This is a genomic window from Microbulbifer sp. MKSA007 (genome assembly GCA_032615215.1).
Taxonomy (GTDB): Bacteria; Pseudomonadota; Gammaproteobacteria; order Pseudomonadales; family Cellvibrionaceae; genus Microbulbifer.
On sequence record CP128433.1, the window covers coordinates 2,615,316 to 2,730,658 of the forward strand.

The 115,343-nt window shown below is 48.5% G+C and carries 97 protein-coding genes (2 of these 97 cut by a window edge); 58 read left to right on the plus strand and 39 right to left on the minus strand.

Annotated elements, in window-relative coordinates:
- The 4 genes from dbpA to QT397_14535 all read right to left on the minus strand — a co-directional run.
- Positions 1-515: the 5' end (the start) of an ATP-dependent RNA helicase DbpA gene (dbpA, locus tag QT397_14520; protein WNZ54106.1), read on the minus strand. Its footprint begins 874 nt before the window's first position; only the first 515 of its 1,389 coding nucleotides appear in the window; the start codon lies at positions 513-515; the stop codon falls past the left edge of the window.
- 263 nt (positions 516-778) lie between these two features.
- The gene (locus QT397_14525; GenBank protein WNZ54107.1) at positions 779-3,913 is read right to left on the minus strand and encodes a CusA/CzcA family heavy metal efflux RND transporter; all 3,135 of its coding nucleotides are present in this window, start codon (positions 3,911-3,913) and stop codon (positions 779-781) included.
- Entirely contained in the window at positions 3,907-5,445 is a 1,539-nt protein-coding gene (locus QT397_14530) for an efflux RND transporter periplasmic adaptor subunit (protein ID WNZ54108.1), read from the minus strand. The genes QT397_14525 and QT397_14530 overlap by 7 nt, the downstream gene beginning before the upstream one ends.
- A 193-nt stretch (positions 5,446-5,638) precedes the next feature.
- A complete protein-coding gene (locus QT397_14535; protein ID WNZ54109.1) occupies positions 5,639-6,040 on the minus strand; it encodes a hypothetical protein in 402 nt (133 codons plus the stop codon).
- Between the two features lie 199 nt (positions 6,041-6,239).
- Here QT397_14535 and QT397_14540 point away from each other — a divergent pair, with 199 nt between their 5' ends.
- From QT397_14540 to QT397_14555, 4 genes are all read left to right on the plus strand, one after another.
- Positions 6,240-7,133, plus strand: a complete 894-nt coding sequence (locus QT397_14540; protein WNZ54110.1) for a hypothetical protein — start codon at positions 6,240-6,242, stop codon at positions 7,131-7,133.
- A gap of 73 nt (positions 7,134-7,206) precedes the next feature.
- Positions 7,207-7,764 carry a hypothetical protein gene (locus tag QT397_14545; GenBank protein ID WNZ54111.1) on the plus strand — a complete coding sequence of 186 codons (558 nt, stop codon included), beginning with the start codon at positions 7,207-7,209 and terminating at the stop codon, positions 7,762-7,764.
- A 222-nt stretch (positions 7,765-7,986) separates the two neighbouring features.
- Entirely contained in the window at positions 7,987-8,814 is an 828-nt protein-coding gene (locus QT397_14550) for an SDR family NAD(P)-dependent oxidoreductase (protein ID WNZ54112.1), read from the plus strand.
- A 314-nt stretch (positions 8,815-9,128) separates the two neighbouring features.
- On the plus strand, positions 9,129-10,376 hold the full coding sequence (locus QT397_14555) for a DUF418 domain-containing protein (GenBank protein ID WNZ54113.1): 1,248 nt from the start codon (positions 9,129-9,131) through the stop codon (positions 10,374-10,376).
- A 272-nt stretch (positions 10,377-10,648) separates the two neighbouring features.
- On the opposite strand, the gene QT397_14560 is transcribed toward QT397_14555, so the two are convergent.
- The 5 genes from QT397_14560 to QT397_14580 form a co-directional block, all read right to left on the minus strand.
- Entirely contained in the window at positions 10,649-12,001 is a 1,353-nt protein-coding gene (locus QT397_14560; GenBank protein WNZ54114.1) for a hypothetical protein, read from the minus strand.
- A gap of 463 nt (positions 12,002-12,464) precedes the next feature.
- Complete coding sequence (locus QT397_14565; GenBank protein ID WNZ54115.1) at positions 12,465-13,079, minus strand: methyltransferase; 615 nt, start codon at positions 13,077-13,079, stop codon at positions 12,465-12,467.
- A gap of 5 nt (positions 13,080-13,084) precedes the next feature.
- On the minus strand, positions 13,085-13,435 hold the full coding sequence (locus tag QT397_14570) for a hypothetical protein (protein WNZ54116.1): 351 nt from the start codon (positions 13,433-13,435) through the stop codon (positions 13,085-13,087).
- Positions 13,436-13,496: 61 nt separating this feature from the next.
- Positions 13,497-14,687: an AMP-binding protein gene (locus tag QT397_14575; protein WNZ54117.1), complete on the minus strand. Its 1,191-nt coding sequence runs from the start codon at positions 14,685-14,687 to the stop codon at positions 13,497-13,499.
- A 118-nt stretch (positions 14,688-14,805) separates the two neighbouring features.
- On the minus strand, positions 14,806-16,023 hold the full coding sequence (locus QT397_14580) for a CoA transferase (protein ID WNZ54118.1): 1,218 nt from the start codon (positions 16,021-16,023) through the stop codon (positions 14,806-14,808).
- A gap of 962 nt (positions 16,024-16,985) precedes the next feature.
- Here QT397_14580 and QT397_14585 point away from each other — a divergent pair.
- Positions 16,986-17,744: an outer membrane beta-barrel protein gene (locus tag QT397_14585; GenBank protein ID WNZ54119.1), complete on the plus strand. Its 759-nt coding sequence runs from the start codon at positions 16,986-16,988 to the stop codon at positions 17,742-17,744.
- Between the two features lie 84 nt (positions 17,745-17,828).
- On the opposite strand, the gene QT397_14590 is transcribed toward QT397_14585, so the two are convergent.
- Positions 17,829-19,433, minus strand: a complete 1,605-nt coding sequence (locus tag QT397_14590) for an AMP-binding protein (protein WNZ54120.1) — start codon at positions 19,431-19,433, stop codon at positions 17,829-17,831.
- 121 nt (positions 19,434-19,554) lie between these two features.
- On the opposite strand from QT397_14590, the gene QT397_14595 reads away from it, so the two are divergent.
- The 15 genes from QT397_14595 (at position 19,555) to QT397_14665 (ending at position 50,342) form a co-directional block, all read left to right on the plus strand.
- The gene (locus tag QT397_14595) at positions 19,555-20,292 is read left to right on the plus strand and encodes an alpha/beta fold hydrolase (protein WNZ54121.1); all 738 of its coding nucleotides are present in this window, start codon (positions 19,555-19,557) and stop codon (positions 20,290-20,292) included.
- A gap of 317 nt (positions 20,293-20,609) precedes the next feature.
- A complete protein-coding gene (locus QT397_14600) occupies positions 20,610-20,939 on the plus strand; it encodes an isochorismate lyase (GenBank protein WNZ54122.1) in 330 nt (109 codons plus the stop codon).
- Entirely contained in the window at positions 20,936-22,351 is a 1,416-nt protein-coding gene (locus tag QT397_14605) for an isochorismate synthase (protein ID WNZ54123.1), read from the plus strand. Before QT397_14600 ends, QT397_14605 begins: the two co-directional genes overlap by 4 nt.
- The gene (locus QT397_14610) at positions 22,329-28,979 is read left to right on the plus strand and encodes an amino acid adenylation domain-containing protein (protein ID WNZ54124.1); all 6,651 of its coding nucleotides are present in this window, start codon (positions 22,329-22,331) and stop codon (positions 28,977-28,979) included. The genes QT397_14605 and QT397_14610 overlap by 23 nt, the downstream gene beginning before the upstream one ends.
- Before the next feature lie 48 nt (positions 28,980-29,027).
- Entirely contained in the window at positions 29,028-34,613 is a 5,586-nt protein-coding gene (locus QT397_14615) for an amino acid adenylation domain-containing protein (protein ID WNZ54125.1), read from the plus strand.
- Entirely contained in the window at positions 34,614-36,422 is a 1,809-nt protein-coding gene (locus QT397_14620) for an ABC transporter ATP-binding protein (GenBank protein WNZ54126.1), read from the plus strand.
- A complete protein-coding gene (locus tag QT397_14625) occupies positions 36,419-38,173 on the plus strand; it encodes an ABC transporter ATP-binding protein (GenBank protein WNZ54127.1) in 1,755 nt (584 codons plus the stop codon). The genes QT397_14620 and QT397_14625 overlap by 4 nt, the downstream gene beginning before the upstream one ends.
- Positions 38,170-39,270, plus strand: a complete 1,101-nt coding sequence (locus tag QT397_14630) for a saccharopine dehydrogenase NADP-binding domain-containing protein (protein WNZ54128.1) — start codon at positions 38,170-38,172, stop codon at positions 39,268-39,270. The genes QT397_14625 and QT397_14630 overlap by 4 nt, the downstream gene beginning before the upstream one ends.
- Complete coding sequence (locus QT397_14635; GenBank protein ID WNZ54129.1) at positions 39,267-39,686, plus strand: hypothetical protein; 420 nt, start codon at positions 39,267-39,269, stop codon at positions 39,684-39,686. The genes QT397_14630 and QT397_14635 overlap by 4 nt, the downstream gene beginning before the upstream one ends.
- Positions 39,659-40,381: a class I SAM-dependent methyltransferase gene (locus tag QT397_14640; GenBank protein ID WNZ54130.1), complete on the plus strand. Its 723-nt coding sequence runs from the start codon at positions 39,659-39,661 to the stop codon at positions 40,379-40,381. Before QT397_14635 ends, QT397_14640 begins: the two co-directional genes overlap by 28 nt.
- A 44-nt stretch (positions 40,382-40,425) precedes the next feature.
- Positions 40,426-42,699 (plus strand): class I SAM-dependent methyltransferase, encoded by a 2,274-nt coding sequence (locus tag QT397_14645; protein ID WNZ54131.1) that lies wholly within the window; start codon positions 40,426-40,428, stop codon positions 42,697-42,699.
- Positions 42,689-43,795, plus strand: coding sequence for a Gfo/Idh/MocA family oxidoreductase (locus tag QT397_14650; GenBank protein ID WNZ54132.1), 1,107 nt, complete (start codon positions 42,689-42,691; stop codon positions 43,793-43,795). The genes QT397_14645 and QT397_14650 overlap by 11 nt, the downstream gene beginning before the upstream one ends.
- A gap of 76 nt (positions 43,796-43,871) precedes the next feature.
- Positions 43,872-44,759: an ABC transporter ATP-binding protein gene (locus tag QT397_14655; GenBank protein WNZ54133.1), complete on the plus strand. Its 888-nt coding sequence runs from the start codon at positions 43,872-43,874 to the stop codon at positions 44,757-44,759.
- Positions 44,756-48,166, plus strand: a complete 3,411-nt coding sequence (locus QT397_14660; GenBank protein WNZ54134.1) for an ABC transporter permease — start codon at positions 44,756-44,758, stop codon at positions 48,164-48,166. The genes QT397_14655 and QT397_14660 overlap by 4 nt, the downstream gene beginning before the upstream one ends.
- A 31-nt stretch (positions 48,167-48,197) precedes the next feature.
- Positions 48,198-50,342: a TonB-dependent receptor gene (locus QT397_14665; GenBank protein ID WNZ54135.1), complete on the plus strand. Its 2,145-nt coding sequence runs from the start codon at positions 48,198-48,200 to the stop codon at positions 50,340-50,342.
- Positions 50,343-50,441: 99 nt separating this feature from the next.
- Here the strand turns inward: QT397_14665 and QT397_14670 are convergent, their stop codons facing one another.
- From QT397_14670 to QT397_14685, 4 genes are all read right to left on the minus strand, one after another.
- A complete protein-coding gene (locus QT397_14670; protein ID WNZ54136.1) occupies positions 50,442-51,125 on the minus strand; it encodes a VOC family protein in 684 nt (227 codons plus the stop codon).
- 291 nt (positions 51,126-51,416) lie between these two features.
- Complete coding sequence (locus QT397_14675; GenBank protein ID WNZ54137.1) at positions 51,417-52,028, minus strand: hypothetical protein; 612 nt, start codon at positions 52,026-52,028, stop codon at positions 51,417-51,419.
- Positions 52,029-52,346: 318 nt separating this feature from the next.
- A complete protein-coding gene (locus QT397_14680) occupies positions 52,347-53,645 on the minus strand; it encodes a type II toxin-antitoxin system HipA family toxin (protein ID WNZ54138.1) in 1,299 nt (432 codons plus the stop codon).
- Positions 53,639-53,995 (minus strand): helix-turn-helix transcriptional regulator, encoded by a 357-nt coding sequence (locus QT397_14685; GenBank protein ID WNZ54139.1) that lies wholly within the window; start codon positions 53,993-53,995, stop codon positions 53,639-53,641. The genes QT397_14680 and QT397_14685 overlap by 7 nt, the downstream gene beginning before the upstream one ends.
- Before the next feature lie 830 nt (positions 53,996-54,825).
- Between QT397_14685 and QT397_14690 the strand changes: the two genes are divergently transcribed.
- A complete protein-coding gene (locus QT397_14690; GenBank protein ID WNZ54140.1) occupies positions 54,826-57,789 on the plus strand; it encodes a DUF3857 and transglutaminase domain-containing protein in 2,964 nt (987 codons plus the stop codon).
- 395 nt (positions 57,790-58,184) lie between these two features.
- Positions 58,185-58,649, plus strand: coding sequence for a GNAT family N-acetyltransferase (locus QT397_14695; GenBank protein ID WNZ54141.1), 465 nt, complete (start codon positions 58,185-58,187; stop codon positions 58,647-58,649).
- Positions 58,650-58,769: 120 nt separating this feature from the next.
- Here QT397_14695 and QT397_14700 read toward each other — a convergent pair whose 3' ends face one another.
- Entirely contained in the window at positions 58,770-59,303 is a 534-nt protein-coding gene (locus QT397_14700) for a DNA starvation/stationary phase protection protein (protein WNZ54142.1), read from the minus strand.
- A 973-nt stretch (positions 59,304-60,276) separates the two neighbouring features.
- Here QT397_14700 and QT397_14705 point away from each other — a divergent pair.
- Positions 60,277-62,322 carry a S8 family peptidase gene (locus QT397_14705; GenBank protein WNZ54143.1) on the plus strand — a complete coding sequence of 682 codons (2,046 nt, stop codon included), beginning with the start codon at positions 60,277-60,279 and terminating at the stop codon, positions 62,320-62,322.
- Positions 62,323-62,909: 587 nt separating this feature from the next.
- A complete protein-coding gene (locus tag QT397_14710; protein ID WNZ54144.1) occupies positions 62,910-64,295 on the plus strand; it encodes a S8 family peptidase in 1,386 nt (461 codons plus the stop codon).
- A 100-nt stretch (positions 64,296-64,395) separates the two neighbouring features.
- On the opposite strand, the gene zigA is transcribed toward QT397_14710, so the two are convergent.
- The 3 genes from zigA to QT397_14725 form a co-directional block, all read right to left on the minus strand.
- Positions 64,396-65,601 carry a zinc metallochaperone GTPase ZigA gene (gene zigA / locus QT397_14715; GenBank protein WNZ54145.1) on the minus strand — a complete coding sequence of 402 codons (1,206 nt, stop codon included), beginning with the start codon at positions 65,599-65,601 and terminating at the stop codon, positions 64,396-64,398.
- 127 nt (positions 65,602-65,728) lie between these two features.
- On the minus strand, positions 65,729-66,982 hold the full coding sequence (locus tag QT397_14720) for a site-specific integrase (GenBank protein ID WNZ54146.1): 1,254 nt from the start codon (positions 66,980-66,982) through the stop codon (positions 65,729-65,731).
- Between the two features lie 121 nt (positions 66,983-67,103).
- Positions 67,104-67,478: a hypothetical protein gene (locus tag QT397_14725; GenBank protein WNZ54147.1), complete on the minus strand. Its 375-nt coding sequence runs from the start codon at positions 67,476-67,478 to the stop codon at positions 67,104-67,106.
- A 195-nt stretch (positions 67,479-67,673) separates the two neighbouring features.
- On the opposite strand from QT397_14725, the gene QT397_14730 reads away from it, so the two are divergent.
- From QT397_14730 to QT397_14825, 20 genes are all read left to right on the plus strand, one after another.
- Positions 67,674-68,024 carry a hypothetical protein gene (locus QT397_14730; GenBank protein ID WNZ54148.1) on the plus strand — a complete coding sequence of 117 codons (351 nt, stop codon included), beginning with the start codon at positions 67,674-67,676 and terminating at the stop codon, positions 68,022-68,024.
- Positions 68,021-68,410: a hypothetical protein gene (locus tag QT397_14735; GenBank protein ID WNZ54149.1), complete on the plus strand. Its 390-nt coding sequence runs from the start codon at positions 68,021-68,023 to the stop codon at positions 68,408-68,410. The genes QT397_14730 and QT397_14735 overlap by 4 nt, the downstream gene beginning before the upstream one ends.
- Positions 68,403-68,588: a hypothetical protein gene (locus tag QT397_14740; protein WNZ54150.1), complete on the plus strand. Its 186-nt coding sequence runs from the start codon at positions 68,403-68,405 to the stop codon at positions 68,586-68,588. Before QT397_14735 ends, QT397_14740 begins: the two co-directional genes overlap by 8 nt.
- Positions 68,581-68,793 (plus strand): hypothetical protein, encoded by a 213-nt coding sequence (locus QT397_14745; GenBank protein ID WNZ54151.1) that lies wholly within the window; start codon positions 68,581-68,583, stop codon positions 68,791-68,793. Before QT397_14740 ends, QT397_14745 begins: the two co-directional genes overlap by 8 nt.
- On the plus strand, positions 68,786-69,001 hold the full coding sequence (locus QT397_14750) for a hypothetical protein (protein ID WNZ54152.1): 216 nt from the start codon (positions 68,786-68,788) through the stop codon (positions 68,999-69,001). The genes QT397_14745 and QT397_14750 overlap by 8 nt, the downstream gene beginning before the upstream one ends.
- Positions 69,002-69,100: 99 nt before the next feature.
- Complete coding sequence (locus tag QT397_14755) at positions 69,101-70,792, plus strand: replication endonuclease (GenBank protein ID WNZ54153.1); 1,692 nt, start codon at positions 69,101-69,103, stop codon at positions 70,790-70,792.
- A 138-nt stretch (positions 70,793-70,930) separates the two neighbouring features.
- Positions 70,931-71,281, plus strand: a complete 351-nt coding sequence (locus QT397_14760) for a hypothetical protein (protein WNZ54154.1) — start codon at positions 70,931-70,933, stop codon at positions 71,279-71,281.
- 145 nt (positions 71,282-71,426) lie between these two features.
- The gene (locus QT397_14765) at positions 71,427-71,855 is read left to right on the plus strand and encodes a hypothetical protein (GenBank protein WNZ54155.1); all 429 of its coding nucleotides are present in this window, start codon (positions 71,427-71,429) and stop codon (positions 71,853-71,855) included.
- Positions 71,848-72,369, plus strand: a complete 522-nt coding sequence (locus QT397_14770; protein ID WNZ54156.1) for a hypothetical protein — start codon at positions 71,848-71,850, stop codon at positions 72,367-72,369. The genes QT397_14765 and QT397_14770 overlap by 8 nt, the downstream gene beginning before the upstream one ends.
- Positions 72,266-72,913, plus strand: coding sequence for a hypothetical protein (locus tag QT397_14775; protein WNZ54157.1), 648 nt, complete (start codon positions 72,266-72,268; stop codon positions 72,911-72,913). The genes QT397_14770 and QT397_14775 overlap by 104 nt, the downstream gene beginning before the upstream one ends.
- A gap of 115 nt (positions 72,914-73,028) precedes the next feature.
- Positions 73,029-73,199, plus strand: coding sequence for a hypothetical protein (locus QT397_14780; GenBank protein ID WNZ54158.1), 171 nt, complete (start codon positions 73,029-73,031; stop codon positions 73,197-73,199).
- A gap of 2 nt (positions 73,200-73,201) precedes the next feature.
- A complete protein-coding gene (locus QT397_14785) occupies positions 73,202-74,032 on the plus strand; it encodes a major capsid protein P2 (GenBank protein ID WNZ54159.1) in 831 nt (276 codons plus the stop codon).
- An 11-nt stretch (positions 74,033-74,043) separates the two neighbouring features.
- Positions 74,044-74,346 (plus strand): hypothetical protein, encoded by a 303-nt coding sequence (locus tag QT397_14790; GenBank protein WNZ54160.1) that lies wholly within the window; start codon positions 74,044-74,046, stop codon positions 74,344-74,346.
- Between the two features lie 198 nt (positions 74,347-74,544).
- Positions 74,545-74,979, plus strand: coding sequence for a hypothetical protein (locus QT397_14795; protein WNZ54161.1), 435 nt, complete (start codon positions 74,545-74,547; stop codon positions 74,977-74,979).
- A 23-nt stretch (positions 74,980-75,002) separates the two neighbouring features.
- On the plus strand, positions 75,003-75,515 hold the full coding sequence (locus QT397_14800) for a hypothetical protein (protein ID WNZ54162.1): 513 nt from the start codon (positions 75,003-75,005) through the stop codon (positions 75,513-75,515).
- A complete protein-coding gene (locus tag QT397_14805; GenBank protein ID WNZ54163.1) occupies positions 75,512-77,047 on the plus strand; it encodes a hypothetical protein in 1,536 nt (511 codons plus the stop codon). Before QT397_14800 ends, QT397_14805 begins: the two co-directional genes overlap by 4 nt.
- 59 nt (positions 77,048-77,106) lie before the next feature.
- Positions 77,107-77,550 carry a hypothetical protein gene (locus QT397_14810; protein WNZ54164.1) on the plus strand — a complete coding sequence of 148 codons (444 nt, stop codon included), beginning with the start codon at positions 77,107-77,109 and terminating at the stop codon, positions 77,548-77,550.
- A complete protein-coding gene (locus tag QT397_14815; GenBank protein ID WNZ54165.1) occupies positions 77,547-77,846 on the plus strand; it encodes a hypothetical protein in 300 nt (99 codons plus the stop codon). The genes QT397_14810 and QT397_14815 overlap by 4 nt, the downstream gene beginning before the upstream one ends.
- A 75-nt stretch (positions 77,847-77,921) precedes the next feature.
- Positions 77,922-78,236: a hypothetical protein gene (locus QT397_14820; protein WNZ54166.1), complete on the plus strand. Its 315-nt coding sequence runs from the start codon at positions 77,922-77,924 to the stop codon at positions 78,234-78,236.
- The gene (locus tag QT397_14825) at positions 78,236-78,364 is read left to right on the plus strand and encodes a hypothetical protein (GenBank protein ID WNZ54167.1); all 129 of its coding nucleotides are present in this window, start codon (positions 78,236-78,238) and stop codon (positions 78,362-78,364) included. Before QT397_14820 ends, QT397_14825 begins: the two co-directional genes overlap by 1 nt.
- A 581-nt stretch (positions 78,365-78,945) precedes the next feature.
- Here the strand turns inward: QT397_14825 and QT397_14830 are convergent.
- Together QT397_14830 and QT397_14835 are read right to left on the minus strand one after the other, a co-directional pair.
- Entirely contained in the window at positions 78,946-84,744 is a 5,799-nt protein-coding gene (locus QT397_14830) for a DUF4011 domain-containing protein (GenBank protein ID WNZ54168.1), read from the minus strand.
- Between the two features lie 647 nt (positions 84,745-85,391).
- A complete protein-coding gene (locus tag QT397_14835) occupies positions 85,392-85,820 on the minus strand; it encodes a hypothetical protein (protein WNZ54169.1) in 429 nt (142 codons plus the stop codon).
- A gap of 516 nt (positions 85,821-86,336) precedes the next feature.
- On the opposite strand from QT397_14835, the gene QT397_14840 reads away from it, so the two are divergent.
- Positions 86,337-87,230, plus strand: a complete 894-nt coding sequence (locus QT397_14840) for an enoyl-CoA hydratase-related protein (protein ID WNZ54170.1) — start codon at positions 86,337-86,339, stop codon at positions 87,228-87,230.
- A gap of 239 nt (positions 87,231-87,469) precedes the next feature.
- Here the strand turns inward: QT397_14840 and QT397_14845 are convergent, their stop codons facing one another.
- Together QT397_14845 and QT397_14850 are read right to left on the minus strand one after the other, a co-directional pair.
- Positions 87,470-88,036 carry a carboxymuconolactone decarboxylase family protein gene (locus QT397_14845; GenBank protein WNZ54171.1) on the minus strand — a complete coding sequence of 189 codons (567 nt, stop codon included), beginning with the start codon at positions 88,034-88,036 and terminating at the stop codon, positions 87,470-87,472.
- 108 nt (positions 88,037-88,144) lie between these two features.
- Positions 88,145-88,807 (minus strand): peroxiredoxin-like family protein, encoded by a 663-nt coding sequence (locus tag QT397_14850; protein ID WNZ54172.1) that lies wholly within the window; start codon positions 88,805-88,807, stop codon positions 88,145-88,147.
- Between the two features lie 202 nt (positions 88,808-89,009).
- Between QT397_14850 and QT397_14855 the strand changes: the two genes are divergently transcribed.
- Positions 89,010-89,903, plus strand: coding sequence for a LysR family transcriptional regulator (locus QT397_14855; protein WNZ54173.1), 894 nt, complete (start codon positions 89,010-89,012; stop codon positions 89,901-89,903).
- A gap of 118 nt (positions 89,904-90,021) precedes the next feature.
- On the opposite strand, the gene QT397_14860 is transcribed toward QT397_14855, so the two are convergent.
- Both QT397_14860 and QT397_14865 read right to left on the minus strand, forming a co-directional pair.
- On the minus strand, positions 90,022-90,918 hold the full coding sequence (locus tag QT397_14860) for a redoxin family protein (protein WNZ54174.1): 897 nt from the start codon (positions 90,916-90,918) through the stop codon (positions 90,022-90,024).
- 381 nt (positions 90,919-91,299) lie between these two features.
- Positions 91,300-92,115 (minus strand): hypothetical protein, encoded by an 816-nt coding sequence (locus tag QT397_14865; protein ID WNZ54175.1) that lies wholly within the window; start codon positions 92,113-92,115, stop codon positions 91,300-91,302.
- Positions 92,116-92,762: 647 nt separating this feature from the next.
- Between QT397_14865 and QT397_14870 the strand changes: the two genes are divergently transcribed.
- The 4 genes from QT397_14870 (at position 92,763) to QT397_14885 (ending at position 96,708) form a co-directional block, all read left to right on the plus strand.
- Positions 92,763-94,187 (plus strand): serine hydrolase, encoded by a 1,425-nt coding sequence (locus QT397_14870; protein WNZ54176.1) that lies wholly within the window; start codon positions 92,763-92,765, stop codon positions 94,185-94,187.
- A 608-nt stretch (positions 94,188-94,795) separates the two neighbouring features.
- Positions 94,796-95,332, plus strand: a complete 537-nt coding sequence (locus QT397_14875; GenBank protein ID WNZ54177.1) for a hypothetical protein — start codon at positions 94,796-94,798, stop codon at positions 95,330-95,332.
- Positions 95,329-95,784 carry a hypothetical protein gene (locus QT397_14880; GenBank protein WNZ54178.1) on the plus strand — a complete coding sequence of 152 codons (456 nt, stop codon included), beginning with the start codon at positions 95,329-95,331 and terminating at the stop codon, positions 95,782-95,784. The genes QT397_14875 and QT397_14880 overlap by 4 nt, the downstream gene beginning before the upstream one ends.
- A 537-nt stretch (positions 95,785-96,321) precedes the next feature.
- Positions 96,322-96,708 carry a DUF427 domain-containing protein gene (locus tag QT397_14885; GenBank protein ID WNZ54179.1) on the plus strand — a complete coding sequence of 129 codons (387 nt, stop codon included), beginning with the start codon at positions 96,322-96,324 and terminating at the stop codon, positions 96,706-96,708.
- 76 nt (positions 96,709-96,784) lie between these two features.
- Here QT397_14885 and QT397_14890 read toward each other — a convergent pair whose 3' ends face one another.
- The 5 genes from QT397_14890 to QT397_14910 form a co-directional block, all read right to left on the minus strand.
- Entirely contained in the window at positions 96,785-97,309 is a 525-nt protein-coding gene (locus QT397_14890; GenBank protein WNZ54180.1) for a dihydrofolate reductase family protein, read from the minus strand.
- Between the two features lie 191 nt (positions 97,310-97,500).
- Positions 97,501-97,983 carry a VOC family protein gene (locus QT397_14895; protein ID WNZ54181.1) on the minus strand — a complete coding sequence of 161 codons (483 nt, stop codon included), beginning with the start codon at positions 97,981-97,983 and terminating at the stop codon, positions 97,501-97,503.
- 230 nt (positions 97,984-98,213) lie between these two features.
- Entirely contained in the window at positions 98,214-98,864 is a 651-nt protein-coding gene (locus QT397_14900; GenBank protein ID WNZ54182.1) for a dihydrofolate reductase family protein, read from the minus strand.
- Between the two features lie 105 nt (positions 98,865-98,969).
- Entirely contained in the window at positions 98,970-99,443 is a 474-nt protein-coding gene (locus QT397_14905; protein ID WNZ54183.1) for an SRPBCC family protein, read from the minus strand.
- 207 nt (positions 99,444-99,650) lie between these two features.
- Entirely contained in the window at positions 99,651-100,010 is a 360-nt protein-coding gene (locus tag QT397_14910) for a metalloregulator ArsR/SmtB family transcription factor (GenBank protein WNZ54184.1), read from the minus strand.
- Positions 100,011-100,298: 288 nt separating this feature from the next.
- Between QT397_14910 and QT397_14915 the strand changes: the two genes are divergently transcribed.
- Positions 100,299-100,784 (plus strand): SRPBCC domain-containing protein, encoded by a 486-nt coding sequence (locus tag QT397_14915; GenBank protein ID WNZ54185.1) that lies wholly within the window; start codon positions 100,299-100,301, stop codon positions 100,782-100,784.
- Between the two features lie 21 nt (positions 100,785-100,805).
- On the opposite strand, the gene QT397_14920 is transcribed toward QT397_14915, so the two are convergent.
- Entirely contained in the window at positions 100,806-101,663 is an 858-nt protein-coding gene (locus QT397_14920) for an urea transporter (protein WNZ54186.1), read from the minus strand.
- Between the two features lie 450 nt (positions 101,664-102,113).
- Between QT397_14920 and QT397_14925 the strand changes: the two genes are divergently transcribed.
- The 6 genes from QT397_14925 (at position 102,114) to QT397_14950 (ending at position 106,473) form a co-directional block, all read left to right on the plus strand.
- Positions 102,114-102,482 carry an antibiotic biosynthesis monooxygenase gene (locus QT397_14925; protein ID WNZ54187.1) on the plus strand — a complete coding sequence of 123 codons (369 nt, stop codon included), beginning with the start codon at positions 102,114-102,116 and terminating at the stop codon, positions 102,480-102,482.
- Positions 102,483-102,849: 367 nt separating this feature from the next.
- Complete coding sequence (locus QT397_14930; protein ID WNZ54188.1) at positions 102,850-103,329, plus strand: hypothetical protein; 480 nt, start codon at positions 102,850-102,852, stop codon at positions 103,327-103,329.
- A gap of 284 nt (positions 103,330-103,613) precedes the next feature.
- The gene (locus QT397_14935; GenBank protein WNZ54189.1) at positions 103,614-104,024 is read left to right on the plus strand and encodes a thioredoxin family protein; all 411 of its coding nucleotides are present in this window, start codon (positions 103,614-103,616) and stop codon (positions 104,022-104,024) included.
- A gap of 75 nt (positions 104,025-104,099) precedes the next feature.
- A complete protein-coding gene (locus QT397_14940) occupies positions 104,100-104,717 on the plus strand; it encodes a cytochrome c biogenesis protein CcdA (protein WNZ54190.1) in 618 nt (205 codons plus the stop codon).
- 129 nt (positions 104,718-104,846) lie between these two features.
- On the plus strand, positions 104,847-105,791 hold the full coding sequence (locus QT397_14945) for an SMP-30/gluconolactonase/LRE family protein (GenBank protein ID WNZ54191.1): 945 nt from the start codon (positions 104,847-104,849) through the stop codon (positions 105,789-105,791).
- A gap of 112 nt (positions 105,792-105,903) precedes the next feature.
- On the plus strand, positions 105,904-106,473 hold the full coding sequence (locus tag QT397_14950) for a carboxymuconolactone decarboxylase family protein (GenBank protein WNZ54192.1): 570 nt from the start codon (positions 105,904-105,906) through the stop codon (positions 106,471-106,473).
- 252 nt (positions 106,474-106,725) lie between these two features.
- Here the strand turns inward: QT397_14950 and QT397_14955 are convergent, their stop codons facing one another.
- From QT397_14955 to QT397_14965, 3 genes are read right to left on the minus strand one after another with little or no spacing between them, the layout of a single operon-like run.
- Positions 106,726-108,309: a PepSY-associated TM helix domain-containing protein gene (locus QT397_14955; protein WNZ54193.1), complete on the minus strand. Its 1,584-nt coding sequence runs from the start codon at positions 108,307-108,309 to the stop codon at positions 106,726-106,728.
- 21 nt (positions 108,310-108,330) lie between these two features.
- On the minus strand, positions 108,331-108,603 hold the full coding sequence (locus QT397_14960) for a hypothetical protein (GenBank protein ID WNZ54194.1): 273 nt from the start codon (positions 108,601-108,603) through the stop codon (positions 108,331-108,333).
- A gap of 4 nt (positions 108,604-108,607) precedes the next feature.
- Entirely contained in the window at positions 108,608-108,925 is a 318-nt protein-coding gene (locus QT397_14965) for a hypothetical protein (GenBank protein ID WNZ54195.1), read from the minus strand.
- A 291-nt stretch (positions 108,926-109,216) separates the two neighbouring features.
- On the opposite strand from QT397_14965, the gene QT397_14970 reads away from it, so the two are divergent.
- Entirely contained in the window at positions 109,217-109,696 is a 480-nt protein-coding gene (locus tag QT397_14970; GenBank protein WNZ54196.1) for a hypothetical protein, read from the plus strand.
- 369 nt (positions 109,697-110,065) lie between these two features.
- On the opposite strand, the gene QT397_14975 is transcribed toward QT397_14970, so the two are convergent.
- The 6 genes from QT397_14975 to hypF form a co-directional block, all read right to left on the minus strand.
- Positions 110,066-110,692, minus strand: a complete 627-nt coding sequence (locus tag QT397_14975) for a LysE family translocator (protein ID WNZ54197.1) — start codon at positions 110,690-110,692, stop codon at positions 110,066-110,068.
- A gap of 129 nt (positions 110,693-110,821) precedes the next feature.
- Positions 110,822-112,633 carry a hypothetical protein gene (locus QT397_14980; protein WNZ54198.1) on the minus strand — a complete coding sequence of 604 codons (1,812 nt, stop codon included), beginning with the start codon at positions 112,631-112,633 and terminating at the stop codon, positions 110,822-110,824.
- Positions 112,634-112,809: 176 nt separating this feature from the next.
- A complete protein-coding gene (gene hypE / locus QT397_14985; protein WNZ54199.1) occupies positions 112,810-113,847 on the minus strand; it encodes a hydrogenase expression/formation protein HypE in 1,038 nt (345 codons plus the stop codon).
- Positions 113,813-114,940 carry a hydrogenase formation protein HypD gene (hypD, locus tag QT397_14990; protein WNZ54200.1) on the minus strand — a complete coding sequence of 376 codons (1,128 nt, stop codon included), beginning with the start codon at positions 114,938-114,940 and terminating at the stop codon, positions 113,813-113,815. Before hypD ends, hypE begins: the two co-directional genes overlap by 35 nt.
- 11 nt (positions 114,941-114,951) lie before the next feature.
- A complete protein-coding gene (locus QT397_14995; protein WNZ54201.1) occupies positions 114,952-115,176 on the minus strand; it encodes a HypC/HybG/HupF family hydrogenase formation chaperone in 225 nt (74 codons plus the stop codon).
- Positions 115,176-115,343, minus strand: the end of a protein-coding gene (gene hypF, locus QT397_15000) for a carbamoyltransferase HypF (GenBank protein ID WNZ54202.1). 2,148 nt of this gene lie beyond the right edge of the window; the window shows 168 of its 2,316 coding nt (coding positions 2,149-2,316); its start codon lies beyond the right edge, outside the window; it ends in the stop codon at positions 115,176-115,178. The genes QT397_14995 and hypF overlap by 1 nt, the downstream gene beginning before the upstream one ends.

The window sequence follows — 115,343 nt, forward strand, 5'->3', positions numbered from 1 at the left end:
GCCAGAATAGTATCGATAACGTCCTGGAATCCCATATCGAGCATTCGGTCGGCTTCGTCAAAGACCAGCGTATCGACATGCTCTAAGGAGAGTGTTCCTTTGCGCAGGTGTTCTTCGATACGTCCTGGAGTACCAACGATGATATGGGCACCATGGGCCAGGGAGCCGATTTGAGGGCCGAAAGGCATTCCGCCGCAGAGAGTCAGAATCTTAATGTTGTGAATTGCCCGTGCCAATCGGCGCAGTTCCTGCGCAACCTGGTCTGCCAATTCCCGTGTTGGGCACAGAATCAGCGATTGAATCCGAAAGCGGCTGACATTGAGCCGATGCAGCACCCCCAAACCGAAAGCGGCAGTTTTACCGGAACCGGTTTTTGCCTGGGCGATAACGTCCTTGCCGTCAAGAATGATCGGAAGCGTTTTGGCCTGAACCTCGGTCATGGATTTATAGTTGAGTGACGCCAGGTTTTTCAGCAGGGCGGGGTTTAGGGGGAGATCGGAAAATGGTGCAGTCAAGGTGAATCCTGGAGTCGTTAAATGTCAAATACACGTATTACACAAGCAGTAGGGAAAGTGATCGTCACCTACTTAGCCTGTGTTATCGCCGCAATTTTGCAGATTGTGCAATACAAAATTTGTATGGAATTTTAACAGTTAACCTTGAAGAAACCTATGAATCACCTTGTTCCCGTCAAAGTCTCTTCTATCCAGATTATCTTCTTGTGCGAAGAGTGCAGGGGCACAGGGTAGCGTCAACCCGGTGCCCCAATTTATTTAAGTCAGCTTTGCTTACCTTCACGAGCTTTCCATTGATAGAAAACCCCGGGCATCACTAACAATACAAACAGCAGTGTGGTTATGGTGCCGCCCACCATTGGTGCTGCGATCCGTTTCATAACATCTGCACCGGTGCCATCGGAAACCATAACTGGTATTAATGAAATTAACAGTGTCAGGCTTGTCATTAGCATCGGGCGAATACGGCCAGCTGCCGCTTGGGCAACAGTCGCAGTATTGCCGCGCTCAGAGTTATTTCCGGCGGCAGATAAGTAGTGCAGCATTAACAACCCCATCTCAGCGGCGAGACCAGCCATGGCAATCATACCGACCCATACAGCAACGCTCAGTTTGTAGTCGAGCAGGTATAACAGCCAGAAGGCGCCGATCAGTGCCATTGGCATGGCGGTGAGTACAAACAGGGTGTCGGATAGCCTGCCTCGATGCAGATACAGGAGGAAGCACACAGCCAACAAGGTCAGGGGCACTAACCATTGCAGGCGGGACTTGGCGCGCTCCAGGTATTGGTATTGGCCGGCCCAGGCGATACGTTGCCCGGGAATCAGATTAACCTGATCGGCAACAACCTGCTTTGCGCGATTAACATAATCTGCAACGCCGATATCGCCCTTCAAGTCGACAAATACCAAGCCCACCAACTGCCCATCCTCATTGCGGATCATGGGCGGGCCAGTGCGGAAGTCCAGATCAGCCAGCTGGTTCAGGGGCACTTGGGAACCATCAGAGGCGGGGACCAGGATTTGTTCCAGCTGTTCAGGAGTATCCCGGTAGTCGCGGGCATAGCGCACTAACACATCGTAACGTTCGCGGCCTTCGATGGTCTGGGTTGCGGCCAGGCCACCAGCCGCTGCGGCGATCACATCTTCGATATCCTGTACATTCAAGCCGTGGCGGGAAGCCCGTGCGCGATCGATATCAAAGTCCAGGAAGTAACCGCCGGTTAGACGCTCGGCGAAGACGCTTCGGGTTTGCTCCGAAGTGCGTTGGTCACTGCGCAGTGCTTCTTCGATGGCCAAAGCAGTCTGTTCGATTTCCTCCAGGTTATCCCCAAACACTTTGATGCCGAGCTGGCTGCGAATACCGGTGGCGAGCATCTCAGTGCGGGTTTGGATGGGCATCCACCAGATATTGGGCATACCGGGATAGCGCAGCTTTTCATCCATTTCCGCCAGCAGGTCGTCCCAAGTCATGCCGGGACGCCACTCACTTTTAGGTTTCAGGGTGATAACGGTTTCTACCATTGAGAGCGGTGCAGGATCGGTGGCGCTATTGGAGCGGCCAATCTTGCCAAATACATGCTCTACTTCTGGGAAGGCTTTCAGTTCCTCGTCCATTTGTTGCAGCACCTTGCCCGCTTCGGTAACCGACATGCCGGGTAGGGCGGTAGGCATATACAGGATGCTGCCCTCATTGAGTGGCGGCATAAATTCACCACCTAGTTTGCTAATGGGGTAAGCCACAGAAACCAGAGCTAGTACCGCGAGAGTGGCTACAACCTTGCGTTGCCGTACGCAAAAGTGAATCACTGGTTGTAGTGTATGGACTAAAACGCGGGAAATCGGATTTTCCCTGTTGCGAATTTTGCCGCGCATTAGCAGTACAGCAAGAGCTGGAATCAAGGTGATTGCCAATAGGGCGGCGAAAGCCATGCTGTAGGTTTTGGTGTAGGCGAGGGGTTTGAACAGGCGGCCTTCGGTAGCTTCCAGCGCGAATACCGGCAGAAATGAAACCGTGATAATAATCAGGGAGAAGAAAATACTCGGTCCGACTTCCTGCATTGCCCGAACGATTAGCGTTCTTTTCTCGCCTGGAGACAACTCCTTATCCCCATCGGCTGCCAGCTTTTTGTGGATGTTATCCACCATTACCACTGCCGCATCCACCATGGCACCGATGGCTACGGCAATACCTCCCAGTGACATAATGTTGGCGGTAAGCCCTTGTAGGGACAGTGGAATAAAGGCCAGTAAAACAGCAATCGGTAGAGTGATTACGGCTACCAATGCGGAGCGGGCGTGGAGTAGGAAAATAGCGATCACGGCGGCGACCACTAGCATCTCTTCAATCAAGGTGCTTTTGAGATTGTCGATCGCGCTATTAATCAATTGTGAGCGATCGTAGGTCACTACCAGTTCAACGCCTTCCGGTAGGCCTGCACGGATTTGCTCGATGCGCTCTTTAACTCTCTCAATAACCTTCAGGGCATTTTCACCGTAGCGCATTACTACGATGCCACCTACGGTCTGCCCCTCGCCGTCCAGCTCGGCAATACCGCGCTGCATTGCAGGCCCCAGGGTAATATCCGCTACCTGATCCAAAGTCACCGGAATTTTTGCCGCATTGACCCCGATCACCACCTCTTCGAGATCGTCAACGCTGCGTATATAGCCCCGGCCACGCACCATATGTTCGTGGCCTGCGATCTCCAGTACCCTTCCTCCTGTGTCATTGTTACTGCGGCGAATGGCCTCGACCACTTTGCCGAGCGGAACCTTAAACATCTGCAAGCGATGGGGGTCGATTTGGACCTGGTACTCCTTTTCGTAGCCGCCAATGGAGGCGACTTCGGCCACGCCCTCAACAGAAGTGAGCCAATAGCGCAACTTGAAATCCTGTAGCGCGCGCAGTTCCTGCAGGTCGTTGTTACCGCTTCGATCAACCAGTGCGTACTGGAATACCCAGCCCACTCCGGTGGCATCCGGGCCAAGCTTTGGCTGAACACCTTCCGGGAGTTGGTCGGCTACCTGGTTGAGGTATTCGAGAACCCGTGAGCGGGCCCAATAAATATCGGTGCCGTCTTCAAAGATGGCATAGACAAAGCTGAGACCGAAAAAGCTCTGGCCTCGCACATATTTGACCTTGGGCAGACCTAGCATCGCAGTGGAAAGCGGGTAGGTGATTTGATCCTCGACCAGGTCCGGGCTGCGGCCTGGCCAGTCTGTCATCACAATTACCTGGGCGTCGGACAGGTCCGGAATCGCATCCAGAGGGACACTGGTTAGCGCCCGGTATCCCGCCAGGGCCGCGATCGCGACAAGAATCAAAGTGATCCCCGGCTTACCTGCGCAGGCCCCAATAATTCGGGCAATTAGCCCTTTGGGTTCAGAATTTACCACTGTTGTACCCCCGACTTCAGGCGGCTTTCCGCCGCGATCAGAAATACACCTGAGGTGACAATTTTATCTCCTGCCTGGAGGCCAGAACGGATAACAATCCTGTCGCTGTCGCCATAACCGGTGCGTACCTGCACCGGCTCCAGACGACCCTGGCCCAAGTCGCGGAAAACAATGCGTTTCTTGCCGGAGATCAATACTGAATCCCTGGGTACCACGAGGAGATTTCCCAGTTCGGCGGTTAACATGATGTCCGCAAACAGTCCCGGGCGCAGTTCACCATCGGTATTGGGCAGGGTCACACGCAGCCGTGCACTGCGGTTATTGTGATTCAGGAAGGGGTCAATCTGGGTGAGGGTGGCTGGGATTTCCTCGTGGTAGACGTTGGTTAAACGCACTTTGGCCGGCATGCCTTTTTCTATCAGCGGCAACTGATCTTCGTAGGCGTGGGCTTCAATCCAAACTTGGCTGAGGTCGGCTATACGCAGCAGGTTGTCGCCCTTTTCAAACGCAGAGCCCGCGACAATATTCTTCTCAATAATCACACCACTGGCGGGTGCAAAAATCGGGATATAGTCCTGCGCTTTTTGCTGTTCAACCAGCCAGTCGATTTGCTCTTCAGAGAGACCCCACAACAGTAGACGCCTTCGTGCTGCTTTCTCCAGTGCGTCGCCACGTCGGCGGGCCTTTAGATACTCGTCTTGGACTGCGAGCAACTCCGGGCTGTAAACAGAAAACAGTACTTCGCCGCGTTTAACCTGCTTGCCTTCAAAATCTGCATCTAACTCACCAATCCAGCCGTCGAAGCGTAGGCTGATATCGCGCAAGCGGGTTTCGTCATAGGTAACCTGGCCGTGTAGGTGAATGGGCAAAGCGAATGGCTGTCGCTCGACGATACCGGTTTTGATACCAATGGCCTGGCGCCGGCCGCTATCCACCACAATGCTGCCACTTTGCAGTTCATCGTGGCTCACAGGTTGCAGGTTCATACCGCAAATAGGGCAAGTACCGGCTTCGGCAGCTCTTACCGATGGGTGCATTGAGCAGGTGTAATAGGCAGTATCTGAAGCCTCAGGCGCAGATTTCAGGCGCAGGCCTTTGCGATTGGTGCTCATATCAAAGGCCAAATCGACATGCTTATCGTGGCCTGTCGCTACATCTACCACCATGGGCCAGGAGCCCACCATGGCCAGCTCAATTTCACCGGTGAAGATACCGGGGCTGGATTCACTGATATCTGCCACGGCACGCATAGCTGGCATGGCGCCCATGGCGGGCATCTCGGCTACCGCGCGAACTTCAGCTCCAGATATCGGCTCATTGTCAGCATTACGAACTTCAATTCGAATTTGGTTTTTACCCGCTTGGGGTTGCAACGGGTCGACAGACACGGCGATCTGGAAGGGGCCAGCTTGCACAAAATCGGCATTTGGAGCTTCGGCTTGTGCAGAAATTTTCTTCCAATAAAAGGCCGCGCCGGTAGCCGCTAACATCAGGGTAAGGGCGATTAAGCTCAATGTTTTTTGCTGGCTCATAGGGCACCCTCCTGAGTGAAGGAAAGGGGCATCTGCGCGCAAAGCACATTATCAATAAACGGGTCAACGAGCAGGCCACCAATGGCCGCTATAGCTTGTTGGGAAATCAAAAGGTTCACTCCTAGAACAATCTTTCTGAAGCCGCCAGCATGGGCTGGGGGCATATTTCGCTAGTCAGAGAGAAAGGGAGTGATCAAATACGCAGGCGCAAAGTGACAAGCCAGGTTCGGTTGCCGGGGTGGGATTCTGTCGCAGTAGGAGATAATTCAGGCGTACCGAATGGCGGAGCCAGTATTTGGGGCCATTGGTAAGTTGGCGGTGGCGCCAACTGGGGAAGTTCCAGATTCAAGTATGCGGCGGTGACGGCAACTTGGTGGTCGTCCAGCGAAGTCTTCAGGGAGACTTGGGCGTCATAGCCACAACAGTCATCATCTGAGTCTGACCCCTTGGCCATATCATCACAGCAACATTCGGCTGATGGCTTGGGGTCATCCATCATTTCGCAGGCGAGCACGGTCTGCACCTGCAAAATCAGCAGGAGCAAGGCCGCCATGGCTATCAGTTTGGCGCGAAATGTGGACGAATAGTTCTTCATTACTGATAAATCATACACCAGAGGCCGGTTGCTCGACAAAGGTTGCTTTCGCTATGTGACCAAGAGGTATTTCCAAGTTTTTCTTTCTTCTACTAGGGGTAATTACGGCACAGGTTAACCCTTCGGCAGAGATTTCTTGACGATAGTTAGTAGATTCCCTTCGATAAATGCGACTACAACAGCACCACAAGGTGTCTCTATGAAATTAACTCCCCCGGTTTGCCTCCTTCTGATCTTCTTATTGGCGGCACCTTCTTTTGCAGATTCTAAACGCACATCTCTCGAGGAGTTATTTGCGACTACCTATAAACATAATGAAGAGATTAACAGTGAATGGGTGCTGAGTAGGGAGCGGAACTGGGCTGCCTGGCAAAGAATGAGGGCTGTTAGGGAAGCTGCTAATAGAGGGGAGGACTTGTCATACCTCAGTAAGTATGGGCTTGAGAGAAAGTCCGCGTGGTACGAGATTGATTTAGGAAAGCAACGAGCGTGGCTGACGTCATTTAGACTGCTAGGGGTACTCTCTTCTTGGTATATGTTAAAGACGAATCAGGAGGAGCTTTATGAGCTTGGTATGACTGTGGCTGAAGTGGAAAAGTTGGGTCGCTATGTTATCGCCAATGACATCAAAGAAATAAACATCCAGGCAAGATTAGATTATTTCCACAAAGAGGAAGCTGGTTACATAGGCCGGATCCTTCAAGGAGGTGAGGACTTTGCCGCTATCTATTTAGAGCTTCAAGGTAATCTTGAAGCTCTTGAACACCTCTTGGAAACTAATTGGATCATAGATCTATTCAGTAAGTTTGATAGTGAAGCTCAAGAGATATTACTGACCTATAGCTTATCGAAATATAACTCACGAGAGGGAATGGGACGTAGTAGTTACAGTCTGGATCAAGAAGCCGAAATGTTTGTTGATAAATTTCTTTCTGGGGAGATAAACGCAATGACGAAGGAGGCTTTGGAAAGGCTTCAAGAGAAAAGGCTGGCTAAAAAAGCTAAGATCAATGTGGAATTTAAGCCCCCGGTTGATTCGCCCGTAAATGAGTGCAAGTGTCCTCCCGATCAATGTTCCTACAATAATTCTTGATTATACTTAATTTAATAGATTTCCCGTCATAATCGACCGCGTGGCATGGTCTTCACTTCGAGTGGTAGTTGTAATGACTGTAACAAGGATCTGTTTTTGGCTTGTCGCGCTTTTCTATTCCTTATCCCCCTTTGCAGATGAGTACATAGTCCAGAGCGAGGACTACGACCCGTTTACCCAGATGACAGAACTCTGGCTAAAGGGTGAAATTTCAAATCGTCAGATAAGGGACTTGGCACTTAGAGGGCGCTATCAAAACAGCTCTGCCGCTAATAGTGCTCATGTCTCCTTCTTTCTTGATGAAATGCAGGTGATTGCGCGGGGGAACTCTGTATCGGGTCGTTCGGCCCAGATATCCGTCCAGGTTGATGAGTCAATTTTTGACTTGGATTATGACCTTGTTTCTATGCATATGATGATCAATGGTCATGGAAATGGGTTATCAAGCAAGCAGAAATTCCTTTTGGTTACTTTTATGTACCGGTTAGCAGCAGAAGGCTGGAGCAAGTCTTCTGGAGTCGATGAAATGGAGAAACATCTTATCTATCGAACTCTCGATTACTTATCTGAAATGCCTGCAGATTATAAAATGTGGGTGATTGCCAAAGAAATACAATACCCGGTTCATTAGGTTGTTAATCTATAGCTTCATTAAAGTTTAAGTGGCTTAAATGGCCACAACAGAGTTTTACTGAAGGGCTAAAGGATAAGATTCCTGGTAGTTATTCAGATTATTGGTAGAGGTTTAATTTATTCAGTTTTTATTGCTGTGAATAGCAATATATCAACTATTTAAGGATTTGTTTAATCTAAAGTTCCTAGTCACGTGGAATATATTGTAAAAAGGAAAGTTATGGATTTGTCTGATAAAGTTGCTGTTGTTATAGGGGCGGGAAGTGGACTAGGGCGGGCTTTAGCAATACGTTTGGCCGAAAAAGGAATGAAGTTGGTATTAGCCGGATATACCCTAAGTCATCTCGAATCAACAGCCAAGTTGATAGCACTAGAAGGTGCTGAGTGTATATGCGTACAAGCAGATGTATCTAAACTTGGGGATGTGCAAAACATAGCTGATAGAACTTTAAAACACTTTGATAAGGTACACTTGCTCTGTAATGTGGCCGGAATAGGTCCTTTGGGGGCTATAGCAGAAACCTCTATGGATGAGTGGGAGTGGATTTTATCAGTGAATTTGTGGGGGCCTATTAACGGTATTCATGTATTTCTCCCTCATATCGAACAGAATGACGAGGGCCATATATTGTCTGTAGCATCGGAATCCGGCCTATATGGTATAGGGTACTTAGGGGCCTACAATGTTTCAAAATTTGGTGTTGTAGGTTTAATGCAAAGTTTAGAGCGGGATCTTCGTTTAGCTAACTCGCCTATAAAAACTTCTGTATTTTGTCCTGGTGCTATAAAAACTAATATTCTCGACTCTTCACGTAATAGGCCTGCAAGTGTAGCGGTAATTCACCCTGAGTCTGAAGTCGAGAAAAAAGTTAAAGCCAAAGTTGTCAAGGTGGTTTCTGAAGGTATGAAGCCAGAAAAAGCTGCTGATATCATTACTAGTGGTATAGAAAGCGGGCAGTTTTGGATTTTCTCCCATCCTTATGTACCCGAAACTGCATTTCAGCAGGCAAAGGCGATGTTGGATAGTAATACGTTAATTGATATTTAGCTTAGTTAGGAAACCTCTGATTAATTTCGAGCCAACTTGGTAGTATTCCGCTATCCGTCAAGATCTTGCCCCTAGCTACCTTTGCCGAAGCTGCATATAATCTGAAGCGTCATGGAACTCCCCGCGAGAAGTTTCTTTCTCAGATGCATCCTCTCATCCCATGGGGGTGGCTAGAAGTCCATTTATCAAAGCTTCCCTAGAAAGGCCCTAGTTGGTACCTACGAGCAGAAAAAATATAGCGATTTCTTCCTTTTTTCCTGTAATCTCCACCTCAGTATATATCTGTAACGTATTTTAGTTTTAAAAGGACTTATATGCAGGATCGAATATCACAGTTGGATTTGTTGAGGGGAGTCGCTTTATTGGGGCTTCCTTTAATGAATATGATAAATTTCTCTATGCCTATGGCGGCTTATTTGAATCCAAAGGCCTATTTGCCAAATGGCCCTTTGAATGATTTTCTCTTTAGCTTTTTCCATTTGTTTGCTGATCAAAAGTTCATGGGGCTTTTTGCCATGCTTTTCGGCGCAGGCATCATACTTTTAGCTGAGAAACGTGAGCAACAGAATAAGTCTGCTGCAAAAATTCATTACAGTCGAAATTTCTGGCTGTTATTGATAGGCCTTTGTCATGGCATCTTCATTTGGGAAGGCGACATCCTGATGATCTATGCCTTTATAGCCATGTTTGTCTATTTGTTACACAAGTTGCGCGGAAGCTGGCTGATTGCATTGGGGGTGATTACTCTTGCCTTGTCAGCATATAGCTCATATCTGACAGGAGCTTTTATAGACCCCCTAACAGGAGAAGCTCGATATGCAACGGCAGCCATTTTTGCCCCTGATACAGCGCAGATCCAGCAAGATATAGAAATATATCGAGGAGGGTTCTGGGATCTGGTCGGGAGTCGATTAGTTGCTGGTAATTTAGCTTCTAGTCCGGAATCAGCAATCGTTATTTCCTACTTTAGTCTCTCCATTATTTTAAAAGCTGCCGCTATGATGTTGCTGGGAATGGGCCTGTTTAAGTTGGATATCCTACGTGGCCAGGCCAGTTCGTCTGCCTACAAAAAACTAGCTATTACTGGGTTGGCTATTGGGGTGACATTGACCGGTATAGGGCTTATCTGGAACTATAGTCATGACTGGAGTATGGATGATTACTTCACCTATGGTGCCATTTTTAATTTGGTAGGGTCCACATTTACCAGTATCGGTTATATCGGCTTGATCTGCCTTTGGTTCAAATTAGGTAAACACCTATGGATCAAAGGCAAGATCCAAAGCGTTGGGCGGATGGCATTTACCAATTACTTGGCTCAATCATTTATTTGTATTTATATTTTTTATGGCTTTGGATTGGGTTTGTATGGTGAGCTGACACGTATAGAAGTACTTGGGGTCTGTGTGCTGCTGGGCCTGTTTCAGCTGGCATATTCGGATCTTTGGCTTAAGGCATTTCGTATGGGGCCGCTAGAGTGGTTTTGGCGAACTTTAACATATTTCAGGTTTGCACCGCTGATAAAGGAAAGGGGCGTACCGGCGACCGAACAGCGCTTATAGAGTTCATAGCTAAAATTTGGCGGGCTGCTGTTAATCTTGAGAATAGGAGTCATCGGTAGCTCGTTACCTGTACCACAGATTGTTTATTACGAGGTCTTTTAAATATTTTTATAGGATGATGGGCCGTAAAGATAAGATGTTTTCACATTAAAAATAGGCATGATTGAACTTGATCTGACAGGGCTTCTTCTAAGAAGCGGGTAACTGTCAGATCAAGTTGAAAGTTAGTAGATCTCTAATTACCTAAAGACAAAGAACCCTACAATATCTTTTTAGTAATCTACAGTTGTTATTATAAAGTCACCTTCAATTGTACCTTCACTATCCTGGTCAGTATAAGCAATCCAGGCTGCTGTCTCACTGGCAGCTGCCAGCTTACTTTTCAATGCGAGCGCTTCCATCATATTGCGAGGCACATCGAAGTGCCATTGAGTACCCAGTGCCTGACATTCACTTTCTCCATTCGACCAGGTAGACTTACTCGTAGTCAGTGACCACATAACAGGGTAATTGATAGCGCCATCATCTTTTAAGTCGTTTACATGCAGTTCGCCATTTAACCGTCTCTTACAAGCAAATGAATAGGAACGATCACATTGGCGGTCATTAAAGCGCCCGTCGCTTCTGATAACAGCGCAGTCCTCTCCGTTACCATGATCATTGGGTTCTCCCTCTCCCCAAGACCATAGTCCTTTATTTTGAAATCTGCTGTCTGTAGCACTGACATCATAGTGTTCTACGGTGTTGATGCCGTCATCCCAGTTATCCAGGGAATCGTCATCGCCACTCTTCCAGTGTCTGTCCAGTCCACCCCATCCATCGAATATTACATCGAATGACTCATTATCATCCCCAATATTGCTGTCATTTTTTGTCCAGAAAAATACGAATCTCTTTTTTCCATTTACACCATCATGTTTACGGACTGTCTCCCGTGATAACTCTTGAGAGGGGAGTGAGGTTCGTTTATAGCTCGTGACTTCAATCCCATTGGGAAAGTCCTCTCTATAGTCTTGGGGTGTGTAAATGTATTCCAGGCCTATCTGATCTATAAGATGATTTTTAAAAGTTACCTGGGCACCGGACGATACCGCATTTTCGATATGTACGATTACTGTACGGTTAGTGCCATATTGATCCTGCTTGTAAGCCCAATCCCTCAAATCTCCCAATACAGTAGAGATAGGAACGCGTTGAGGATCAAGCCAGAAATTACAATAGAATGAGCCATGACAAAAATATTGTTCACCACTGAACTGATGCAGGTCCAGCTCAATAATTTCAGCACCAATATCAATTTGGTCTTTAACCCTGGCAGATTGTTCAGAGCCTACCCAGATAGCACCATAGGCATCAGAGTTATAACTGTTGTGTGTTGCAAGGACTTGTGTATAGCGAATTGGTGTTGAGTAAGTCAGGCGCCGTTGTAGCTCGAGTGCATATTTTGCGTGGTCATTGGTACCTTGTTCTGTCTCGTAATCGTAATAGAGGTTGAATTGAACCAACATTGAATAGGGATCGGTCTTTGCAAATAGAGGTGTACTCATCAACGTTATATAACTAAATAGAGCGATACAAATCTTCTTTAGCCCTTTCGAGAGTGGCCATGAATAGTTTTTTTTCATTATTATTCCTACTGTTCGCCTGAGTTTGTTATTTTTTAAACAGATTTAATTGCGCTCTCTATTACGACTGCCGAGATAAAAGTAATCGCATGCAGCAATACTTGCGTCTCTAAACGTATGAAGTTTATTTCTACCCATCTCCCTTGTGAGGTCGGATATCAGGAACTTCAATAATCTTCAAATGTTTTAAGTATAAACCCCTGAAGGGCAATAGAGTGCAAAAGCAATGATATCGAAAAGATATAACCTGTTAGCCACTTTAAATGTATTAACGAGAAGCACCTCACAAAGTTATAGTTTTAGAATGCTTAAATCAAAAACTATTTACTATTATTTAAAGGTTAAACACTTTCTAGCTAATACCCTAATAGTCAATCGGTGACGAAATGGTAATCAAAAAGCGAACTGCTCGTGGAAGTAGCGATAGATAGCATATAAGTAAAATAGGGTAATAAGGGTAGGGCTAGGGTTTTCTGGCCGATAATACCGAGAAATAGCCGAGTGCCTGGTATGATTGAGGATTTACAAATCCTGCTGTCTCAAGCATCCGATAAAGCGCTTTGGCTGAGTATAGTTGGGAGCCGTGGTTCATAAACAAATGAAAGCAGAACAAGCTTGGCGTTAAACGAGTATCATCGAAGAGCATATCGTGAATAAATACCTGCCCACCTTTTGGTAAAAGTGCGAAGGCTCTGTCGATCAAGATTTGGCATGTAGCATACTGCCAATCGTGCAACACATTGCTAAAGCAAATGCCATCGAACCCCTCAGGCCATGGGTCTCTAAAGAAATCCCCTTTAACTATCTGGATTTGCTGGTCTTTCTTGAACTTACTTATATACAATGCTGCTATATCGCAAACCGGCGGCAGGTCGAAGAGCAGCGCATTGCGCTCAGGATAGGTATCGCAGAAGGCGAGAGCAATGGTTCCAGAGCCTCCACCGGCATCGAGTAGGGTTTGAGCGTTTTCAAAAATACCGCAGGAAGCAGCCTCAACTGCGGAGGCAAACCCCTGCGAATGCATCAGATGAGTAAAAGCTGCTGCTGAGTCATCGTCCATGTCATTTTTTTGCCACATGTCGGTTACAGAGCGACCTTTACATTCCAGCTCATATTCTCTTTGTAAGCTGGTGAGTATCTTTTTATCCAGGTGATTGATGTCATAGATTTGAAAAGGATCGAGTAAGACTTCCCCCAATAGTAGTGACTATTTTTGGAGAGGTAGCATTTCCCCAGCTCTGTATTTTTCACTTGTTGTTTGTCGAAGCAGATATACCCCAAATGACTCAGAATCAACAGAAAGAAGCCCATTCCTTTATTGCTGAGCTGCAATTCCTTACTGAGTGCTTCGCAGGAATCGTAACCGCGTTCAATTAGCCCGGTGATATCCAACCTTGCAGAAACCATCAGGCAGGCAAAATTATAGTTTCCCATAAGACGGTCCCACATAGGGCCGTCGGATGCACTAGGGGGAGTTATGATTTGAGTTCTACCGCTATTTCCCATCGCTCATTCTCCAAATTACCCGGGGAACTTTGTTGGTGCGTTCGATACGCTTAAGTCGCTCGGCTTTTTGTATTGTGAAGGACTGAGGGTACTGTCTGACAACAGAGGCGAGGTTGTGAATGTTGTACAAAATACGCTCACAGATGCTCTTGGCACTTGCCGTGCCTGTGAACTGAACGACTATTGAATCGGCAGACTTTTTTGTTTGTGTGTCGCCGCTGAGAAGTAGTTGAACTTCTTCGACGCCTTCACATTCATAGGTGAGTTCTATGATCTTATTGAGGTCCAGAAGGGCGCTGCATAACCCGACATTGTCATCTGCTCTCCCCTGAATAGATAGGCCATTAGGGCGACCACAGGGACAAGTTGCTTTTTGGATTAGGTCACCTAACCGGTAACGCACTATGGGTACTGTCCACCCTGTACCTACACGGGTAAGCAGGGCGCCTTGATCGTCAGTTTCGATCAATTGGTCAGCTAAAAGGTGATATATGTTCAAATCACACTCAGGGGAATTGACAGCAATGCTATTGGTTTCTACCGATCCATAGTCGCACCACAGCCCAGCATCAGGAAAAGCCTTACGTATGACCTTCAACTTTGCTTTGGTCCAAGGTTCCCCCATCCAGATAATTGTCTTTATTGGGAGTTGGCGGCCTGAACCTAGTACACCTTCGGCAAAATCTGCCAGTCCTGTGGGTGCGCCAGCAAGTGAGTCCACATCGATGTTATGTAGAAGTTCCAGCCAATTCTCCACCTCACCGGGTATAAAGGGGCCTGTAGGTGCAATGGTGCATTTGGAAGCCTCTGCCAGTGTTTGAATAAAGTAGTGTGCACCCCATAGCCGCCCAGGATTAAAGAGATTAAGAAGAACACTTTGAGAGCTGAGCGGGCGCCATTCCTTGAGCAATCTTTGAATTGCCTGGTGATAAGGTGTATAGGCCAGCTTCGGCTTTCCAGTTGTGCCGCCGCTAGACATGATAATGGCTCCGTGTTCCTGCGCGGCATTTTGGCTGATATGTTTCAGTTCAACGGGGCCACAAACGGGAATGTCATCGAGACATACGGCAGAAACCGGTATATCTGGTCCACCGTAGAGTGAAAGACTGCGGGCGTGGGCGAGAATGGCATTCCAATCCAGGTGGCCGATGTTCATAGCGTTAAGGTAGCTCCCGTTCAATCCCGTCTTCCTGGGGTGGTGAGGTATCGGGTGGAACTGAGGAAATTGTAGTAACAGGGCGCCTAGGTAGAGGGTGGTCTGGCCAATTGGGAGTTATCCTCATCAGTACCGATGCATTTCAGCAGCAATAGATCACGCCAGCTTTTGCCAGGGACTCCACTTCATCTTGTAGGATACCCAAGTCACCAAGGATCTCTCGAGTGTTCTCTCCGTAAAGTGGTGCTTGCTGGAAAGGCACTGGAGGAGTGTCGGGAATAGAGAAGGGGGCGTTTATAAATTGTATTGAGTCACGGCTTGTACTGCGTGTATAAGGAATTGATACAGTCTTGTCGTTATCTTGGACATAGGGGTTGTTAAGCGCCTCGGCGATATCATAGACCGGGGCACAGGGGATTTTACCCTCCATTTGAGCGCACCATTCTTTTGTTGTTCTCTTCTGGAAGTGCTGGTCTAGAGCTTCTGTCAGCAGCTCTCTGTTTTGCATCCTGCTTTCATTGGTCAAAAAGCGGGCATTAGTTTGTAATAAATCGGAGCCTAGTTCGTGACAAAGCATTTCCCAGAATTTCTGGGTTAAGCAGGCCACGTAAAACCAACCATCTGCTGTCTTTACTAATTGGCAAGGTGCTTGGGATGCGTGGGCTGAGCGAGGTTGCTTCCCTGGGACTATCCCCTCGTTGAGAAACCATAACCCTTGGTAGCAGAGGCAATTTAGCGCAATATCGAATAAGTTAGTGTCAAAATCACCGCCTTTTCCTGTGACTTCGGTCCTCAGTAACCCTGAAACGGTACAGAGGGCTGAATAGACACTCCCCAGGAGATCCACTACTGACACGCCAACTTTGGTTGGGATCGATCCTGGTTCTCCAGTCACTGACATCCAACCAGTTTCTGCCTGCATAAGGAAATCATATCCTGGCCAGTGCTTTCTATTGTTGTCTCTGCCATACCCTGAGAGATGGGTACAAACTATTTTGGGGTTCGCCACTTTGAGGTCAGCATAGGTAACGCCTAACTCTTCGGGCAAAGAACCTCGAAAGTTGTCGATAACAGCATGTGAGTTATTCACAAGCTTCAAGAATACCTCCCTGCCAGTGGGATCCCTGATATCCAGGGCCAAGCTCTTCTTGTTGTGGAGCGTCGATTCACTTGTCTCATTGTCTTCGCGAGCTTCATCAAGATAGATAGATCCCATTTTTCTAAGTGGATTCCCACCTTGTTTGGGGTCTTCAATATTGACTACTTCTGCGCCCAGAAAAGCTAGTAAAGTGCCATGAAAGGACCCTGCGCCCCAGGTTTCGAATGAAAGAATACGCTTTCCGTGGAGAGGGAGCATCATGATATACCTGATTTGCGCAAACAAAATTAATGGCCAGCCAAGTTTTGCCACTTAGTTACAAGTGGGTATTAGTTTATAGATCACTGTGTAATTCTGATGTGGGAAAAGAGAGTACGAAGTTTGCATTGGTTATTAGGATCTATTGAAGTTACGGCGGACATTGAGTGTTTAATTATTCCTCTTAGGTTTGACTGACAAATAGTATCCCGATCCGAGAAATAGTTTTTACATAGTAGTAAGTCTAAGTATGCGCCACCAACGCACAACCGGGTATTGCAAACTAGACTCTTTGAGATCCAGTTAATGGCTTTTAAGGATGTGAATATGGATCGTTTTCATATCAGTAGGGTGGAGTTATATGCGATAGCCGATAAATGTGCGCCGCCAAAATGATATTTTTTTGCGTGACAACCCTGGACGCAATTTCGTATTCATTGACCGGGGTTGCCACAAAGAATCTTGATGCTGAGGTAAATGTTATGCCAGCATAAAATAGTTGGTCAAATGACATAAAACGGCAAGGGATCGCGGAGTGTCCTGATTTTCAGCCCTCCTCCTTGTGTTGCTCGGCATCAAAGTATGAATAATATAAGAGTATCGTTTTTGATTGTTGTTTATATCTGAAATTCAGAGTATTTAAACGGCGTGTATAAATCTAACGGCTTCGTTCTTACATTGTTGGTTTATGCCCGTTCATCACTTTGCTAACACCTTTCGCTACCCTGGCAGTAAATTGAGCCCTGGAAGTTAGGAGTAACTGCTATTTTTAAATTTATAGGAGTACAAATTTACTTTGAATCCATAGCTTTTCATTGCATAAGAACACCATTTGTCGATATCAAGATGGGAGCTTTGACAAATTGTTTTTTGTTCCGCTGTAAAGGACTTTTAGTCATATCGACAAATCAATGTATTGGATTCTGTGAGGGTCTTGAGTTGTGTAAAGCGACAAGGAGGTTACTATGCGCCTGCACTCAGCTGTCATTATTGGATCACTTATTTTTTCCATGGAGGCCATAGCTGCTGACTATGGTAGTCTAGAAAACCCGTGGGGGGTTCGTCCATATATTTCACTGAATGGTGGAGTTAATAGGCTGGAGGTTAAGCAGGATTATCGTACTGTGGGTGTATTTTATGACCCATATTTCTACTACGATTATTTTTACGAATATAGTTACTACAAAACCTCAAGTTCAGGAAGTGAGCCTTGGGGCAGCGTCGATATCGGGATCGACTTCAATGGCTACCCGTTTGAACTTCGCTTTAGCTATGGCAGAACAAATTTAGGGCGATCGATATTGGTAGAAAATATCGATTATATCGATGACGAAGTTACAGTTGTTGAGCGATACCAGGTCAATCAGAAACATCGCTTGGATGTATTTTCAATTACAGGAACTCTGGATTTATCTTGGTATTGCGACAGGTCCTGCATGTATTTGTTGTTGGGCTATAGTTTTGCGCAGCTGGACTGGTCATATACTATGGATGAATTTTACGCTGGTGGTAACTATTATGGGTCAAATGAATTCAGTAAAAGCTATTTCCATGTAGGTCTAGGTGCGCGATACAACTTTAATAATTCTTTCCGTATAAGTGCCGAATACATGCTGCATAATGTTGGTAAGGTGGGGGAGTATTATATAAATGACTTTGATCATATAGAATTTGATTTAAGGAACCTTAATGTGTTGCAAGTTGGTATATCCTTTATATTCTGATTTATACTTCTTGTTCATTTAAAATGAAAGTATGGGTTAAAGCCATACTTTCATGAATATGGGTGCTCAATCTCTCAAATAGTACTAATCGATAAGATCTAAGAGCTTCCTCTTATCAACTTTCCCGACTGCGGTAACCGGCAGACGAGATAACACTTTAAGCTGCTCAGGTAGCTTAAAGCTGGCCAGGCCCCTTTCGGTTAAGAAGTCGCGCAACGTTTGCAAGCTTGGCGCTTTATCCGTACATACGATAGTCGCTCCAACTTGCTCTCCCATTTCTTGGTCTGGCAAAGCAATGATAGCTGCTTGTTGGATGCTGGGGTGGGCGAGTAGATGCTCTTCAATTTCGTCACATGCAAATGTTTCCCCGCCCCGATTTACAACATCTTTGAGTCGTCCAGTAACTACAATATTGCCATTGTCCAGAATGCGTACACGATCCCCGCTGCAATAGAATCCATCTGGGGTAAAAGCGCGTCGGTTATGTTCTTCTGCACGGTAATAGCCTCTCAGTGTATAGGGGCCGCGAGTAAGCAGTTCTCCTTCTTCTCCGGCTTTCACTTCCTGCCCGTACTCATCAACCACTTTTAGAGTATCGAGGGAACTCATAGGTCTTCCTTGAGTATTGGTGATGGTTTCATTGTTATCTTCGCGATGGGTGTAACAAATCAACCCTTCGGCCATTCCGAATACCTGCTGTAGTGCACCGGGAAAAGCATCTATCGCAGCATAGGCGTCAGTTGGACTCAGTTTTGAGCCACCAACTTGAAGTAAGCGGAGAGAGCTTAAATCAGCATCTTCCCATTCTGTCGCTGCAGTCCAGACTTGAGCCAGTGCTGGGACCAGGGCTGTGGCGGTTACGCCGTAACGCTCTATCAGCTCAAAGCAGTAGTCCGGGCTTGCATCTTTGGTGAATATTACCTGCCCACCCATGGATAGCGTGCCCAGAATGCCGGGGCAACCCAATGGAAAATTATGGGCGGCGGGGAGTACTGCCAGATAGATTTCATCTTTTCCTAAATTACAAGCAGCCGTAGCGCAGGTAATGTTGTAGCGATAGTCATTGTGGGAGCGTGGAATAAGTTTCGGAAGTCCTGTAGTGCCACCGGAAACGAGGAATAGAGCTGGGGCGTTGGGGTCTACGGGAACAGGGGTGAAGCCTTGGCATTCTCTTCTGGGCAGGGAGGGGAATGTGTCATTTTCATCAGAACTGTATATGCCTCGCAAAGTCGGAGATTGCGAAGCAATTTGTTCTATCATGCTGTGACGGCTTGCATCACTTTCCGCTCCTGAAGTGATATAGATACTGGCACCCGAGACCTGTGCAAAATGGCATATTTCATTTTGGCGATGCGCAGGCAAAGCTAGTACAGGAACCAGTCCCGCTCGAAATAAGCCGAGCAGGGTTGTAATAAAACTGACCTGATTGCTCCACTGGAGTATTGCCCGCTCCCCAACTTTGTAGCCTTGTTCCACCAGGCCTGCAGCAATGCTATCGGCCTCATTAACCAATTCAGCATAAGTTAATTGATCCGATAGGTCCCGAACTGCGCATTGATTGGGAAAGTTTTTCGCATTACGTGTGATCAGCTCCCAAATAGGTTGGTTATCCCAAATTCCTTGTTGCTGATAGAAATCCTCTAGTTCCTTTGGGTGAGGCGTGTATCCATTAAGTAAATTATTTTCCATGCTGGTCTCCTGAAATGTTTGGGTGGAGCAGGGGAGTGTTTTTTTGAATCTTCTTCAGATTTCTAAATTAAGAATTAACAGTTAGTATTCACGGCTTCAAATTTCTTATTGAGATAAATCTATGTCCGGCGCTTGGCTACAAATCCCTCGCCCTCAACCTAAAGCGGCTATCCGACTTTTGTGTTTGCCTCATGCTGGTGGTACAGCATCACTTTATCGACCTTGGGCGAAATTATTGCCAGATTCCATAGAATTGGTGCTCGTATGTTTACCGGGTAGGGAGCAACGCTGTAATGAAACTATGCCCACAAATATGCAAACTTTAATTGCTTTGTTATGTAGGGCTATCAAACCTGTCATCGATAAACCCTGGGCAGTATTTGGGCACAGTATGGGAGCTACAGTTGCTCATGAATTGGCTCTCTCCTTGTATCGCGAAAAATTGTGCGGTCCTGAACACATATTTGTCTCTGCGCGCGAAGCTCCACAATTTCAAAAGATTGGAAACGTACACCAGTTGAGTGATGAATCTCTGTGCCAACAACTCATTGAGCTTGGCGGCACCTCTCCTGAATTATTGGAAATTCCTGAGTTAAGGGCTCTACTACTTCCTGCTATACGCCAGGATTATCGATTGATCGAAACCAGCAAGATGTCCTCGGACCAACTTTTAGATTGTCCCATCACCGCGATGCTAGGACGGGATGATCCTGAGTTGAGCACCGATGAAGCTCGGGGTTGGCAGCAGTGGACCAATGGTGAGTTCCAATTGAAAGAATACGCAGGTAACCATTTTTATCTGTCAGATTGTCCTGATCTGGTGGTTGGCCATATTGTTCAGAAGCTCCGCTTGGCCTAACTGCATGTAAAGTTAAGTTGGCCGTATAAAATCTTTCTGTTTCTTGTAACGCTATCGAAATTAATTGTCGGGAGAATAGGGCTGTTGAGCGGCCCTATATTCTCCATCGTTCAATAGATAGCGGATCTCTGCCTCGATTAATCCGGGATCATTATTTTTGATGATGTTCGAATTATTTCTCTTTAGTAACAAGTAGCACACACTCTCTCCACCCTGACGCCCAAATCCAAAACAAACATCCCGTTGATTTCGAAAATGATATGTTATAACGTTTCATTATCGATGGGAAGATGAACAGCTTAGGTGATGGAGTTTCTATGCAAGCAACGAAGCTACCAATGGAGTGTGAAAATCTGAATGAGATCCGCCAAGGTATCGATTCCATTGATCGTGAGATCATCAGGCTGTTGCAGCGGCGTATGGGGTATGTTTTGTCAGCAGCCCAGTTCAAGCCGGATGAAACGAGTATTCCTGCTCCAGACCGGGTTGCGGAGATGTTGATTGACCGCCGTCGTTGGGCTGAGAAAGAACAACTTTCCGCAGATTATATAGAGCAGCTTTTTACCGGGATTATTCGCTGGTTTATCACTCAGCAAAAGCTGCATTGGCGCGCTGAGCGCGGCTTGCCAGTTGAGGAAGGTGTATGAAGGGCCGCTCTAAATATGCTGGCCTGGAAGCCTGTTTGCAGGAAGCCAAGTCCAGGGTAAGCCAGGGACAGCCAGAGGTTCTGGCATCGTTTTCATCTCCATGTCATAGACGCAGCCCAATAGGGTTGTTTGCCTCCGGCTATCAGCATGAAAGGTTCGCGTCTCTGTGGGGTGTGCCCTCTAGAGATGAATATGCTGTGACCTTTGGCTCTGCCTGTGAATTTAGTTGTGCCCCAGGGGAATCTTGGTCTGAAATCCAAGCCAATTGGCAAAAATTGATGTCCTCCGCTGTGGTAAGCGGGGGGCATCGGCCGGTTTTGTGTGGTGGGTTTGCTTTTGATAGCCAAAAAGATTCCTCATCCTTGTGGCAAGACTTTCCCGCAGGGGCGCTTACGTTGCCCGAGTTGGCCCTTTACTGTGAAGGGGATCGCAGTTATCTGGTAATGAATTTTATCGTTACCGATCAAACAGAATGCAATCAGACTGCGGAGCGGCTGAAGGCGCGGTGGCAGCATATTTTGTCTCGTAGCTCTGACCTTTCTGCGAATGACAATTTGTTTTCGATGGAGTCTGATTTTAGCCAAAATTATGCAGGCCAAATGGCTTGGCAGCAGCGTGTAGTAGGCGCGGTCGAATCAATCAAGCGCAACGAATTTCAAAAAGTAGTTCTCGCTCGTTCTGAATCACTGAGCGCGGATTGCTGCCCGGGAAGTATTCTCGGATATTTACAAGAATCTTACCCCGATGCCTATTTATTTGCCTTTTCCCGCGGAAAAAGTTGCTTTCTTGGGGCTTCGCCTGAGCGCTTAGCGGCTGGTAAAGACGGGCGTATTAGCACAGTGGCTTTGGCCGGTAGCGCACCTCGGGGAAAAGATCCGGCAATTGATTATAAATTGGGGATATCTCTGCTTGACAGCGATAAGGACCGATTTGAACACGACCTGGTTGTCCAACATCTCCTTTCTATTTTGCGCAAATACTGCCACAGCGTAGCGGAACCAGAACCGCCCCAACTCTGTAAATTAAAGCAAATTCAGCATTTGCTGACGCCTCTAGAGGGCTTGGTGAAAGATGGCGTAAATCTGTTGGATATCTTATCGGATTTACACCCCAGTGCTGCGGTGGGAGGCCTGCCCAGGAAAAAAGCACTGAAGTATATCCGTGAAAATGAAGGCCTGGATCGCGGTTGGTATGCCGGACCTGTTGGTTGGCTCAATGCCGAGGGGGAAGGGGAGTTTGCTGTTGCACTGCGTTCTGCACTTATTACTCCGGGCACGGTAACACTATTTGCCGGTTGCGGCCTGGTTGAGGCTTCCCTTCCTACCCACGAGTATCGTGAAAGTTGCATCAAAATGCGTGTTATCCGAGACGCAATAAGGAGCGTATCTCTTGTCGCCGAAGCCGCAGAATAAATTAGAGCCAATCAGCCCGGCCAGCTTGTTAAAGGATTTAGTTTGTCAGGCTATTGATGCCGATATTAATGGTATTCATCCGCAGGCTGACTTAATTGCACTGGGGCTCAACTCAGTACAAATCATGAAGATAGCTGGTCAATTAAGGCAGAAAAAGATCAAAGTAAAATTTGCTGATCTTATTGCAGTGCCTCAATTGGAAGCCTGGCTTTCTCTACCTCAGTTGGCTACTGGAACTGAAGAAAGTACCAGTGAACATTTATCTGTGCCGGGAGCCTTTGATGAAGGCACTCCCTTTGATTTGGCACCGATGCAACATGCCTATTGGATTGGACGAGACCCGAATCAATATTTAGGGGGCGTTGCCGCACATTTTTATCATGAGTTTGATGGTCAGGATGTAGTACCTGATCGATTGGAACAGGCTGTGCGCTCCCTATTCGAGCGGCATGGGATGCTGCGTGTTCAAATCCTCGATGATGGTCGACAGCAGATTCCCGCAGAAGTGAGCTGGCCCGGTTTAAAGGTTCATGATTTCAGGCATCAGGCTGCCGCAGAAGCGGAGCAGAGTCTTATCGCTGTTAGGGAGCAACTCTCCCATCGGCAGCTGGATATATCGCAGGGCGAGGTTTTTGATGTACAGCTCTCAATGTTACCTGCTGAATTAAAAGCTGGCGGCACACGCCTACATATTAATCTGGATATGGTAGCTGCAGATGCCTTTAGTCTGCGCGTGTTACTGAATGACTTGGCCAAGCTCTACCTGGAACCAGAACAGCCTCTGGTTCCGCTTAATTACAGTTATCCGCGCTACCAGGCTGACCGCAGCGCTCTTCACTCAAAGGAAGAGCGCCGAGCTGAGAAGCAGCAGGCCAAAGAACACTGGCAGGATCGCCTGGCAGATTTGACTGGTGCTCCTCAATTACCCACTGCAATAGGTATTGAGTCTAAAGACACTCGTCGCGTTGTTCGTCGCCACTATAGTCTGTCTGCTGATCGGAAAAACCAGCTAGCGGAATTTGCGAGTCGTCACGGTATTACTTTATCCATGACCTTGGCAGCGGCGCTTGCGGAAGTGCTTACGGCCTATAGCGAAGAGTCAGATTTCCTGCTGAATCTCCCCCTGTTCGACCGGGAATCCCTGCACCGGGATGTCAACTCTCTGGTAGGAGACTTTACTTCTTCGATCTTGCTTGCCTGGCAGGGCAGCCAGAGTGGAACCTTTGTTGAGCGTGCACAGCGTTTACAACACAACTTCCGTCAGGATGTAGCGCACGGGAGTTATTCCGGCGTAGAGGTGCTGCGTGACCTCAGCAGGCAACAGGGACAAACGGTGTTTGCGCCGGTTGTTTTTACCAGTGCGCTTGGGTTGGGAGAATTATTTGGCGAGTCAGTTCGGAGTGCCTTTGGAGATGTCAATTGGATTATCTCCCAAGGGCCACAAGTGTGGCTGGACGTACAGGTTATGGAACTCAAAGGTGGCCTGTCCGTAAACTGGGATGCGCGGGAAGCTGCTTTTGCTCCCGGCGTCCTGGATGGCATGTTTGCCGCCTTTACGCAGTTACTGGAATGCCTGATCGGCAGCCCGGAATTCTGGGCCCAGCCGATACCATCGCTGCTGCCAGCGGAACAAAAGCAGCAGCGCCAGCAGGTAAATTCCACAGCCAAGCCATACCAGCCTCACCAATTACACGAACATTTTTTTAGCAATGCCAAAAACTGCCCAGAAGCAGTGGCTCTCTATTGGAGCGGTGATCAAATCCGTTACGGGGAGTTGGCCCACAGTGCTTTGGCGATGGCCGCGTATTTACAGCTTCAAGGCGTTGAGCCCGGTGATTTGGTCGGTATTTTATTACCCAAGGGACCGGAGCAGATTATTGCAGCCTTGGGCGTATTAGCGGCAGGAGCGGCATATCTGCCGCTGGGTATAGACCAGCCACCGCTACGTAGAGAGCGCGTGATAAAGCTTGCTGGAGCCAAGCTGGTTATAGATAACTTGTCTGTGCTCTCCGGTGTCGCGCCTTTATCCAAGCCTGTCGTGGGAGAGGCCAAAGGTCTCGCCTATACCATTTTCACCTCCGGCTCTACCGGTGAACCCAAGGGCGTAGAAATTAGTCACGGGAGTGCCTGGAACACAATAGCGGACATTAACACGCGCTTTTCGGTTAACGAAAATGATCGAGTGCTCGCCGTATCAGCATTGGATTTCGACCTTTCCGTTTACGATATTTTTGGGCTCTTGTCCGCCGGCGGTGCATTGGTATTGGTTGAAGAGGAATCCCGGCGGGATGCTGAGCGCTGGCATCAGCTGGTGTGCCAGCATGGCGTTACTGTGTGGAATACGGTGCCGGCGCTTTTGGATATGCTGCTGACCACGGGTGGTAATACCCCAGCTGGGGAGCTGCGCCTGGTATTAAATTCTGGCGACTGGATCAGCCTTGACCTGCCGGAACGATTAAAGCGCGTAAACCCAGGTTGCCGCTTTATCGCTTTGGGCGGGGCCACCGAAGCTTCTATTTGGTCGAACAATTTTGAAGTCAAAGAAGTTGATTCCTCTTGGCGATCTATTCCCTATGGTTACCCTTTGGCCAACCAGCAATTCAGAGTGGTGGATGCCCAGGGGCGTGATTGCCCTGACTGGGTGACAGGGGAGTTATGGATCGGTGGTGCTGGCGTTGCTTTGGGGTATCGCGGTGCTCCCGATATCACCGCAGCCCGTTTTGTGACAGACGAAGGCGAGCGCTGGTACCGCACCGGAGACTTGGGCCGCTATTGGCCGAACGGGTGCCTGGAGTTTTTGGGCCGCGCCGATAATCAGGTCAAGGTGCGCGGACACCGCATTGAACTCGGCGAGATTGAAGCGGCACTGACTGCGCACAAAGGGATTGCGCAAGCGGTCGCACTGCTGACTCAGCGAGGTGTGGTTGCGGTTGTCGTTCTGGAATCCAAATTATCGCAAGGGAATATAAATCCAGAAAAGTGCTTTGTTGATTTGCAGCAGTTGCAGGAACCTTTGAACGATTTGCGGGAGTTCCTGAGTCAACGATTGACCAGCGCCATGTTGCCCAGTGAGCTTTGGTGTCTCACTGAAATACCGCTTACCGCCAATGGCAAAGTTGATCGCGGCGGTTTACAGCAGTTTGCCGATGAATCCCTGTCGCAGTACCAGACAAAGCAGAACCCACCGCAAGGTAAATTAGAGCAGCAGGTGGCTGCCGCCTGGTGCAAATTCCTCGATGTTAATGATATAGCCCGGGACGATAACTTCTTCGCACTTGGAGGTGACTCCCTGTTAGCAACCCGTGTTGTGCGAGATCTGCGCGAGTCTGGCTTTGAAGGTGTCACACTGTCGGAATTATTTAGCCAGCCCAGCTTGGCCGACTTTGCTGCGACATTAGTTCAAGATCCAACTGAGAACCCACAGCGAAATAAAGACACTACCGAAATTACTGTTACACCCTGGCAATCGGATAAGGCCAATCGGTACGCCGCTTTTGAACCTACCGATGTCCAGCGGGCCTATTGGCTGGGAAGGGACCCGGAATTTGTTTTGGGTGGTATCGGTTGTCATTTTTATCGCGAATACGACGTTGTTGATCTCGATCTGGAGCGTTTGGAGTCTGCACTAAATGCGATGATTGCCCGCCATGAAATGCTGCGGGCTGTATTCGACAGTGAAGGTCGTCAGCGCATCCTTGCCGATGTGCCGAGATTTTCCATTGATGTTACAGAGGTAGACCGCGATCCAGCTTCTGCTTTTGCTCAACTGCGACAGGAGTGCGCTGAGCAGGTGTTTGAGCCCAGCCGGTGGCCACTGTTTGATGTCCGTGCTGTGCGCTGTGGGCGCAATACCCGATTGGCTATCGGTTTGGATAATTTGATTCTCGATGCCTTCAGTATTCTGCTGTTTTATCGTGAGTTAAATATTCTTTATCAAAGCCCTGAAACCCATCTACCTTCTATCGAACTCTCTTTCCGCGACTATGTGCGCAATGTATTGCCGCAAACTACCGCAGTATTTGATAGTGATCTTGCCGAAGGTCCCCTGGCTGCCGCAAAAACATTTTGGCAACACAAATTATCGGAGCTGCCTCCCGCGCCTCAGCTGCCCATAGTGCGGGAGCCGGCATCCATTGAGCGCCCGCACTTTGTGCGCCATCAACAGCATATTGATAAGCGGACCTGGCAAAACCTGGTTGCGCGCGCGGCTGAGCAGGGAATCACTCCATCAAGTCTGCTTCTAACAGCTTTTGCCGAGGTGCTTAGTCGTTGGAGCAGTCGCCCTGACCTGAGTTTGAACCTTACCCTGTTTGATCGCCGTGAAGTTCATCCAGATATCTATCGGGTAATGGGGGATTTCACCTCCCTGACCCTGGTGGGTTACCGACCTGAGGCCGGTGACAGCTGGTTGGTGCGAGCGAAAAAAATACAAGGGGAAGTTGGCGCGGCCCTGGAACATCGCGATATTTCCAGTGTTAGCTTGATGCGGGAATTAGCCCGCCGACAGAGCGACGCGGAAGCCACAATGCCCGTGGTCTTCACCAGTGCACTGGGTATTCCCGGTGGCACAGCGGCACCGGAGGATGGGCCTCTGCGGGAACCCATCTGGGCCCTGACACAAACGCCGCAAGTCTGGTTGGATCACCAGGTGGTCGAAGTCGAGGGAGGCGTTTTCTTAAATTGGGATGTGGTCGAAGCGCTTTTCCCTGAGGGGATGTGCGCGGAAATGTTCCAGGCCTATATCGGCTTGCTCCAATGGACGGGTGACGCTGAATGGGATTCCACACCGCCTGATTTATTACCCAAGTCTCAACGGGAATTGAGAACCCAGCTTGAAAAGCGTACCGCAATTGACCCAACAGATAATTTGTCGCAGCGATTTTTCCAGCAAGCAAAAGCGAATCCCGACAATATCGCCTTATATTGGGGTGACGATAATTCCCTGAGTTATGGCGTCCTGGCAGAGCGTGCTTTGCGTATCGCTGCCTGGTTATTGGAAAGTCAGGTTTCATCTGCCGAGGTGGTGGCCGTTAACCTGCCGAAAGGACCCGACCAGATTGCCGCTGTTTTGGGGGTACTCGCAGCGGGAGCTGCTTATTTGCCTGTTGGTATCGATCAACCGAAGGCCAGGCGCGAGTCAATGTTGCGCCGTGCCGATGTAAAAGTGGTACTCGACCAAAGTGCAATTCATCAGGCCGAACAGTTCACTCCTATTGGTGAACCGATTTCTGAGCCTATTTCTGAGCCTATTGCAACAGAACCTGAGCAACTGGCTTATATCATTTTCACTTCCGGCTCCACGGGCGAACCCAAGGGCGTCGAAGTCAGTCACAGTGCCGCCTGGAATACCATTGCGGATATCAACGAACGTTTCTCTGTTGATGAAAATGATCGTGTACTGGCCATTTCAGCCCTGGATTTTGACCTCTCTGTTTTCGATATTTTCGGACTGCTATCTGTCGGTGGTGCGCTGGTATTGATTGATGAAGAGGACCGGCGGGATGCCGAGTGCTGGCATCAACGGGTATGTCACTACGGCATCACCATCTGGAATACGGTACCGGCGCTACTGGATATGTTACTCACTGTCGGTGCAGGTACACCGCCTGGCAAATTGCGTTTGGTATTAAATTCCGGCGATTGGATTGGCCTGGATTTACCCCAGCGCTTAAAACAAGTACAGCCCGAATGCCGTTTTATCGCACTGGGTGGCGCCACGGAAGCTTCTATTTGGTCCAACAGTTTTGAAGTTATAGACGTTGCCCCAAGCTGGCACTCGATCCCGTACGGATACCCCCTGGCTAACCAGAAATTCAGGGTGGTGGATGCCCAGGGGCGCGACTGCCCTGACTGGACAACGGGTGAGCTGTGGATCGGTGGTGATGGTGTCGCCATGGGCTATCGCGCGGCTCCCGAGTTGACCGAAGCGCGCTTTGTTACGGTCGATGGTGAGCGCTGGTATCGCACAGGGGATCTTGGACGCTACTGGCCGAATGGATGCTTGGAATTTTTGGGGCGCGCCGATAGCCAGGTGAAGGTCCGTGGCCATCGCATAGAGCTGGGTGAAATCGAAACCGTATTTAATCGTCAGATGTTTGTGCAGCGCGCGCTGGTGCTAACCACAGAAGAACAACAGCTGGTCGCTGCCGTTGTGCTCGCACCCGAATGCCCACCAACTTTTAGTACTGATGACTTGCGCGAGTACCTTCGCCACCATCTTCCGTCTTATATGGTCCCGGATTTCATTGTGACCTTGCCGGAAATGCCCTTGAGTGCAAACGGCAAATTGGATCGGGCTTCAGTATTAAAGCTCGTGCATGCGGTGGAAAAACCGCAACAGGAAAAAGCGGCTGAGCTGGCAACAGATAACGAGCGCCTGGTCGCACTGATCTGGCAGGAACTTCTTAACCTGCCAGCGATAAACCGCGATCAAAATTTCTTTGAATTGGGTGGCGATAGTTTATTGGCCACCCGGTTTATCGACCGCTTAAAACAGCAACACCGCTTGCTGCTTCCCCTCAGACGTTTATTCGCCTCTCCGAGACTGGCAGATGTTGCCGGTGCCCTAAGTGCAATGAAACCGCTAGTGGATGTTGATGCGGATATGGTGGAAGAGGGTGTGATATGAGCTTGTTGGCAATTTTATTTTTCAGCGATTGGACGGAGTTTTAACCCCATGACGGCTATGGAACTGATCGACGAATTACAAGGGCTTGGGGTGGAACTCTGGACCGAGTCTGAACAACTGCGCTTTCGCGCGGCCAAAGGCCTGCTGTCGGAGCAGCACAAGCAGAGGCTGCGGGAACACAAGTTACAAATTATCGAAATACTGAGCGCTGCTCAAACAGCCGCTGGCAACGACCAGGATCTGGGAGTGGTGGTTGAGGCCGATAGGGAAAATCGGCATGAACCATTCCCTTTAAGCGATGTGCAGACCGCCTACCTGTTGGGTCGACAAAATGCATTTGGCTACGGCGGCGTTGCTTGTCACGGTTACCTGGAGCTGGAGTACCCGGGATTAAATCCAAAAGGTTTACAGGAAGCCTGGAACCAACTCATTGAACGTCACCCGATGTTGCGGGCGGTTATCGAGCAGGAGGGATACCAGCGGGTTCTCCCCCAAGTGCCGCACTACGAAATGAAAAGCCAAGACCTTACCGGTTTGGACGAGGACGCCCTGGAGCTTGCCTTGGAATCGGTGAGAGATGAACTGGGCCACCGCAACTACCCCATTGGTGAGTGGCCCATGTTCGAGCTGCGCCATAGCCGCACAGATAAGGGCCATATAGTGCATTTCTCTATGGATGCACTGATCGCAGACTGGGCCAGTGCAGGAATTTTATTTAATGAGCTCGATCTCCTGCTGTCTCACCCCGGTACAGCCCTGCCGCCAATGGAAATTGATTTTCGTGATTACCTACTGGCCGAACGAAGTTTATTGGACAGCCAGGGCTACCAAAATGATCGTCGCTATTGGTTGGATCGCCTTGAGCAATTGCCGCCCGCACCTGAGTTACCGGTTTTGCCGCCTGCTGCAGAAGCGGAATCTGTACGTTTTAATCGCCACCACTACCGCCTGGACACCGCGCACTGGCAGACACTGAAGCAGCGAGCCAGTACTGCCGGCTTGACCGCGTCGGTTGCCGTGCTGGCTGCCTACGGAGCGGTATTGCAGCGGTGGAGCCGCCAGCCATGCTTTAGCCTGAATCTTACCTTATTGAATCGGCTGCCCTTACACCCTCAGGTTAACCAGCTGATTGGTGATTTTACTTCGGTCAGTGTGTTGGCGATTGGTGATTCCAATGGAAAAACCTTTCGCGATTGGGCGGCAGGCATTGGCGAACAGTTGTTCAGTGATATTGATCACCGCTTGTTCTCCGGTGTGGAAGTACTGCGGGAAATGTCCCGTGCGCGAGGACCCGAGGCCGCATTGATGCCGGTGGTATTTACCAGTGCTATTGGCCTGGGAGATACAGAAAAACCCGCTAGCGGTAGAAAGTCCGGCAGAGGAATTACCCAGACACCGCAAGTCACCCTGGATTGCCAGGTAAGGGATGATGCCGATGGCCTGGAAATTAACTGGGACGTGCGCCAGGGCGTTTTTCCATCGGGCCTGGTAGAGGATATGTTCGCGGCCTTTACCGGCTTGTTGAATGAGCTCGCCGCTGGCGGCGACGGGCAATGGCTTGGCAAATCTCCGGTTTCTTTACCCGAGTGGCAGCAACAGGAGAGGCATCAGGTTAATCAAACCGATGGGCCTGTTCCTTCAGAGCTATTGCATCAGGGCGTATTTGCCCAGGCTGCGGCAACGCCAGAAGCTACCGCCATCATTGATAGCAATGGCAGTGTAAGTTATGGCGACCTGGCAAAAAAAGCGGCGGGTATCGCCAAATCGCTGAGCAAAGAAGGTTTCCAGCTGGGCGGCCGCGTGGCCATTGCAATGCCGAAAGGGCGGGAGCAAATAGCGGCGACCCTCGGTGTGCTCCTGGCTGGTGGTATCTATTTGCCACTGGACGCGGCACAACCGGAAATACGGCTCAATAAACTGTTGCTCAGTGCAGAGGCGGAATACGTCCTGACACTCAGCGACCTCGCCAGCCAAATTAAGTGGCCATCAGAAGTGCAGGTGATCAGTGTAGATACCCTGGCACCTGAAACTGAGATTCCGGTAGCCAGTAATGGTGACCCCGAGCAGCTGGCTTATGTCATCTACACCTCCGGCTCTACCGGCGAACCCAAGGGTGTGATGATTAATCATCGGGCCGCTTTAAATACGGTGCTGGATATTAATCGCCGCTTCGAAGTGGGCCCGGGCGATCGCATTTTGGGTTTGGCCCAACTCAGTTTTGATTTGTCGGTCTACGATATTTTTGGCCCCTTGGCAGTCGGTGCGATTTTGGTATTGCCCGATCCGGCCCGCGGTGCAGACCCTTCACATTGGGCGGAGGTCATGGATGAGCACCGGGTGACATTGTGGAACTCCGTCCCCGCGCAGTTGCAAATGCTGGCCACCTATCTGGATACAGAACCTCGGCCGCTGTCTGAATGGCGATTGGCAATGCTATCGGGGGATTGGATTCCGGTTACTTTACCGGAACATATCAGGCGCCATGTGCCCGCACTCAATCTGATCGGCATGGGTGGGGCTACAGAAGCTGCAATCTGGTCCAACTACCACCGTATTGAGCGAGTCGATCCCGCCTGGAGCAGTATTCCCTATGGCGTGCCGCTGACGAACCAGGGCTTCCGGGTGCTGGATAGCCAGTTGCGCGATGCCCCTGTGTGGGTAGCGGGTGAGCTGATGATTACTGGCCTGGGGTTAGCCGATGGTTACCTCGGTGATGCGGCCCTCTCTGAACAGAAATTCTTCTCTCATCCGGTGGACGGTCAGCGCCTTTACCGCACCGGCGATTTGGGCCGTTATTTGCCCGGTGGTGAACTCGAATTCCTGGGTCGTGAAGACGGACAGGTAAAAATTCGTGGACACCGTATCGAACTGGGAGAAGTGGAGTCTGCATTATTGGCCCACCCCGCAGTATCAACAGCAGCGGCGGTGATTGAGAGGAAAGAGGGCGATTCGGGAGCGGACTTAAATCTGTTGGGCTTTGTAGAAAGTCGTCGCATGGATGATGCCGAGCCGGCGGTTATCGATCCCGAGCTGGTAAATTCGGTGCGTCATTTTGCGCACTACCAGGCCGGTGAGCCGGAAGCTGTCAGTGTCGGCGATTATGTGCAGGTGCTTGAACAAGCGGCCCTGTTGTCGATGCTTCACGGCTTGATGGGCCTGGGAGCATTTACAGATTGCGAGCAGGGATACAGTGCAGAAGAAATTCTTTCGCTAGCGGAAGTCCACGAAAAGCATCACTGGCTGGTGCGTCGTTGGTTGGACCTTCTCGTTAATGCAAAGCTGCTCGGCTTATCCGCGATCAGCGCCGGCGCTGAGGAAAAATATACTCGTACCCAGGCAGTCGACATCTCTGCTGTTGATGAAGCGTGGAAGCGCGTTGAACAGGGAATTGAAAGCGGTTTTTGTAATCGGGAATTCCTGCAATATCACCGGGATCATGTCGAATTATTACCCCAGTTACTAGCGAATCAACAAAACCCGTTTGAATTGTTGTTCCCCCAGGGCGACCAGCAGGTGGCTTTGTCCCTTTATCGGGACGATCTTATTGCCCGCTTTAACAATGCCGCCGTAGCCGCATTGATTAACCGCATTGCCGCCCAGAGCGATAGAGGGTTAACGGTTCTTGAGTTGGGCGCTGGCACAGGGGCTACCAGTGCGTCGGTTATTCCCATGTTGGATGGATATGACGTTGACTATCTATTTACCGACATGACTGCATTTTTCCTGACTGAGGCTCGCCGTCAATTTAAAGAGTGGCCTTGGGTGCGCTTCGGGTTAATGGACCTCAATACAGACTATCGCGCCCAGGGTTTGGCGCCCAATAGTGCAGATGTCATTTTATGTGCCGGGATGCTCAACAGTACCCGAGATCCAGAGGCGGCTATTGCCAGTGCTGTCGAATTGCTGGCGCCCGGAGGCTGGTTAATCCTGACTGAGCCAACGGTGGATCACGCCCATATCCTGCTCACCCAGGGTTTTATGATGGACCCGGCTGGTGATGATCGCGCTTGTGGGGCGACCAAGTTCTTTTCTATCGAAAAATGGCAATCGCTGCTAAAAGCCCATGGTGCTGGCCAAGTGCTCTGCCTGCCGGAAGATGAGCATCCTTTGTCTGCTTTTGGTATGAACTTATTGGCCGCGCAGATGAAAACTGATCGGCAATATTTAAGTGCCGGGAAATTGCGGGACTTCTTAGCGAATAGATTGCCCGCGCATATGGTGCCTGCCCATTTACAAGTTCTCGACCAGCTCCCACTCACCGCTAATGGCAAAGTCGATCGCAAAATGCTCGCCGGTTGGCGCCCTGCGACTGGCGATGCACAAGAGGCAGCGCACTCAGAGCAGATGGACCCTCTGGAAACGGCTCTGTGCAAGCTTTGGGCTAATGCACTGGGCCTCGATAATGTGGGCCGACAGGACAGCTTTTTCGATCTCGGTGGTGACTCGCTGATTATGGCGCGGGTTGCAGGGCGCTTGTTGGAAGAGATTCCCGAGGCAAAATCGTTCACCTACGACGCCTTGTTGCGCCACATGCTCAATGGACCAACGGTTGCTGCATTGGCCAGAGCACTGAGAGTTGAGCCGGGTGCTGTTGCCGAGGAACAGGCAGACACGGATAGCGAAAACCTGGTTGCAACTACCCGCGAGGGCAGCAACTCCTTGATGGTGCCTTTCAGCCATAAAAGCGAGGGTAAAGGGGCATCCAAAGAAGAGGCGCCGGTACGGATTATGTTCCATGCGGCCCTGGGTACCCTGGATTATTTCCAGCACCTGGGCAAAGCGCTTGCGGCCCAGGATCTGGGCCCGGTCATTGGAATTGCCGTCGCCAATACAGAAACGTATCTGTCCATTGATGCCAAAGAGTTAATCGAGCGCACCGCCGATGATTACGCACAAAGAATCATCGACGAGGGCTACCAGCGCTGCCAGTTAATTGGTTACTGCCTGGGCGGCCTGCTGGCGACGGAAGTTTCGCGCAGACTGCTGGAGCGCGGTGTCGATGTGATTGACCTAAGCCTGATCGACAGTATCCCAATGTTTGTGGATACCGATGAAGAGCTGGCTTTCGAAGCGATTTTTGCCCCCAACCTAAATCTCGACCCGGTAAAAGCGGTATTTGGTGAGCATATCGAGAGCGAGGATATTTCCCGCGCGATCGAGACCTTAATGCAGAAACACAGCGGTCGTGTTCCTGCCGGTGCAATGGCAGAACTCGACGGTGATGCCGGGCTTAAAGCGGTAGCGGAAGCCGTGCGGCAACGCTCTCAACTCACCCAGGAACAGCGCCTGGCCGATTATACCGAGTTGGCCTCTGCCCAGGCGGGTGTGCCGGTTGAAGCCGCGATGATACCGGGGCTTTTCCGGGTGTGCCGACACAGTATGCGCGCTGCCTGTTTTGATCTGCCTCCCTATATTGGCGATATGACCTACTTGCGCTGCCAGGAAGAGCAATCCTTCGGTGTCACTGCCGGCGTAGGGCATATGGCTGCGCCTTATTGGCAGGATGTTTGTCTGGGTGATTTTGAATTAATCGATGTACCGGGCAATCACTTCAGCGTGATGGAGCCGCCGCAGGTTGCCACTGTCGTTGAGCATTTGGCAAAACCATTACAGCGCGGTAAAGCGGGCGAATAGATGGCTGAGCACATTTTGCCAAATTCTAACTTGCGAAAGCACAACCTACGGGAACTGATGCGTCCATTTCGTAGCCTCGTGTGGCTGGGGGTGGTGCTCGGTGCCTGTGGTGCGCTCACTTCACTGATTCCTTTTATCGGTATCGTTGAGCTGGCTCGCCTGTTCCTAGCGCCCGATATCAGTGATATCGCCGAGGCGATTATTCCCGTTGTATTCGCGATAGTTGCTGGGCTGGCGATGGGTTGGATCTGCACCGTGATCGGTTTGTGGTTAACTCATATTGCCGACCAGCGTATGCAGGCGGAACTGCGACGGGCCCTGGTGCGGAAATTGGGGCAGGTGCCTCTGGGTTGGTACAGCGAGCACACTTCCGGTGCGGTCCGCAAGGCCGTGCAAGATGATCTCGATGATCTCCACCATATGGTTGCGCATCATCAGGTGGAGTTGGCCGCTGCGTTTGCACTGCCGCTGGCGGGCTTGGGCTACTTATTCTGGCTCGACTGGCGCTTGGCCCTGTTAGCGGTAGTTACCCTGCCAATTTACCTCGTGTCCTACGCCTGGATGATGCGTGGTTTCGGGGAAAAAATGCAGCAGCTGGATAAGGACTTTGGCCGGGTCAGTGCTGCGATTGTTGAATTTGTCCACGGCATTGCGGTGGTCAAGGTTTTCTCGCAAACCGGTCGCGCCCACAGGAATTATCAACAGGCCGTCGAGGATTTCAGTCGCCGTTATACAAGCTGGGTTGCACCGCTTGTGCGTCTGGAGGCAGTCACCTCTCTGGCCCTGTCGGTGCCGGTCATTATGTTGGTGAGTCTGGCCGGAGGCGCTTGGCTGGTGGTGAATACAGGCATTCAGCCGATTGATGTTCTCGCAACAACGCTGATCGCTGTGATGATTCCCCAGACGATTCTCACCTTGAGTCAGGGGCTGACCGCCCAGCAAAAAGCCAAAACTGCCGCAGGCAGGATCGATCAATTGTTGGAGGTTGAGCCTCTGGCTGTTACCTCTGAACCCAAAGAGCCCAAAGATGCAGGGCTGCTCTTTAAGCAGGTCAGCTTTGTCTATACCCAGGATCGGCCGGTATTAAGCGATATTACTTTGCGCTGTCACCCCGGCTCGATCACAGCTTTGGTGGGGAGCTCCGGTGCCGGGAAATCCACCTTGGCCAAACTAGTTCCCCGTTTTTATGACGTGGCCCAAGGTGCTGTGCTTCTGGGAGACGTCGATGTCCGTGATATAGATCCGGACAATTTATATCGACATGTTGGCTTTGTACTTCAAGAGACTCAGCTATTGGCTGGCACTGTGGCAGATAACCTGCGCCTTGGGCGCCCGGATGCCAGTGACCAGGAGTTGGTAGATGCAGCGCGCAGTGCCTGCATCCATGAAAAAATTTTAAGTTTCCCCCAAGGTTACCAGGCGGTTATTGGCAAGGATGCCTTTTTTTCTGGTGGAGAAGCGCAGCGTTTAAGTATCGCGCGAACGCTTTTAGCAGATGCCCCTGTGTTGATTTTGGATGAGGCCACAGCTCACGCCGATCCGGAATCCGAAGCCCAAATTCAGCAGGCATTGTCCTGCCTGGTGCGCAATCGCACAGTACTGGTGATTGCCCATAAGCTGCACACCATCACCGAAGTCGATCAGATTGCGGTCCTGGACGGCGGCCGCTTGGTTGAATGCGGAAGTCACCGACAACTGTTGGCTGAGAGCAAGCACTACGCGGAACTATGGCGTTTGTACAACAGTGCCGAACAGAGTGAAAAAGCAATGAGTGGTGAGGCTCAGGTTATTAGCGGGGTCTCATCATGATTCGCAGTTTGCTCGCCATTCTCGGACCCGCGCATCGCCGTGAAGTTGGCATTTACGCGGTATGGCTTCTCGCCTATGGGGTTTTGCAGGGAATCGCGGTGACACTTCTGGTGCCCCTGCTCAGCTCACTGTTGGCCTCTGAGATGGAGGCGGTTGGGTACTGGTTGCTTTCCCTGTTATCGGTAGTTGTGATTGCTTGTATTGCTCGTTACCAGCAAACCGTAAAAGGGGCTGCACTGGCCATCCTGGTATTGAAAACCCTGCACAATCGTTTGGGTGAACACCTCTCTCAACTTCCCCTCGGTTGGTTCAGTGCAGAAAAAGTCGGTCGTTTGTCCCGCAGTGCAACCGGGGGCACCTTGATGGTGACTAACGTTTTTGCCCACCTGTTGCCCCCCACTGTCAGCGGTGTTGTCACTCCGCTGACAGTGGGGGTGGCAATGTTGTGGTTTGACTGGCGACTGGGGCTGACCGCTTTGTTGTTTGTGCCCTTGATTTATATTGGCCATCGCTGGTCCGCCCAGTGGATAGGCGCCATGGAAACGGAAGTGGATGCTGCCGGTGCTCGCGCCAGTAGCCGGGTGGTGGAGTTTGCCCGCAACCAAGCGGTACTCAGGTCTTTTGGCAAAAATGTCAGCGGTTATCTCCCACTGGAAGAGGCGATTGCCGGGCAAAGCGGAGCGGCGGGTTCCATGTTGCGGCAGACCTTCCCCCGCTTGTTTGCCGGTGGATTTATGGTGCAACTCGCCTTTGCCGCAGTGATTGCCGTGGGTGTTTGGCTCACGCTCAATCAACAACTTCCCCCTATTGAATTGGTGGCTTTGCTAGCTTTGGCGGCCAGATTTACCGGTCCTCTGGCGGAACTCGCCGGGCGCAGTGGTCTGCTGCGCATGGCCGGTAATGATTTGCACAGACTGGCCGCTATCTTTTTTGAGCAGTCGCTACCTGAGCCATCCAGATCTCAGCCTTTTACCGAGCAGGGTGGGTTGGTTGAATTTTCAAATGTGAATTTTAGCTACGAGTTGGGGCAACCGGTATTGAAGGATCTTTCCTTTAGGGTTTCTCCGGGTACCACTACAGCGATAGTCGGTGCATCAGGCTCGGGTAAAACCACCATCACTCGTTTGTTGTTGCGTTTTTTTGATACCGACCAGGGCCAGGTAAAAGTGGGCGGGGTGGATGTGCGGCAACTGCGCACAGAAGACCTGATGCGGCAGATCTCTATCGTTATGCAGGATGTGTATCTGTTCAGCGACACCCTGGAAGCGAATATTCGATTGAGTCACCCCGAAGCCAGTCAGGAAGCCCTGGAACGTGTGGCGAAACTGGCTGGAGTAGACGAGATTATTGAGCGCTTGCCCCAGGGATGGCAGACGCAGGTAGGTGAGGGGGGCGCTGCACTTTCTGGTGGCGAACGCCAGCGGGTTTCTATCGCCCGTGCCCTATTAAAAGCTGCACCTATTGTTGTGCTGGATGAAGCAACAGCAGCACTCGATCCGCGCAATGAAAAGTACCTGAACAGTTCCCTGCAGCAATTAAAACAAGGGTCCACTGTCATTGTGATCGCCCATCAATTATCCACCGTTATGAACGCGGATCAAATAATCGTACTTGAAGAAGGTGCGGTGGCTGAAGTTGGCAATCACCGCAAGTTGTTATCACAGCAGGGTCTGTATGCACATTTTTGGCAACAGCGCAGTCAAGCTACTGGCTGGCGTTTGGTTGAGTCCGATATGGAGGTAAGCCTATGACAATTGCGATTTTAGGTGGTTATGGCGATGTGGGTGCAGCGGTTACCGGTTATTTACAGTCCCTCGAGTTGGGTGCTATGCGTATCGGTGGTCGCAACGCACATAAACAGCCGCTATCCAGTGATTCGGTAATTTCTTATCAGACGGTGGACTACCTGGATGCAGCCTCACTGGATCAGTTTGTATCTGGCTGCGAGGTTCTGATCAATTGTGCAGGACCTTCACATTTAATTGGCGACAGGGTTGCCAAAGTTGCGGCACAAGTGGGAGCAGCCTATATCGATGTTGCTGGCGATGAAGCCCTCTATGAGCAACTCGATGGATCCTATTACCAGAGCCATGGTCTGACCGCAGTTTTATCAGCCGGCTTACAGCCGGGGCTCAGTAGTCTGCTACCACGCTGGCTGGCAGAGCAGGAGTTTTCACAGGTAGAGAGCCTGATCAGCTATTTCGGCTTGCGCGATCGATTTACCGATGTCGCCGCCGATGATTATTTGCAAGGTGCCAATGAACAGCACAGTAAACCCTTGGCAGCCTGGCGCAATGGACGCCGGGTGAGTGGAATATTGAAACGCCGTTCCGATGTCGAGCTGCCCTTTTTTCCTGAATCTACCACTGTGCTTCCGTATTTAAATAGCGAGGGCGAGCGCCTAGCTCAGGATTTATCCCTCTCTGATGGTGATTGGTATAACGCGGTTAGCGGCTCTTATATTTTATCCGCCTTTAATACTACCCATGGTTTTAGCCGCGACGAAGCGCGGGCAGCACTGTGTCGGGCCAGTGCGCTGGATCTGGCGGGGCGCGATCCTTATGTGCTGATGCTTTTGCAACTTACCGGTAAATACAACGAGCAAGAGCGCACTCGCACAGCCGCGTTGCGGGGCACTGGCAATGCAGATCTAACAGCAGCGGTAGCCGCAGTCACCACTATGGCTGTACTTCGCGATGAAATCCCACCGGGTTGTCATTACTGCGCCCAAGTATTGCCGCCGGCATTGGCGATGGAACGCATGTCGAAGATTGGGGCATTGAGTTTTTTAACCACCCTGGAAACAAGTATTGAAGATATGGTGTGCCTTGAGGAGGGAGCCATTTGAAAAACCTAACACCTCCACCCGCCGATACCGCCCATGAGGCTGGGCTGGCAGCTTTACCCGCTGAGCTTGCTACAGACAGTGGTTTGGCAAAACTGCCGGCTGCAATGCAGAGGCTTGAGTTTATCAGCCTGCGGACGATTATGGAGTTATTTTCCTCCAGCGGAGTGCTGACTCCAGAGAGTGTTGGGCGCGGCAGTGAGGAAATTATTAATACGCTGGGTGCCGCTTCCCGACACCATTGGCTGGTTCGCCGCTGGCTGGTGGCCTTGGTTGAACGAGAGTTTTTGAGGCTCAGTAATGGCAACTACTCCTGGGAGCAAATTCCTGAGAGTGCAGTCGGAGCAGATAAATTACCGGAGGCCTACAGTGCGCTGGGATTCCCCCTGAAATGGCCGAGTCACATCAAAAGCTCCTGACGCATTTGTCTGAACTGGTGCGGGATCAAGTCTCCATTAATCAATTGCTGTTCGAGAATGGAGAAATACTAACGGCACTGGCCGCCTACCAGAACAACTGGTTTACGACGTATCTCAATTATGCCGCAGCGTACATCGTAAAACAGGCCGTCAAGCCAGGGCCTATGCTGAGAGTGCTTGAATTGGGGGGAGGTGCAGGCCTAACCACTTCGGCAATTTTAGATACTTTAGCCGGAAGGCCGGTTAATTATCGCTTTACCGATGTATCGCCAGTATTTACCACTGCGGCACAGAAAAAATTTCGCAATCACATCGGTTTGCGTTGCAGCCTGCTCGATATCAATGTCGATTTTTCTGCGCAGTCAATTGCGCCGGCAAGTACCGATATCGTTGTGGCTGGCAATGTTTTGCACAACGCTGCTCATATTGGCCAAACGCTACAGCGTATTCGCAGGTCGCTTGTCCCTGGTGGCTGGCTATTGTTTAGCGAATCCACTCGGGATAACCACGCCATGTTAACGGCAATGCAGTTTCTGCTTTCCCTGCTGAATCCGGGACTCTTTTGGGCAGTGAAGATCGGCGAGGGGGCTCGGATCAGGTATTTATTGATAGCGCAGCCTGGCAGGAAGAGCTGGTTAGCGCTGGCTTTGAGATTAAGTATTTCCTGGCACCCTCGACATCGTCGCTATCAGTAGCGGGCCAAACCTTATTTGTTGCAAGGGCTGTTTAAGGGGCTGTGATGAAAATGGAAGCAATAGCAGCAAATATTTTAAGTGGTTTGGAACAGTTGGGTGAATATCCCGCATTATCACTTGAAGGCTGTGACTGGAGTGGCAGTCAGGTGCTGACTTGGACTGGTTCCGTGGTTGCAAAGCTCAATGAGCAGCTTGCAGAACAGGGCTCACAGCGAGGCAAAACACTACTCTGGCAAGCTGATAATTCTGGGAATGGGTTGCCTCTGCTGATGCACCTGGTGGCACTAAGGCTGGGCATCGGGTTTGAACTTGTGCCTGAGGCGAACCCAGAGAAGGATTGCTTGACCTTAGAGGTACAAATCCCGAATGCGTTAGAAGGCCATCGAGGTGAGTTTTCGGTATTGCTGGCAGAAAACACCACCGTGGAGACAAACCTGACCTTACTCGAAGCGCAGCAAGAAGCTTTGGGGCCTATTCAGGGAAAGGTCGCCGTATTTTCTCCGCTCAATGAATTTGCTCGCTTTGGTATTTTCGCAGCATGGAGTTGTGGGCTACCTGTGCGATTGCAGGACCCCGCTATCAACCCAGCTAAAGCGCTGGTTGCTCTGGAGCGTTCAGGGTTTTCCGGTGTGGTATTGACGTCAACTTTGCTAAAAGGCTTGGCCGCACACCCGGCATTGGCCTTGACCAATCTCAAAAGCCTGCAATGCCTTTTGTATGAAACCGATGTCTTGCTATCACAATCTCTGTTGCGGGATATTCAACGCTTATTGGCAAACGATATTTCCGGTTGGGTCTGTACCGATAAAGGTATAGAACCCGTTGCAAAGGTCCAGCAAGCCCAGACCCAAAAGCTTGCGACTCTTGTCGAAAGTGTGGCGAAACACCCTGCGGTCGCCAGCTCCGTGACAATTCCCCTTGCTGGAGAGAATCGCTGGGCGGTCTTTGCGCAGCCCAAAATGCAGGCAGAGGCCAGTAACCTTGATATGACAGGGTTGTTCGCGCGAATTAATACCGAGCTGGATGCGGAATTTGCCCATATTGATTTGGAACATGCGGTAAAGGTAACGGAACAACTTAACGCTACTGCTTTGCTATCCATGCTGAATGCTTTCAGCCACCTGGGATTGTTTTGCGATCGACATTCAGTACACAGCTTAGCGGAAATACTTGAAGCCCCTCCGGTGGCTCAGCAGCACCGAGCTTTGATCAAGCGCTGGATCAAGGTTTTACAGGAGCAGCAGTTACTTCGTACTGATGGCGAGTATTGGTCGCCAGAGGTAGATCCAGACAGCTACAGTGATGCTGCCTTGGCTCTAGCATGGACTCGGCTGGAACAGGAATGGCGGATGCTGTCTGGAGCCAGTAAAACGATCGATTACGCCCGCGCTAACGCGGAACAATTACCGGATCTAATTCGGGGCAAAGTCCAGGCTGTGCACCTGCTGTTCCCCCGTGGTAGCACTGAGTTGGCGAGTGCGCTTTACCGGGAGGGTATAGCGGCCAGGTACCAGCAGCATTCAGTAAGAGCTTTATTGAAGTCCATCTTAAATAATTGGGAAGGCCAGCAACAGACTCTGAAAATACTGGAAGTTGGCGCTGGCACTGGGTCGACTACCCAGGCTCTACTGCCAGTGTTGGATGATGTCAGTGGCCATATCAACTTTGAATACCAGTTTACGGATATCTCTGCGGCTTTTCTCGATAGCTTTTTCGCAAAACATGGGGATCAGGAGCAGCGCCCCTGGTTGCACCGTGGATTGTTTGATATTGATCGTTCACCGCGCAGCCAGGGATTTTCCCCCAATAGCTTCGATGTAATTATTGCCGGCGGTGTTTTTAACGCCGCCCGCGACACAGATGCATCATTGCGCAGGGCAGCCGAGTTATTGCGCCCTGGTGGTTGGTTCATTATGACGGAGCCAACCAGTGAGGAGTTTTGGGTGATGGCATCACAGGCGTTTATGCTGGTGGATGCCGTCGACGAACGTACGGATTCCGGTGCAACATTTCTATCACTTTCCCAGTGGCACAATGCCCTGGAGGCTGCCGGATTAGAGTTGGCTATGGATTTGCCTGTATCTGAACACCCCCTATCCAGGCAGGGACATCGCTTCTTTGCCTGTAGAGCCAAGCAACATCAAATGCGACTGTCAGCAGATTGCCTGGCCGAATATCTCGATCACTTTAAGTCAGAAATTTATATCGAAGTTTTGGACAAATTGCCTTTGACTCTTGAGGGGCAGATAGATAAGGACCAATTAGAGAAATGGGCCGTGTCCATGGCTGAAAACCGGGGAGAGTCAAATGGGAATTGATAACCGCAAGCGGGTTGTCGTTGCAGGGACAGGCTTTGGCCGCATTTACCTTGAAGCCCTGACATCTTTCAGATTACCCGGCCGAGAACATTTTGAACTCTCAGGATTATTGGCTCGTGGCAGCGATTATTCCAGGAGCTGTGCCGAGCAATATGGAGTACCGCTCTATACCGAGGCAGAGCAGGTCCCCGATGATATCGATATTGTGTGTGTTGTTGTGCGTTCTGGTGCAACCGGGGGCGAGGGTTCTGAAATAGCGCAATCGTTTCTTAAACGAGGCATTCATGTATTGCAGGAGCATCCGGTCCACACCAAGGAAATTACCGCCAATCTGCTAGCTGCAAAGCAGGGGAATTCGGCCTATGCCGTTAACACCCTCTACCCCAATTTGCGCCCCACCAGGCAGTTCCTGGCTGCGGCAGAATACTTGCGTCGGCACCAGCGCCTGGAAATGATCGATGCTATTTGCAACAGCCAGATGGCCTATCCGCTATTGGATGTTATTGGTCGTGCAGTGGGCGAGCTTCGCCCCTGGTCTTTTAGCGAGCCGGTGCAACCAGAGGGCCATCCTTTTCAAAGTCTGTCGGCTACCTTTGGTGGTGTGCCCATGACTTTGCGTATTCAGAATCAGGTTCATCCACAGGACCCTGATAATCATTCCCTGCTATTACATCGGCTTGCTATAGGTGGCGAGGCTGGGGTTTTGACTTTGACTGATACTCACGGCCCCGTGCTCTGGAATCCCAGGTTACATTCGGCAAGGGACCAAACCGGCCGGCTTATTTTAAAGGGTGAGGGTACAGAGCGGCTGGCCGTTCCCAGCATGGTTACCCTGGGCGATACGGAAATGCGTAGTTACCACGATATTTTTGCCCTCACTTGGCCGGAGGCGGTTATTGAGGCTCTGCACTCCCTTTGTACTGATATCGCACAACCCGAGAAGCGCAAGCAAAGTGGTCAATGGGCATTGAGTGTCTCAATGGCGTGGAGTGATTTAACGGCCCGAATCGGTATGCCGACGTTGATCCAGCCAGGGGAACCGGAGCCGGTATCAGTTCAGGCACTCGCGGATATTGTCGGTCAGGCTTGCGACTAGAGTTTTAAGAAAACACGAACAGCACAAAAAAAGTGATTACGGAATTTTTACTTATAAAACGGGGTTAGGAGGAGAGATGCAAAATCAATCAGGGTTGATCATCGAAGGGCTCTTTAAGACATATAAAAATGGGGTGAAGGCGTTAAACGGCGTTAACTTGGAAGTTGGCCCCGGCATGTACGGATTACTTGGGCCTAATGGTGCCGGGAAAAGTAGTTTGATGCGTACCTTGGCTACCCTGCAAACCCCGGACAGTGGTCGGATCATGCTGGATGGTGTGGATGTGCTGGCAAAGCCGGACTTTATGCGCAGTAAACTGGGCTATTTGCCGCAACATATCGGCGCCTATCCTGGAATTGCAGCGCGGTCATTGCTGGAGCGTTTTGCCTGGCTCAAAGGCTTCACTGAAACAAGCGCAAGACGCCGTGAAGTGGATAGGCTATTGGAGCAGGTCAATTTGGCCGATGTAGCCGATCGAGCCGTATCAACCTATTCCGGCGGTATGCTGCGTCGTTTTGGTATTGCCATTGCATTGATTGGCGAGCCGCGCCTGATCATCGTTGACGAGCCAACCGCTGGCCTGGACCCGGCTGAACGCAATCGCTTTCACTGTGTTTTGGCGGATGTCGCGGCGGATGCCATTGTATTGCTCTCTACTCATATTGTTGAAGATATCGAAAACCTGTGCCAGCGCCTGGCCATATTGGCCTCTGGGCGTATTGTTGTTGAGGGCACAGCCCCGGAGGTCACAGACCCTCATATAGGCAAGATGTGGCAAGCACTGATTCCCCGTGGCGAATCACTTCCCGCATCCCTGCACAATATTGCCAGACCCGATGGTACCCAGGTAATCGTACACGGGGAAAAACCCGCAGACTCTCGTTTTACTGCCCACACGCCTCGCCTGGAAGATATTTATCATCTGGCTATTGAGCAGGTAAAAGACCAGCGGGAGGCTGCATGAACAAGCTGGCGCTTATTGCCCATGAGGCAAAGCTGGAGATAAGAGCCGGATTTAGCAGCGGCATCGTGGCTTTAGCCTTCTGGGGGCTGGTGATCTACCTGCTTCTGAATTTGGTCAATGCCGACTACATGCAAAAAATGGGGGCCACAGATATTCCCCGGAACTCACCATCACTCATTTACCTGATGGGTGCGGGATGTATGTTCTTTCAGTTTTTTGCCTGGGCCTGGGTTTTCTCGCAGCCTATTTTGCGGGACCGCAAAGCCAGTCTGCATGAAGTGATCTATACAACACCGAATTCCCTGAGCGTAATGCTTTGGGGGCGGTTTCTTGGCGCAGCGGTAATAGGAGCCATATTAAGTGCATCTGCGCTGGTAGGATTTTTGGTCTCGCCGGTATTGGTGTGGATGGGCTTGCTGCCCGAAACAGCGATTGGCCCAGCGCCCTGGAAAGCCCTTGGGTTTGCATGGATCTGGTTACAGATTCCCGCGAGCATCGGTATTGGCGCTCTGTATTTTGTCGCTACGTTGCGAACTCGCAGCCTGGCCGGTCCTTTTGGACTCGCAGCGGCTTTAATGATGCTGTGGATGTTTGCTGTGATCGTTCTTCGGGGTGGCAATATTAATCCGCAGCTGGCTGCGGTAATGGACCCCTCGCTATTTACTTTCGTTTATACGGAGGTTACTTCCTGGACACCTCTGCAAAAATCAACCTCGCTACTGCCGTTTACTTTGGGTTCGGTACTGAATCGAATTCTATGGTGTCTTGTTCCTTTGCTTGCCTTGGCGGCTTGCCTGAAATACTTGCGAAGGGAAACACTGGTACTGGAAGGGGCTGCCAAACCTGCCCGGGCGAAGGCCGCTAAAAAGGCAGCCACTCGCAAGGTTAAAGATTTCTCTCCATCTAAGCCCGATACCGCATCGGTTGGCCGCGCCTTGCGTCAACTCATGCTGGAAGCTCGCTGGAGATTATTTCACGTATGGAGTAGTCGCGCTTGGTGGGTCGGTGTTGCGGTCCTGGTAATAATGGGGGTGGCTAGCTCGTTTACCCAGATCATCTGGCACGCTGAAGGGCCTATGGCACCGCGCTTGGAAATGCTATTGCCGCTTCTCAAGGATGTTATTTTCCTGGTTATTGCTTTTGTAATCGCCGCATTGACTGGCTTGGTGTGCCGCAGGGATCAGGTGCCTGGGTTTGACGACATGCTGTCTGCAACCCCCGCGCCCGACTACACACGATTATTTGGCGTTGCCCTTACCGTATTCGCCATGACGGTGCTGTTGGCCCTGTTGCCGGGTCTATCGGGCATTATTACTGTGCTTCTCACCGCTCCTGCATCTGTCGATATCGTACAGGCGTTCACTTATCAATTGCTGATAGTGACAGCTCCTTTATTGGAGTTGTCGATGATGGTGCTTTTGGTGCATGCACTGTTCCGCCATGCGGGCTTTGCCTATTCCATGTCAATGTTTGTGACCTTTATTCTGGTCCTCAATCATGAGCTGGAGCTGGTGCATTACCCGCCCTATGAAGTGGGTATCACCGCTCATATTCAACTGTCAGCACTCAGTGGTTGGGAACCCTGGATCGGTTATTTATTGGCCTTGGATGGATTTAAAGTTGCGCTTGCCATATTGATGATCGGCCTGTCTGCTCTTTTGATTCCCCGTGGACTGGATAGCCGCATGTCTCAGGGTTTTGCCCTGATACGTTCACGTCTTATGGCCCCTCAGGGCGCTCTGGTGGCTTGTTCCGCTTTATTTCTTCTCGGTCTCGGTTCTGTATTGGGAGATAGGCTGGTAGTGCAGGGCGGGTATCAATCACCAGAGCAACTCAAACAAGAAGATGCCCTCTGGGAATCTTATTGGCTGCCGAAAGCGAGTGGGTTTGAGGTGTCCGGTGGTGAATTGAATATCAATATCAACCCGGATAACCAAACAGTAGAAGGTGAGTGGTTATTGCATAAAGTTCATGTCGAAGGGCAGGGCTTGCAGTTTGAATTACCCCACGGATTTGTATTGGTTAAGGCCTCAGTGGGCGGGCGTGAAGTCACACCGGATCAACGTTACGACCATATGTCGCTGCCAGTATCAGGCTGCTCTGATCAGGGTTGTAATATCAAACTGTTGTGGCAAATGAAGGCGCCGGGGTGGTCCGCAGAGGGAGAACCCTCAGGGCTGACTGCCAGTGGAGTCTGGTTACAAGCCAGTGATATTGTTCCGCGTCTAGGCATTGATCCCGAGCGTATTTTGCGGGTGCCAGCAGAGCGCGAAGCACTGGGTTTAAGCCGTGAGTTTACGCTGCCAACCGCACAGCTGGCCACAACCCTTGAGGGCGCGGCCCCTTCGGGAGATTGGCGTTGGCAAGTTCGTATTAAAAGCGCTGACAAGCCTGTCTTCAGCGAACAGGGCAGTACTACTGGCCCCTTGGATTTCTCCATTCAATGGGCACCCAATACGAAACTAGCGGTATTCGATGGGTTTGATATTTCCCATGATTCCGATCGCTCAAATATGGTTTCTGCCATTGCTAAGGACGTTGGGCAGATGCAGGCCTGCGTGAGCCAGCGGCTGGGTACTGATATCGAAATTAAACGGATTGCCCAATGGCCAAGAGGACTTGGAGAGACACGGGCCAGCGGTAATTTGCTGCAATTGTCCGAGGGGCCTCATTGGGATATTGCCGATGAAGGTACAGGGCGTTGGCTGCGGCGGGTCGATATCGCCCGAGCTTTGGCCCGCCAGCATTTACTGGAAAGTTCGGACATACGACGTATTGCCGGCTCCGCGTGGCTCAGCGATGGAGTTTCCGGAGCGATTGGCCTGCTTTGTGTAGCGGAAATCGATGGCATCGAAGTGCTTGATGATGTGCTGGTTCGATACTCCGATAAGACGACCAGAGACCTGGCTGGCAGTGAGGTACCCGTTGAGCGCTTGAGCACCGCACCGATTTCCGGTTGGACTCGCTACTATGCGCCGGTGGCCGCACTGGACTGGACGCTTCTGCAATCTCCTGAGTCCCTGTCCGCGTTACTCGATGACATCAAGCAGCAGAAGAATATTGAAAATGTACTGAGCGCTTATGTCGGTGAGACACGGACGCAAAATATGCTCGGGGCTCCTCTTTCATCAGCTCTAACGGTCGAGTACCTGGAGTCCGGTCAAATACGCCTGGACGGACAGCGTTGGCGCTGGGAGAAGGGTGGATGGCAACCGGTCGCACAAACGGCCAGCTACCGTTTGCTAGCCGATATCAATGAGTTGGATTCCGAGGTCATCAATGGAAAAACGCTGATTGAGCGTCTGCCCTTGGAGAAAGTTCTAGCGCTGGATATCTGGCCTTCCTATCAGCGGGACCCTGCACAGAATTTACTGGCTGAGAGTTCTGAAGTATCGAATATCAATTAATAGCCTAAGTAATAGAAAGGAAATTCAATTTATGCTCAGCTTAAACCTAGATAAGAAAGTACTTGCGAAACAAATTTCGCTAATATCGGCAAGTCTGCTATACGCTTCCGGAGCCTACTCTGCGGCGGAAGGAGCGGAAAAGGAGAGTTCTTCCGAAACAGAAATGGAAGTCGTTGAAGTTACTGCCCGGCTTACAAAAGAGAAAGCCAAGGATGTTCCCTTCAGCTTGAGTGTTGTTAGCGAAGAGGATTTGAAAAACCGATTGCTGCTCAATTTTGAAGATGCATTGCGCAGTGCACCTGGAGTAGATGTTTATTCTTCCAGTGGTGCGGTGGATGCAAATATCCGTATTCGCGGGGTTGGTTCACTGACTCAGGTAAATAAGGATGATGGCTCCGTTGTAGTGAACCTTGATGGCGTATCTATGCCTGCGGGAAATGTGTCCCTTGGGACCCTTGATATCGAAAGACTGGAAATATTAAAGGGTCCTCAAGGGACCTTATTCGGGCGCAACAGTGAAGCTGGCGCTATTAATATTACCACTAACAAGCCAACCGAAGAGTTTGAAGCTTACGGACGTGTAGAGCTCGGAGAGGATAACCAGAGTTTATATCAAACTGTTATCAGCGGCCCATTCTCTGAATCACTCCGTGGCCGAGTAGCCATCCGACATATCAGTGAGGACCATTGGGTTGAGAATACGACTAACGGCGATCCAATGACTGAACCCAAAGACCTGGCTTTCAGAGGTAGTCTGGAATGGGATTTGGGTGCGAAAACATCAGCCTTATTTATTGCTGAGAAGCAACAACAGGAAGGCTTTCTGAACCTTCAGTTATTACAACCTTTCGGTGATGACCCTGGCAGTGAACACACACCAGGAGCTTTTGACGATAATGAAAAAACCGTTGAGCGATTTTCCACTGAAATCAATCACCAATGGGCTAATACTCAACTGACTTCTATCACTGCATTGGTCAACACGGATTTTAGTTACCTAACCGGTTTTGACCAAGAGACTGCCCAAGCAGTGTTCAATTTCCCAATGGAGTATCTTCGTGGCGATAGCCAGGACGAGCAGACCATCAGCCAGGATCTACGCTTGTCCTCATTGCCTGAGGCATCTACATTCTGGGTGATTGGACTCAATCTACAAGAAGGTGAAAGAAGTTTTGACTCAATTGATTTGGTGTCCTTCGCCAATCAATACCGGGATTACGATACTGATAGCCAGGCTATTTACGGTGAGACTACATTACCTGTAACTGACTCCCTAAAATTTACAGCTGGATTACGTTACACCCAAGAGAGTAAGAAGTACGCCGGTGAGTATTCCAGCTACGGTATGGATGGCAATCTCTACGTTTCTCAAGATCAAAGAGATTTGGACGATAGTTATACAACTGGCCGCTTGGCTCTTGGTTATTCGCTGTCCAATTCCACAAATATCTATGCAGTTGCCGCACGAGGCTATAAATCCGGTGGGTTCAATGACTTTGCTTTGCAGTCTGCCGATAGCGTTGCTTACAAGCCCGCAACTGTCGACACCTTCGAGCTAGGCATTAAAAATGAGTCAGACAGTTTGAATATCAGTGGTGCTGTATTCTTTAGCTCAGTGGAAGATGATCATTTGTTAGGCTTTGATTTTGCTTCCTATTCCTCTGCTGCAGTAAACGCAGATACGGAGACATTTGGTGCAGAGCTTGAGGCCGATTGGTTTATTACCGAGCAGTTTAGTATTGCCGGTGGCTTGAGCTTCCTGGATACGGAAATTACAAAAGATGTGTATGGTGTTTCCGGTGGTGACGTTTTGGCGGGTAATGAAGTGCCTGACGTACCCAGCTGGAGTGCTAGCCTGGCATTGAATTACTACCAGCCTCTACCAGACTTTATGGGGTTAAGCGCACCGGCTCTCAATACCAACCTGACTGTACGTCATGTAGATGAGCGCCCGGCAGATGCACAAAACCACTTTAACCTGGATGCTTACAGCAAGGTGGACCTTCGTGTAGCACTGCAAACGGACTCTATGGAGCTTTATCTGTTTGCTGACAATCTGCTTGATGAGCAGTATCAGTTATATGGCTACACCAATGCGATATTTGCCCCTGATGCCAGAATAGGGGCGCCGGCAAAAGGACGTCGTGCGGGAGTTGGAGTTCTATACCGTCTGTAATAAGATTTCGACAGTTTAGTTAACGACTGTTTTATCTATCTTGATGGTGAGTGGATCAATCTCTGTAGAGATTGATCCACTAAATAGCTCAGAGGCTCCTTAGCTTGCTGGGTTGATTTTACTCCCATGCAAAAGAGTCGGGTCCAAATTTTCTCTCAGACCACTAACCTCTATACCCGTAACTTTGGTTGTAGGCCCGGGTTTGATATTAAATGTGGAATCTTTATCGATTAAACGTTGTACAGTTTTCCAGTCCTGTTCACTGACTTCCATGTGCACTTTACTCAGGCCAGTAGCACCATTTTTATGGTTTGTTTCTTGAGGGTACTGAGGTGGGTTATATGGACTTACAATAAATGGCAGTCGCTCAGAGCGAGGATAAACAAAGCGGAAGCTGGTTTTTTGTCCGTTTGGCTTGGTTCGTTGCCAGGGAATCACTCGCCCGGTTTGAACACCCTCACGCTTCATCGCTGAAAGATCATTATCAAAATCGTCACTGACTAAGGCAACATCACAAAAACCTTCTCCTTCTTGCGACCAACGTATCATCCTACGTCCTGCGCCCCGGCCGGCAAAGAGGTCAATAATCCATTTGAAGTATTGAGCATTGGATGGTGATGTTAGTAACTCAATAATCGCTCCCTCACGAAACCAAATATGTGCGTGCTGAGCACTTTTTTCTTTCGTTGCATAATCTACGGTAAAACCCAGCTGGCGAAAATCCTGTACGGCTTGATGAATATCCTCCACCCAGAGTAAAACGTGGCTACAGCGTGTTCTCATAAGAGTGCCTTTTGTCTAAAAATAGTGTTGCTTGTTTGGTTTTTATTTTTTAGGCGGCAGTTGTTAGTTAATCATTTCTTGTGGTTGATTTAACCATACCAGAAATTACGATAAGGGTGATTTAACTTTTTCCGAAATTTCAATAATTATGAAAGTAATATAATCTACTTGGTGATTCTTTCATGAATTGTATGGCCTCTAAACAGAGTAGGGATCAACGCTCCGTACTGCGAATTGGGTATCTATTTCTAAAAAGCACAAAAGACTGATGTGACTTGGATCGCGCAGAAATTACTCTGAAACCTCAGGTTTCATCCCCACGCAATATTTGGCGGGAACCTCATCTAAGCTAAATGCCTTCATCAGTTTTCTGCTTGCTCCCACATAGGACTCTGCCGTTGCACCTGACCAGTAACCCGTATCACAACTCAGGGAAACACAATCGCCTCCAAAAGTTACAAAAGACTTATCCCGTACAATCTTGCATGTGCATATGGCTTTAAGTGGATTCATCGGGTCGACAATGCAGGGTTGATCCAGGCAATCAGTCCACGGTTTACCTTCGGGGCAGGAAAGTACAGGCTTGGTGGGAGCCTGCGCGAAAGAAAATGTCGATAAGGCTTTTTTGACGTCGTTTGAGTCAGTCACAGGAGTTCGGTTTTTACATTCAGAAAACCCGAAGTTCAACCCCTTATTAACGTCACATCTGCAAACTGCATTTGAATCTGGATTACTGGGATCTGGAATGCATGGGGCAGATGTGCATAGAACATACTCATTATTACAAATGATGCCCTCACTATTCTTGATTGAGTTATGACTATTCTCTTCTGCTGCCGTTTTAGCTCCCATAAAAGCAAGGGAAATCAAAATTATTGTGAATAGAAGTGACAGTTTCATCATGAGCAGCTCTTTTATACGTTAATCGCCAAAATAGAATGTAAGCTGATATTTCTCAGATGAAGACGATTGAAGTGTCGTTTTTTCGATTGGACTTGACTTCATCCCGCTCGATATCTCATGGACTATAAGCCCGTTTACGGTGCCTCTGTTCTATTCGACAAGGGATCTTTGGAGTTAAAAGATACACTGGGGCCGCCGTGGGAGTATGGTTGGGAGGCTGAAGGTTTTAGCGGTAAAATTTGGGATCGAACCCTGGCTCCATCCTTGGGGCCACAAAAGAAGTGGGTAGCGGCTAGGTCAATGACATATAGATAAAACTCAAGTTAGCTTGCGGTGGTTTTGGCCAATTTCAATAATCCAGCTTTCAGAGACACCGGAGGCTTCAGCGAACTGCTCCCAATTTGCTACCGCACTTGCGACCTGATCAATTATCTCCATTGGACGCTTAATGCTGATGGATTCCCCTAATGTTATTAAGTCATCTAAATTGAAGTGATCACGCTTTCCGTTAATACTCATCTGGTGTTGACTTGTCCAAGCTCCGCCAGGATTGTGGGCATAAGTCAGGTCAAAGGCTGGTGAAAGAGACCATTCTCCGGCTGGGTCCATAAGAAATGCAATATTCTTTGTATGATCATCTTGATTCCTGGCCAATACGTTGAAGACCATACGGCGATATTGCTGAACGGCTTCATTTTTAGACAGATATAGTTCACGTATTATGCTGAATACTTGCTCATAGGAGTGTGCGCCTGCCATGTTGAAATCTAAGTGCGCAATACCACATAGAGACTGCATATGAAGCTTTTGCCCGTTTACCCGATCAAAGCGCCGCGTCATAAAATGCGCTCGGCCATTTTCCTCCAGTAGCCCGCACTTCGCCATATTGATACCCGCTTCGCGAGCCATATGATAATAGGCGTATTCAACCCGCCCATAGCCATCGCTTGCCCTGAGTTCAAGATCTCCCGCGCCGTCAAATTTTAAAAGCCAGTAGTCATAGCCTTTAGGGGCGGGGACCTGACCAGAGCGAATATCCCCCTTATCATTCATGGCAATAACTGCTTTTGCTCGAGCGCCTCCGGCACTGGTGCCAACGCGCAAAATGTCCAGCAAGGAGCCTGATTTTTCAGTATCACTATGTCCAAATTGCGTATTGAGATCCGTCTGCCTATTGGTAATTGCGGCAGCTAGATTGACTAATTCTTCAACGTTCAGGTCGACAGAGTCTTTGAAGGTGCCGTCCACCGCTGGTTGAAATTCAAGCGCGCCCATGCCACGAGTACCGGTGTAACAGAGTCGCTCAATAGGGTTGAAGCTGTCTGGAGTTCGCCCTTGGCGTGCGAGCCAGGCATCAATCACCGCATTGCCGAATTTGTCAGGCAGGCAATCGGCGAGGAGTCCCGGTAATCCTTTAAATGTTTCCCGACCGAGGCCGCGAAATGTATATGGCTCTTGTGAAGTTTCAATTGGCATGGTTATCGGAGCAATATCCAGCCCCCGACGCAAGAACTCCGGTGCATACTCGAATGAACCATAACCACTGTCACCCCAGTGGACAGCGCCTACCAACTCGCCCCACAAGTGAACTGTTGCGGCATTTGTCTGGCTTACCATTCTGGCTTGCTCCTTTTCTTATTGTTGTTCACGGGCAGAGTATCGCGCTGATTCTGTGAGCTACGGCTGGCTCTCTGCCGTTGCTTGCCTTGAGTAGCAATTTGCATCGGACTTACTGCCGGTTCAGGTAAAAAGTTATCCAATGAATCAAGTTGGCGAAGTACCCTTAGTGCAGCAACAAGGCTATCAAGCCTGCCACGACCAGCCTCCAGCCCTTTAATGGTGGAGGTGGATAGGCCTGCACGCTCAGCCATGTCATCCTGAGTAAGGTTCATTCGTAAGCGGTACTTTTTGAGGCGATTGCCCAGCTTCCCAAGTATTTGCTTATCTGATTGACCGTAAAAGCCCATAATAGTTGCCTTTCCACCCTTTAATTGGGCTTTGTTAAGTTAATGGGTGCTTTTTGATCTATTATAGCCTGCATAGGTCAAAAGTGTTAATAGGTGGGAATATAGCCATTAAGGCTAATTTTAATCGTTTACAGGTGCTTTTTCGGCTGTTATATGTATTAATTCTAATTTCTATAGAGGCTCGCCTTTACCGGAAACCCAACTTCTGCTGGAGATAAGAGAAACACCTGTTCTACATAAGATTTGATGCCATAGGCGGGCGACTACTTTCCTCGGGGGTGATTAGGCTCCACTGCTGCTATTAGATTTCTTGCCGTTGCCAAATGGGAACAACTAAGAGGTTTCTATGGAGATTTACATTAGCTACTGCCATGAACAGTGGCCGCAAATTAACTAGAAGCAAATTGTTTCCCTATATTGTTCTATGGGTAAACCAACAGTAGCTGACCGTTACAAAATTTATCCCTGTTAACTCCTAGTTAATAGGAAAGCTTATTTATAAGCTTACTTGTAGTTTGTGGGGGAAGTTTGGTTGTGATTAACTTTTTATAAATCTGAATACCAGTTTTAGTATAGAGAGTGTCAGCTCTTCTAAATCTTATATCTTCTGCTATTTACGTTGTCTTAGGTTCTTAGTTAATGGACTATCGTACAAAAAATATCGGGATAGCTCGCATTGTGACTCCATATTGGACTTTCGAGTGAAAAACGCCTTTACTAAGCTCCTCGTACAAGCAGGTATTGAGTTAATTGGGTTTGCAGTCTAGTTTCACTGGTGCGCATCCATTTCGTATTTGAAAGCCACTCTAAGTATTGTAGAAAAGTAGATAATGAAGAAAAAAATTGATGCGGCTATATCAATAGTATTAGTGATTTGTTCATTGTTGGCCGTAGGCAAGGTTTGGGCAAGGGAAGAAGTTGCTACGTCTCCCATACCAGATTGGGTTACAAAGGTAGTAGTTCCTGAAGTAAATGAGCGGCCTGTGGATAAGATCCAGGATGGGGTTCACTATCTTCTGCTGGACTCCCAGATCAAAGCAGGGGATGAGCCAGGATTTGAATACTTCTTTCGAATGGCTGAATACATTATTAACCCTGAAGGGGTTGATGAAAGCTCACAGATAAGTATTGATTATGACCCAGAGTATCAAAAGGTTACATTACATACTCTTAATGTGATCCGCGATGGACAGGTTTTAAATAAACTCAATACTGCGCGAATAGATCATATTCGGCGCGAAGAGGAGATGGATGAGTCAGTCTACCATGGTCAATTAACACTCAATATTTTGTTAGACGATATCAGGGTGGGTGATGTTGTAGAGTATAGCTACACGCGTTCGGGGGTGAATCCTGTTTATCAGGGGATATTTGCATATAGCTCCAGTCTGAATTGGTCTGTCCCACTTGAGAGACTCTATTTGCGTATATTGTGGGAGAAGCAAACACCTCTCTATAGTTCAATTTTAAATAGCGATTTGGAACTCAAACAAAAAGATCTGGGTGGTGCCAGAGAGTATGTCATCGAGGACAATAAACTTGATCCAGTTAAATCTGACGATGGGACTCCTTCCTGGTTTAGTCCTTGGGGCGCTATTTACTTTAGTGAACAGGCAACCTGGGAAGCTGTTGGTGTCTGGGGGTTAGGGTTATATCAAGGAGTTTTTAATGTTGATGCGGAGATAGCTAAATTAGTCGCTGACATCAAGTTAAATCACAAAGATAAGAGTTCCCAAATCTCTGCCGCACTTCGGTTTGTCCAGGAGGAGATACGTTACTTAGGAATAGAGTTGGGGGAAAACTCACACAAGCCCAGACCAGCCAGCACGACTTTGCGGTATAGATATGGAGATTGTAAAGATAAAACTGTACTGTTTTTAACTCTATTGAAAGAACTTGGAGTTGATGGCTACCCGGCTCTAGTGAATACCGAAACAAGACTTAAAGATAGAATCCCCAGCGTACGGTCATTTGACCATGTTATCAGCTATTTTGAATTTGAAGACAAAGAGTATTGGGTAGATCCAACGCGTAGCTATCAGCATGGTGACTTGAGTAGTATTTTTCAGCCAGATTATGGAAAAGCACTAATACTCAGGCCGGGCACTGATGACTTGGTAAATATGGAGCCAGATGTCGCAAAGTATGGAGTATTTGTAAAAGATGAGTTCACAGTACTGGATGACGGCCCTGCAACCTTTACAACCACTACTGTAAATTATGGTAAGGACGCCGAAAGGCAGAGACAGCGTTTAGCTAGCAATGGGCGAGATCAAATCCAGACAGAATATTTGGAGTTCTTTGAGGATTATTATCCCGGGATTGAAGTCGCTGCTCTAATTGAGCTAGAAGATAACCCAGAGCGAAATATATTCACCTCTCATGAGCAATATAAGCTGGAAAATTTTTGGGAAGATAAACCAGATAGAAAGCGCCACGAGGTTGATTTTTATGCAAACATTGTTAGCCCATGGGTATCTGAGCCGGATGATCAGGATAGGCACCATCCGTTGGCTTTATCGTATCCAGAGCATATAGAACAGGTTATTGAAGTTCACTTCAATGGAGATGATTGGTTTTTTGATAGTGAGTATTTTGAAGAAGACAACAGCTTTTTCTATTTCAAAAATGAAGTTTCCTTTCAGGAAGACAGTAAGACGCTTTCTCTGAAATATATATACCGCAGTAAGGCTGATCATGTTAAGCCGAGTGAATATCAAGCCTACGTAGAGGCTATTAACAAACTCAAGAATCAACTGAGTTACGGTATCTATCAGTCTTATGAAAATACCTCAGGAGATACTGAGAGTGGTTTCTTGTCACAGTTATCGCTCGCCACGTATATCTATATCTATGCCGCCATGTATGTCTTCCTGGTCTTTATGTGGCGCTTTGATAGATGGAAGAATCCTGTAAAGGAAGATACGATTTTTTACCCTGTCTCCCTGGGTAAGCTGACGGCGATGTGGGTTTTTACATTCGGAATTTTTGGTGTTTATTGGTTTTATAGAAACTTCAAATATATCCGGGAGCAGGAACGTAGTGCGATCATGCCGCTCGCTAGAGGTATTTTTAACAAGTTCTGGTACTTCCCCCTTTGGAATAAACTCCGTGAAGATAGTGAAAATCGATATGGTAAATCATATTTGCCAAACAAAGGATTTGCAGTTGTATTGGCCATTACCTTTTTGATCTCACCAGTCTTGGGTAGATATACGGGCTACCCCCTGGTGTTCCAGCTTCTAACCGTGCTAACAGTATTGCCATTGGCAAACTATTTACTGTTTGTGAATGGTGATAAGTCACCAGCGGTAATTGAGGGTTCCAAATGGCGTGCTAGGCATGCTTTGTTAGTGGTGTTGAGCTTGCCGGTGTGTGGGCTGGTGGTCGGTGGAGAGTTTGGTATTTTAGCTAGCGACAAGGTTGTTGAAGGCAGTGAGATATCAGATAGGGACCTCAAGTTTATGCAGAGAAAGGGGATCCTAAAGGCTACTGATGAGATAGCATATTTCTATAGTGACGCGCTTCTATTCGTGAGTGAAGATGGCAATGGTTTTACACAGCGCCATGTATTTTCCTATTGGAAAGATGGGGATATTTTGGAAAAGGAAATGGCATCTTACGAAGATATTGAGGACCTACAAGTAGACTGGTCCAGTTCATTAGGCGATACCACCACAGTAACTGTTGTCAGAAAAGATGGTAGTGATTTTATACTTTATGTTTCCAATCTTGGGGGGAAGGATAAGGTGTTTATATCCTCTCTGAAAGAGCGGTTGAAAGCTGTTCTATAGGTATGGTTGGGGTCTGCTGGAGCTTAAATTTATAAAATAGCTCCAGCTGTCCTACCTTGAATTTTTTAGACTTGGGATAAGGTAAAATTCATAAATACCTCTTGTACTTTTTCAGTCTTCAGGTTTCATACCTAAAGACTGAAAAAGCCTCTGATGTTGTTCAGGTTCCATTTCTTCAAACTTATGGTGCTATGCGAGCGTTGAGGCTTCATCAATCCCTTCGGCTCTAATGATTTCTACCCATTGGCTCTTTGTGACCATTATTCAATAGAGAGTTGTCCGCTTTCTTTCCTACGCACCCAGCTTGCTGCCAGTAAAAATTGCTGATAGATTCTAAATGTGATCACATTTCAGCTGGGCAAAAATGTAAATAAGTTAAAGGGAAGGGATAGTTTATGGTGAGTCCGATTGTAAGGGCCGGGGCGAAGCAGAGTAGTGAGGTCGCAGGACTGGTAACAAAATTGCTGCAAGCTCTTGTCGGTCATAAGCGCAACATCGATCCAGAGGTGATGGCAGTAACGGCTAAGAAGCTGTTATCACAAAATAATGGATTCCATGCTTTCCTATATTATGCCGATGGAGCTCCTGTAGGAGTTATTACCCTATCCAGATCTGCCGCTATTTATGCCGGAGGCAACTACGGGGTAATCGAGGAGCTGTATGTTGAACCAGAGTTTCGCTCGCAGTTTATTGGCAAGGCTCTTTTGGCTGAGGCGATCAGCTTTGCGAAGGAGGAGGGCTGGCCACGGTTGGAAGTTAGTACTCCAGAAAGAGAAAACTGGCAACGAACAATTGATTTTTACCTCCGAGAAGGTTTCCTTGAGAATTCGGTGGGGGAGAGATTGAAGCTGGAGTTGTAGTTACTCAGGATAAAAGGGGAGAAGTCGTTTTGAATAAAGAAAAGCTAATGGGTGAGTTTGATCTGACAGGGTAATTCAAAAAGTAGCGCTGTCTGCCAGATCAAGCTTTAGCCAAAGGGCTCAGTGGTGTGTCAAACCAGAGGTGCGGCTAGCTTCAAACAAAAACCATGACCGCTTTTCTGCCTGATCAATATACTCTTCCAGCAAGCTTGCGGTAGCAATATCTCTATGCTCATCACAAAGTTCGTGGACTTTACGCATACTTGAGATCATTTCCCGGTTATCTTCGCCTAGCTCTAACAACATATCTTGCGGATCTACATACTCGGCATCATTGTCTGAAGATCGTTGTAGCTTGGCGATATGGCCAATGGAGCGAAGCGTAGTGCCTCCTAGTTTGCGCACGCGCTCCGCCAGGGCATCGGTCATCTCGAATACTTCATCGGCTTGATCATCGAAAAGCAAATGATAGTCCCTGAAGTGGGGGCCGCTAACATGCCAGTGAAAGTTCTTTGTCTTCATATATAGGCTGAAAGTATCTGCCAGCAGGGTATTAACGGCAATAGTAATACTGGCCCTCGCACTCTCACTTAAATCAGAAGGGGCGGCTAGCCTGGATTGTGTGCCTACCGCTTCTCCAGTTGCTTTTCTCATATCAAACCTCACAAGTTATGACAAAGGGACAGGTGTGGCAGTCGGTGTCTCCATGGCACTAGATTAGACACCTATATGGCGACTAGCCATTCACAAAGGGGAAGATATTTAAGGTCTTCACGAGGGGCTGCGCAACTTGGGGTATTTAAACATTGATAGCGAAGATAGGCTGGAAATAATTGTTTGTCGGCACTGCTTAAACCACCAAAAGTATGCCCTTGCCATTGAAGTTGCTACTGCTCTTAAAAAGAATGTCCTCTCTGAGCTCGATACTTCTCGGGGCAACAAAGAAGCCTATGCCTATAAAGCTATAGCCAGGTGTGATCGTTTAATTTCACTGGCGAAAGAACACCTGTAAAGACCAAGATATAGCAGCTATACAACTCGGAGAAATTAGATTTGCTGCTGATTTATCAAACGGTGAATGGTTAGCTCAAGTAAGTGGCTGATAACTAGTGTCGATTAAAGTAGTAGATTTTTTCTTTTCTTTCATGCTCGCAAGAGCGCCCATCCCTCATTGAATCAACTTACCAATAATCAAAAGTCATAGTTAAATAAAATATTTTTGATGTGATATAACATCGCCTTATACTTAAGAGATAAGGCCGTATTTTTTGTCATAAGTGATCTGTTAATCCTCTTTGGCTATGTCTCTCGTGAACCATTCCACACTTTTTTGCGGAAAAATATTTATTACCAAAGTTTTTTGTAGAGATTTAAAACTTGTCATCGCAGTCCACATGAGTTTCGAGATCTCCATTGAGGACAACAATTTCCAAGTCGTTATACATTTGTACCAAGTTGAAACAATGGTACTAATTTCGCTCAAGCTAACTAAATGATCCTAAATTCAGCAGTTTTTGGGCTTTCCCTTTATAGAATTTATTTAGCCAAAGCGGGGCGGTTTAGGAGTAACCGATATCGAATAATTTTTTGGTATTGGAATAAATATAACTTCGGAGAAACCACAATAATGAATTTATCTTTAAAATTTCTTTTACAAAAGACGGCTTTAGCAAGTGCATTCTCATTGCTATGCACTGCGCCTTTTGGTGCCTATGCGGAAGAAGCGGATAACACGCTGCTAACTGATCGCATCATCGTTAAGTACAAAGAAAGCGCTAAAGTTGGACGGGCCGCTACTATGGCTCAGGAAACTGTGGAAAAAGCTTCCCGTCGCGCTGGCCATAAAATGAACCATCTGCGCCGGATAGCTACTGGCGCTCAGGTAATGCGCCTGGAAGGTCGAAAAAATAGAGCCGAAGTAAATGCAATTATCGATCGCCTGAGGCAAGACCCGGATGTGGAGTACGCAGAACCAGATCTGATCTTGAAAGCAGTGGCTGTACCTAATGACCCAAGTTACCTCAATCAGTGGCACTACTATGAATCTACCGGTGGTTTGAACCTTCCATCAGCCTGGGATACCACTGCGGGTAATGGGGCTGTGGTCGCGGTACTCGATACTGGTTATCGACCCCATGCAGACCTGGCGGCCAACATTTTGCCGGGCTACGACATGATCGACGATACCTTCGTTTCCGTAGACGGCGATGGTCGCGATAGCGATGCCACCGATCCGGGTGATTGGTATAGCTCTGGTACTTGTGGGGATAGCTCCTCAAGCAACAGTAGCTGGCACGGTACCCATGTTGCCGGCACTATCGCTGGCGTTACCAACAATAACCTCGGTATCGCTGGAGTCGCCTACGAGGCAAAGATTGTTCCTGTCCGTGTGCTCGGCCGTTGCGGTGGCTATACGTCAGATATTGCTGACGGCATCATTTGGGGCGCTGGCGGTTCTGTCAGTGGCCTGCCAGCCAATGCGAATCCCGCCGACGTACTCAATCTCAGTCTTGGCGGCAGCGGAAGCTGTGGTACTACCACACAAAATGCCATCGATACTGCTCGCAGTCTCGGTGCGACGGTTGTTGTAGCTGCTGGTAATAGCAATGCTAATGCAAGCCAATTTACTCCTGCCAGTTGTGATGGGGTGATCTCAGTGGCTGCGACTAATCGCAGTGGCGGTCGTGCTTACTACTCTAACTACGGCAATGTAGTAGATGTTGCAGCACCGGGTGGAGCACAGAGCTTCGCCAATGACTCCGACGGCGTCCTCTCTACCTATAACAATGGTGCTACTGACCCAGGCAGTGATAGTTACTATTACATCCAGGGCACCAGTATGGCGGCGCCTCATGTGGCCGGTGCCGCAGCATTGCTCTACTCTGTAGACCCTACCTTGACCCCAGATGAAGTTGAATCAATCCTCACTAGTACCGCGCGGAGCTTCCCGGCTTCTTGCAGCAGCTGTGGCTCAGGTATTGTCGATGCAGCAGCGGCCGTAGCCTCGGCCAATGGCGGCGGCGGTGGTGGCGGTAACGACGGCGGTGAACTTGAAAATGGTGTTGCTGAGACTGGTATCGAGGGTAACAGTGGTGATGAAATTAACTTCACCCTAGAAGTGCCTAACAACGCTACAGACTTGTCTTTTGTAATGTCCGGTGGAAGCGGCGATGCTGATCTCTACGTTCGCCATGGCAGCGCCCCCACAACCAGTACCTATGACTGCCGCCCCTATACTTCAGGCAATAATGAAACTTGTGATATCGATAACGTACAGGGAGGAACCTATCACGTCATGGTACGTGGATATAGCTCCTTCTCTAACGTTAGCCTCGTAGGCAGCTACACCGCAGGTGGTGGCGGCGGTGGCGGTAGCGACAGTTGGGAAGAGACAAATCTCAGTGGTTCCCGCAACAGCTGGCAGCACTTCACTATCGACGTTGATAGCGGAGCTTCAACACTGAGCGCCGTAATGTCTGGTGGCAGTGGGGATGCAGACCTCTATGTTCGTTTTGGCCAAGAGCCCACCCGCACAGCGTACGATTGTCGTCCTTACGAGTGGGGTAATGATGAAAGCTGCAGCATCAGCAATCCAGACGCAGGTACCTGGTATATCAGTATCCGCGGTTACTCTGACTACTCTGGAGTTTCTTTGAGTGCTAGTACTGAGTAAATGGGCCAACTCCCACTCGACAGGTTCCTGTGGGGTGGGTTGATAGCTGTTCTACTCAAATAATGCCAGTCAGTTAAGCTGACTGGCATTTTCATTTAACACGTTGATCTCCGCAGAATCCTTTCCCAGTTATATTGCCGGCAATATCACCAATTCTGTGATGATCATTTCCACTGCTCGATTAAAGCTCGTTTTATCAGAGTGGATTAACTTCAAGCTCCAGCCTTTTCTTTAAAGTTGATAAATTTCGAAAAGTATTTTGCAGCCTTTCCGTGCACAGTGATTGGAAAGCCCTTAGTTATCTCTATATCGGTGCAAAGACAGATAAATAAGTTTGTTTAGGTGGAGGCTGTCACAAGAATAGAAAGAGGCCGGCAATCACCTAAGAAGGATACATCGGTTGCCACTACTATCCCTGTGGGCAAAATTGAAACACTGGTACTAATTTTGTCTCGATATCCAGCCATGACTTGCTCAGGCATATATCTTGCGTAAAGCCTAACGTGCCCTGTCACAACAGGGACAGTGGTACTAATGGTTAGGATGTTACACCCCGTCGGCTAAATCATCATGGAGAGATAACAATAATGAAGTCACTGTTGAAAAAATCCACTCTAGCAGGTGTGTTTTCACTTCTATGTACAGGCTCCTTCGCCACCCAAATGGATAACCTAAGTAGCTCCCCAACAACTGACCGGATCATTGTGAAATACAAGCAGGATTCCACGATCGGACGGTCAGCGAGCATGACTCAGGAAACTGTGGAGAAAGCCTCTCGCCGTGCGGGCCACAACTTGCGCCACTTGCGGCGCATGGCGACGGGTGCACAAGTCATGCACCTGGGGAGCCGAAAAAGCCAAGCCGAGATCAACCTGATAATCAACCGCCTAAAACAAGACCCCAATATTGAGTACGCTGAGCCCGACTTGATGATGCACCCTATGGCGGTCCCTAATGACCCCAGCTATTACGACCAGTGGCACTACTTTGAAGCTGATGGTGGACTGAATTTGCCCGCAGCCTGGGATATAACTCAGGGGGAGGGCGTGGTAGTAGCAGTTATTGATACCGGTTATCTCGCTCACACAGACCTCATGGACAACTTGCTGCCTGGTTACGACATGATTTCGGATTCCGATATCGCTGTAGATGGGGATGGCCGTGATAGTGATGCCAGTGATCCCGGGGATTGGTATACCGATAGTTACTGCGGAAACCCACTGTATCCTGAATTTGATAGCAGCTGGCATGGCACTCATGTGGCCGGCACCATTGCTGCCGTCACCAACAACAATATGGGTATCGCTGGGATAGCCCATAAAGCAAAAGTGCTCCCCGTTCGAGTACTCGGCCGCTGCGGCGGTTACACATCTGATATTGCTGATGGCATTGTCTGGAGCGCTGGCGGCTCGGTTAGTGGTGCACCAGCCAATGAAACTCCGGCTCAAGTGTTGAACTTGAGCCTGGGGGGCTTTGGCCTCTGTGGAAGCACAACTCAAAGTGCCATCAATACAGCCCGTAGCCTGGGCGCCACAGTTGTTGTTGCCGCAGGTAACTCTGGGCGGAATGCCTTCTGGTTTTCGCCGGCTAACTGTTCAGGAGTCATTACAGTATCCGCGACCAACCGCTCCGGAGGACTTGCTTACTACTCCAACTACGGCAATGTGGTCGATGTCGCTGCCCCCGGAGGTGAAACTAACTCGGTGGAATCCGATGGCGTTCTCTCTACATTAAACAGCGGCGCGCGAACTCCCGGTAGTGATAGCTTCGCTTACTACGCCGGCACCAGCATGGCCGCTCCACATGTTGCCGGTACAGCCGCACTTATATATTCAGTCAAGCCCGATGTTACACCAGATGAGGTTGAATCCATTCTCACCAGTACAGCCCGAAGTTTTACAGGCTCATGTCGGCGCTGTGGGTCAGGCATTGTTGATGCGGCGGCAGCCGTTGAGGCCGCTATAGAGAATTGAACTGTCGAAAGGCGCTAGCTTAATAAAAGACCGACATTTCGTCGGTCTTTTACACTTTCCCACTAAAGGATCTAGCCAAGTACAGGGGTGAGGTTAATATTCATCCTTGTTCCCATGCGGGAAATGGATCATTCAATGTCGCCCAGTATTCTTTGCCTCGTAGCACTTCGTCCTCGCTTAGCAGGCAGTCATCAAGCGCTTTTGTCATGCTGGTTTGATTCAAACTCTGGCCAATAAATACTAGTTCTTGCCGCATATCACCAAAGGGTTCTACCCATTGTTTTTCAATGGAGCTGCGATAATTTTCGTCTGTGGGCCAGTTTTCTTTGGGTATAGCTTTCCAGAACATCCCAGCGAAACCATAGTGGGCAATGCCTCCCGCTTGACTCCATTCGCCTGCAAACTCAGGGCGGGACGCCAGCCAAAAATACCCTTTGGAACGAATTAACTTGCCGTGCCTCTCAGTATTGTGCAGAAATTGATGAAATTTTTCTGGATGGAAGGGTCTACGTGCTTCGTAGCTAAAACTGCTAATGCCATACTCTTCCGTTTCAGGAATATGTTCACCTCGCATCTCTTTAAGCCAACCAGGTGCTTGCTGCGCGCGCTCGAAGTTAAATAAGCCGGTACTTAGAACCTCGTCAATATCGACTTGCCCTTGAGAGACCGGAACTATTTTTGCCTGCGTATTTAGAGTTCGCAGAATGGCCTCTAGGCGCTCAACATCAGAAGGGCCAGCTAAATCTGTTTTACTGATCAGAATGACATCTGCGAACTCGACCTGGTCGATCAGCAAATCAGTTACACTGCGTTCGTCGTCTTCACCTAATGATTCACCAGCATCCTGTAAAAATACGGCCTCGTCATAGTCCTTTAAAAAATTGACTGCATCGACCACCGTCACCATTGTGTCCAAACTGGCAACATCAGAGAGAGAAACACCATTTTCGTCGGCAAAAGTGAAGGTTTCTGCAACGGGTAAGGGTTCAGAAATCCCTGTTGATTCAATAACGAGATAATCAAACCGTCCTTCCTGCGCAAGCTTAGTGACTTCCTCCAGAAGGTCTTCCCGCAGAGTGCAGCAAATACAGCCATTACTCATTTCAACAAGCTTCTCCTCACTACGGTTAAGAGAAACTTCGCTCTGTACTTTCGTCGAATCAATATTGATTTCACTCATGTCATTGACGATTACAGCAACTTTTTTGCCTTCGCGATTGTTCAGTATGTGGCTAAGTACGGTAGTTTTACCGGCACCTAGAAAACCTGAAAGGACGGTGACTGGGAGTTTGTTTGTATGTGCCATTAGCCTCTCCGCACTCTGAGTATTCATCCATGTGTACTAGGTTAATCAGATGGTGTGCAATGATATATCGTATCTATTGCGGGTCAAGCTATTTCATTTATATGAGGGTAGGGGTAGGGCGGTAGTATTACCGCTCTTCCTTTACCCGCTTACTCCGCCCGCTCTCATGTCGCTCTCGCATATCGGAATCAATGTAGCGATCGGTCGTAGCCATACTTGCATGGCCCGCATCATCACGGACATGCTCGCGGGGGCGGTACTTCACATCTTCAGAAATACCCGTATGGCGGAGCCAGTGCACAGTGGCAGCCTTAAGATCTTCAGCATCTTCCCCTAAGCCTTCTTCAACCATCCGTTGGTGGGCAGCATCAAAGCAGTTTTGAACAATCAGGCGAACCTGTCGGGTACTGGTAACTGGTCCCTTGCCACGGGACTTGTGCACCAGAGGTGTCTGCTCGTTAATGCTGGGCAGAGCAGGGAGCTGCAAATAATTTCTGTAGCGCTTCAAGGCCTTCAACATTTGGTCGCAAACAGTGATCGCCCGGCCTTTGTTACCTTTGCCCGTAACGTGAAACCACCAGTTTCCGTCGCGATCTTTCTTGAAATCACCCATAACTGGTGCCGATCTTTCATCCGCAACCAACTCAGAGATTCGCAAATACATAGCGAATAGGGCGTTCATAATGAATAAAGTTCGCTCGTGATCAGTTGGTGATGTCTCGGCCATGATCTCAGCAGTCTCCAGGACATAATCCCACTGCAAGTTGCTGATTCGACGTACAACCTGGCTTTGTTGCTCACGTCGAACAAACTTACTTTTCTGGCGAATCAGTGCCACAGGATTGGCTGGAACCAGGCCTTCTTGATAGAGAAAATCGAAGAAAGACGACAATGCAGTAAAGATGCATTTGATCGCTGCCTGGGATGGCCGGAACTCCTTGGGGGAAGCCGTCTTGCCAGCACGAAACTCAACTTTGGACACACTGACTACGAATGGCCGCCAATCGGCATTCACAACGCGCTCGCCATTTTGTGTTTTGAATCTGGCAACATTCTTAGTTCCGATCCAGGCAATTGGCGGCTCAATGCAAAACTGCACAAACTCCTCAATGTGTTCGCGCTTCAGAGTCATTATTGAGACTTCTTCAATGCGCCACGCCCATTGCAGCAAACGCTCAAGTTCACGGCGGTAGCTGTTAAACGTTGCCTGGCTACCGTTGTAGCTGTAAAGAAACTTAAGCGTGAACTCCAGATCGGTATCAGCACCAGGAATCTGCTTGCTGAGATAACGGCTAGCTGAAAAGCTGGTGCAGCGGAATGGATTCTCAAGATTGTTCAGGTTGTCGATGATTGGTGCTGGTGGCCGGTTGGAAGCAGACATAGAAATATGGAGTTGTTGTTGGAATGCGGCAAATTATACGGAAAAACGGGCATTTATAAAATATCCGATATTCATTTGATATCGGATATTTCTCGGCAATTTTCCGTATAAAATCAACAACTTACGCCATTTTGGAGAGGGAGCTTGTGAGGCTTGTAACGGCGGGGTTGGTTAATAATTCACCGCTGGCCAAAATGGCTAGCGCAAAAACGCTTGCGAGCGCGCCAAAGTTCGTTGTGTGCTTGGCTGCGAGGCGTGCAAGGTCGTCGAATGAGGGTGTGTTGCGTGATTTCTCTGCGGCGAGGCTTAGGATGATAGATTCATCAGAAACCCCTAAAAATTTAGCTGCAATTAATCCCTGCTCAAAGGTTAGTTTGCCGCCGTGGTGGCGCATTTGATTGACACGATTCGGGTGTACGCCTAACTCCTGGGCCACTTTGTAGTAGCTACCAAGGCGCTCTTTCATCATGGCCAAAATATCGGTGGTACTCAGCATGATTGTCGCTCTCTCCTTAGATCGTTTTGTCATTATAGGTTTTATACAAGTCTGCAATTAGCCTCAGACGGCTTGTATAGGGTTTCTTCGCTTGTATACAGTGTCGTTGCTCGCTGTTGAGTAGCCCCGCCAAGGAGTAGCGGCGGGGCGTGTCGAACAGCGGGCCGACACAATACAGCAAGCAAAGGAACCGCTATGCAAACCAAGCAATCATTATCGCTGGAGTTGGTTAAATCAGAGCTGAATCGAATAGGGCAGCGCCCTGTTGCCGCCTACCTCAATGCTCTGAGTAATGGCATTGATCAGCGAATCGAAAATACTCAACACAGCGAATTTTCCAAAAAACACCCCTGTCCAACTTGTAAGGGCGCGGGCTGGCTTCTTCTCTCTGGCGATCTGTTCGCCTTTTCTCCTGACGATAAATTACTAAAGCCATTAAAGCGTGGCAGCGGTGGAAATATTGGCGCGAGCCTGCCAATTGATTGCCCACGTTGCCTGGGTACGCAAGTCGATGTTATGGCGATGACTAAGGGGGTGGCTGCATGAGCGCTGCCCGCAAAATCCAGTCTGTGGACCCGGCACAGGTCGCCCGCAAAACCGTTGCCGATATAGAAACTATGTTGGCGTCGGTGCGCTGGGGTAATCGCAAACATTTGAACGATCAGCAGAAAATGCAATTCCTGCTGAATTCACTAAGCGGCCTGGATGCGAATTTGCGTGAGATAGGCGAAAAAGCCGATGCGCTGCAAAAGCATTTTGCCCGTACTCGCCGTGATGTTGCCGCTGTGGATCACGGTATCCGTTCGCACATGGATGACCATTACCGCACGCAGTTCGTGGCAGCCTCTATCAATCTTCTACAAAACCATATCAAGAGCGCCCTGGAGGACCTGGGGGAAATCCGTAGTAATGCTGGGGGTTCCCATGAGTGAGTTAATGCTAGTTGAGGTGGTGCTTACTCCGGAAAGGCTGGAGCACTTACGCACCCTGTCTGCCATGCCTATGACCAGCCGCGACCGCGCGCTGATGGGTTTGCTCGCACTTCAGCAAATATTGCGGACCGCTAGACCGGTAGCAAACCTGACGGATGTAGGGGGTTCTCATGAGTGAAGAGCACCCAGAAGATTTGCTGGAAATAAACCACCTGATATCCCGCCGTCGCCTGGATCGGTTGAGGGAAGTGGTCAAGGCGGCAGCCGAAGGAAAGCCGATCTCGCGATACGCCGCAAAAAGCGCGTCCTATTGGATTGACTTCATTATCGAAGATACGAAGTTGTTGCGCCCGGGTAAAAAGCCGGAGGCATCCAATGGCTAGGTCTCTTCAAGCTCCAGAACTTGAAAGTGATGAAAGCACGATGTTGGTGCAGGTGCGTATGCCGCTCAGTCAGATATCCCGCTGTCAGCGAGTTATCGCATCTATGGCGGCGCGTCGACCAACAAGCCTGGGGGCGGTTATGGATGCCCTCTACTGGCTCGACCTCGCTCTGCGTTCAGCTGAAGGCGACTATCAACCCGAGAAGTAAACAGTTTATGGAGGAACACAGTGCGGGGACGAAGTAACAGGGGGTTGGGTTTTATTTTGGTCCTGCTTGTGTGCCTGCCGGGGATTGAGGCAGTAATCCGTGGAAAAGATCACAGCATTAGAACAGTTCAACAACCGTATGCCGCCAGAGATTTGGCGGTGGCGGGATTCAGTTATCAGTCAGCACAAGCCCGTAGTATCTGACCTCGTAGCAATGTATGCGCGGGATTGTCGCGAGCGCGGCTATGTGCAGGCCAATAAAAATTTGCGGGCAACTGGCGAGGCTTTGACCGCGCCGGTTTATTCACCATTAGCAATCAATCTTGACGCGACCGCAACCGCCACTATGGAGGACGAAGATATTCGGGCCTTAGCTGAGACGGCGGCAGAGTATTGCAGTCAGTTGCAGGGGGAGAGCGGCGGTGATCTGGATTCGCTGGGGGATGAAATTGAGGAGCATGTGCGCGCTCACGGTCTCGAGTGGCCCGTACCTGACGAACTCCCCCATAGCTGGACCCGGGAAAAGCTGGATGACGTAATAAACCGGGCAATTTTGCAGGCTTGTGATGCCCGCTGGTGGCGTCGTCAGCTGCGCAAGAAATTGGGCCGTCAGGTTGAGTCTGTACTACGCAATACCGGTAGGGTGCAAAAGCGATTGCAGCCCTATGTCAGCGATTGGGCTTATCAGCGTTGGCAGAAGTCACAGCACCGCAACCGCGATCTTTTAGAGAGTATGGAAGCGGTGAACGAGCTGGGCGAGTCCGTCAGTCTTGCTGAAGCTCAAGAGGGTAGCGTCTCCAATCCGGTAAACCGTCGCCATGAGCTGATGGTTCGCCTGCGCGGTTATGAGGATATTGCCAAGGAGTTAGGTTTGACCGGGCTTTTTCTTACTTTGACCGCGCCTAGTTCCTATCACGCACGCTTACATCACGGGCCTATCAATCCGAAATATAACGGCGCTTCACCGGATCAGGTGCAGCGCTATTTGTCCGGGGTTTGGCAAAAAATCCGTGCCCGCTGGAATAAGTTAGAAATCCGCGCGTTTGGTTTCCGTGTAGCGGAACCACACCACGACGGCACACCGCACTGGCACATGTTGCTGTTCTTCTCCCCGGAGGATGCGGAAACCGCGTGGGCAATATTCCGCGCTGAAGCACTGCGCGAGGATGGCGACGAGAAAGGGGCGGAAAAGCACCGTGCAGAGCGCGAGGTGATCGATCCGGAGCGCTCCGCGACTGGATACATCGCTAAGTACATTTCAAAAAACATTGACGCCGAAGGGGTGGACGTTGACGAAGAGGCAGAGCGCCCTGGCAGCGATGGTGCAGGAAGGGCGCGGGCCTGGGCCTCTCTCTGGGGTATCAGGCAGTTTCAGCAGATCGGCGCTGTCAGTGTGACCGTGTGGCGCGAACTGCGCCGCCGTCGCGAGCCCCTGGAGGAGTGGGAGCCGGAGGAGGTCGAAGCGATTCGCGCGGCCTGTGATGCGGGCGACTGGCGCACCTTTGTTGAGCTCATGGGCGGGCCAACAATGACTCGTGAAGGTATGGCCTTGCGTGCTTTCCACTTTGAGCAGGAACCACCTTCAATCAAAGGCAAAAAAGAGATACCGCTTAATCAATATGATCACGGTGTTTGCTCTCGTTACGGCGATGAGGTTAAGCGCCTGCTGGGCGTGGTGATGCGCAATACGGGCCGGGTAATTTCCACGCGTCAGCATGTTTGGAATATTCGCCACTGTGGTGGCCAAGTTCGCGAGTTGCCCGAGGGGGTAGCACGCATAGAGCCCGTTTAATGCCAGGGCTAACTATGGATCAAAAGTCGCTAGATGAGCGTATCGAAATTCAAGTTGCCGCCGCATTGCGGCGGGAGAAAGGACCGGCGAAGCCGGGCCGCTTGGAGTTCTGTCAATAACTGTAACCCTGGAGGAACCATGGGAAAAAATCGACAAAGGAAATTTATGCAAAGGCGAGCCCAAAGCGGGGCAGTTGATCCGCGCCCAATTCCGGAAAGGGTAGCGCCTGTGATACATCCGCGCGAGGAGGTGCCGCCAGCTCCAAAGCCTGAACCTGTGCCGGATTTTATCCAGCGGATGCAGCGGGAACTAGAAGACCTGAGCGGAAAAATCCTAAAGCTCGAGGAGTTTTTTGATTCTGAAGAATATGAATCAGTGGAAAGTGCTGAAAAGCAATTAATTGCTTTTCAATACGGCTCAATGCTGCAGTACCGCTCTGCACTTAGTCAGCGCTTAACCATTCACAAACAGAACCAAGAGGCTTCCTAATGGACCTGCGCGAGCTGGGCGCACTTGCGCGCGTGTGGGTCTGGTCTGGCGCAGTGTCCAGGGTACTGCTGGCGGCTGCGCCAGTAGTCGCCGTTGGTGCATTTGCGTTGGGCGGGGTATCGGTGACGGTTGAAGGGGGGATAGCGTGAGCGGAAAGCGACAACCACAAAACCCGGTAATTGGGAATTGGCAGTGTCCGGAAGGCGGCACCGCCGTTGTGCGTCAGGCCAGTAAGCGCGGCCGGCACTTTTACACCCAGTGCGCTTGCTGCGGGGTGAATATGGGAACCGGTGCCGCACGCCAGACAAAAATTTGGCGGGAAGCGGAGTTTCAAGCGGGGGCGGATGTGTTCAAGCCTTCCAATGTGAGCGATGAGGGGCAGGGCGAGGCGCTGCCCGCTGCCCGTGAAGCGCCGCAAAGCGAATCGCAAGGCGAACCAGCGGGCGAGCGCTGGCGCCCTGGTGAAGAGGAGGAGCAGGAGGAGCTGCAACCAAAGCCGGCGGCTAGCCGCGCGCCTTGGGTCGCACTGGGCGTTGGTGTAGTCGCTTTGGCTGTGGGGGTTCTCAATGGATGAATTAGAGCGCATGGCGAAGCAGGCGGAGTCTGACGAAAAGGTTCGTGATGCGGAAGCGGCGGAAAGTGAAGCGACGGAAGCGAGCCCGGAACCGGAAACACTGGTACCCATGGAGGCGGCAGAAAACCGCGCCCAGTCAATTCTGAAGATTGCCGAGGGCGCTTGCCAAATGTTCATAGACGAGCGGCTTGTACTGGAGCAAGAGGAAGAGGAGCGGGGTATCAGCTCCCTGGCTCCAGCAATCCAGAAATACGAACTAGCCGGCACGGGTACCGGCCGCATTCCCTATCAGGAGGAAGTCACGGCCGGCTTTTATATCGGCGGTTTGATTCGCCGGATTATTAAAGCCGTTAAGGCCTTGCGCCAGCACGACAGGGAAGAGGCCAAGAAACGCGAGGAGGCGTATCGAAGTGGCAAAGAACGAGAACACCAAACACCGCAACAATCACAGCCTTTACCTGGCGAAGAGTGGCTACGGCAAAACTCAGACGTTGCGCCGCCGATCAGGAATTGATGAGCGCGGACGGGTGATTCTGTGGGACCCAAACAAGGACCATGAAGCAGACGCGCGGTTTACAAAGTTGAGTGAGTTCTTCCGTGGGCTGGCTTCTGCAGAGCGATCCGGCAAGGCGTATCGAGTGGCCTATGTGGGCGACGCACACCCAAACTATTTTGAAAAGTGGGCACAGGCGGCGTGGTCGGTTCTGGACGGTAACCGCCTAACTTATTTGTTGGTGGAAGAGTACAGCAACTGCTGTCGCACTCCGGGGACGCTTGAAATCGAGCGGGACTATCATCACCGCATGCTTTGGACTCAGGCCCGCAAGTATGGAGGTGTGATTCATGCAACCAGCCAGCGGCCGCAGTTGATCACCAAGGATGCGCTCGGCAATGCTGGGCACATCTGGGCCGGGCGTATGGATAGTAGGGCCGCGCGGGCTGTTGCTGATGAGATAGATGTTCCTTGGCAAGAATTTAAATCCATGGATGTGGGCCAGTTTTACTACCGCGCTGAAGGTGGGGAGGCTGAAAAAATCCAAGTTTTCACGCCGATTTAAGCGAAAAGTGAAGCGGTGAAGCGAAAAGGTGAAGCGACCGGGCTTGATTGGTGAAGCAGAACCCATGTGACAAAACCCTCGCAAATTGTTCGAAGACAACCGAGGGACTGAGTCCATGCTTCCAAATTCCGTTGACCGCGCTGTCCGCGACAACGTCGACAAAAAAATAGTTATCTCGTCTGCGATTGGTGCGGCGCTTTTGGGCGTCGTCACTTTCGTGGCTGTAAAAACAGGTATTAAGCCCCTGGCCAAAGCTGCGAAAGTGGCGAAGAACGGGAGCAAGTAAGAATGCGCAATACATTCCGCCTTGCCCCTGCTGAGGGTGTTGCCGCTGGTGCAACGGCTACCATTCGTCTCCCTGGTCCGCGCTGTTACCACGGTGTAACGATTCAGACCAGTTTCCCCCGCTCTAAGATCAACGCGATTCGAATCGCCGCGAATAACCGCACAGTGCAGGAATACACTGGAGAAGCCATTGACGTATTTAATGCGTTTGATGGGCGACAGGAGGGCAATGATACCTTTTTGAGTATCCCCTTCGATCAAACTGGCTTGAAGTTGCGCGGCCATGAGGAGCAAACCGCATTTAATGTGGGCTCTATGGAGATTAAGAATGGCGCTGCAACGGGTGTGATTCTGGGGGATTTGGAGCTTCAGATTGATATTGATGCAACTGCGTCAACGCCGGTTATTCACAACGCCTGGGCGACTATTTCGCCAGTGAAAGAAGGTGGACCCGGCGCACTCCGCAGTATCTACCGCTTGCCCGGTGTCCAGGGTGTTACAGGCCGTTGGGATTATGACAAGTTACCCAAAGGTACCCGCGCCTCGCAGTTTCTGTCACGCCTGTTTATCAAGTCTTCCTATATCACGGAAATTGAGCTGGAGCGTGACACGCGCACAATCTGGGAGCGCACCAACGATCTCAATACTTGGCTCCAAAATGACGGGGAGCGATTCCCTCAAGGGGGTTGGTTCGTTATCGATTTCTCTGAAGAGGGCTATGGAGAAAATAAGCTGGATTGCCGCACTGCGCGCGATCTGCGTTTGAAAATCACTAGCTCAAACTCTGAAACAGTCGAGATGTTTGCCGAATACATTGGCGAGCTAGAAGTATAAGGGGGTGGGCTATGTCCGATTCTAGTAACCCTTTTGTTGACTTCACTAATGTTCTGATTGGTGGCGCGCTGCAGTGGAAACAGCTCGATCAGCCGCCACCACTGCCAGCGCAACCGGATAACGCCACAGCGGTTCCCACATATCCGACACAGCCAAATACTGCTTACGGTGGGCCGGGAATGACCGCCGTAAACACCACGGCTGTGAATTCGCCGTATCAGACAAGTTTCGCGGGCATGTCCTTTGATAACCGCTTTCTGCTGCTGTCGGGGCTGGCTGTGGGTACCGCAATTTTGTTAAAGGCGGTTAAGTAATGCTTGGCTCTCTCACAAGTCTAACGGGTGGCGGCGGCCTGGATATGAGCGGGGGCCTTCCTCTGCGAGCGGTGGCACGGCTTCCGGTGGTAGCAGTGGCAATAAGGTTTTCACCTTCAACAATGCCGGCGGCACTTCTGGGCTAACCAATCAGCAAATGCTGATTGGTGGTGCCTTAATCCTGGGGGCTATATACCTGTGGAAAAAGTAACTTTCACACCAGTGAAGTGGCCCAACCGAGAGGCGGTTAATCAGTTCGCCAAAACCCCCGGCGTTCTATGTCGTGAGGTTATTTGTGAGCTGGACTCCGGTGCTGCGAATCTATGGCTGGCCAAGTCACCGAACACTCTGGGCTGGATAGTGACGCGATTAGAGGGGCGGGAGCTAGTCGTCTGTGCGGCTGCAGGTGCAGGGATGGGGCCAGCGTTTAGAGAAATCAAAGCCGGGGGGTTAGGTGATCACTATGATTCGATCCGCTGCCATACCAGCAATTGGCGTGTAGAGGCTATTTGCCAGCGCGTCGGGTTGGAGTTCTCTGAAGTGATTTATCACGGGGGTGAATCGTGGGCGGTAAATCAAAATCTAAGAGCAGTCAGACAACCAACCAAAATGATACTACTTGGAACTTTGTAGAAGGTTCTGGCGATGGCGATCGCATGAACCTTGTGCTCGATGGTGGCTCCTCAATTGGCAATATTACGCAAACTGATCATGGGGCTATCGATGCTGCGGCGCGTATGGCTCGCGTTGCGTTTGATTCTGCTGCGGTGCTCAATCGGGGATCAACGGACTTAGGAATGACTGCGATTGAGGAGACAGTGGGTGCAGCCAATAATTTTGCTGCGCGTAGTCTTGATCTGGTTGATACAGGTTTTGACTATGCCCGTGATGTGAATCGCGATGCGGTGGACGCTGTTCTAGATGGTCAAGACAGTAGTCTTGATTTTGCATCTCAAACCATGTCGATGACTATCGCCGCAATGTCTAAGGATGCAGACGCCTCCCGCAAACAAACATCTGATCAGATTGAAAGAGCTTTTGCCCTGGCTAACCTGCACAGCCGCAGTGAGGGCGGGGAAGCTATGGATCAGTCCATAAAAGTATTGGGTTGGGGTGGTGCCGCCGTTGCCTCAATCGCAGTTTTAGCAATGTTTCGGGGTAAAAAATGATAAAGAACATGCAACCAATTCGCCGAGAGTTGCAGGCGGGAATTCCTGTGACGGTTGAAGTAGGAGGTGAATTTGTCTTTATCGATCAGGGCGATGATATAGAGATTCGCATTGATGGCATGATCATGCCGCGTCGCCGTGCGGGGGATGTAATGCGGGGCTCTAGTGCTTTTAGCCGAGTTACATTGACCAGTGATACCGACCAGACCGTTGATATAGTAGTAGGGTTTGGCGAGTACAATCGATTGATTGTATCTGGCGAGATGAACATCTCCGCATATGTTACGACAGGGCGAGGGGTGAGCTCCGTTTTGCCGATGGCAATTACCAAGACAGTAGGCCTGGAGTCAACTGATCAGTGGTTCGCTGCTGGAGGAAGCTATTTTAAGCATTCTATTGATGACGCAAATACTGAGTGCACACAAACCGGCGGTATATTCTATTGGGATGGCTCTTTTTACGCGATCTTTCCTGAAGGCTTGGCCCGGTATGAGGTGGGGGATTATTTGGTAGAGCCTACGTCTGCTCAAACTCAGCCAACTGAGTTTATTGCCTGGGCTGGTGGGGAAGAAATTCCACACACTACATTCTCAGAACACTCCGAAAATTCCAGATGTACAGGCGCAACGATTACAAAGTCCGGGGAAATCTATTTCCATATGAACGGGGCTTTGTGGTGGTCTCATATTGAAACGTTAGAACTGTTTAATATGTCAGGTGAGAACCTGACAAATCCGGTTCAGGTTCATGATGGCGTAACTGACTCAGATAACTACTGCACTATTGGTCTATCTGGCAACAGTTACTACTGGATTCAGTTGATATATGACGAAAACGACAATACTGACGGGTATTTCTATTTGGTTGGTGTTGATATTGATAGCCGTCACGTGACTACTACAAAGCTAGGTAATGGGGTCTTTACAATAAATTCTGGTGCGACCTTTAACTATGGTTTTGTTGAGGATTCGGGAGCGTTGATTGTATATGTTGATCAAGGTGCCGAACGGGAAGGGCTTTATGAATTCGATACAAGCGGAACCCTTATAGGCGAATGGTTTAATCACACCTTTATGGGGAACGAGATTAACTACCCATTTGGTGCAACTGAAGTTTATGGTGCTGCTCTAAGTCCAGACAAAAAGCTAGTTTGTTATGGCGAGTCGGGTGAGGTTGTTGTTGGGTTGTCAAAGTCAACATCTGTATATGCAACTTTGTATATTCAGGATGGTAGTGATACGGCAACCCGCGTTTACCATACGATTGATGATTGGCGCTCTATCTTTTCCCGCAATGGTGGAAAGATTATTTACGGCGGTGTAATTCAAGCGATGTTATCGGTAGTAAATGAGGGCGTTACAGATAATTACCTTGATTATATTACTAGCGTTGAATTCTATGATGGGCGCTTAACCAGAAAATACGATACCGGTACACAATCGTTCGCCCAGCGTGGTGTGACTGATGGCTTCCCGTATTTTCTGGAGTCCTCAGTCACAATCGAAATTCTCCCAGAATTTTTTGACCAATGAATAAGTTAATGCTTGCCGCGTTGGTGGGCGCGGTAGCAATAGGAGTAGGGGGGCGCTATATGACTAGACCGAAATTGAATCACTTTTCTGAAGGTGAGTTTGGGGTTTGGTATCCGCTAATGTCAGCGGATTTATTGCTGAAGCTGGACCGATACCGGGAGGCATGGGGCGGTCGAGTGGTGATCTCAAAGGCTGATGGTGGAATAGGGCGCAAGGATGAGACCCACAGCCAGCACAATGTTTTACGTTGGGGTGAAGTAAGGGCCGTTGATGTATTTCCACAGATTCAGGATGTTCACGGTAATTGGCAATATTTGAGCACCACTGAAGAGTTAGAGCGAGCCTATCAAGTCGCGCGGGATACAGGTTTTACCGGGATTGGACTCTATACCGATACCGAGCCGGGCTATATGGTGCATCTCGACAATCGGCCGGGTGATGATATTGCAACATGGTCTCGCATTGCTGGTGAATATCGCGGAATAAGTGAGGCCCTGGTGTGAGTGTAAGTTTCCGTATTGATGGCTTAATGATCCTAACGGGGGTCGCTGTTACTGCTGTGGGCGTTGCTTGGTTTAATCGTGGGCGATTGCTGGACAAGATTAACCCTACTAGTGACCAAAATATTGTGTACCAAGGAATGGGCGGTATTGGCGATGCCGTAGGCATACCGAATACCGACAGCCGTGGTGTGGCACTAGATGATTACATTTTCGCGGCGATAGATCAGATAAATCCATTCAATGACAGTGACGTTTACAGCGACTATGTAATTTGGGGTAAGGAGATAGCACCGTGAAGCAATTTTTGATTACGGTAGCGGCGGGCGTTACGGTGGCCGTGATTGTCCGGGCAATGAATGAGGGGCGCCAAAGTGTCAGCTAGTGTCGGCTTAACTGTTTTGGGGTTTATTAAAAGCTGGTGGGATTCCAAACAAGAAAGTCGAGTAGCTGAAAGTCAGGCGCGGGCATTGCGTATACAGCACGGAATACCTGGCTGGGCTGACGAGTATCTTATTGTGGTGTGGTCTTATCCATTTATTGCCCAGTTTATTCCTGGTCTGCGTGAAAGTGCAGCTCAAGGTTTAACAGCTGCGGCTTCATTACCTGATTGGTATATAGGCGGATTTATATCGATATCGTTTGCGGTATTTGGGATTAATAAATTATTTCAGTGGAAGAAAAAATAGTGGAATTTGATTTAGGTAGTTTCGTTTCTGCAGCGTTTGGAGCTGGTGCAGCCTGGGCAGGAATCAAAGCCGACTTGGCTGCTATGCGGCGCGATATTGACAGGCTAATGAGTAAAGTTTTCGACTGACTATCTCGGATCGGTGCGCGAATATTTTGCGGATAATGCTCAAAATTAGGTTTTTGCGCATTTTGTGAGAAAAAACACTATATATTTTTTTGTTCTTAAAACTGGCTAATATTTATACCAATTGTAGGAAATATGGCTCAAATGGCGCGTATATATAGGTTATTAGGCTCAGTTTGAAATTAGGATCTTGACAGGTCTGAAATTGGCACTAGGACGGATATTCTATTTATTCCGATATTCACAAATATCGGAAATAGCGGGAGCCCTGGTGGGGCCTAGGTTTGAACTTTTTTCTTGGCGGTTTTTTCCGATATCCATGTCTCCCCTTGGCCTGAGTATGAACGGTTTTTGTGTTCAGGTCGAATCTGGATGCAATCCAGCTCCCCGATAATCCCCTGTAGTACTCCCATAACCCTCTCCGTTTGTTTTGGTCCTGGTTAACCAGGTCGGTGTTTATGCTCGCGAGAAGCTGCCGGAGCGGCTGACTTTCGTTAGCGATGGACGTCAAACGGAGCCGGGTTATCTAGCAAGATTCCAGCTCCATTGCCTGAGTCATAAGAAAGCCTTATGAACGCGTTCAGCTAGTTCACAGTTAACTCTTCAGTAACCTCGTCAACCCATGCCTGAAACTGCTGTAGCGTCTTAGAGTGTCGGCGTTTCAATCGGAATTCATTGCATATGTATTCGACTGGATTCTCGGGCGATTTTTCAATGGCCAATCGAGCAAGTCCCAAGGCTTCAGGATGAGGTATTTCTGCCCAGTCCCTCTCCTCTTCCCAAGGTGCGAGCCCTCGCCATGGGATTTCATCGACGATGTCATTCGGGGATAGCCAAACTACAGGCTTATGAATGTTATCTCTTTTAATTCCTGCCCAGGGGGTGAGCAATTCAAATATGTGCTTGAGCTGTTTTTTACTTGTCCTTGATAGGCCATGCAGGTTGGCAATATCAAGTGCCAATTCATGAAGTGTAATACCATTTTTCTGGGATAGAATTGATTTTGCTATACCCACAAGTGTTTCCTTGTGGTCATCGTCGAAGTAGCGCAAATGGCTATATTCGTCGGATGATATCGTCTCTTCTACACGCTCAGCCTCTTCTGTCAAAATATCATCCACAGGTTCATTGTTAGCTGGGCTAATCTGCTCGTCGCCTGGGGCTGACCTTCTGTCCTCTTCTAGTATTTCATTTAACCTGCGATCAATTTTATCGATCGCCTCTTCTGGATCTTGAAAATAGTCTGTAGACCACAGTCTTACTAATCGCCACCCAAGGTTTTCGAGAATAGCGTGACGCACTCGATCACGATCTCTTGCTGAAGGAGATCCGTGATACGTTGCTCCATCACACTCAACGCCTGCCAAATAAACACCTGGATGGTCTGGATGTATTATTCCTAAATCAATTCTGAACTTACTAACTCCAATCTGAGTTTGAACCCTCCACCCCTTATCTCGTAGTGCCCAGGCTACAGATTGCTCAAAATCGCTATCGAATTGGTCTACCCCATAATCTGCGGTCGCTTGCTCTGCTAGAGCAATAGGCCCCTTCTCAGCAAATTCTAAATAGTGTTTTAGATGTTCAACTGCCAATGCCGACGTACGGCTAAGATCAATCATTGAAGAGTCAAAACTCGAGAATATCAGTACTTCACTGGTAGCCCTTGTGATCGCTACATTTAAACGGCGTTCGCCACCGGACTTATTCAATGGCCCAAAGTTCATACTCATCGTTCGGCCATGTGCTTCGGTAGGTCCGTAGCCCAGGCTGAGGATAATAATGTCACGTTCATCACCCTGCACAGACTCCAGGTTCTTAACAAAAACTCCATCATAAGTATCAGTAGACTGAAAATATGGTTCTATGTGGGGATGTTTTCTACGGGCATCATCCAGTAAATCTTCTACTGTTCGCTGTTGCTCGGTATTCAGAGTTACGACGCCGATAGTCTGGGAAGTGTTTGCAGGATTGGTCAAACGTCGAACAATTTCATCAACGACTGCTGCCGCTTCAATAGGATTGTTCCTTCCTTTACCTTTTGAATAAACGCCATTTACACGATGTAGTGTAACTGCAGACTGCTTGGTGTCGGACGATGGATATGTAACGAGCGAGTTCTCGTAATACTTACTGTTGGAGAAGGCAATAAGTGTTTCGTGCCGGCTTCTATAGTGTCCCTTCAGTCTCAAATGAGGCAGTCGTGCGGCTAGAGCCTGATCCAGAATAGATTCAAGGTCTTCTTCATCTGGATCATCTACATTCACTGCCCCACTAAAGAAGCTGGTCGGCGGCATCTGTTTAGGGTCACCGACCACAATCACATTTTTCCCTCGGGCAATTGCCCCTACTGAATCCCACGTAGTCATCTGCGATGCTTCATCAAAAACGACCAAATCAAAACCGTTAAAATCTGAGGGTAAAAATTGGGCAACTGACAATGGTGACATCATCATACAGGGGCATAGGTCCAGTAATCGCCCGCCCATTTCATTGAATAATGAGCGTACTGGCTTATGGCGTGTTTTTTTCTGCAGCTCCCTGGCCAATAGCCCAAATTCTTTAGGGCTACTTTTGGCGAATGGATCCGGAATCGCCTTTGCTGCGATCGCTGCCACATAGTCACTGGTTGTGATGGAAACTTCTTCGTCAAGCTTTCGGAAGTCATCAATCAATTGCTCATGTGTAGAGGCCTTAAACTGCCGCAACTCTTCACTCTGATCGATCAGCTGTGGCGCCAACCAGCGACAGAATGCCGTGAGAGCTTGATCTTCAGCATCGTCCGACAGAATAGTTCTGGCTTCTAGATCTTTGGTGAGATTATCGAGCTTGTAACGTGACAGTTCTTCTTTCGCAGAAAGCCATTCACTCCACGCCTTGAATTTGACTGCTCCAGTGAGCAGCTGCTCAATAGCTGGTGTTACCTCTTCTAACGTGGCGTTTTCATCAAACGAAAGCTCTAGTTTTTCAGCTTCTTCAGCTATTGCCTTGTAGGTTGACCAGTACTGTTTAAACTCATGTTTCTGTTTTAAAATTTTAGAGCTTTCGAGAAAATCACGTCCATCAACTAGCCTTGACTTAATCGCAGTAAGCAAGACGGCAGGATCGTCGGTTAGCGCTACTGCGTCGACCAGAGCGTGATACGCTGATTTTCCTATTGATGCTGACTGTTGAAGACTTTCAGAGCTGGTCTCCCAGCCATGCCAGATGTTGTCAGATTCGAACTGGCCTTTAAGGGAGTTTATGTCCTCTTGAAGTGCAGCAGCTTTTCCCAGATCAGGAAGGACGTCAAGGTCGCTGAATTTCGAGTATCCGAGCTTTTTCACTGCCCCGTTTATCTTGAATTTGACCAAGACCCGCTTAAACCAACTCTCTTTGGCTTCCTCGTACATTTCCACCCATTCGGATACAGGGCTTTTAGCTAGCATTTCTGCTGTAACCTTATACTCTATAGTATCGAGGGCTTTATCAAATGAGGCTTTAGCTCTGCTTAATTCTTCTAGATCGTCTAACGATTCTTTCACGCCTCGTTTAACGATATAGCCGAGGGAGTTTGATTCGGCTAGCTCAACGAGGTTTGCTAGCTGATTGGTACGAACAAGATTGTGCGGTGTGTTTTCCGGCAGTTTAAGGTTGAAGCTGGATACAAGAGTCGCTGCAGAACGGTAGACTTCGTTGAGCGACGTTTGATATCGGTTTAAACAGTCCAAAACCTGGTTTTGCCACGCGTTAGACCAGCTTTTTGCGCGGATTATACGAAACGGTGTAGGATCCAAGCGGGATATATCGTTATACGCCAATGCAGACTCTTTAACTGCAGCCAGCATATCATCTAGCTTTTCTTGGCTGTTAACTGGTGCGCTGTCGAATCCAAGGGGCCAATTAATACTTAGTGAATGTTTGTCTTTGTAACGCACATCTCTAGCAATCGCATCACGAGCGGAGATGCCATATATCGATTTTTTGTGAAGTACCTTTACAAAACCATTGAGTTTATCTCGTTTCTCTTTGAGTGCTCGAACGGAATCAACCCATCCGGCGCTCTGCGACTCGTCGCGTTTATCGGTAGCCATCCTCAGCTGTTCCAACACGGCTTTTTTATTGGCTTTATTACTGTGTAGCTCGAGGCACAAATGGTCGAGTCCAACCTTTTCCATGCGCCGATAAACAACGTTTAGGGCCGCCATTTTCTCAGCGACAAATAGTACCTTTCTACCGAGTGCAAGATTGTGGCAAATGATATTTGCAATGGTTTCCGATTTGCCTGTGCCAGGAGGGCCTTCAAGCACGAAATCTTGGGGTCTACCAGAGGCCTCTACCGCAACTAATTGGGAGCTGTCGCAGTTGAGGGGTGTGAATACCTTTTCGGGATCGACCTTCTCATCAACTTCATCCCTTAGAACGAAGCTGGCGTCCTGAACATATGCATCCTGGGGATGGTCAACGAGGTGTTTAACAAAAGGGTTATCTTTCAAGTCGTCGAGGCGATCTTTCAGATCCATCCACATTAGATATTTCGCAAAGGAAAACGACGCTAGCACCAACTCTTCGACAACTTCAAACCCAGGTTGTTCAGCAATCGCTGCACGTACTGTGTTCCAGACAAGAGCCACATCTACACCGGACTCATCTTCAGGCATAGATTCTCTGAACTGATTCAGGTCTATATTGTGCTCAGTGTTCAGAAACTCAATGAGCGTCATATTAAAGATCGGGCTTTCATCAGGTAACTGACGAACTTTGACGGGTGCTCTCGCACTGCTACGTGTAAGTTCTGCCGGGATCAGGATTAAGGGGGCTCGGTATGAACGATCATCCTCCGGATTCTCCTTCCAGCGCAGCATGCCCAAAGCCAGATATAGCGTGTTAGACCCGCCCTCCTCTAGATCATTCTTAGCCTTCCGAAGAAGATTGACTGCATTTTGCTCGAGTTTCTTCCTGGACATGTTGGCAAGGAGAACATGCTTGTTGAGCTGCTCTAAAGCGTATTCCCGATGAATATCGGACCCAGCCTGTAGACGAAAGGTCTCTCCACTGCGTTCCCTGTCATTGAGAGGACTTTCTTCTGAAGATAGGAATTTGAACGACGCGCCGTCAGCGAGACTATCCTCCATTGCACCGATATCAGGACAGTAGAGCTTTATTGCCACAGCGCGGTCTTTTAATGACAACAATGAATTGCGTTTTGTTAGATCAAGCAGCTTCCTTTGCCAAGTATCAATACGTGTATCTGGTGTTTCATCGATAACTTGTTCATCCGCTCTGACCGGAGGAAGCGGCGGAATAATCGGTAAGCTTAGCGCTGTATCTGAGTCGGAAGGCTTTTCCTCCAGCTGTTCTTCAATGGTGGAAATTGGCTTAATCTTTCTCGCACGGGCCTGTTTGATATCAATCAAATAGACGAAGTCGACCTCTTTGTCCTCGCTAACTAGGTTCCGTGCGTGCTCCTTAGACTGCTCAAAGGTCACAGGCGAATCATTAGTGACAAGCGTGCTTTCAAAAAGTACTAAATCGCGTGCATCAATACGTTTACGTAGATCCATGGGATCATCATTGGTTAAAACAGGAAAATGCTCATCGATCAGCCAGACACCAACGAATGCGTGATTTTTCGTTATCGCTACTACCGGATTTAGGCCCATCGCTTCTAGGCAGCTGGCAAAAAGCAGCGATGTGTCAAGGCAGGCCGCAATTTTAGAGGCGCTGATGTCAGCGGCTAGCCGTATACGTTGTCCGTGCCTGGCAAAACCCTGCGGTGGTGTAACGTAGGCAATTCGTTGAGCGAATATAACGTTCCATAATGCGGCGGCCATCATGTAGGGCTTTTCACGAGTATTAGATTGGTAGCCATCGATGCTTCTTCCGTGGCCACCGTTTTCCAGCATTTCCGCCACTTGCCGTAATAAAGATTCAACATACAGCCCGTTGGGTTTCACGAAGGCAGCCAACAGGTCTGGCTGTCTACTCTCCCCGCCCCAAAAGTTAGCGGGAAGGACCTCAATGATAAATCTAGAAGTCGTTAAGGCCTCATCAGTGTTGTCTCGTAAATTGACTGAAAGTGAAACGGAAACCTTCATTTCTTCTGTTAAATTAAACAACAAGTCATGCGGCACGTTGAGCGGGCGTTTTTGAAGCGAGATCGCTTGTCCTGGACGAATTTCATCGATAGACCATTCTTCTGGAGCGAAGATTTCGGGATCCGAACGTAGCGTGACAACCAAGTTCTTTAATAGTGCGACTGGTGCATTGTCCACTGGCTCTTCGGGCGCGGTTGGCGCGTACAAGCTAATTGACCTGAATATTGGATACGCATTTTGTTGTGCGGCCAATGAGAAGGTGGATAATTGATCTATCTTTAACTGAACGGCGGGCTCAGATGCCATTGGTTCATCCGTATTCGTAGAATTCATGTCAGAACTTTTCTTTCAGAATATTTTGCTAATAACTTATTGTTATACCGCAACCGCGGTTCGATCAAATACTGCCGCAGTGGCAGTTCATTTAATGAGCCATATCAATGCAAGCCGCATGGAGGTCGCTACTACCAGGGCTTTTCGGTCCTACTACCTGATTGACCGCTGTGTAATCCCATTCAATGAGTACGAACTGAATCGGAAAGGCTAACACTGGCGCTTCCGCGGGGTGAAAGAGTTGGTTGGATTGAGGGGTTGAAAAACCGCTTTTGCTGTGCCGTTTGTGTATCATTTCGCCTTGGTCCGTGGTGGAGTCCAAGCGACATTATGCGCCTCTAGTTTGCCTGACACAATTGATGGAGATCAGAAAATAGCCGTTAAAAAACGGTCAGCAATCGGGGCATCTCCAAGTTGTTAGAGATGATTAGCCTCTATATTTAATCGTATTTGGGAGTCAACACAGTTAAAAAAATTCTCCTAAATGTTTCAACTATACATATTTAGTCTTGATTTGAATCATTTCGATATTGCTAACTTTAGAGAGAACTTCATTGGAGAGGGTCAAAATATATTAATAGAGTATATTTGGCGTGTGAGGCTCACAAGGAAATGTCAAATTAAAGGGGCCATTCCTTCAGTATATCACTGGTAATATACTGGCCAGGCTCATACTTACTTAGAAATCTTTTGAAATCCATCCCAAGCTTTCCCGGCGAGGATTTGGACATCGAATCTAAGTCTTTCAGTACAAAGCCTACCTTCACAGCCCCTTCGATATTAGCTTGGTACTTAGTCAGCACGGCATTCCAGAGGAAGGAAATAGGACGAGCCCATTCTCGCAAATTGCCGCTATAAGATAAAGGTACAAACTTCCCGCTAGAGTCAAGTATCCAACCATCTTTTGCTTTTGATCGCCGATTCTCCAGAGTGACAAATGTCTGCTCGTCCAAAAAACGAGCCCCTAATGCTTTGAAGCTACTCTTTGTGTGCACTGTAATTTTTCCATTTAAAAAGCACACCACAGGAAATCTAATAACAGGACCCATTTATTATCCTCAATTAATTGCCCTTTCCAATGCACGCTTAAATTCGAATGAGCCACTTTGCCGTTGAGTCTCATGCGTTTGGGTGAGTCGTGCCATCCCTATTTCGTTATGAGCTATTTGACACTGTGTCACAGTCGATTGTCCTCTAGGTACTTTAGCGCAACACTTAATGCTTCATCAGGCTTTGTATTGATATCTGGCTGGATTTTATATACTAGCTCGTCACGTATCTAGGTTGACAACCCTATTGGCGGCGCAATAATTCCCATTCCTCAGAAATTTGTAAGGTTTCCAAGTTTGATACAGGTGCTGAATCTAATCATTGCAGGAGGAAAAGCTCAGGATTTCATTGCATTAGCAAATAAAGTTTTATTAACTGTAAAGGGTTCATTTGTACTAATTTATTGCGGTATATGTTGATAAAATATTAATCGGCACCGGGATTAAATTCTCATTTGATGTATCAGGGTGGATTTTAAATATTACTTCGACGCCACATGATAAAGGTCTTATGACATGGAATATCATCATATTAAATACGAGCAAATTGGCCCTGTAGCCATCGTTACTTTTAACCGTCCAGAGGTTAAGAACTGTATTGGTACTCGCGCTCACCGTGAGCTGGTGGATGCATTCGATCGCTTTCGTACCGATGACGGAGCTAAAGTTGCGGTAATCACCGGTGCTGGCGATTCTGCATTTTGTGCAGGGGGTGATTTGAAAAGCAATCTTGCTGCAACCGAACCCACTAATCACCCCGATCCTGACGTGGCTGTTTTATGTCCTGTAGAGCCCGCTGATATTGCCCGGCATAACCGAGGAGAAGCTCCAGGCATTATAGGCCCATCCCGCTGGACCGATATTTATAAGCCTATCATTGCGGCTGTGAACGGAATTGCTTATGCGGGTGGCTTTGAGTGGGCATGTTTTGCCGATATGCGGATTGTAGAAGAACACGCATCCTTTGGAATGACTTGTCGTCGTTGGAATATCGGCTTAGCCGATGGTGGTACTCAGCGTTTGCCGCGTATTGTTGGTATGGGACGAGCGCTGGAGTTAATCATCACGGGAAAAGTTATTAATGCTGAAGAAGCTTATCGCATTGGGTTGGCCAACGAAGTGGTGCCAAAGGGAGCCGCATTAGGTCGTGCCGTTGAGTTAGCACAGTATATCTCTACCCTTCCCCAGCCAGCGATTCACTCTGATAAAGAAGCCGCCATTCGTGGTTATGGAAAGGATCTTGATGAAGGCCTACGAATTGAGGCTGAGTGCTTTAACCGATTATTCAGCGACTCTGAATCCAGAGCAGAGCTATCCGAAGGCTTGAGACGCTTTAACGAGCGCGATCATCCTGACCGAGTACGGGGACAAGCCAAAACACCCGGCATTGTTCGTAGCGAAATGGAGTAATTGCGACAAGCCAAAAGAAGGCTGTATTTAAGAGAATATATTGTTTAGGGGCTTAGATACCACGAATATATCTCGGACAATGTAGTAGAGGCCCATAGTGGCTATATGGGCCTAGCTATTTTGGTGAATCAGTGGGGTTCTTATCGTCACTTTTATGATCTGGACAGCCGCCCTCTTCCCAAGGCCCAGTTTTTATTAGACGCATGAATCGGATACATGTTGTTTATTTGCTGTTACGCTCAACCATTCGAATCCATATTCTTACTCCAAGCCATTGGCAAAAACGCATCATCGAGACTGACATTCAGATTGTGGGTAGAGTAATTCGAGAGTACTTTTAGGCTAGTTCCAACTATCACCTCTAGAACCGTCTCTTTCGTATAACCTGCTGCAAGAAACGCCTCAACTTCCTCTTCTGTAGCCCATCCACGTTTCTCATTGATAATGACACTGAATGCTCGGAGTGCTTCGAGTTTAGGGTCATCGAGTGTTTTACCGCTACGCAGAGCCTTGATTACATTTTCATCTACACCGGCCATTTTGCAAACGGCGGTATGCGCAGCCATGCAGTAGGTGCAACCGTTTAGACGGCTGTTTGTCATCAGGATTATCTCTCGCTCCGTTTCGCTCAAGCGAGATTTATCGAATAATCCCATAAGTGTTAGGTAGCTCTCTACCATTACAGGTGATTCGGCCATGGTTGCCATTAGATTGGGTACAAATCCCATTTTCTTTTTAGCGGCTTCTAGAGTGGGCTTAGAGGCTTCTGGTGCTGTTTCAATTGTGTAACGTGTAAAATTGACCATGAGTCTTACCATATAAGTTGGGTTTTACGGTGCTCGATATCGATTTACATTGAGTGCTTCCACCTCTTTGGCGCTAGTCAGCGCTAAAGAGGTGGAGGTGTTTACATACTATGCAGTTGTAGACTGACTGAGCTTTTCAAGTACGGGAAATAAGTCGCTGGGTTCGGGGCGACGTGTATAGTCAGGATTCACCTCCGCATATGCGATTGTTCCATCGGTATCTATGACATATCTTGCAGGCATAGGTAAGTTCCACGCGCCGTCACGATGGATGGTCGGGAGTTCGACTTTGAACACCTTGTGGAACTCAATTACATAAGGTTGTAATGTCCAGCGGATACCAAACTCTTCAGCAAGCTTTCCACTTTGATCAGTCAGAATTGGGAAGCTTAGCTTGTTATCTCTCTGGGATTTGCGGCTTTCAGCGGGCCCTTGCATGGAAATAGCAACCAGGGTTGCGCCACGCGCTTTGATCTCTGCAGCAACTTCTTCTAACGCTTGCAGCTCAATATTGCAGTACGGGCACCACACGCCTCGATAGAACGTTAGAATAACGGGCCCTTTGGCAAGGAGTTCTTCCAGGACAAGGTCGTTACCTTCTGAATCTGGCAATGTAAAGTATGGGACTTTCTCCCCTACTTTAATCGAACGTTCAACTTGGCCACTAGCAGCCAATTCCCTGGATGATCTGGCAAAGGCTTCAAATGCTCCTTCCGGGGCCTGTTGTTTAAATACTTCTTTGAAAGCATCTAGTTTGTCTTGAAGAGACATAACCTATTCCTCTAATGGTTTAAAGTTTGGAAGCGCGAGCTTTGGGTAAGCCTTCGATGGGCCAAGAGGCGACGTGCTTAACTCTCCAATTGGCCTTTATGCAGGTACTTACGCCAAACCACTATTGGGAAGATTAGTTACTTTGATTTGCGCTATAAACATGCTATTTTGAAACTCATTGTATCCATTAGGGACACAATCTGTGTTTCAACAAGCCCATTTGAACGAAATAGTCGTATTTATTGCCGTAGCCGAACACGGAAGCTTTACAAAGGCGGCGGCATCATTGAACTCAACCAAATCAGGCGCTGGTAAGGCAGTTAAGAAGCTTGAGGAGGAGTTGGGTCTTAAGCTATTCAACAGAACCACACGAAGTATCAGGCTGACAGAAGAAGGCAAAATATTTCTAGATGCCGCAAAACATGCGTTAGAAACAATCAATGAGGCCAGGCTTTTACTGCATGCCAGGAAGGATGAGCCTGCCGGACGATTGCGTATCAATTTGCCAATAGGCATAGGCCGAAATATTGTCAGTGCTTTAAAGGGGTTCACGCAGTTGCATCCCAAGGTTACGGTCGAGGTCTCTCTTTCAGATAGCCTGGAGGACGCTATTAAAGGTGAATGGGATGTCGTTGTTAGAATTGGCGAACTAGAGGATAGCTCTTTTATCGCAAAAACATTATGCGGATCTAGACGTATTTTGTGTGCTTCGCCTGAATACCTTTCCCAGAAAGGTAAACCTAAGAATTTGGAGGAGCTGAGAGAGCATGATGCTCTTGTTTTCAGAGCGCCTACAGGAAAAGTAAGAGCCTGGTCATTTCGAGAAAATGATGACTCAATTACTGAATTCTCCCCTTCCCCGCTGGCAATTTTTAGAGATGGACGAACACTGATAGATGCAGTAGTCGCTGGTATGGGTATTGCTCAGGTATATGATACTGCTCTCGGTTCTTCTATTCAGACTGGCGAAGTTATTGAGTTGTTTCCTGAGAAAGTAGTACCCGGTCCACCGGTTAGTGCACTGATTCCCAGTGGTAGAGCGATGCCTGCGAAAACGAGAGTTTTTATCGATTTTCTACAAAGCGTGCTGGATTAGGATTTAGGGTGTCAGGTGAAATCGCAAAATAATTTCACCAAGAGAACCCCCTCTCTAGTTCTAGAAAGGGGGAGATTGGTAGACGAAAACCTTCTGCTTGCTAAGTTTAGGTCTTTCGCTAAGCAATACTTTTAAAGGTTGGTTTGTCCTTTTCTAGCTGTGGTGCTGAGTCAGCAAAAACATGCAGGAAAGTCGTAGGATTTGGACGTCTGCGATAATTGTCGGTCTCATCCCCGAATAGAACTTTGCCACCTTCATCCAGTGCTATCACCGTGGCCATAACGGTATCCTTAGGGTACCCAGGCATTCCTGCAGGGGAACCGCCAATGTCTTCAATGCCTAAGGCTTTAGCACCCATTAGGTTGTCATCTTGAAGAATTTCAAAATGACCAGGCAGGTCAAGCTTGTCGGCTAACTTCCTTGAGTTGTCGTAGCCTTGGTTAGAGATAAACTTTACCTTCACATCATATTGCTTAAGTGTCTCAGCATACTTCTTCACTTCTTTTAATTGGTTCATACAAAATGGGCACCAGTTGGCTCTAAAGAACACTAATAGTGTTTTAGATTCGTCAAAAGAGGTGGAAGACACACTTGTTTTATCTAATCGATTAAAGTTCATTTCAGGCAGTTTTTGGCCTTTTGATATAGCTTTACTCTTTTTACGGTTGTAGACGGAGAATGACCAGATATACCAGTGAAGGGATATGAAGCCCAGGGCAGCAGCTGCAATAGGAATGTACTGAGGCAAGGATATTGGAGCCTGGTTCGAATAAGTTGAATAAGCAACCAGTGCAACTCCTATAAAGTTAACGGCTTGAATAACTGGTAATCTTTCTGACGTTCTTGAAATGCTGAACACATTTGTTAAGACCATCAAGAAAAATGGTAAAGGCAGGGTCGCTAAAAGCGCGCCGACCCAAACCGGATTGCCACCAGATATATAGACCATGATGCCGGACCCTACTCCGCCAAGCATGTTTAATAGAATCATTGGTAAAATAAGTTTTGCTTTCATTTCAAGCTCCTGAAGCGTTGGGTTAATGTCCAAAACTTGCGATCTATCCTAGTACATCACATTGACTCAATAATCAGTTCGAATAGAGAAACAATGTTGCGAAAACGGATACAATTGAATTTATTTTATCGATCTATTAGTTGTGGCTGGCATGAGTAACTTACACTCAGTTCTAGCAGGAATTTAGTATTTCTTAACAAATAAAGGAGCTAGTAAGCTGGAAGAAGGTGTAAAGATGTAGACAAGATCAGACCATGATCTGACAGTTCGTCTTGAATAAGAAGGGTTTACCGGTTTTGATGAAAGTGCCTAAACCTAAAAGCAAAACTAAGGATAAACCCCATGATCCATACTAATGATCGCATCATCAAACATTAACTGCTAGGTGATTTCGATTGCAATACCACTCCAAACGTAACTATGCCTTCCAGCGTTTTGATGGCGCAACGTTCGCCATCCAATATCAGCCCTCCAAACTGGTTGATCTTCATTCGGGTTATAATATTTGACTGTGGTCCCATCCTTGGCAACCAGGATATTATGGAAACCCATTTCATGAGCAGACCCAGGGGAAGGGCCTCGAAACATCATAAAAGCGCAATTGTAATAGGTGTCGGTAAGCAAGTTCCTCGGCATTCCCCCATTACTAGCTGGCTGTATGAGATTTGTAAACAACGCATTATAATCAACTCTATTGCCCGGCTGCGCGAATTGAAGGCACATGTCTTTCTGGGTCGCGTCATATAAAATCCGACCGGTACGCCCAGGGCACTGGGTATTCACATAGTTTCGCACACGCATCGGTGAACTATTGTTGGCCGCCACTAAGGGATGGTCGGCACCGTTTGGCATCGGAGGTAGGTCCCCATTCTGCCATTTGATAGCGCGCCACAGAGTGTCTTCCACAAAACTCTGTGGCCTTGGCGCACGGAGATCAAATCCTGACACTGCGATCTCGGTACAGTGAGCGGCGCAAGAATTACCGTTCTGACTCGGTAAAGTTTTAAGATTCAACATCAAAATTTCCTTTTTCGTTGTGCTTGACAGTGAGAGTAGTGAGTCCAATGTACCAATTTGATAGGCAGTAATATATAAAATGGAGTGAAAAATAAGATTACGAGTTATTACGTAACCAGCAGTAAAACCGCGTACTTCCCTTTCCTGATTTAAGGGCCATTTTTTCAATGCCACTTTCAAAGGACTTCGAGACTGAAGCAGCTCTGTCTGAGTAGCAACACAGAGATATAAATTCTTAAATCAATCGCTATAGCAGTTCTACGGTCGTTAGTAACCATAGAAATTTTATTAAAAAAAGGATAATGTTTTTAATCAGCGTTTTATCCTCCACATCCTTGGCATAATCGTATAAATTTAATAATGCCGTTAGGAAGGGCTATAGATGTTTGGTGTGGCCTCATACACTCCAAACTATTTTTTTATTTATAGATAACGCAGAAGACGGGCCCTTAACTTTTCGGGCCATCCTAATCTTCCATCTACGACAGTTACCAGCTGGAGAATAGCCTCATAAGGACGAGGTTTTCAGGAGTGTAAACTCGCTTTACTAGTGTAAAAAGCTCGGTTATCCCCTGAGCCTCTTTATTCAGCATCACAGGTTATTGGCAGTAGATCTTTTTGAGAATCTAACTGTTCTAACTTTACTGGTTGCTCCACCAGCTCCACCAGCTCCATAGTTCTGCTTATCCTCCATTAGGCTCCGTTTGCCCTAAATGCGTTTATCTCTGTTAGTGATCAGCGTATCTATCACAGGAACTTATATGCCTTTCTGATAGTCAAATTTTGCCAACTGAATTCTGGAAAGTTATTGATAGGTTCTGATTGCCATGGAACGACGTGATTTCACAAAATTATTTCTTGGAGCTACCTCTATATTTGCTGTCCCTCGACCACTCATCGCTTTAGATGCTTTATCAAGTCAACCGGTGAATGATGATGATGATTTTCAACGTCTCATTCGCCATCGTATTCTTAAGCAACACGCGGCACATGCAGCAGTTGCAGGTACCCTAAATTTTTCTGATCGTAAAATTTTTACTGTCCGAGTGCCTGAAGCCAAGGATACTTATCAACTAGGGGACGATACGATTTTTGAAATTGCGTCGTTAACTAAGATATTTACGGCCTTGCTATTGGCTGTTGAAGTTGTACATAAGAGAGTGCAACTCGATGATCCTCTCCAGGATTACGTACCAGCCGGTGTAAAAGCTCCAACTTTTGAAGGGCAACAAATCACTCTCGCCGACCTGGCTACCCATGCTGCCTCTCTTCCTCTAAGACCAAATAATCTTGCTGCATCGGCGCCCGATGCGCCCAATAAGTACGCTGGTTACTCCTTTGAGCAGCTCTATAGTGGCTTGCCAAGCTATCATCTGAAAGCTAGCCCGGGTACTCAATTCAGCTATTCAAACCTGGCTTTTGGGCTCTTAGGTCAAGGACTTGCTTTGAAGGAAGGCCGCTCTTTTGCAACGATATTGCGAGAGCGTGTGACGGGACCTTTAGGGCTAAGTGATACCACTTTAGAGGATGATCCCAAGAAGTCTGCTCGGCGAGCTCAAGGCCATGACTTCTATCTCAGCCCGATCGGCCCAACAAGCGATGGGGTGCTCTCGCCGGCTGGCGGTTTACGATCTACAGCCAGCGATCTCCTCACACTTCTAGACTTGTTTATCAACGGTCGAGGCCCTAAGGATTTGGTTGCAGCATCGCGACTAATGCTGTCAATTGATAGGCCGGGAGGCAGTGATATCACTCGTATGGCCCTGGGTTGGCGCAGGACAACCACCAATGGAGAGACTTACTATTGGTCCAATGGCAGCAGTGACGGATCGCGTACATTTATGGGTTTTAACCCAGTGCGGAGAGCGGGTGTTGTTGCCTTGGCAGATACTGCCAGCGGTGAAGGGCTGGATGATATTGGTCATCACTTCTTGAACCCCGAGCAGACAGTATCTACTAAGGTTGTCCCTGTCCCAGACTTCATCACTTTACCAGAGGAGGTGCTTTTGAGAGGTGTCGGGCGCTATGGGCACGGAACAGATGATATTGTCGAAATCAGCCGCGGCTATACAGGTCTTATAGTTTCAGCGGAATATGGAGAATTCGTAATTCGACCGCAATCGTCCACAATCTATGCATCGAAGATGGTTCCAGGGTTGACTATAGAGTTTGAGGAGGGCGATACGAGCCCTGCCCGCTCGTTTATTCTTCGTCAAGGTGGAAAAGCTTATTCCTATAAGCGACTGCCCTAGTTTGAATGGTCAGTTAGTTACTACTGGGGTGGAAGGAAAGAATACATCGCACTCGAGACACGCTGAGAATACATCCTTGTAAGCTCCTAATCGGCACCCATGCCTCATAGGGTCCGAAGCGCGGTGTATCTTTCCTTCTCCCTTTTTAGTAAGTGCAGCCTAGGGGAATATTGGACGAAACAGTTTAACTTATTGATAAATTGAGATTTTTTATGTCAGTTAGATCATTGCTGCAAATTGATTTATCAATACCACATCTTAATTGGGCTGGATTAGGCAGGGTTTCGTAGTGGCCGACGTTCAGTAATTACTAGCCCAGTTAAAAATCAGTAAAAATCAGTTAAAGTGACTCAAAATACTGCGAACTGCCTCAATCCCTCCGCAATATTAATCTATGAGTAATTTCCAGAAGAATTATTGCAAGACACATTAGGAAATTTTAATCCGAGGTGGATTGTTAAGAAGTGCTATTCCTGAATGATTTCAAGAATATTAATGTACAGTCGTGCTAAGTAATATTATATATTCTATTTTGCTCTGGTTTGGCATCAGAGCAGAAACAGTGGATTCCATCGCTGAAAGTAGCAGGAAAAGGCAGGAGAATAATTATGACAAAAATAGTGAGCCGCAGTATCAACCGGGAAGTGAGTTTTACCGTGTTGGTAGAGGATAATTCGCCGATACTTTTTCAAACGAAGGTCAAAAAATCACTCGAAAACTGGCTGGATGAAGCACAGACTATCTTAAAACGAGCGATAGATATGTGCACTGTAGCGATTACATACCCTGATAAGGTTCCTGATAAGTTTAAAAATTTAGTCTCCTACTACTTCGGCCTTCCTATGGATTGCCCGCCACAAAGATATTCAAATTGTGTAAATGCGATACTTCAAAAACTCAGTAAAACCCAGATAGGCTTGAGTGGTGATGTGGAGTGTGCGGATGTAAAAATGATGCCCACCTTGTGTAAGGTTCAATGCTCTACCATATCGACGATAGGATATCCATTTGGTATTGAGGACCCTTCGAAAAATGCGGCCGGGTTTGTGTTTGTGCCCTTTACGGAAAGTTGGGGCAGATCAATTTCAAACTTCTGTAAGTTGTCATGGGCTGGTGGAGGGCAACTTAAGGGGGGAGCTTTATGAAGCCCAATCAAAACCCTATCTGCTTGAGTTTTAGTAAAATTTGGGAGAAAGGTGAGGTATTCTGCATTGTTACTCTGATCCATGAAGGAACACATAAATATGCGCAAACCGTGGATCATAAATATTTCAATGATGAAGGCATCGCGGATAAATTGGATAAAGCTATTAGTGAAGGTGGCGCTATATGGATGAAGTTCCATCAGGACAGTGGTAAAACCCATGAACAAGCATTCAAGCTTGTTGTACAGCAGGCATTCAATCAGTTACGCGGACAAGATGCAGCGGCAACTCTTATGGCAGAGCTCACTGAGGTGAAAGCGGTGGAAAATGCGGACTCAGTGGCATGGTTTGCGTATGACGTAGCACAATTACCCTCTGAGCAGGAAGTTGGGAGAGTTATAACAGGAATGGTAGGTAAACGAAAAGTACACCCAAGCCTACTTAATCATTAAAGGAAAACCCAGGGGGCAGTCGAATTAATAGAGACGATTACGTTTCCTGCAATTTGGGGTCCTATCCCGAAATCAGAGAACTGTCCCCGGGACCCAAGGGTTTCTATGTTTGGGGTGTAGATGCTCTGGCAAGTCCGTGATTGGTGAAGGATTGGTTGATATTGGTCACCACTTCCCGTACGCCGAGTACACGGTAACAATTTACACTGTTACTACCTAGGATTTTATCGCTGGAATTGGAGAGGTACTTTAGGGAGTTGGCTAACGCGTGCGATGCAGTTGTTACCATCAAAATCAGTCGTGACCATGCCAACCCTATTGTTTCAACGGGATTTGGAAAGTTCGTAATTCGGCGGCAATCGTCCACAATTTATGCATCGAAGGTCGTATCAGCGCTAACTATTGAGGCCAAGTGAGGGGACATGAAGGCTCGCTGTTCGCTTACTCTTATAAGTGTGTATCTCTATTTGGATAAATGCGGCCCGCTAATCGCTAATACCTTGAAAGGAAAGATCAATGCTCTATCCAGAAGTTACGATGTCTAGTAACACAATCCACAACCCGAAAGAACCCCGACACCTTATGCGCGCCAAGATTGTGCCTAGGACAGTGCGTGTGCGTCGTGGTGGCAAGGTGATTGCCGAGAGTAGTAATGCTTTGAGAGTTACAGAACTCGCAAAAGATATGCTCGACCCCGTATTCTATTTCCCAAAAGAAGATGTTCTTGCTCCCCTCTCCCTTATAGAGGGAAAGACAAGCTATTGCCCACTGAAAGGCGATGCCAGCTACTTCTCAATCGATGATAGCGGAGAGGCTATTGCATGGGCCTATGAAGCTGCTTTTGACTTTGCCGGGGTGATCAACGGGCGTATTGCCTTTTATCCGGATCAAGTGGCAATCGAAGAAGTTGGAACTTCATCATGACCCTCTTCCCATAGACTCTTTTAGGTTAATGATACAAACCATGCCTAGAACCTGGTTGCAATAACACTCCGCCCTTTTATAGGCACTTGTAGCGAAGGACCACTCCGCCCATTTCAAGGGTATCTGCCCGCATCAGCTCAAAATTTTTCTGGATGCCGTCAGGCTTGAAGAGAGGTGAACCAGCTCCAAGTACGATAGGTGCTAGGCATATCCGGTACTCGTCTACTAGACCCTCTCTGAGCAGAGTAGCTACAAGATTCGAACTACCAAATACGAAGATATCCCTCTTCCCGGTCTCTTTTTTCAGCGCGCGAACATGTTCGGCCGCCTCGCCTTTCAGTAGACGAGTATTTGACCAATTGGCGGTTTCTAGCGTGCGAGAGATGACGGCTTTTTCAAGCGAGTTCATCATGTCCGCAATCGCCCCAGTTTCGTTTTGCCAATAATCGGCCATCCCTTTATAGGTGCGACATCCGAATAGCAAGGTGCCGATTTCATCACCCTGTCGAAGAGAGAAGGCTTCTAATTCGTCGCCCCACACTGTTGCGTGATGGTCCAATGACCACGGAGCGGTACCTTCAAAGCAGCCGTCCAACGACATCACATTCCAAACCACTAACCGTCTCACAATCTGATCCTCATGTATTTGTCTCTTGTATTGTCTGTTGGGACTGAGCTTGATGAGGGCAGTGTCACTCAGCTTGTTAAGGCCTTGCGCTAGTAGCTCTGGGCTTCCGAGGCGGTTTGGCCATGCGTAGTTCAAATATTCTTTCGCGATATCTATCTGTTACTTCAAACCGAATTTGTCGCAGCTTGAATTGTCGCAATATCGATCTTTCTCATGGTCATCATCGCGGTAAAGGCGCGTTTTGCCTTGTTACGGTCGGGGTTCGTTGTAAGATCGAGTAACAGTTTTGGCGTAATTTGCCACGAATGGCCCCAGCGATCCTTACACCAACCGCAGGCGCTCTCTTGCCCACCGTTATCCACAATCGCATTCCAGTAACGGTCAGTTTCTTCCTGGTTTTCGGTAATAACCATAAAACTGACCGATTCATTCGGAGTAAAATTTGGGCCGCCATTCAGTCCTATAAACTTGCGCCCGAGGACAGTCAATTCAACAGTTAGCTCACTGCCCTCATGGCCGCCGGGGTAGTCAGCGGCAGCCGTATTAACACGGTCGACATGACTGTTGGGAAAAGTTGCTGCGTAGAATTCCGCCGCTTTCTTTGCTTCGCCGTAGTCGAACCAAAGACAGGTAACGAGTTCTGTCATTTTGATATCTCCTTGGGATTTAAACGGGTCGAATACTTACTCTGCTGAAAGGCTCTGGCATTGATAGTTATGTCGGGACATCTGGTGGGCGTTCCAGATCTGATCTTACTGCTGAGCGTATCGGCATAATGTGCGCAGCTTTCCTTGAATACCAAGTCAGTGATGGGCTCCATAACTTTCGAGTTCCTATCTCTGCTTATCTATCCCAAATTGCGCTTAGACTGCCGGCCCTACTCTCGTTGCAGGGAGAAATCGCCAGTCGTGATACTTCCGCCTCGAACATAGGTCACACAAATTACACCGCTATTTGTCGTTATGGCTTGCTGTACATGGAACGCTGTAGGGATCACACCTGAACCGAAAAGATGTTTCCCGTTACCCAGGACCAAAGGAAAAAGCAGTAATTTAAACTGATCAATTAAGTCCGCTTTGAGTAGAGTTTGAATAAAGTCAGCACTGCCTGGAACCAACAAATCAGGGCCATTGCTAGCCTTGATTGCACGAAGCCTCGAGATTGGGTCATTCCCCAGCCACTCGCTGCCTTCCCAAGTAAACTCAGGTTTCGTGCGAGAAGCCACGTATCGTGTTGTACCGTCGATTTTTTTGGCCAGCTGGATTTCACTTTCATCAACACCCTCAGGCGGAGGGTCAGCAGCAACTTTTGGCCAATGCGCAGCGAAAATATTGTGAGTCCGATGGCCAAGTAGTAACTCAAATGGCGCTGCGAACACATTGCCCATGAATTCACCAACACCTTCATCAAAATAGGAAGCTACCCATCCACCAAGCTCAAAGCCCCCTGAAGAGTCCTCTTCCGGGCCGCCAGGGGCCTGCATCACACCATCCAGGCTAATAAACGTGTTTACAATTATTTTTCGCACAAGTTCTTCCCTGTTGGTTCTATTGGTCCAAATGATGCTGCGGGTTGTACTTGGACTGTTACTCAATGGCTATTGAAGCCCGAAGAGAAACAATATTGCCTTTCTCTATTCGGCTTCTACTTTTCTTGCTTCCAAGTATGCAGTCAGATTAGAAAGAGCGCGCTGCCATCCATTGCGAGTTCCCTCGATAATTCCCGAGCCGGCCAGGGAGGCGATTTGTATCGTTACCTTGAGTTCTGTCACTCTTTCACTTTTGCCGATCTCCACGCTAATCAAAGAGATACTCAGTGGAGAGCCATCCGTAGTTACACGTTCGGTGAACAGCAGCCGATGTGGCTTTCTGATTTCGTAATAGTGTGTTTCAACCCGGAATCGCAGATCATTACTTTGACCGCATCGATGTACGTCAATGCCTCCTTCGCGAAAGTCATTTTCGAGAAATTCGATTGTTTCATCTTCTGAGGGAGGCCCCCATATAGAGCGGGCTTGCGGGTCTTCCCATGCGGAAAATACCCACTCTCTCGGTGCTTTGATCCTTCTACTGATCGATATGGTGTCGTGGGATAAATCTTGGCTCATGCGAATCCCTCTGCGATGTTTGCAAAGCGTGAACAGCCCGAGTGCAAAAAATAACGATAGTTAGCTTTTTGGATAACTATAGTTAACAGTAATTGTTAGGTCAATGGATAACCGGCGAATGGCTCCGTGCAGTTAAAACTTCAACTCTAGGCGGGATGGAGGTCGAGAAATTGGCTTATGCCTATGGGATCCGTATTGTTGGGGCATCTACCCCTTTTGTACTAAGTCATCCTGCTCTTCTGCATCGAGCGTTTCGACATAGCTCGCCATCCGAGCCATCCTGCCTTCCCACATGGCCGTTTGTGTATTGATCCATTTTTGTGCCGCTGTCAGTTGCTTGGGTTTTATCTCACAGGTTCGCACGCGACCGGTTTTCTTGGAGCGAATCAAGCCTGCATCCTCCAGAACACCAATATGCTTCATGAACGAAGGGAGTGCCATCTCAAATGGTTCTGCGAGCTCGGTGACCGACGCTGGTCCGCTTATCAAATGCTGAATGACAGCGCGTCGTGTTGGATCAGCCAGAGCTTGGAAAACAGTATTCAGGTTGTCGTGATTTTCTTCCATCTGAATAAGTATATCGGTGAAATATTGTTAGGCAATGGCTGCCGGGTGTAGCTACGTATTAAAAGCAACTTAAGGTTACTCGGAAACCGCTTGTTCAGTCATTCGATTAGCCTTGCCACCTCAACGATAATAGATATGCTTCAGATGGTCTCCAAGCGCTAGTTCTGGTCCCTACTTTGATCATAGAAGCCGCTGGGGTTGATTGAATGGTGTTGGACAACAGTAATAAACTGTTTCAGTGTTGACAGACCACGGGAAACCACTTACTTAAAAGAATAAGGTGCAACAGTGATCGATTTTATTTATCAAAAGGATGTTCGAACTGAACCGATCTCTTATACAGTCCGGGCAATGCCAGAGACGGTCTTTGATGCCTGGATCATACCCAACATGGTTGAAAAATGGTGGGGACCTGACGATTTCACGACACGTGTACTCAACCTCACTGCCAAGGTTGGTGGGTGCTTTGCTTTTGAGATGACTGCTCCAAACGGCAGTTCCTGCGTTATGTCTGGTGTGTATCACAGCGTTGACAGGCCGAAGCGATTAGTTTTTGAAGTCCACGAGCATTGCAATCTTAATCTGCCAAACAACACCGAGCCGCAAGAAAATGCATCTTTGGTTGAAGTTGCATTCAGGGGCTCTGAGCTTGGTACCATCGTTACTCTGACACATACGCTTCTCAACACTGACTACGCAAAACTGGCAAAAGTCAGTTGGACTCAATCAATTCGTCAAATGGAAGCTGTACTTACCGAATCTTTCACGAGCTAGTGTTTTCTCTAATGGGCTGGATTAATGAGTTAATGTAAGTTTTCTTTGGATCAACAATATAATCCAGCTAGCGATAACAAATGGTGCGGTCAATACAATAATATTAGCGCTCATAAAAGCCATTGCGATTGGAACGGTTAATATGCTCCCTGCAATTGGGGCTAGCCATCGCTTACGACCATTTGATAATGCAATAGCGCTCAAAGGTGCATTGTAACCGAAGAGCCCAGCAAGAATTAATGTGGGTGATAAGGCCAGGAGCATGGCCAGTGATGTGGCCAGCATTCCACCAATAATACTCCAAAGCGCATGAGATTTATTCGAGATAAAAATCCCAATTAAAAAACAAATACCTGTAATGGCATTGTTCTGAAAAATGATTTGACCAATACCTTCGAATATCCCCCAGGTTGAGGTGTTTTCGTTAACGAATGCTACAGTTGGCGCTAGATCTAGTGCTGGAGCCAATATCCATATAGCCCATATCACCAGAATGTAGGGTGCAGTATAAGGCGGAAGGATAAAATGAAGCAGCATAAAGCGCATGATTATGACTGCTAAAGCACTTCCACCGACAATCAATAAAAAAGTCATTAGGGATGGAGCATATAATAAGAATATGACTACACCGATCAAAGCTCCATTGTACCCAAATAGTCCATCCTCAATTTGTTTCACGGGATAATTAAAAATATTTGCACAGGCAGTTGAGGTGATAACCCCAATTGCGACCCCTATAGCCATGGTAATAGAGTTAACTGTTACTCCGAGTATGAATAGAAAGCCACTCAAGGCGTTTCTTTGTAGGATGACCTGGCTAATTCCTCTGAAGAGACTGACAAGACAATTTCCGAGTTTTGTAGTTATTGGCTTTATCATAGTATCTCTATTACAGCCTTAATTCGAATTAGTTAGTGTGGCTGCCAGATTTTGAGCCGAGTGAAATTAGAATATATTCTGTATGAGATTAGCAAAGGGGTTATCCATTATCTTTCTTAACCTGAATAAGTTGTAATAGACCCTGCCCGCTCACTTATTCACGGCCATAAATATACTATTAACTTTAGGTTATCCAGGATAAGCCATGGGCAATACACAGTTACCAGGTATGCGGATCTTTTTTGATATATTGTAGTGCTACTTAGTTGACTGTCACGTTCTGACCAGAGACCCGTCTGCCTTAGCTTATTAGAGTTTCTTCATACCTGTGATTGAATGTGCTTCCCCAAAAACCATCTACAATTCAACACACCACTTAAGCGCCGTGGGTAATACATTAACTTCCGGTGTATATGGTTAAACGATACTTTCGGTAGTGAGGTAGCAAGCATGTTTAACAACGTAGGTTGGATTATCGAGGGAAAGATAAGAAAGGGACATGAAGCGGAGTTCAAAGCTGTTGTGAATGAGATGGTCGCAGCAACTAAGAAAGAAGGTGGAACCCTGAACTACCAGTATTACGTAACCGATGATGGAAACGTGCTTATTTACGAGCATTTCAAGGATTCCAAATCTGCTCATAAGCATATTGACTCGTGGGACAACTTTGCCGATCGTTGGATAGCTGCTGCTGAACCGACTCGCTTAGTCCACCTGGGAGATATGCCACAAGATCTTCGGGAGCGTCACTCAGGCCTGCAATCAACTCTATACCACCCTTACGCTGGATTTGAACGTTCAGGTGGTAAGGCTCACTAACCTTTAAGCGAAGAAAGTAAAGGTGTAAGACTTTCACCAGTTGAGTTGATTACTACATGTTTCAAGACAACTGGTGAAGGTTGGGTACCCTTTCATTTATAAAAAGTTACTCCAGCAGCTTCATGGAATCCCATATTTCTCAGCCAATCGATCGATTTCTGCTTGTGATCTGGAATTATCTGGACACTTCACACCAAACCATGGGTTTAGATCACTGTCTGTATTTGTAGCAGGTAGCTCTTTAACATCAAAACAGCGGTCTCCAACTTGAACAAAGGTTCCTGTCGAGGTCTGGTATCTGTTTTCTGTAGGCTGATATCGACGGACTTTGTTGCGTTCCCTGGTTATTTTTCTCTCGAGAACGGGATTGAATACAGACGGTTGTCGCCCTGACCTTGGTACAGTTGGGAAATCCCCGGAATGGGGCCTTGCCTCTAATGCTCCTTCCAATTTGGGTGGTGGCTCTTCTATTTTGGCTGGCTTCACCTTATTCAAACTATCAGGTATTGGCGGGCTAGTAACGGTTACTGCATCTGTCGGAGCGGTATCCTGCTCTGATACTACGCTCGGTTCTTCAGCAGTTGGCGGAGACGTAGAAGGCAGAGGAGTAATTGGGGCCAGTAATTTGACTTCTAGCGACGTTTTGGTCCTAGGAGTTGGAATTGATACTGGAACAACTATCAGTGCTATATGGGTTCCAATAGCAATCAGTACTGAGACTGCAAAGCGCCAATTTTGGGTAGTTTTGATGTTGGAGAGTGAAGGCGTCGTCGTATTAAAATCCATCTACTTCGTAGACCATATCTCAATAGACCTGGCCAAAATCCTTTTCCGAAAAACTCTGTGATTAGTGCGATAACAGGTAGGACTCCCACAGATCTTATAAGTTCTTTGGAGGCTCCAACTTCACCTGGTTGTTACTTTATGACAGTGAGGCCATCACCCTTCTCCATCTCGATGCCTAGCCTTCTTCGCTCCTGAATACACAGAGAGTCGGCCTAGGAGTTCCTAGTCGAACAAATCCTCGTAGCCTTACTGTAAGAATTTGCACTCCAGTACGACCAAGATGGGTATCTAAACAGATTGTCTTCAAATTAGGGCTTATACCCTGCCACTAAGGATATGGATTATATGAAATTTATCCGCTTAGCTCTTCGCACCTTGATCGCCGCTACATTAGTTTTTTCTATGCCATTCGCTCTAGCATCAGAGCCATTTTCCGAAGAACGATTCAAGGAGTTACAAGCCGCCAAACGACCCATTTTGATCGATGTGAGAGCAGATTGGTGCCCAACCTGTAAAAAGCAGGGCGAGATTCTGGCGCAGTTTCAGAGGGACAATGCCCAGTGTGGCCTTACGATCCTGAATGTGGATTTCGACTCCCAGAAAAAGTGGGTTAAGCACTTCCGTGCTCCTCGGCAATCAACGCTACTACTGTTTAATGGGGAGCAACAGGTGTGGTTCAGTGTTGCCGAAACTCGTGCCGATGTAATTCAGGAGAATATCTTCGATTCAGTTAAGGCTTGCACTGACAATGCTTGAGCTTAGCGCCATCCCCCTGGCTTTGATCGCGGGTACTCTCAGTATTCTCTCCCCTGCGTTTGGCCATTGGTGCCAATGGTTGTTGGTGCATCTAATAGCGCCGGGCGCTGGGGGCCGTACGCGTTGGCGGTTGGGCTAAGCTTGTCCTTTGCATTGGCAGGTACTGTGCTGAGCTTTCTATTGGTCTCCTTAGGATTAGACCCAGAACTCTTCCGCTATATTGCCGCGATAATGTTAGTGGCGGTTGCACTCGTCTTGTTGATCAAACCACTTTCCGATTGGCTTACCTTGCGCTTATCAAAAATCACTGTAGGGGCGAGCATTACCGGTGATGGGGCTTGGGCTGGGCAGTTTGGTATTGGCTTCCTTACCGGAATCATCTGGCTGCCATGTGTTGGCCCTACCCTGGGTGCCGCTATAGCACTGGCTTCCATGGGCCAACAATTGGGGCAGTCATTTATGGTGATGTTTGCTTTCGGACTAGGTACCGGTACAGCGCTTTTAGTGGCTGGGGGGCTATCGAGGCAGATTTATACTCGACTGTCACCATCAGTTGGGGCTTTCGCGATTGGAGGCAAAACAGTACTAGGTCTTATACTATTACTACTCGGGATACTGGTCTTGAGTGGGCTTGATAAAGTAATGGAAGCCTGGGCTTTGAATTGGATTCCTGGGTGGACTTTCAGTTTTTGATGGTCTTTTAGTGGTAAGCCAAGCCATATTGGCTTTTACGGGCCGGGTATTCTTATTCGGCCTTCTTAACTTGGAATCACAAAATTAGCCTTACGACTCATTAGGTACTCGCTCCCTTCATCGGTGTGAATGCGCACTTTTCATATTGGAGGATTTACGGTGGTAGAAATCGAGTGTCTATGGGAGTGCAATGATGGATTGGGCGAGACACCGATTTGGTCAGCGGAAGACAAGTCTATCTATTGGGCTGATCACGTTAACCCCGAATCTGACCCCACTGACGCCCGGCCTCCATCCATAAGAAGTTTCAATATCGAAACAGGCGAACGCAAGACCTGGGAGATGCCTGAACAAATAGGCTCCTTTGGCTTCCGCCGTGGAGGCGGAATGATCGGAGGTGGATGCTCCGGTTTCTTTGCGATCGACTTGGAAAACAGGCGTGTCGATACAATCGTTAATCCTGAACCCGGTAGGCCCCACAGTCGTTTGAATGATGGCAAAGTGGACCGCTATGGACGTTTCTGGTGCGGTAGTATGGATGTGCGTTTTAAAGACAAATCTTCCTATCTCTATTGTTTGGAGCCCGATTTAACTTACCGAAAGGCCGATAAGGATTTTCGCTTTGTTGTAGCCAACGGCATTGCTTTTGACCCTGAAGATACGCGAATGTATTTCGGGGATACCTTTGGACATATGGTTTACGTATTCGATCTGGATATCAGTGACGGCCGGATTAGTAACCGGCGCCCTTTCTTCTCCATTGAAGACCGACAACCAGGAATTGTCGACGGTGCAACGGTAGATACGGAGGGGTTTTACTGGTTTGCGTTGAATCTTGGGAGCAAAATATTGCGAGTGGATCCCAAAGGAAGGCTTGATAGAGAGATCGACCTGCCGATTCGCAGCCCTACCTGTATCGCTTTTGGCGGTAATAATTATGAGACACTGTTTGTCACATCTCAGCAGTCATTCCTCACTAAAGGGGAACTGGCTCGACATCCTCAACCGGGCTGTATCTTAGCCGTTCACGGGCTTGGAGTTCAGGGGCTTCCTGAGCCAAAGTTCGGCAGTTAACTAGCTCTTAATTGCAACTCTTCAAATAGGCATCCCTATTCTTGCGTTCTGTCGGGCTAGAATCTTTGTGTGTGATAAATCTGAATCGCCAATTGGACAAGAGAGGTGTCAGTTGCGTATCCCTGCCATCCCACCAGAAGAGCTCAGCGAAGAACAGAAACCTCTTTACGAAGATATGAGTAATGAGATGAAGGGGTATTTCACAGGTTTCATCAAGAAGCGCAAGGATGGCGCTTTACTGGGGCCCTGGGCACCAGCACTGCAATATCCCAGGTTTGGAAAGCCCTGGTGGGACAATATCAAGGCTATTGCGGACAAACCCACGCTTCCTAAGGCTGCTCGGGAGGTTGCGATTCTAATCACCGCAGCTCATTTTAAAGCGGGTTATGAGTTGTACTCCCATACGGTTATTGGTGAGAAAAGTGAGTTGGCAAGGAGCAAAATTGCCACTATCGCAGCGGGCCAGCGTCCGATAGACCTAACTTTTGAGGAAGCCGCTGCTTATGATGTCGCCGCATCACTTGCAGCTGGAGGCCGCCTGCCAAAGGCTACTTGGGAGATGGCCGTGAGTGCTTTCGGTAACGAGGGCGCCGCCGAACTGGTCTTTCTCGTGGCTGGCTATCATCAGGTCTCTGCCATTTTAAATGGTTTTGATATTTCCATACCTGGTGACGGGAGTTAGGGAAAATCTCGGTTCGGGAGGGGGCAAGAATGTTCTGGGTTTATCCATCCCAACGACACACTCATCCCATATGTAAGTTGTGAAAAAAGTAGCGTCCTCTGAATGCTTGAAAGCAAATACCACTCTCTTCGAGAGTAATTGAGTGGAAGGTAAAGTGTGTAGTTGGGATAGGTTGCAGCGCCCTATTCCAGTGCTGTACAGATTCTATTGAGGTTACGAGATGGCATTCGCCATCTCGCAGGAAATAGCCCGTTATTGGGCGGCAACAGCTTGGGGTATATCTGCAGACTGCTTTGACTGGGATACCTGCCTATAGATATATCTGCTCGAATAGAGGCAAATGACACCCATTACCAGGGCGCCCAGGTCAGTGAAGACTACTGGCAAAGTGATGGACTTCCAGGGGACCAGCAGACCATTCCCAGTTACCAGCGCATTCAGCAGCGGGATGCCGCACAGTAGCAAGCCTGCACAAAGTGAGAGATCTGCTAATGCAGGTTTTATCTGGCGGCGCAACATCGCCCAGGCTATGGCCACTCCCCATACAGAGAGATACACCATTTCAATCCAGTGAAAGCGCTGATCGCCACCACCACCGGGAGGTAACAGCTTATTGGCATAGAAAGTAGCCGCGGTGGCGACAACCAAACCGGCACAAACCCCTACCGTGAGCAAACTGAGGAACCAGCCGGAACCTCGGGTATTAATATCACCAGAGGGAAGCTTCTGTCTCTGTGCCTTGCGAACCTGCCAGATAACGGTGCCCGTTACCATCATCAAACACAATGCCAATCCCAACACAAAGTACAGGGCTTTTATCAGGAAGCCACCGTAGAGTGCGTAGTGAAGTGGAGTCAGTGAAAAATACGCCCGCATAAACGGACCTGAGTCCTGCACTGGGTTATTGATGTTAACTACTTCGCCATCTTCACTGCGGTATTTGACATCAACAAAGCGCACCAGCGCCTCGTTTGTTTGGCCCGAGACTTGGACAACCTGATTGCGATCCCCGTAGGCCTCCACATAAATGGCTTTGGGTTTCGCATTAGGCACTTGGTCCTGGTAGCGCAGCAGTATTTGGTTATAGCTACTGGATTCCAAAGGCTCGCCAGTTATCTCAGGATGTTCCCCCACTACCGAGGCGACTGCTGCTTCCACATTACCTTCAAAAGCAGAAAATGCAGCAACCTGAATCATAATGCCATTCAGGCCAAGTATTGCGCCGGTAAAAGCAATCACTATATGGAACGGTAGCGGCCAGACCCCTAATACTTTGTGCAGGTCTGTCCATTTGAGCCGCCTGCTGCGATCCACACGGAATTTAAACATCTCTTTAAAAATTTTCTTGTGAATGATGATGCCACTTAATATGGAGAGCAGCATCACCAAGCCCATCAGTCCAACCAGGTAGCGTCCGAAAGGCCTGGGAAACAGTAGGTCAGTGTGCATATACGTCAATAGCTCAGCGAAATCAGAGCCGCTGGGCGGCAGCACTTCACCGGTATTGGGGTTTATATGGCGTACCTCGGTTTCCTCACTTTCAGCATCAGTCCAGAGCACTTCCAGCATAGGATGGTAGTAGTCTGGCATTGAGATCATAAAAAAGCTGTCCTCACCGATATTTGCCTCGGCGAGCACCGGAGCGACCAGTCGATCTACATCCACAGGCGCTTCAGCATCGAAGGCAATACGATGCTCGGGTCGTTCCCATTGGGTCAGCTCGTGGCCAAATAGTGCGACCACGCCGGAAAAGGAAATTACGAATAGCAGAATAGAAAATAACACCCCAATCCAGGAGTGAATTTCGTAAAAAAGGATATTGCTACGCTGTTGCATTTAAATTGGCTAGACCGAAAATTATAAAAAAGAAAGAGCGCTTAGTCCGAGCACGACCAGCAACAGGGACAGTAGGTATGCCGCTGCGCGCCAAGTGGAGGCGGCGAGTAACCCCATACTCATATACCCGACCCATAAAAGAGTCGATAACATAGATCCCGCTGCCATCCGTTCTGTTGGCTCGGCGGACGGCCAGTAAATCGATAGCATCACCGTGCTGGAAAACATCAAGATAATGCTCAGCACAATGGTCAGGGCGACCTGTTGCCAACTGATTTTTATTGAAGCAGCCATAGAGTTATCCGATAGTCAGAAGAGCCTGCTCTAATACCAACAAGCCCACTACTGACAGCGGAAAATGGCGAAGCAGCCAATTAGGTTTGATTGGGGCGAGCAGTGCTTGTAATAAAGCGCAGAACATCGCGACACAAAGCCAGATGGGTATCCCTACCTCCCAACCATATAGGAATCCATAAGGAATTGAACTCACCGGAAGCACCCACCAGGCAATTCTTTGTAAGCGCTTAATACTACTGAGCTGTAGATCTTTATGTCTGGTTACAAAAATAAGTAGTACAGCCAAATAAGTAAGTAGGAAAGCCACCAGGTTAGACATTGAAGTTTTCCAGCCTTCTTTGCTTAGAGGTCGCGGATTTTTTGAACATTGCGCTTATTCTTTACAGAAATGGAGTTTCGTAGTTGCAAATATTGCCTTCAATACTGGGAAGCTTTGTATTTAGCGATCTACTGGGTTTAAATTTAAGTCACAAATAATAATCATTATCAGTTGTAGTCTATCTTAAGATACATGTTTGTTCAATTGGCTTGAAAATGCAGGCAGACTGGAAGGTAGCAAGGAAGAGGTCTAAGTTCTTTTACCTTTCTTCCATATCTTATCGTTCTTATCATGTGGATTATTGACTTCGAAGCCAGTGGCTTATCCAAGCAGAGCTACCCTATAGAAGTTGTCCTCTGCTCTGAAACAGTGGAATACCAGGCGCTAATAAAACCAGTGCCACACTGGTCTTATTGGTCCGATGATGCTGAATCGATACATAACATTTCCCGATCAAAGCTAGAATCCGAGGGTATAGATTCAACTACAGTGGCTTATAGCCCAAACAGGATTCTTTCAGGTCAAATTGTCTATTGTGATGCCCTGCTCTGGGATAGTTTTTGGTGCAATGCCCTTTTTTCTGATACTGGCATTCATCAGGAGTTTGAACTCAGGGATATTCAGGAGCTAATAGGTGGCTCTGAAAATCACTTAAGAGCATTCATTAATGAGCGCGAAAAGCTGGAGGACTCTGACAAATTCACAGTTCATCGAGCACTGGATGATGCAAAAATAATCAGGAAGGCACTAAAAGTAGCATTAGCAGGCTGATATGAGTGAGTAGCTTTGGAGTTAAGTAAAACGGTCGTCCTCCTTTGACTAACTAACAGAGAGCAGTAATTAGGGAGCCTCTGAGTAACTCCGTGATACCTCTGGCATGCAGAGCGGTTCACAATCAAGGCGCGGCTTCGCAGGAATGTCTAGACCTTTCAAGAAGTCGCAACGCGGAGTGTGAATCGCTCTGCAAGCCCCGAAGGGCGGGCCTTGAAGGCCACAGCTGCTGCGTTGCAGCTCTTGCAAAGGGCTACGGCCATTCGCGGCGAGCTGCGCCTAACATCTGCAGCCTTCAAGACCCGCAGAGGCATTACGGAGTTACTCAGAGGCTCCTTAGGTCTATTACTTCTGCATCTAGTGGAGGCACTAACTCTTTGCCGCAATAAAAACACCACTTCCTATAAGTAAAGCCCCAGAGCCGTATTTTAGAGCCGGGGTCTTTCCTGATTGACTGATTGTTGACCGTGCCTTGCAGGCAAGGTACGCATAACCGGCCATCACACTGCCTACGGCTAGCGTTGCAATTGCAAATATAATTGCAATGTCCAAAGAAGCAACACGAGTTAGATCGAGGAATGCTGGAAAGAAGCTTACGTAGAAAAGAATAGCTTTCGGGTTACCCAGCGTGGTGACTAAGCCCAGTAGAAAACTTGAAAAGCTGCTATGGGAGTGGCTTGTTGCTATTTGGTTTTGGTCGACTTGTCTTTTCTTTGCTGAGAGAAAGATATTCATTCCCAGCCAGATAAGATAGGCTGCTCCAGCATATTTAATAACGATGAATAAGCTCCCCAAGGTTTCGGCTAGCGTTGCTAGGCCAAGCAGAGCTAACAAAATAAAGAAATAATCACCTACAACAATTCCCACTACTGTAATTAATCCCTGGCGCAAGCCGAGTGTCACTGACCGGGAAACAACAGCTAATACTCCCGGCCCAGGTATCAGTGCTAGAACTAGCATTGAAATGAACAGAGCTAAGGATGTGGAGATTGTCATGAGGTACTCAGTGATTTTTAACTATTTTGAGTATTGATTCTATATGTTCAAATATTGAACGCAACCTAATTGGGTCTGCTCCCCAAAATGGGGAGCAGACCCAGCTAGTCAGATAGATATGGCGATGAATTAATCCTGTTGCATACCATTAACCCATTTCGGTTTCTTGGGGGCGATAGGAGCGAATCGATATAGCTCCCAACCGCCATCGGGGTTGAGATTAAAGGGGTTCGCTGTTCCAAGCCACATGAAGGTTGGGTGATTAATCATCGTTCTAAAACCGAAGTTAGCTGAATTGCCCACACCATTTATAGTTGCAGGAATAGCGCGCTGATTTGGCGAGAGGAATCGATAGAGCTTTGCGCCAGATGTTACCGGGTTGGATAGTGCGTTTTCCAGTAGCATAAGTAGTTCTGCTGGAAGTTCACCTGCGGGGTCAGTTCCACTCTCTATTAGAGCTGCAAATTGCTTACTGACATCTAGGGTACCCAGGTACATATTGTCTCCAGTTACTCCCAGGCGCCAAGTGTATACATTAAATGGCCAACCCAATCCGGCTCTGCCTAGCTTCGGGGCTCCAGCCAGTGTCTGAGTATCCACAAACTCATTACTATCTGGGTCCCAAACCTGGACACTTTGATACCCATATAGGACATTAACCCTCGGTTTCTTCTTCCCTTTATCTCTCTTACTTTTTCTGGTGAATCGGTCACCACTGAACACAGTGGTTGCACGATGAGTTGCGATTATGGTTCCCAATTCACCAATAGGCGTATCCCAGGTTTCGCCATAGGCTTGAACATGGCTTCTGAAACCACCTAATGGAAAGTTAATCGTGCCCCAGTAGAGCTTTCCTTGCCATGATGTAATGTCTCCGCCCGCATAGGCCCGAGCACTGATGAGGTCTGGTTCGTACTCAGTGATGTTCCAGACCTCTTCCCACTCTTCAACATCACTGGGCTTAAAGCCTCCGGGAGGTATCCTGGGGCTCATTACAATTCCCGAATAGGCCAGAACTTCTCCAGTTTGAGTATTAACATTGGGCCAGGTGGAGGAAAATATACGCCCTCTATGTACAGTCAGGTTTGCAGGGGTGCTTTCCATGGTTCCCACTGCTTCAAACTTGAATGGATCATGCAGATCGCCCATCCAGCGAAGGACTTGGCCTGATCCACCCAGGTCTTCTTGTAATCGAACGCCTGTGTACAACACACCTTTGTAATTTAAAAACTTACGGATGTTTGAATACTCAGGGAATCTTTTCGATCCCAAGTACTGCCCGGTACTTGCCTGCCAAGCCATCATAATGATGCTGTTACCGCCGCCCTCGCCGGCTATACCTTCTTGGACACCGCCGGGTCCCGCAAGAAAAATAACATCGTCAGCATAGCCACCCGAGCGGAACCCCAATGTGTCTTGAAGAAGTGGGTCATAAGTGGGGGTTATTTCTGTTACTTCCAGGGTACAAGTGTCCATGCGGTAAGCTGTCGGTGCCCGCCAATCGCCAAGGTTTTTAAGGTTGGGGTTTTCCTGGGCCAGTATCCCTTGATTGAATTCGCATACCCATCCCTGGTTTGGCGCAAATATTGGAGTCAAAACTGCATCCGGGGCCGCTTGTGCGGTACAAGGAACGTTGGCACCTGTTCCCCAATACAAAAACTTGGGAGATTCAGCCATTCCCCAGATCTGTGCACTATTGCGTTTAGGCTCCCCCGCAGAACATACCCCATCGACCAATTCCGGGTAGGGTTGGCCAATACCGTTAAAGCACTCGTCGATCGGTGCTTTAAATAGTTTGTCAAAACGCGGCTTAACCCGTTTGCACCTTTTGTCTGGATGACCTTGAGGCCCAACTTCTGGTATTGCCCATTGAGCGTTAGCGAAAATTGGGATTGTGGAGGTTAAAAGTAACGAAATTGCAAAATATGCGGTGGCTCTCATGTATATTCCCTGCCCTACTACTTACCGCTACAGCGGAAAAATCAACGGTTAAAAGGCTTGTGGGTCTTATTAATCGCAGGCCAAATGGGTCAGCAATATCCAAGACTAAATAAAGGTTAGGATCTTGAAGGTGAGAGGAACTGATTAATTCTATGAATATTCTGCCAATAAAATCCTTAGCAAATTCTCGGTAGTTGTTCCCCTGGTAACCGTTGTAATAACCGATCGCATCCCAAGCTGTTCTTCAGAATGACTTGGGCGCAATTTCTTTGTTCAATTGTACCGATAAAACCACAGGCGCTTTCCGCTGCTGCTTCTTGAAGGATGGAAATTGCCTGCTTGGAGGCGCCTTCAGGGACAATAGCGACAAAACGTCCCTCGTTTGCGACATATAGTGGGTCGAGGCCCAAAATTTCACAAGCGCCCTGTACGGCATCGGATACTTGAATTTTGCTTTCTTCCAAAATGAAGGTTTTTCCGCAGCTCTCTGCTAGCTCCACCAGTGCAGTGGCAAGCCCACCACGTGTGAGATCTCGCAGACAATGAACTTCAATTCCGGCATTGATCATTTGTGCAACTACACCATTCAGTGGTGCACAGTCGCTGAGGAGATCACTTTCAAACTCGAGTCCTTCGCGGCAGGCCATTACCGCCATTCCGTGGCGGCCAATATCGCCGGATAGAATAATAGAATCACCCTGGCAAATGCGGTTGGGATCAATGGGTTGTTCTCTTATCAGGGTACCGATGCCACTGGTATTGATATAGAGCCCATCCCCCTTCCCTTTCTCTACCACTTTGGTATCGCCGGTGACTAAGGTAATTCCTGAGTTCCGGGCAGCCTCAGCCATCGAGATCAGAACCCGTTGGAGAGTTTTCAGGGGTAACCCCTCTTCGAGAATCAAGCCGCAGCTTAGAAACTTGGGTTCCGCGCCTGCCATGGCCAAATCGTTGACGGTGCCATAAACGGCGAGCTCACCGATGTTTCCTCCGGGAAAGAAAAGCGGTGAGATTACAAAGGAGTCGGTGGTAAATACGAGCTGATCCGGTTTCCATGGAAGTGTTGCACTGTCATGGGCCTGGGATAGCCAGGGATTAGAGAAGACAGGTTGAATATATTGATCGATCAAGCGTTGGGTCATCTCCCCACCGCTGCCATGGCCAAGGCGTACGACCTCGTCAGCGGTTGGTGGAATTGGACACTGCAGATTCATTCGATTCCACCTGGTTCTGGTAGCGATAGTAGGCCGCGCAAGCGCCTTCAGTGGAAACCATTGGCGCCCCCAGCGGTTGCTGGGGTTGGCAGGTCTTAGCGAAGTGAGGGCAGTCCCCGGGCTTCTTTAGCCCCAGCATAATATCCCCACTGATACAGCCCCTGTTCTCAGAAATGCTCAATGCTGGCAGATTGAATGTTTGTTCTGCATTGAATCCTGAGTAATCATCGCTCAATACCAGACCGCTAGCAGGAATCTCACCTATGCCGCGCCACTGTTGTGTTGCTACTTTAAAAACCTGTTTAATCAAGTCTTGGGCAACGGTATTACCTGTTTTAGTAACCGCGCGCTGATATTGGTTTTCTACTTCACTGCGACCACTCTCTAATTGACGGACACACCGGAGTACGCCTTCAAGAATATCCAGGGGTTCAAAGCCTGTGATCACTATTGGAATCTGGTGCTTTTTCACCAAGCTGCGGTATTGCCGATATCCGGTTATTGCACAAACGTGGCCGGCAGCTAGGAAACCTTGAATCCGGCAGTCTTCACGGGTGCATATCGATTGAATCGCCGGTGTAACCAAAAACTGGGATATCAATGCGTAAAAGTTGTCGATTTGCTTTTGCTTGGCGAGGGACAGCGCCAGGGCATTGGCGGTAGCAGTCGTTTCAAAACCCACCGCAAAGAATACGACCTGCTTGGTGGGGTTCTGCTCTGCCACATTGAGCGCTTGCAGCGGCGAGTAGACAATACGGACATCGCCTCCGGCAGCTTTGACCTCTAGTAAATCTCGATCTGAACCGGGGACTCGCAACATATCGCCAAAGGAGCAGAAGATAACATTGGGCATTGCAGCAATCGCAATAGCTCTATCGATGATTTCCTGAGGTGTGACACAAACCGGGCAACCGGGTCCGTGTACTAATTGAATCTCCTCGGGCAGTAATTGCTGCAAGTTGTATTTTGCGATGGCATGGGTTTGCCCTCCACAGATCTCCATTAGAGTCCATGGGCGAGTAGTGACTTTCTGAATCTCTGCCGCAATTAGCTTGATGTTCTCGCCGTTGCGGTATTCCTTGAGGTATTTCATTACAGGCTGACTCAACCCAATGTTTTGAGGTACTCGAAAACCTTATTTGCTTCTTTTGCTCTCAACTTGCTGATCGCGACTCCAGCATGAACGATCACGTAGTCTCCTACTTCAGCCTCAGGTACCAATGATAAATTTACAGCTTTACTGATACCGCCGAAGGAAACTTTTCCAGTGCGCTCCATGGCTGATTCTTGCTCTATTAATTCGATTCTTCCGGGAATTCCCAGGCACACTAGGAACTCTCCTCTCCCAATGATTGCCCAGCAGCATCCATACACTGTGCGTAGTGGATTTGGCCCAGCGATATTCCGCCATCATTTGGGGGGACCTCACTGTGGCTGTGAACTGAAAAGCCCTGGCTTTCCAGGAGCGCAGTGACGGTTTCGGTAAGCCGCTTATT

What these genes read in the sequence shown, in the direction of transcription:
- QT397_14625 (WNZ54127.1), top strand. Translation starts at nt 36,419, where the DNA reads ATGATTCGCAGTTTGCTCGCCATTCTCGGACCCGCGCATCGCCGTGAA.
- QT397_14910 (WNZ54184.1), bottom strand. Translation starts at nt 100,010, where the DNA reads ATGGAAGAAAATCACGACAACCTGAATACTGTTTTCCAAGCTCTGGCT.
- QT397_14670 (WNZ54136.1), bottom strand. Translation starts at nt 51,125, where the DNA reads ATGAGAACACGCTGTAGCCACGTTTTACTCTGGGTGGAGGATATTCAT.
- QT397_14785 (WNZ54159.1), top strand. Translation starts at nt 73,202, where the DNA reads ATGCGCAATACATTCCGCCTTGCCCCTGCTGAGGGTGTTGCCGCTGGT.
- QT397_14640 (WNZ54130.1), top strand. Translation starts at nt 39,659, where the DNA reads ATGGCCGAGTCACATCAAAAGCTCCTGACGCATTTGTCTGAACTGGTG.
- QT397_14530 (WNZ54108.1), bottom strand. Translation starts at nt 5,445, where the DNA reads ATGAGCCAGCAAAAAACATTGAGCTTAATCGCCCTTACCCTGATGTTA.
- QT397_14545 (WNZ54111.1), top strand. Translation starts at nt 7,207, where the DNA reads ATGACTGTAACAAGGATCTGTTTTTGGCTTGTCGCGCTTTTCTATTCC.
- QT397_14805 (WNZ54163.1), top strand. Translation starts at nt 75,512, where the DNA reads ATGATAAAGAACATGCAACCAATTCGCCGAGAGTTGCAGGCGGGAATT.
- QT397_14965 (WNZ54195.1), bottom strand. Translation starts at nt 108,925, where the DNA reads ATGTCTAACCTGGTGGCTTTCCTACTTACTTATTTGGCTGTACTACTT.
- QT397_14700 (WNZ54142.1), bottom strand. Translation starts at nt 59,303, where the DNA reads ATGAGAAAAGCAACTGGAGAAGCGGTAGGCACACAATCCAGGCTAGCC.
- QT397_14890 (WNZ54180.1), bottom strand. Translation starts at nt 97,309, where the DNA reads ATGTCGTTGGACGGCTGCTTTGAAGGTACCGCTCCGTGGTCATTGGAC.
- QT397_14570 (WNZ54116.1), bottom strand. Translation starts at nt 13,435, where the DNA reads ATGGGAAACTATAATTTTGCCTGCCTGATGGTTTCTGCAAGGTTGGAT.
- QT397_14620 (WNZ54126.1), top strand. Translation starts at nt 34,614, where the DNA reads ATGGCTGAGCACATTTTGCCAAATTCTAACTTGCGAAAGCACAACCTA.
- QT397_14600 (WNZ54122.1), top strand. Translation starts at nt 20,610, where the DNA reads ATGCAAGCAACGAAGCTACCAATGGAGTGTGAAAATCTGAATGAGATC.
- QT397_14695 (WNZ54141.1), top strand. Translation starts at nt 58,185, where the DNA reads ATGGTGAGTCCGATTGTAAGGGCCGGGGCGAAGCAGAGTAGTGAGGTC.
- QT397_14750 (WNZ54152.1), top strand. Translation starts at nt 68,786, where the DNA reads ATGGCTAGGTCTCTTCAAGCTCCAGAACTTGAAAGTGATGAAAGCACG.
- QT397_14840 (WNZ54170.1), top strand. Translation starts at nt 86,337, where the DNA reads ATGGAATATCATCATATTAAATACGAGCAAATTGGCCCTGTAGCCATC.
- QT397_14580 (WNZ54118.1), bottom strand. Translation starts at nt 16,023, where the DNA reads ATGATGCTCCCTCTCCACGGAAAGCGTATTCTTTCATTCGAAACCTGG.
- QT397_14655 (WNZ54133.1), top strand. Translation starts at nt 43,872, where the DNA reads ATGCAAAATCAATCAGGGTTGATCATCGAAGGGCTCTTTAAGACATAT.
- QT397_14615 (WNZ54125.1), top strand. Translation starts at nt 29,028, where the DNA reads ATGACGGCTATGGAACTGATCGACGAATTACAAGGGCTTGGGGTGGAA.
- QT397_14935 (WNZ54189.1), top strand. Translation starts at nt 103,614, where the DNA reads ATGAAATTTATCCGCTTAGCTCTTCGCACCTTGATCGCCGCTACATTA.
- QT397_14555 (WNZ54113.1), top strand. Translation starts at nt 9,129, where the DNA reads ATGCAGGATCGAATATCACAGTTGGATTTGTTGAGGGGAGTCGCTTTA.
- hypE (WNZ54199.1), bottom strand. Translation starts at nt 113,847, where the DNA reads ATGAATCTGCAGTGTCCAATTCCACCAACCGCTGACGAGGTCGTACGC.
- QT397_14710 (WNZ54144.1), top strand. Translation starts at nt 62,910, where the DNA reads ATGAAGTCACTGTTGAAAAAATCCACTCTAGCAGGTGTGTTTTCACTT.
- QT397_14940 (WNZ54190.1), top strand. Translation starts at nt 104,100, where the DNA reads ATGGTTGTTGGTGCATCTAATAGCGCCGGGCGCTGGGGGCCGTACGCG.
- QT397_14735 (WNZ54149.1), top strand. Translation starts at nt 68,021, where the DNA reads ATGAGCGCTGCCCGCAAAATCCAGTCTGTGGACCCGGCACAGGTCGCC.
- QT397_14835 (WNZ54169.1), bottom strand. Translation starts at nt 85,820, where the DNA reads ATGGGTCCTGTTATTAGATTTCCTGTGGTGTGCTTTTTAAATGGAAAA.
- QT397_14760 (WNZ54154.1), top strand. Translation starts at nt 70,931, where the DNA reads ATGGGAAAAAATCGACAAAGGAAATTTATGCAAAGGCGAGCCCAAAGC.
- QT397_14680 (WNZ54138.1), bottom strand. Translation starts at nt 53,645, where the DNA reads ATGGTAAGCCAGACAAATGCCGCAACAGTTCACTTGTGGGGCGAGTTG.
- QT397_14895 (WNZ54181.1), bottom strand. Translation starts at nt 97,983, where the DNA reads ATGACAGAACTCGTTACCTGTCTTTGGTTCGACTACGGCGAAGCAAAG.
- QT397_14645 (WNZ54131.1), top strand. Translation starts at nt 40,426, where the DNA reads ATGAAAATGGAAGCAATAGCAGCAAATATTTTAAGTGGTTTGGAACAG.
- QT397_14770 (WNZ54156.1), top strand. Translation starts at nt 71,848, where the DNA reads ATGGATGAATTAGAGCGCATGGCGAAGCAGGCGGAGTCTGACGAAAAG.
- QT397_14955 (WNZ54193.1), bottom strand. Translation starts at nt 108,309, where the DNA reads ATGCAACAGCGTAGCAATATCCTTTTTTACGAAATTCACTCCTGGATT.
- QT397_14800 (WNZ54162.1), top strand. Translation starts at nt 75,003, where the DNA reads ATGAACCTTGTGCTCGATGGTGGCTCCTCAATTGGCAATATTACGCAA.
- QT397_14560 (WNZ54114.1), bottom strand. Translation starts at nt 12,001, where the DNA reads ATGAAAAAAAACTATTCATGGCCACTCTCGAAAGGGCTAAAGAAGATT.
- QT397_14590 (WNZ54120.1), bottom strand. Translation starts at nt 19,433, where the DNA reads ATGGAAAATAATTTACTTAATGGATACACGCCTCACCCAAAGGAACTA.
- QT397_14540 (WNZ54110.1), top strand. Translation starts at nt 6,240, where the DNA reads ATGAAATTAACTCCCCCGGTTTGCCTCCTTCTGATCTTCTTATTGGCG.
- QT397_14550 (WNZ54112.1), top strand. Translation starts at nt 7,987, where the DNA reads ATGGATTTGTCTGATAAAGTTGCTGTTGTTATAGGGGCGGGAAGTGGA.
- QT397_14705 (WNZ54143.1), top strand. Translation starts at nt 60,277, where the DNA reads ATGAATTTATCTTTAAAATTTCTTTTACAAAAGACGGCTTTAGCAAGT.
- QT397_14920 (WNZ54186.1), bottom strand. Translation starts at nt 101,663, where the DNA reads ATGATAAAGCCAATAACTACAAAACTCGGAAATTGTCTTGTCAGTCTC.
- QT397_14810 (WNZ54164.1), top strand. Translation starts at nt 77,107, where the DNA reads ATGACTAGACCGAAATTGAATCACTTTTCTGAAGGTGAGTTTGGGGTT.
- QT397_14830 (WNZ54168.1), bottom strand. Translation starts at nt 84,744, where the DNA reads ATGGCATCTGAGCCCGCCGTTCAGTTAAAGATAGATCAATTATCCACC.
- QT397_14630 (WNZ54128.1), top strand. Translation starts at nt 38,170, where the DNA reads ATGACAATTGCGATTTTAGGTGGTTATGGCGATGTGGGTGCAGCGGTT.
- QT397_14790 (WNZ54160.1), top strand. Translation starts at nt 74,044, where the DNA reads ATGTCCGATTCTAGTAACCCTTTTGTTGACTTCACTAATGTTCTGATT.
- QT397_14730 (WNZ54148.1), top strand. Translation starts at nt 67,674, where the DNA reads ATGCAAACCAAGCAATCATTATCGCTGGAGTTGGTTAAATCAGAGCTG.
- QT397_14970 (WNZ54196.1), top strand. Translation starts at nt 109,217, where the DNA reads ATGTGGATTATTGACTTCGAAGCCAGTGGCTTATCCAAGCAGAGCTAC.
- QT397_14875 (WNZ54177.1), top strand. Translation starts at nt 94,796, where the DNA reads ATGACAAAAATAGTGAGCCGCAGTATCAACCGGGAAGTGAGTTTTACC.
- QT397_14925 (WNZ54187.1), top strand. Translation starts at nt 102,114, where the DNA reads ATGTTTAACAACGTAGGTTGGATTATCGAGGGAAAGATAAGAAAGGGA.
- QT397_14745 (WNZ54151.1), top strand. Translation starts at nt 68,581, where the DNA reads ATGAGTGAAGAGCACCCAGAAGATTTGCTGGAAATAAACCACCTGATA.
- QT397_14535 (WNZ54109.1), bottom strand. Translation starts at nt 6,040, where the DNA reads ATGAAGAACTATTCGTCCACATTTCGCGCCAAACTGATAGCCATGGCG.
- QT397_14585 (WNZ54119.1), top strand. Translation starts at nt 16,986, where the DNA reads ATGCGCCTGCACTCAGCTGTCATTATTGGATCACTTATTTTTTCCATG.
- QT397_14595 (WNZ54121.1), top strand. Translation starts at nt 19,555, where the DNA reads ATGTCCGGCGCTTGGCTACAAATCCCTCGCCCTCAACCTAAAGCGGCT.
- QT397_14860 (WNZ54174.1), bottom strand. Translation starts at nt 90,918, where the DNA reads ATGAAAGCAAAACTTATTTTACCAATGATTCTATTAAACATGCTTGGC.
- QT397_14885 (WNZ54179.1), top strand. Translation starts at nt 96,322, where the DNA reads ATGTCTAGTAACACAATCCACAACCCGAAAGAACCCCGACACCTTATG.
- QT397_14685 (WNZ54139.1), bottom strand. Translation starts at nt 53,995, where the DNA reads ATGGGCTTTTACGGTCAATCAGATAAGCAAATACTTGGGAAGCTGGGC.
- QT397_14905 (WNZ54183.1), bottom strand. Translation starts at nt 99,443, where the DNA reads ATGAGCCAAGATTTATCCCACGACACCATATCGATCAGTAGAAGGATC.
- QT397_14945 (WNZ54191.1), top strand. Translation starts at nt 104,847, where the DNA reads ATGCGCACTTTTCATATTGGAGGATTTACGGTGGTAGAAATCGAGTGT.
- QT397_14675 (WNZ54137.1), bottom strand. Translation starts at nt 52,028, where the DNA reads ATGATGAAACTGTCACTTCTATTCACAATAATTTTGATTTCCCTTGCT.
- QT397_14850 (WNZ54172.1), bottom strand. Translation starts at nt 88,807, where the DNA reads ATGTCTCTTCAAGACAAACTAGATGCTTTCAAAGAAGTATTTAAACAA.
- QT397_14740 (WNZ54150.1), top strand. Translation starts at nt 68,403, where the DNA reads ATGAGTGAGTTAATGCTAGTTGAGGTGGTGCTTACTCCGGAAAGGCTG.
- hypD (WNZ54200.1), bottom strand. Translation starts at nt 114,940, where the DNA reads ATGAAATACCTCAAGGAATACCGCAACGGCGAGAACATCAAGCTAATT.
- QT397_14565 (WNZ54115.1), bottom strand. Translation starts at nt 13,079, where the DNA reads ATGTGGCAAAAAAATGACATGGACGATGACTCAGCAGCAGCTTTTACT.
- QT397_14720 (WNZ54146.1), bottom strand. Translation starts at nt 66,982, where the DNA reads ATGTCTGCTTCCAACCGGCCACCAGCACCAATCATCGACAACCTGAAC.
- QT397_14665 (WNZ54135.1), top strand. Translation starts at nt 48,198, where the DNA reads ATGCTCAGCTTAAACCTAGATAAGAAAGTACTTGCGAAACAAATTTCG.
- QT397_14690 (WNZ54140.1), top strand. Translation starts at nt 54,826, where the DNA reads ATGAAGAAAAAAATTGATGCGGCTATATCAATAGTATTAGTGATTTGT.
- QT397_14880 (WNZ54178.1), top strand. Translation starts at nt 95,329, where the DNA reads ATGAAGCCCAATCAAAACCCTATCTGCTTGAGTTTTAGTAAAATTTGG.
- QT397_14725 (WNZ54147.1), bottom strand. Translation starts at nt 67,478, where the DNA reads ATGCTGAGTACCACCGATATTTTGGCCATGATGAAAGAGCGCCTTGGT.
- QT397_14845 (WNZ54171.1), bottom strand. Translation starts at nt 88,036, where the DNA reads ATGGTCAATTTTACACGTTACACAATTGAAACAGCACCAGAAGCCTCT.
- QT397_14960 (WNZ54194.1), bottom strand. Translation starts at nt 108,603, where the DNA reads ATGGCTGCTTCAATAAAAATCAGTTGGCAACAGGTCGCCCTGACCATT.
- zigA (WNZ54145.1), bottom strand. Translation starts at nt 65,601, where the DNA reads ATGGCACATACAAACAAACTCCCAGTCACCGTCCTTTCAGGTTTTCTA.
- QT397_14605 (WNZ54123.1), top strand. Translation starts at nt 20,936, where the DNA reads ATGAAGGGCCGCTCTAAATATGCTGGCCTGGAAGCCTGTTTGCAGGAA.
- QT397_14870 (WNZ54176.1), top strand. Translation starts at nt 92,763, where the DNA reads ATGGAACGACGTGATTTCACAAAATTATTTCTTGGAGCTACCTCTATA.
- QT397_14660 (WNZ54134.1), top strand. Translation starts at nt 44,756, where the DNA reads ATGAACAAGCTGGCGCTTATTGCCCATGAGGCAAAGCTGGAGATAAGA.
- QT397_14975 (WNZ54197.1), bottom strand. Translation starts at nt 110,692, where the DNA reads ATGACAATCTCCACATCCTTAGCTCTGTTCATTTCAATGCTAGTTCTA.
- QT397_14980 (WNZ54198.1), bottom strand. Translation starts at nt 112,633, where the DNA reads ATGAGAGCCACCGCATATTTTGCAATTTCGTTACTTTTAACCTCCACA.
- QT397_14650 (WNZ54132.1), top strand. Translation starts at nt 42,689, where the DNA reads ATGGGAATTGATAACCGCAAGCGGGTTGTCGTTGCAGGGACAGGCTTT.
- QT397_14780 (WNZ54158.1), top strand. Translation starts at nt 73,029, where the DNA reads ATGCTTCCAAATTCCGTTGACCGCGCTGTCCGCGACAACGTCGACAAA.